Source organism: Ruegeria sp. CDSC051, from assembly GCF_059610665.1.
In genome coordinates, this window is sequence record NZ_JBXWOC010000006.1 from 1 (window position 1) to 109554 (window position 109554).

A 109554-nucleotide genomic window follows, 5' to 3' on the forward strand; every position below is an offset into this window, starting at 1 on the left:
TCGACAACGCATACGGAGACCGAAACCTCATCTGCACATGCCCACCAATGGACGCTTACGAAGAAGCCGCAGAGTAAGAGGCTGATATCAGGGTTCGAACCCCTTGGGCACGCCGAATGGCGGCGTGTCCACGCTTGTGCCCGTCAGGGCGTTCAGGAAGGCCACTAACTCGCTGATCTCGACGTCTGATAGCTCCATCGGGATGATGTCGACCTGACGACGCTGTCGCGCCAGTTCGAACCGGTCGTTCCACACCGCAAAATCAACCTGTTGCAGCCACGGGACTTTGGGCAAGGCGGCCATCTCGGGAGTCCAATGCGCAAGGCTGTCCTGCGGGTTCAGATGATGGCGAATGATGCTGTCGAGGTCAGGAAAGGCTCCGTTATGGCCATAAGGCGCGGTCAGGGCGACATTGCGCAGCATGGGGGTGCGAAAGCGATACGCATCCTCTAGCTGGTCGCTTTCGCCCATGCGCCCTACGTCCCGCACATTGGGGTCCCATTGCCGGGTGCGACCGGGGCCAAAGGGCGGAAGGGCCAGCGCGTGGAACTTCTGATCCGACAATAGCGGGCCAGAGTGACAGGTGGCACAGCGCGCCTTGCCGTAGAACAGGGCCATCCCGGACTTTTGGGTTGGTGTCAGAGCATCGGTGTTCCCAGCCAGATATTGATCAAACGGGCTGTCGGTGCTGCGCCATTCGATGGCCATGAAAGCGGCCAGAGCATTGGCGATCTGGGTGATGGTGATGTCTTCAGGCGTTTCGATCTCATCAAAAGCGCGGGCCATGGCGGGGCCGTATCGCGGGTCGGTACGGACGCGTTTCGCCAGAATCGGCCAGCCCTTGTCGATCCGGTCATGCACAGCGCCAGTCACCTGGTTTTCGGCAACATTCCCGGCCATCTCAAACTGCGAGGTCAGCGGGAACAGCGCCTGCGCGGCCAGCAGAGAATTCAATCCCGCGGGCAACCATTCCTGCGCCGGAGAGTTGAAGCCGTTGCCATAGACATCCGAGATACTCAGTCGTCCGTCATGGAAAACAGTATGGATGTCCTTCGCCCCGAGGTTCCAAAGGCCGGGCGAATTTCGGGGAATACGCTTGCGGATTTTGTCGGACCCAGTGCCCGGCGTGCGATCGGGGCCTAACCCCTGACCGCCTTCGCCAATACCCAGCGACAGGCCGTCGGATGTTCCGAAATCGGGATGGTGGCAATGGGCGCAGGCGATGTTTTGATTGCCCGACAGGATTGGATCGTAAAACAGTTGATGACCGATGGCGGCCTGTTCCATATCAAAGGACAGGAAATCATCATCGGTCAGCGGGCGTGGCAGCTCTTGCGCTGCGGCTGCGCCGGCGAAAAGGAAAGCAATCCCATGCGCCAGATTATATTTGCCCTGTGTATGCTTGCGACCCCTGCGCTGGCCGAGCTGGAACAGGCGCGTGACATGATGGAGGCCGGCGCGTTCGAGGCCGCGCGCGAGGAACTGCTGCCCGCCGCCCGATCCGGCAATGCCGAGGCCGAGGAATTGATCGGCGTGATGTACGGGTTGGGTCTTGGAGTCGAGCAGGATTATGAACGGGCCTTTGAATGGTATCTGCGCGCATCGATGAAGGGGCATCCGGGCGCACAATCGGGGATCGGCTGGTATTACGAACTGGGTCTGGGCATGCCTGCGCCCGATCTTGTGCGGGCTTACATGTGGTACACGCTCAGCGCCATTGGCGGCGATCCCGACGCGGCAATCAGCCTTGAGGAAGTGGTCAAGAAAATGTCGCCGGAGCAGATTGAAAGAGCCCATGTTCTGGTCAACGACTATAAAGGGTGGATGTACCCGTTTCGGTGAGGGTCGGGCCAAACGCCCGACCCTAAATGGCTTAGTTCAGGTCCGCGTCACGCGATGCGTTGACGTCTGCCTCGGCCGCTGCAACGGCTTCGGTGAGCGCGGTGAAGACCTCATCACCACGACCGACGTTGGTTTGGAACCACTCGTAGACCGGGGTTGCCGCCTCTTTGAACGCGGCTTTCTGCTCGGGTGTCGGCACGTACAGATCACCGCCACCGGCGACGAAATCCTCATAGGCCTGGATCGACTTGCGCTTGGGTGAGGCAAAGGTGGCCTGCTGCAGCGCATAGAACCCATCGACCACGACACGGCGCATGTCTTCGGGCATCTCCTGGAACTTGGCGTTATTCATCCACCACAGAGCGCCCATATAGGCATGGCCGTCCAGGGTGACATATTGCAGGCCTGCATCGGGGAATTTCATGCCCATGATGTCGGTGATGCCGTTCTTGGAGCCTTCAACCACACCGGTTTGAAAGCTGGTGAACAGTTCCGGCCACGGGATCGGGGTGGGCGATGCACCCAAGGCTTTAACCAGCTCTTGTGGCAGGTCAGCGACCACGGTGCGGATTTTCAACCCTTCCATATCAGCTGGTTCAGCCACGCGACGCTGGGTGTTGGCAAAGTTGCGCCAGCCACCAGTGTTGCCGATGGTCATCAGACGGATCGCGCCGCCGGAATCCTCAAGCGCCATGTCGCGCATGGTGCGGGTGAAATCGCCGGATAGAACGTGCTCGGCAATCCGGTCATCCGCCATCAGGTAGGGTAGGTCGAGGACCTGGACATAGGGAAAGATGCCTGACGCCCCGCCCGAGGTCGAGATATAGATGTCGATGGTTCCATCGGCCACACCCTGCAGGCATTCCGCGCCGTTCGAACACAGCTGCGTACCGATGAACAGCTCGACCTCGATCGCGCCGTTCGAAGCGGCTTCGACATAGTTCTTGAAAACGATCAGACCGTCATAATCCTCGTCATTTTCGTTCGAGTTGGCCGTGGCGCGCAGCGTATAATCCGCTGCCGTGGCCGCGATGGCTGATGCGGCGACCAGCGACGTGGCCACCGCTGCGGTTTTGATAAAGGTTCTGAGCATGCGTTTCCTCCCTGTGGAACTCAGTTAGTTGGCAAATCCCGTTATCCTCGGGATCGTCATGGATAATGCGGGGATGTAGGTGATCAGAAAGATCACGATGATTTCGACGGCCAGAAACGGCAGGATCGCCTTGGCAATGGTTTCAACCTTTTCGCGCGACACGGCGGCGGCCACGAACAGCACCAGCCCCATGGGCGGTGTGGCCAGACCAACGGTCAGGTTGACGCTCATGATGATGGCAAAGTGGATCGGGTCGACGCCGAGGCTGGTAAAGATCGGTCCCAGGATCGGCCCAAGAATGATGATCGCAGGCCCGGCATCCAGAAACATGCCGACAACGAACAAGAGCAGGTTGATCAGAAACAGCAGGATCAGCGGGTTTTCCGACAGGCTGAGGATCAGCGAGGCCAGCTGTTCTGGCGCATGGCTGAGGCTGACCACGGTTTTGAACGCCATCGCCGCCCCCACCAGCAGCAGAACGACGGCAGAGGTCAGGCCGGCATTGCTGAGGATCTCGGGCACTTCTTTGAGCGTCAGGGTGCGCAGGATGAAAAAGCCGATCAGAAAGGCATAGCCGACGGCCACCGCTGCGGCTTCGGTCGGTGTAAAGATACCGCCCAGAATACCACCCAGAATGATCACCGGAGTCAGCAGTGGAAAGAACGCCTTGAGGCTGGCCTGACCCCGTTCACCCCATGTGTATTTGCGGCTGGCAACGGGAAAATCATACTTGTCGGCCATGAATTTGATCATCAGCATCAGGCCAACGCCAACCATTACGCCCGGCACGATCCCGGCCAGAAACAGCGCCGCAACGCTTTCGCCCATGACATAGGCATAGATGATCATGATGCCAGAAGGCGGGATGATCGGGCCTATGACGGAACTGGCCGCCGTGATTGCCGCGGCAAATTTGCGGGTATAGCCCTGCTTCTCCATCGCCGGGATCAGCATTGAACCCAGCGCTGATGTATCCGCCACGGCAGAGCCTGAAAGTCCCGCAAACAGGATCGAGCTGAGCACGTTCACATGCGCCAACCCGCCGCGAAAATGGCCCATCAAGGCTTGGCTGAATTCCACCAGACGGATGGTTATCCCGCCGCGGTTCATTAGCTCTCCGGCCAGCATGAAGAAGGGGATGGCCATCAGCGGAAAGCTGTCCATGCCGTTATAGACATTGCGGTACAGCAGGGTGATGTCATTGGACTGACCATTCAACCACAGCAGGATGCCCGGCGCGGCCAAAAGGGCGAAAAAGACCGGCAGGCCGATCATCAGGAAAACAAGGAAGGTGGGCAGGAACCAGATCAGCATCTATTCAGCCCCCACCGGTGCGTCGGCAATTTCAGGCAGCAGGTCTGCGCCCCCCAATAGCGAGACAATCGCGCGCAGGATCAGCTCGACATTTACTACGATCAGAAGGGCCACCCCTACCAGCAGCGAGGCCATCATCCAGCTGCGCGGGACGCGGTACCATTCGTCAAAGCCAAATGAGGTGGGAATATACAAAGCGGCGGTTGCGAATTTGCCCCCGAACCCGGTCACTTCGGACCAGCCGATCTTAACCGCCACCAGCAGCACCGCCAGTGACACGAACAGCAGCGCGAGCATCAGTATCTGTCCCAATACGCGCGGAAGCATCAGGGGCACCATGTCGATGGCCACGAACCCGCCGCGGCGAAATGCGGTCGGGGCCATCAGACCCGTCATCCAGAGCATGCAGAACCGGGCGGCCTCATCCGGCCAGGGCAGTGCGTTGCCTAGCACATATCGGAAGAATACCTGAATCAGGATTGCGGTCACCATGAATGCAATCGCAACGACGCCAACCGCGCGGCCCAATCGCAGCACGGTTTCGTTCACGAATGCAATCGGCGCCAGCATCGTTGCCAGTCCGCCCATGCGTTTCCTCCCTATGTCAGCCGCGGGTTTGTCCCGCAGTCGTCAGAGCGCGCTTAGGACTGCGCGAATTGGCCGAGTTTTCCGGCATAGAAGGTCAGCGCGTCTCCATCGCTTATGCTGGCCTTCAGGACTTTGCCCACCACGATCACATGATCGCCTGCGTCGTGATAAGCGTGTTGTTCACATTCAAACCGTGCCAGACAATCCGGCAGCAGAGGGGTGCCATTCGAGCAATGCCCATGGGCGATGTCCCGCAACGCAAAGGCGTTTTTCGAGCAGCCGAAACACAGCTCGGCCTGTTCAGAGGACAATACATGAACGCTGAAATGGCGCGCCTTGTGGAAATAGGGGAAGCGGCGCGAGTTGCGGTCGCCAGCCCACATGATCAGGGGCGGGTCCAGCGACAGGGACGAAAAACTGTTGGCGGTGATGCAGACCGGACCGTCCGTGCTGTTGCAGGTGACGATGGTAACTCCGGTGGCAAAGCGGCCAAACGCATCGCGCAGGGTGCGGGTGTCATCCTTGTGTGGGATGAAAGTATGGTTCATGTCCTGTGACATTGCATTCATCATGGTACCTCATGGCCCAGTGCCGCCTCATAAAGGCGGTACCAACTCTCGCGATCCAGATTGACTTTGAAGGCGTCCGAAATCTGTTTGATCCGGCCCAGATTATTGGTGCCCAGCACCGGCAGGATGCCTGCAGGATGTGCCAGAAGGAAGGCCACGGCCACTGCTGCCCGGTCCACTCCGAATTCCGCCGCGATCTCATCCGCGACCACGCCGACCGGAGGGTTCCCGGCCATCAGCAGTCCACCGCCCAGCGGCGACCACGCCATCACCGGCTGCCCATGCTGTTGATGAAACGCCAGATCGCCATTGGTGAAGGGGCGGATTTCGCCCAGCGAGATCTCGATCTGGTTGGTGACCAGTTGGGTCTTCATAGCTGATTGCAGCAGGGTCCAGTCCCACGGGCGGAAATTCGATACGCCAACCGCGCCCACCTTGCCGCTGGCCACGACCTCGTCCAGCGCTGCGCCGGTCTCATGGTGGTCCATGAAGGGATCAGGGCGGTGGATCAGTAGCAGGTCGACATGATCGATTGCCATCTCGGTCAGAGAGGTTTCAACCGATTTCAGGATATGCGCGCGCGATGTGTCATAATATTTTACCTTCGCATCCGCGTATCGGCCCATCGGCGCAACGATGTCGCATTTGGTGACGATCTCCATCCGCGCGCGCAGCGCCGGGTTGGCGCGCAAGGCGTTGCCCAAAACCGCCTCGGCCGCGTAACCGCCATAGATGTCGGCCTGATCGAATGTGGTGATGCCCTGATCCAGGCAGGCTTGTATCTTGGCTTCGACATGATCCGCCGAGGTGTCACTGTCATCACCCAAGCGCCACATTCCGTATACCAGGCGGCTCATTTCCAGCGTGTCTGAAAGCTTTACACGTTGCATTAGCGGCGAACTCCGTTGCCCAGCGGGGTGGCCGGGGTGGTTTTGGGCACGCGTCCGTATTCCTCGGGCAGCGAGCAGGTTTTCAGGTTGGGCATCACGCGGGCACCGAAATGGCGGGCCTCGTCCAGATGTGGATAGCCCGAGAAGATGAAGGCGCGGATGCCCATCTTTTGATAGTCTTCAATCTTGGTCATGACTTGATCGGTGGAGCCCACAAGCGCTGCGCCGCAGCCAGACCGCGCCCGGCCCACGCCTGTCCAGAGACCAGGTTCGACATAGCCGTATTCATCCGCCAGATCGCGGTTTTTGGCCTGATGCGCCACACCCAGCGAGGTGGAATCCAGCGCCCGTTCGCGGATGGCGCGACCGTATTCGTCGTCCAGCTTGGATACGATGTAATCCGCGTATTCTTGCGCTTCGGCCTCGGTGTCGCGAACGATCATGTGAACGCGCAAGCCGTAATCCAGTGTCCGGTTGTAATTCTCGGCTACCGCATGAACCGCCTGCATCCGCCCGGCCAGTTGATCCTTGGTTTCTGGCCACATCAGGTAGACATCGCAATGCTCTCCGCACAGTTCGAGCGCAGATGGGGAATAGCCGCCGAAATACAACAGTGGTCCGCCGGTCTGATAGGGTTTGGCTGGGTCGGTGGTCAGGCCCGAGAAATTATAGACCTCGCCCGCATGGTTGATCTCATCCCGCGTCCAAGCCTGTTTCAGGATTTCGACGACTTCGCGCGAGCGTTGATAACGGAACGCGCTGTCTGCCTTTTCACCAGGGAAATCGGACGAAATGATGTTGACCGTCAAACGCCCCTGCAACATGTGATCCAGCGTCGCGATGGTGCGGGCCAGCATGATGGGCTGCATTTCACCGCAACGCACCGCGGCCAGCAGGTTGATCTTGTCGGTGATCGGTGCGCATCCAGCAACAAAGCTGAGCGTGTCCTGACCGACCTGATAGGATGACGGGCACAGGATGTTGCGAAACCCCTGTGCCTCGGCCTCTTTCACGATGGTGGAACAGTGGTCCCAGCTGGACCGCAGATCGCCATCGGGCATCCCCAGAAACTGATAGTCATCTGAACACAGAGCCGAAAACCACGAGACCTCGGCCGCGTTCAGATCGGGGGAGGTGATTGGGACGATCGTCATCTGAGTCGGTCTCCGCAATGGATTTGCTTTTTCTCTTGCGTAGCAATCACATTGATGTAGATCAATAGTGTATCAATTTTTCCTGTGACCAATCGAAGCGCCCCGACGTGCCCCCCACAAGCCGAAACCCCAATGCCCTTCCGATATATGTTCAGATTGCAGAACTGCTGATCCGCGATATTGCGGCCGGCCGTCTGATTGACGGTGAGCGCCTGCCGCCGGAACGGGACATGGCGGCGGACCTGAATGTCTCGGTCGGGACCCTGCGAAAATCGCTGTCCGAGCTTGAGAAAAAAGGGATGTTGGAACGCATTCAGGGCTCGGGCAATTACATCCGTGAGACCGGAACGCAGAACAGCGTCTATGCGATGTTCCGGCTTGAGCTGCCCGAAGGGGGCGGTTTGCCAAGTGCGGATATCCTGTCGGTCGATCATCTGGAAAAGCCTGCCAATCTGCCCGGTTTCGGAGCCGCGGCCACGGGGTCGCGCGTGCGCCGGATGCGCTATTTGAATGACACAATCATCGCGGTCGAAGAGATATGGCTCGACGAATCAGTGGGTTTGATCGACGGCGACCTGCTGTCTGACTCGCTGTATCGCTATTATCAGCAGCAGTTGGGGTTCTGGATCACGCGGGCCGAAGACAGGGTTTCAATCGCGGTGCTGCCCGATTGGACACCGACGGGCTTCACCAAGCCCGCTGGGCAGACCGTCGGGTATATCGAGCGGTTTAGCTGGTCAGAACAGGCCGAACCCGTCGAATTCTCTAAAACTTGGTTCGATCCGGATCGGGCCACCTATGTTCAACGCTTGAAGTAAAAGGAAACGCGCATGACCCGGACCATCAATTACGGGCTGATCGGATGCGGCATGATGGGGCAGGAGCACCTGCACAATATCGCTCTGCTGGATGGCACGCGGGTGGCGGCGATCTATGAGCCCGACCCGCAGATGGCCCGCGCCGCGCAAGAGATTGCACCGGAGGCCGAGATGGTGGGATCAGTAGCGGATCTTTTGGCGATCGAGGATCTGGATTGCCTGGTTATCGCCAGCCCGAACCACCTGCATGTAGATCAAATCTGCGACATCGCGGCGATGCGCCCACTGCCCCTGTTGGTGGAAAAGCCGCTTTTTACCGATCCGCAGGATGCAGCGCGGCTGGAAACGGTGCAGCGTGACTATCCCCATCCAATCTGGGTGGCGATGGAATATCGCTATATGCCTCCGATTGCTGCTTTGATCAAAGGGCTCCAATCCACCGGCGGGGTGCAGATGCTGACGATCCGGGAACATCGATTTCCCTTTCTGGAAAAGGTCGGCAACTGGAACCGGTTCAACCGCAATACCGGCGGCACATTTGTCGAGAAATGCTGCCATTTCTTCGACCTGATGCGGCTGATCCTTGGGTCCGATCCGGTGCGGATCACCGCCAGCGGTGGGCAGGCGGTAAACCATCTGGACGAAAGCTATGATGGGGAAATGCCGGATATTCTGGATCACGGTTATGTTCTGGTTGATTTCGCCAACGGCACGCGGGCGATGCTGGAACTGTGCATGTTCGCCGAAGGATCGCGGTACCAAGAGGAAATCTCGGCCACAGGACCGCAGGCCAAGATCGAGGCGCTGGTGCCGGGGCCGGGGCGCTTTTGGCCCGATCATCTGGGTGACCCGCCGGTGCCGCAGGTCATTGTCAGCCCGCGTAATCCAAAAGGGCCGGTGTCACAAGACATCCCCGTTGACCCGCGCTTGCTGGCCGCCGGGGATCACAATGGCTCGACCTATTACCAGCATCAGGGGTTCCTTGCGCTTGTTCGAGGCGAGCGCGCCGCGCCGGATGTGACGCTGCAGGATGGTCTGTGGGCCGTTCGTATGGGGTTGGCGGCACAACAGGCGCTGGCAACGGGTGAAGCCGTTCGGTTGACCTGATAGGCAACAAGGACGATGCGCTGAGCCGGTGACGAAATTGCGCCTATCGGAAACGCGCTCCCCCAACTTGCGCATAAAAACCTGTCGTTTTTGATTTCTAATGAGTCTTTTTCGCTTGTTGATGCTGCGTCTGCACCCTAGCTCTGTCCGTGGGACACCCCTCCCCAACGAGGGGCGTGTATCTGGAAGGGTAATACACATGACTATCGAACAACCGGCATCGAATGACGCCGTGCGCAAACCTGAAACGCGGCCGGCAAATCCGCGCTTTTCCTCGGGGCCCTGCGCCAAACCCCCCACATTTGACCTGACCAAACTGGCTGACGCAGCGCTTGGCCGTTCGCATCGCGCTGCTGTTGGCAAGGACAAGCTGAAAGCGGCCATCGAAGGTACGCGTGAAGTGCTGGGCATTCCAGCAGATTACAAGATCGGCATCGTTCCCGCGTCTGACACCGGCGCGGTTGAGATGGCGCTGTGGTCGCTGTTGGGTGAACGCAAGGTCGAGATGCTGGCCTGGGAAAGCTTTGGCTCGGGATGGATCACGGATGTGGTCAAGCAGCTAAAAATCGACGCCGAAGTGAAAACAGCCGATTATGGGCAGATCATCGATCTGGCCTCGGTCGACTTCTTCCATGACGTGGTCTTTACATGGAACGGCACGACTTCGGGCGTGCGGGTGCCAAACGGTGACTGGATTGCGGATGACCGTCAGGGTTTGACGATCTGCGATGCGACTTCGGCGGCCTTCGCGATGGACCTGCCGTGGGACAAGTTGGATGTGACCACGTTTAGCTGGCAGAAAGTTCTGGGCGGAGAGGCGGCGCATGGGATGCTGATCCTTTCCCCGCGCGCTGTGGAGCGGCTGGAAAGCTATACCCCCGCATGGCCATTGCCCAAGATTTTCCGCCTGACCAAGGGCGGTAAGCTGATCGATGGTATCTTTTCTGGCGCCACGATCAACACCCCGTCGATGCTGGCGGTTGAGGACTATCTGTTCGCATTGGACTGGGCGCGCTCGGTTGGTGGTCTGCAGGGATTGATTGGCCGGGCCGATGCGAATGCCGGTGCGGTGCATGCGTTCTGCGAGCAGAATGACTGGATCGCCAACCTGGCTGACGACCCGGCGACGCAGTCGAATACGTCTGTCTGTCTGAAATTCACCGATGCGCGCATTCGGGACGGCGCAGCCTTCGCCAAGGCCGTTGCAAAGCGGTTGGAGGCCGAGAATATCGCGTTGGATATCGGGGCTTATCGCGACGCACCTGCGGGTCTGCGTATCTGGTGCGGCGGCACAGTCGAAACTTCGGATATCGAAGCGATGTTGCCCTGGCTAGCCTGGGCCTTCGAGGCTGAGCTCGCAGCACAAACTGAAGCCGCCTGATCTTTCCCAATCTTCACCGGGCCGCCTCAGGCCCGGACATCTCATTACATTCAAGGACCACAGACATGGCTCCCAAAGTACTCGTTTCTGACAAACTCAGTGAAACCGCTGTTCAGATTTTCCGCGACCGCGGCATCGACGTGGATTTCATGCCCGATCTGGGCAAGGACAAAGATAAACTGGCCGAAGTGATTGGCCAGTATGACGGTCTTGCCATCCGCTCGGCCACCAAGGTCACGCCGACCTTGCTGGAACATGCGGACAAGCTGAAAGTCATAGGTCGCGCCGGCATCGGCACCGACAATGTCGACAAGGATGCCGCCAGCAAGAAGGGCGTCATCGTGATGAACACGCCCTTTGGCAACATGATCACCACAGCCGAGCACGCGATTGCGATGATGTTCGCCGTGGCGCGGCAGATCCCCGAGGCCAGTACTTCGACCCATGCGGGCAAATGGGAAAAGTCCAAGTTCATGGGGATCGAGCTGACCAACAAGACCTTGGGCGTCATTGGTGCGGGCAATATCGGCGGGATCGTCTGCGAACGTGCCCTGGGCCTGAAAATGAAGGTTGTCGCCTATGACCCTTATCTGGGTGAAGAGAAGGCCGCCAAGATGGGTGTGGAAAAGGTTGAGCTGGACGAACTGCTGTCCCGTGCCGATTTCATCACCCTGCATGTGCCGCTGACTGATCAGACCCGTAATGTTCTGAGCCGTGAGAATCTGGCCAAGACCAAACCGGGCGTGCGGATCGTCAACTGTGCCCGTGGTGGTCTGGTCGACGAAGAGGCGCTGGCCGAGATGTTGCAATCCGGCCATGTCGCCGGGGCCGCCTTTGACGTGTTCAGCGAGGAACCTGCCAAGGAAAACGCGCTGTTCAACCTGCCCAACGTCGTCTGCACGCCGCATCTGGGGGCCGCAACGACCGAGGCGCAGGAAAATGTAGCATTGCAGGTGGCCGAGCAAATCTCGAACTACCTGCTGACCGGCGCGGTGGAAAACGCGCTGAACATGCCCAGCGTGACGGCGGAAGAGGCCAAGGTCATGGGGCCTTGGATCAAACTGGCCGGGCATCTGGGCGGTTTCATCGGTCAGATGACGGATGAGCCGATCAAGGCGATCAACATCCTCTATGATGGTGTTGCGTCGGAAATGAACCTTGCCGCTCTGAACTGTTCGGCCGTCGCCGGGATCATGAAAAAGTTCAATCCCGAGGTGAACATGGTGTCGGCTCCGGTTGTGGCCAAGGAACGTGGTATTCAGATTTCGACCACCAATCAGGACAAGTCTGGCGCCTTCGAGGGCTATATCAAGGTGACCGTCGTGACCGAGAAACGCGAGCGTTCGATCGGCGGAACCGTGTTCAGCGATGGCAAGCCGCGCTTCATTCAGATCAAAGGCATCAATATCGACGCCGAGGTGGGCGCGCACATGCTCTATACCACGAACGAAGATGTGCCGGGTATCATCGGTGCGTTAGGTCAGGCCATGGGTGAGCACAGCGTCAATATCGCGAACTTTACCCTCGGACGCGCCGAGGCAGGGGGGGAGGCGATCGCCTTGCTTTATGTTGATGAACCCGTACCAGCCGAGGCGCGGGCAAAGCTGGCCGAAACCGGCCTGTTCACGCAAATCAAACCGCTGGAGTTCGACGTTGCCTGAGGTGGTGTTGAATATCTGAGACACTTCATACCCGCGTCTTCCAAGGCGTGGGTATTTTCTTTTCCCGGCCGCCAAGACGCGTCACAAGCAGGGTGTTCCTGTTGATTTAGGGTTTTCCATGTCCTCGCCAATTTATGCAATCGGTGACATCCACGGCCAGCTCGGCATGCTGCAGGTTGCGCTGTCGCGGATCGAGGCAGATGGCGGGCCAGATGCAAAGATTGTGTTTCTGGGTGACTATGTCGACCGAGGCCCGAACAGCCGCGCCGTGCTGGACCTGCTGATCGAAGGCCAAAAGGCGGGGCGCAACTGGGTCATGGTCAAGGGCAACCACGACCGTATGATGGCTCGCTTCGTGCAAGAGCGCGAAATTGCAGATAAGCAACTACCCGTCACGCTGAGCTGGCTGAACCCACGGCTGGGTGGTCGGGACACGCTGGCCTCCTACGGGGTGGAAGTCACGGACAATGACCGCATCTATCAGGTCCATGAACGGGCCTGTGCCGCCGTACCGCCAGCACATCTGGATTTCATCAACGCTTTGCCAGTTTACCATCAAGAGGATGAGCTGCTGTTCGTCCACGCTGGCATCAGGCCTGGTCTTCCACTGTCGCAGCAATCCGAAGATGACCTGGTTTGGATACGGCAGGAATTTTTGGTTGAATCTGGCCCGCACCCCTGGCTGATCGTGCATGGTCACACCCCTGTGGATGCGGCGGAACATTGCGGCAATCGGATCAATTTGGATGCGGGCGCGGGCTATGGTCATCCGTTGGCCACTGCCGTGTTCGAGGGCCGTGATTGCTGGTTGCTGACCGCACAGGCGCGCGCGCCGCTGAGACCTAGTCTTCGGTAAACAGGTCTTTGTAAGCTTCGCGTAGCGCGTTTTTTTGCACTTTGCCCATCGTATTGCGCGGCAATTCGTTCAGCACTATCAGCTTGCGGGGATGTTTGAATCGCGCCAGTTGGGTCTGTGCGCTTGCCATGATGGCCTCGAGGTCGGGCGACTTGTTTGGTTCGGCTACCAACAGGCCTAACACGGTTTCGCCGAAATCCGGATGGGGCACGCCGATAACTGCGCTTTCCAGAACACCGAGCTGGTCGTCCAGCACCAGTTCGACCTCTTTGGGATAGATGTTGTACCCGCCCGAGATGATCAGGTCCTTGCCGCGTCCGACGATATGGACATAGCCGTCCGCGTCCACACGTCCAAGGTCGCCGGTGATAAAGAACCCGTCCTCGCGCAACTCTGCTGCGGTCTTCTCGGGCATTTCCCAATAGCCCTGAAAGACGTTGGGGCCACGCACCTCGATCATGCCGATTTCGCCCTGTGGCAAGGTTTCACCCGTCTCAGAGTCGGTCACTTTGAGCTCAACGCCCGGCAAGGGGAACCCCACGGATCCGGCGCGGCGTTCACCGTCATAGGGGTTCGAGGTGTTCATGTTGGTCTCGGTCATACCGTAGCGTTCAAGAATGCGGTGCCCGGTGCGGGCCTCAAACTGCTGATGCGTTTCGGCCAGCATTGGGGCCGAGCCCGAGATGAACAGCCGCATATGACGTGCCAGATCGCCGGTGAACCGGTCGTCATCCAACAGACGGGTGTAGAAGGTCGGAACCCCCATCATCGCGGTTGCATCAGGCAAATGCCGCAGTACCTCATCCAGATCGAATTTCGGCAGAAAGATCATCGACCCGCCCGAAGCCAGTACCACGTTGGTTGCCACGAACAGCCCATGAGTGTGAAAGATTGGCAGAGCATGCAGCAACACGTCATCGTCGGTAAACCGCCATTCCCGTACCAATGTTTCGGCATTCGACAGCAGATTGGCCTGTGACAGCATCGCGCCCTTGGATCGGCCGGTCGTGCCGGACGTGTACAGGAAGGCGGCCAGATCATCCTCGGTGCGGTTGACCGGCTCGAAAGCAGGCAGCATACCCAGAGCACGCCGCATCAGGCTGCCGGATCCATCAGCGTTTAGCGTTTCAAGCCGCGCCTTCTGGGCGGCGGCGACGGGTGCCAGACCAGCCTTATTTACATCATCGCAGACCACCAGCGCAGCGCCGCTGTTTTCGATGAAATAGCTCAGTTCGCTGACCGTATAGGCAGTGTTGAGTGGCAGAAAAACCAGACCGGTCTGCACACAAGCAGCAAACAGCGCAAGCGCTTCGGGCGACTTTTGCACCTGAACCGCAACGCGTTGTCCGGGTTCGAGCTCAAAGCCGATTAGGGTATTGGCCAACCGAGATGCCATGTCCAGGAAATCAGAATGGGTCAGCACCTGACCGTTGGGCAGATGCAGGAAAGGCGTCTCTTTGCCCGCGTGAATGCTAAACAAGCGATCGTAAAGCGGGTTGCCCATTTACCGAGTTCCTTTCTGTCCAGTCCTGGCGAATCTGTCTTGGAATGGCGTGCTGGTAAAGCCCTGAATGGCGCAATCGGTCGCCGTTCTGTCCGCATGATGTGCCAGAGGTTGCTGCGGACAAACTGTCTTCTGGCGATCGGGGGCTATCTGCGTTAATCGCAGGTGAATTCGCCGGAGATAGACTATGTATGTTGCCACCCTGTTGACCAATCCCGAAACGCGCGCGCTGGATTTGGCGCTGGTCGAGTCGTTGCGGAATGCCTGGGGCGGGGCCGAGATCATCTGGCTCAGCCCGGATGAGGCGGCAGAGTTCGCGCTGCAGGAACTTCCGGGCAACCAGTGGGATGTCTGGGGTGATTTGCAGAAGCTTGGCGTTGACCTGATCGTGCAGCCTGCCGAGGGGCGGCGCAAAAAGATGCTGTTGGCGGATATGGACAGCACCATGATCCAGCAGGAATGCATCGACGAATTGGCGGATGAGGCCGGTGTCGGCGACCGCGTCAAGGACATTACGGCCCGCGCAATGAATGGCGAATTGGATTTCGAAGGCGCGCTGACCGAACGGGTCGGGTTGCTGAAAGGGTTGGATGAGGCTGTGATCGGCAAGGTTCTGGCCGAACGCATCACCCTGATGCCCGGCGGCAAGGTGCTGGTCGCGACGATGCGCGCCAATGGCGGCTATGCGGCGCTGGTCTCGGGCGGGTTCACGGCGTTTACTGCCAAGGTGGGCAGTGAATTGGGGTTTGACGAAAACCGTGCCAACACTCTGCTGGCCGAAAACGGCAAGCTGACCGGCGATGTGCAGCGACCGATTTTGGGACGACAGGCCAAAGTCGACGCGCTGGAACAGATTACCAAGCGTCTGGGCCTGTCCGAAAACGATGTGATCGCTGTGGGTGACGGGGCAAATGATCTGGGTATGTTGGGCCGGGCCGGAACCGGGGTTGCGCTGCATGCAAAGCCTTCGGTCGCGGAACAATGCGAAGTGCGCGTCAACCATGGCGATTTGACCGCGCTTTTGTATCTGCAGGGCTATGCGCGGCAGGAATTTGCCCAAGCCTGAAAGCCGGGGCTTCCCTTTATTTAACAAAAATGTTAAACAGCGGTCATGAGTACGCTTCTGACCACATTCTCCGCCTTGTCCGACGCCACGCGGTTTTCCATCGTTGAACAGTTGATGCAGGACGGAGAGCAGCCCGCAGGCGACCTGATCGAAGGGCGCGGTATGTCAGGTGCTGCGGTCTCGCGTCACCTGAAGGTTTTGCGTGAGGCCGGGCTGGTTCGGCAACGGGTGCAGGGTACCCAGCGGATGTATTCGATCCGCCCCGAAGGTCTGTACGCGATCGCGGAGTGGACCATTTCGAAACGACAATTCTGGGAAAGCAGTCTGGATCGTCTGGGCGATGCTATTGAAAGGGATACCTCATGGCCGATCTAAAGCTGGAACGCACGTATCCGATACCGCCAGAGGATCTGTTTGCGTGGATCAGTGTCGCAGAACGGCTGTTGCAGTGGTGGGGTCCCGAAGGGGTGCACGTGCCCGAACATACTCTCGATTTTTCGCGCGTTGGTCCGTGGTATTCGGTCATGGAGAATGGCGAGGGCCAGCGCTTTAAGGTCTCGGGCCATGTGACCCATGTCGATCCGCCCAATTCGGTTGGCTTCACCTGGGGCTGGCATGACGATCAGGATCAGCGTGGGGCCGAGAGCCATGTAACGCTGCGGATCGAAGTCGCAGGCGATGGCGCGCGGCTGGTCGTCGATCACCGCGACCTGGGCGATGACGAGATCGCCGCAAATCACGAGAAAGGCTGGACCTCGACGCTGAACAAGCTGGCCGGTCTGGCGCAATAAGTTTTCATCTGGGAGGAAAGAAATGCCACAGTTTCTGTTTGTCTATCACGGCGGCACCACGCCATCGGACCCCGCCGAGGTCGAAGCGACCATGGCCGCCTGGGGCGCCTGGTTTCAGAATATGGGCCCGGCGCTGGAGATCCCCGGAAACCCCGTGGGCCAGTCCTATACCGTCAGTTCGGGCGGTGTGGTCGACAATGGCGGTGCCAACCCGGTCTCCGGCTTTACGGTGATCAAAGCCGACAGCATCGACGCCGCCAACGAGATGGCCAAGGGATGCCCCATGGTCGTGAACGGGTCAGGCTCGGTCGAGGTGGCCGAGATTCACGAGATTGAGATGTAGCCGCCCTAGCCGGGGAATCCCGGCGCGGGTCGGATCACGCCACATTCAAGCCCGCGACGGCTGTATTGCGTGGCGTTCATAAAGGTGCGGGTGGCCGGGTGATCGGCCTCCAGTACGCCGAGGCTGACCAGAATGGCAGCAATGGCGCATTCGCTGGCACGGGTAGCGCCATCGGTGATCTTCAGCGCGACGCCCATGCGTTTTTCAGGGATGATGGCGATGAATACGGCCTCGGCCCCGGTCTTGATCGCGGCGCGCCCGTTCATGGCGCGCATCAGCTCGGTACAGGCGCGCGTCTCTCCGGCCACCAGCTCGGGATGTTTGATCATCGCCGCGGTCAGGTGTTGTGCCGCATCGCTGGCCCGGTCCGACCGGTCCGCCGCCGAGGCAAACCACGCCATCGACCGTGCCATCCCCACCAGCGAGGTGGCAAAGTTCGGGGCGGAACAGCCATCGATGCCATAGCCGGGGCTGGTTTCGCCGGTGGTTTCTTCCAGCGCGGACAAACAGGCCTGTTGAACCGGGTGGTCGATTTCAAGATATTCCGGCCCGGCACCCATATGCTGTGCTACCGTCAAAAACCCGCTATGTTTGCCCGAGCAGTTGTTGTGGATCTGACAGGGCGTGTCGTCGGCAAGTATCAGCCCGTCGCGCGCCGCCATATCCTGAGGCTCTTGCGGCCCACAGCGCAAATCGGTTTCAGCCAGGCCCAGATGGTCCAGCCAGGACGTTACCCTGTCTGTGTGAATATGCGCGCCGTTATGCGAGGCACAGGCCAATGCCAGATGCTCGCTGTTCAGCCCGTATTTCGCGGCCGCCCCAGATGTAATCAACGGCAGGGCCTGTATCATCTTGGCCGAAGACCGGGGGTAGATTATCGCCTCCGGGTCGCCCCAGCTGCGCACGATTTGACCCGTGTCATCACAGATAACCGCATGTCCCAGATGCAGGCTTTCCAGTAAAGGCCCCCGCCATAGTTCGGTCATTGCTACAGGCTGCGTCATCGGGACCCTCCTAAACATGCGCAAAAAACTGCCAACCGCCCTTTCGCCTATGGCGAAACTTGCGATAGTGTGTGTATGTCGGCAATCACCGGAAGACGCAACTTACAGACGAACCGTCAGGGTTCGCGAGCCATTCCGGTGGGTATGAGGTATTAGGTCGAGCTAGGAGGCTGGACAGATGGGATCAAAGCTCGTCCGCGTAATCGCGGGCCTGTGCGTGGCAGGGATGACAACGGCTGCAACCGCTCAGCAGGCAGACAGCACCAATAGAGTATCCGTAAACACCGACTGGAGTGTGTTTGTGGAAGAGGACCCAACCGAATGCTGGAGCGTTGCAACGCCGGATGAAACCGTCAACACGCGCGGCGGGCGCGTTGTTTCGGTGAGGCGCAGCGACATCCTGCTGTTTGTCGTGTTCAGACCTGATCCCGATGTGAAGGGGCGCGTCTCATTCACCGGGGGCTATCCGTTTGCCGCGGGATCGACCGTATCTGTATCCATCGACGGAAACAGCTTCGAATTCAGCACCGAAGGCGAATGGGCCTGGCCCGCGTCAGAGGGTGATGACCAAAAAGTAATCGCTGCCATGAAAAGCGGTACCGAAGCAGTGCTGACCGCCCGGTCCGAGCGCGGCACTCAGACCAAAGATACTTTCTCATTGCTGGGCTTCACAGCCGCTTTAGACGACGCCGAGAAACGCTGTACCAACTGAGCGCGCCAGCGCTCGGGCAGTGGCCCGGCTTGCAAAGTGGTGCCAGTTTCGCAGGATAGGACCGCCCTCCTTCATAGCTTAACTTAACGTCATCTATAAATTTGATCTGCGTCAATGCTCCGCGCTCTGAAATACTGAACTAATCGGTTCAAGCAGAGAGAAAAGGAGAGCATCGATGCAGAAGAAAGTTTTGGGCCTGTTTGTGCTGACCGCCGTCGTATTGCTGAGCGCTTGTGATAAATCCGCTGAGACATACCCGGTTTCGGGAGAGCAATGTGGGCCAAACGATCCGGTCAAAACGCTGGACGCCGAGGATTGCTTTATTCCACCAGCAGGTGCGTGATCCAATACGGCTGGCCTGGAAACGTCCGGGCGGCATAGGAGTTCGAATGACCGCGGGGTTGATCCCCCGCGGTTTTTTGTAACCTCTGGCGTCGCTGTGCTAAGCTGAACGCGTTAGTCTAACGACCCTTCGAGGAGTATGTCATGCGTTTGGTGATAATGGCTGTTTTAACCCCCACGTTGGCTGTGGCGGATCCTGCAATGGAATGCACGAACGCAAGTTCACAAGTCGAAATCGGATCTTGCGTTGCCAGTATGGAAGCGGGGGTTGAGGCTGCGCTGACCGATAGTTTTGGCTTTGCCATGGATGCAGCCAACGCGTTGGACGAGGTGACCGGACGGACAAGCGCGGCGCCTGCGATGGAGGCGGCGCAAAGCGCCTGGGTCGGGTATCGTGATGCGCAGTGCGAGGCGGTCGGCGCGTCTTTTGGTGGTGGGTCGGGAACCGGCATTGGTATCACCTCTTGCCGGATTGAATTGGGGCGCCTGCGGATTGACGAATTGCTGCGTTTTGTAAATTAGGCGCGACGAATTCTTTTGATCTTTGCGCGCAGTCCTATATAGAGGCGCATTCCAAGCCAGAATCTTAGAGACCCACCTATGTCGCCCAAAGCGCCGATCACTCAAGACGTCATGACCATCCCCCGCAAATTGCCGGAGGGGAAGGTGAACCTTGTCGGGTTGACCCGGGATCGCCTGCGCGAGACCCTGATCGAACACGGCACGCCTGAAAAACAGGCCAAGATGCGCACGGGCCAGATCTGGCAGTGGATTTACCAATGGGGTGTGCGCGACTTTGCCGAGATGACCAATCTGGCCAAAGCCTATCGCACCCAGCTGGCCGAGCATTTCGTGATCGAAATCCCCGAGGTTGTGACCCGACAAGTGTCCGAGGATGGCACACGCAAGTATTTGGTCCGTATTGCTGGCGGGCATGAGGTCGAGGTGGTCTATATTCCCGAGGACGATCGCGGCACGCTGTGTATCTCGTCTCAGGTCGGTTGCACGTTGACTTGTTCCTTCTGCCATACAGGCACGCAGAAACTGGTGCGCAACCTGACGGCGGCGGAAATTGTCGGTCAGGTGATGATGGCGCGGGATGATCTTGACGAGTGGCCGGTACCGGGTGCGCCCAAGGACGAAACCCGCCTGCTGTCGAACATCGTTCTGATGGGTATGGGCGAGCCTCTTTACAATTTTGAGAACGTCCGCGACGCGATGAAAATCGCGATGGACCCCGAAGGTATCTCGCTGTCTCGCCGCCGGATTACCCTGTCGACATCGGGCGTGGTGCCCGAAATCGCGCGTACCGCGCAGGAAATCGGCTGCCTGCTGGCAATTTCGTTCCACGCGACGACCAATGAAATCCGCGATGTGCTGGTGCCGATCAACAAACGCTGGAATATCGAAGAGTTGCTGCAGGCTTTGGCTAGCTATCCCAAGGTTTCCAATTCGGAACGGATTACGTTTGAATACGTGATGCTTGATGGTGTGAATGACAGCGATGAGGATGCGCATCGTCTGATCGAGCATATCAAGCGCCACAAAATCCCGGCCAAGATCAATCTGATCCCGTTCAACGAATGGCCCGGCGCACCGTATAAGCGCAGCTCGAACAATCGTATTCGGGCTTTTGCCAATATCATCTATCAGGCCGGGTATGCCTCGCCCATCCGCAAGACGCGGGGCGAGGACATTATGGCGGCCTGCGGTCAGCTGAAATCGGCCACCGAACGCGCCCGTAAATCGCGCAAGCAGATTGAGGCCGAGGCCGGTCTCGACCGCGGATAAGCAGCTGAATAGACGGCGCATCACAAAATTAATTTTTGGGGCGCTGTCTATCGAATGCAAAATTTGATATGTTTCATTGGCTAGGTGTGGATGCACCAGGCTCACTTGCGCACAAATAGGGTGAGTTCGGTGGCTGGCATGTGGCAAATTCGTTCACGGCGGCTACCTTGTATTTCAGCTCCGTGTGCCGATTGCGGCATAACAGGTTACGAGTTGGGTTATCTCTATGATGTTTCGATTGAAAATCCCGTACTTTAGTTTTGTTTTAGTTTTGGCTTGTGCGGCCGTCGCCGTAACTGATGCTGTTGCGCAGTCAAATGATGAGGATGCTCATCTGGCTATCGAAAATCCGGCTGATCTGACCAAGGACGACGCGCGTGAAATTTATGACTCGTTGCAGCGCCGGATGGCACGCGGCTATGCCGCAGCGCAGTTGGATCTGCTTCTGAATTACCAAAACTGGCCGCTGTACAACGATGCGCCGTATATATCTGAAACCCATGGTCGACGATTTGTGAACAGCTATGCAAACCGGATGGCGTATAATTATGCAACCCTGACGGATGGCGAAAAGCTCCCGGTGGGGTCTGTGCTGGCCAAGGACAGCGTGACCGTTACGGATGAGGGGAAAAGCCATCCCGGCGCGATGTTCGTCATGCAGAAACTGGCCGAGGGCGCCAACCCTGCTACGGCTGACTGGCGTTATATCATGGTCATGCCGGACGGGTCATTGTTTGGGGACACGATGGGGGATCGCGCCAACGCAGTTGCGTATTGCCACGATTGCCACGAGGCGGTTGCCGACCGAGATTACACCTTCTTTGTTCCCGAAGAATATCTAGTCGACAATTAGGCCGCTCTCACCCGAATCTCGCGGTGCCGATCACTTTGATCAGCTGCTGACGAACCGGATCTGGCTGCGCTGCGACGGCGTTCAGGACCTCTCGAAGTTCTGCGCGCAGCCCATGCATCTGGTCGATCAGGGAAATCATCATCGACACTGCGTCTGCCTCCATTTCGTATTGGTCGTGCAACTCGCAGGCCAACTCCAGCCGGGCAACGTCGAGGCTGTGATAGACCAATCCGCGATCTGTTTGTTCGGGGATCACGATTTCGGCGGCCAGATATTCTGTCAATCGGGTCGAAGTCAGCCGGGCTACGGCGGTGATCAGTTCCTCTTCGGTCAGGGTGCGGGTCATGACGGCATTCCTTTGCGTGGGTCATAGCGGTGGGTTTCTCGCCATGAATCCATAAATTGCCTCAACTCATCATCGATTTGATCGGGCATTGAAATGGTCAGCTCGATCAACTGGTCGCCCCGTTCGGTCGAACCGCGCTTCTTAACGCCCTTACCCCGCAGGCGCAGGGTTCTGCCGCTGCTGGTTCCGGCCGGAACGGTCACGTTTACGCCCCCATCGATCGTGGGCGCCGCCACTTTGCCGCCCAGCACCGCCTCATCAATCGTGATGGGCAGCGTGATGTGAATGTCATTTCCCTGACGGTCGAATACCGGATGATCCGCGACTGATACTGTCACCAGCGCATCGCCGCGCGGCCCCTCACCATAGCCAGCGGCACCCTTGCCCCGCAGGCGAATGGTCTGACCGCTTGTGATCCCTGCGGGTATCTTGACTTCGATCCGGTCCCCATCCGGCAGGGTCAGCTTCTGGCTGGCGCCGAATACCGCATCCAGAAAGCTGATCTGAAGCGTGAAGTTCAGATTGTGGCCGGGCGCGTGAAACTCGCGGCCGCCTTGCCCACCAAATCCGCCGCGACCCCGCATGAATTCAGCAAAGATATCCGACATGTCGTCCGGGTCCGTCGCCTGCCCGCGATAGGGGTTGCCGGCAGCTTCGGCGTAATCGCGATAGTATTGCTGTTGCGGGCGTTCCTGTCCCGAGGCATCAATCTCACCATTGTCATAGCGTTTGCGCGTCTCAGGATCTTTCAACAGATCATAGGCCGCGGCGGCGGCCTTGAACTTGGCTTCGGCCTCGGCGTCCCCGGGTTTCAAGTCCGGATGGCATTCCTTGGCAATACGCCGATACGCTTTTTTGATTTCAGCGTCGCTGGCATCTTTGGCCACGCCAAGTGCGGCATAGGGATCGTCGCTCATCTCACCTCTCATGGATGGGGGAAGGGCTGATCATGATGAAGGTATTTTATCACGTGATTTCAACAGGTCAAAAAGAACCGGTGGCTAAATTGGTTCGCAAGTTTCGCAATCTCTGATACTATCAGGCTGTTTCATATTATTCATTGACGGAGATCAGCCGATGACGCGCAGACTTAAATCGGTTCTGGCCCTGCTGGCGGGCAATGCCATTGGGTTAATGTTGGCCGCTTTGCTACTGACCGGTTTTGCAATCAAGCCGATTTCATTCATCGTTGTGGTGATCGTCTTCACGCTGGTGCAGGTGGTGGCCGAGCCGCTGATCCTGAAGTTGGGTGAGAAAAGGGCGCCTTCGTTGAAAGGCGGGATCGCGTTGATCGTGACCTTTGTCGGCCTGCTTGTGACCGATCTGGTGACCAATGGGCTGACGGTTGGCGGAATTTCCAACCTGCTGGCTGCGACATTGCTGGTCTGGCTGGGCGCGCTGATTGCCAGCGTCGTGCTGCCGATCTACGTGTTCACCGAGCTGCGCACGCCCAAAAAGTAATTACAGTGCGTTCAGGCTGGCATCGATTGCCTGCCAAAGCTCAACCACCGGCTCGCATCCCACCGACAGACGGACAAAAGCGGGGTCAACGTCGTCGCCCCAACGGGCGCGGCGCTCGGCCGAGCTATGGACGCCGCCAAAAGACGTCGCAGGGCGCAGCATTGGACAGGTGTTGATGAAGGTTTCGGCCTTGGCCTGGGTTTCCAACGTGATCGAAAGAAGGAATCCGAACCGCGTGGTCTGAGCCTGTGCCAAGGTGTAGGATGGGTCACCTGGCAGGCCGGGATAGCGGATGTCTTTCACAGCCAGATGCGCCGCCAACCGTTCTGCCAACACCTGGGCCGAGCTGCACATCCGGTCGAACCGAACATCCAGTGTTTCCAGCCCACGATGCAGCAACCAAGCCTCGTGCGGACCGGGGATCGCGCCAGAGACACGCCGCCATTCCTCGACCCGCTCCATGACATCTGTATTGCGGCTGGCCACATGGCCCATCAGCAGATCGGAATGCCCACCCATGGCCTTGGTGTCCGAGGACACGACGATATCTACGCCCATATCCAAAGGACGCTGGCCCAGTGGTGTCATGGTTGTGTTGTCAGCAATGGTGATCCCACCAGCTGCGCGCACGGACGACGCGATGGCTGGCAGGTCCATCATATCCAGACCAGGGTTCGAGGGGCTTTCGACAAAGACCACATCGATGCCGTCGAACCCGCCTTCGGAAAAGGCGGTTGTCGGGCGTTCTGTCACGATGACACCCAGACCAGACAGAAATCGGTCGGCCAGCACGCGAGTGACGTAATAGCCATCCGACGGGATCAGGATGCGCGACCCGGCTTTGACCGTGGCAAACAACGCGGCCGAGATCGCCGCCATGCCCGACGGGAAAGCCAGGCAGGGGGCGTCTTCAAGATGGGCGAGAACCTGTTCCAGATGTTCCCAGGTTGGGTTGTTGACGCGACCGTAGAAATCATGCCCGTCCGGTGCGCCGGGCAGGTGAAACATACTGCTTTGGGTCAGGGGCAGGGCCACGGGCTCGCCCTTGGTCAGTGCGTTGCCCCGCAGATGCAGCATCTCGCCGGTCTTGCGCCCCATCGTTTAGCGCCCCGGTATTTCGTCACGGGGCGGGGTGGGTTCCCATTTCTCGATTATGTCGACCGCCTCTTGCGCGGTATCGACGAACCGGAACAGGTCTAGATCCTCGTCCGAGATGGTGCCGGCGTCGGCCAGCGCCTCCCAGTTGATGACCTTTTCCCAGAACGCGCGACCGAATAGCAGGAAGGGCACACGCTCCATACGGCCGGTTTGAATCAGGGTCAGGGACTCGAACAGCTCATCCATGGTGCCAAAGCCGCCGGGGAAGATGGTGATGGCGCGGGCGCGCATCAGGAAATGCATCTTGCGGATGGCGAAATAGTGGAAGTTAAAGCTGAGCTCGGGCGTAACGTACAGGTTCGGTGCCTGTTCATGCGGCAGCACAATGTTCAGGCCGATGGAACAGCCGTTCGCATCCTGCGCGCCGCGGTTGCCAGCCTCCATCACGCCGGGGCCACCGCCGGTGACGATTACATTCTCTCGCCCGCCGGTTTCGTTCGACTTCTCGGTCATCAACCGGGCAAACTCGCGCGCTTCGTCGTAATACTCCGACAGCCCGGCCAGCGTTTCCGTCCGCGCGGTGTGTTTCTGTGATGGCTCAGGGATACGCGCGCCGCCGAACATGACGATGGTCGAGGTGATCTCACGCTCGGTCATGATCATCTCGGGCTTGAGCAGTTCCAGCTGCAAGCGCACCGGGCGCAGCTCATCCCGGCACAGGAAATCCTCATCGGCAAAGGCAAGGCGATAGGCGGGTGAGCGGGTTTGCGGGGTGTCGGGTACCTCGCTTGCGGTCGAACGGTCGGTCTGCGCGTCGCGAAACGGGCTGAGGCGGTCTTCTCTCATGGGGTAACGATCCCTGCTTGCGTGTTTTCCAAACAGCTATAGGGTTCGGGCGCAGAGTGCCAGTCACGGAAAGATGAGAATGAATTGGAAGAGCGAAATACTGGCGGCGCAACACCGCATAACCGGCTATGCACAAGTGACGCCAGTCACGGAAAGCCGTGTCTTGGGTCTGGATTATTCGGTGGAAATGAAGCTGGAGCATATGCAGCACACCGGCAGTTTCAAGGCGCGCGGGGCGTTTAACACTCTGATCAGTTCGGATGTGCCCGAGGCCGGGGTTGTGGCCGCATCGGGTGGCAATCACGGCGCAGCGGCCGCCTTTGCCGCGCAGGCGCTGGGCTATCCGGCCAAGATTTTCGTGCCCGAACTGGCGGGGCCATCCAAGATCGCGCTGATCGAACAGACCGGCGCGGATTTGAGCGTGATGCCGGGTGAATATGCCAACGCCTTGACAGCCGCGCGGGCGCATGAGGAGGCCACGGGCGCGATGCAGATTCACGCCTATGACGCCCCCGCTACGGTCGCCGGGCAGGGAACCTGCTTTGCCGAATGGGAGGCACAGGGCCTGAAAGCGGATACCGTATTGATCGCGGTGGGCGGTGGCGGTCTGATCGCCGGGGCGCTGGCCTGGCTGCAAGGCACGCGCAAGGTCGTGGCGGTTGAGCCGGAAACCTCCTGCGCGCTGAATGCAGCCCTGCAGGCGGGAGAACCGGTGGATGTGTCCGTCTCGGGCATTGCGGCAAATGCGCTGGGCGCGCGGCGGATCGGCTCGATTTGTTTCGATCTGGCACAGGGCGTGCAATCAGTTCTGGTCAGTGATGAGGCCATCGCGCAGGCGCAGAAGGTCCTGTGGCGGGCGCATCGGATTCTGGTGGAACCGGCAGGCGCAACCGCCTTGGCTGCGCTGCTATCGGGGGCTTACACGCCAGAGCCGGGCGAACGGGTGGCGGTGCTGATCTGTGGTGGAAACATCTCACCGGACCCTCTGAACGGCTGAAACCGGAACAAACAGCCGCAAAGCGCGCGCTCAGCGTCGCATTGCAGCCAGTCCGTCGCTTGCGTATAGGCAACACAAGCGTGAACAGAATCTGCAGGGAGCCGCCAAATGTCCAACGCGCAACTGGAAGCCGCCATCGAAGCCGCCTGGGAGGCGCGAGATGCCATCACCCCCGCCACCACCGGCGAGACACGCGAAGCGATCGAAGATACGCTGAATGCGCTGGACAGCGGGTCGCTGCGGGTCGCGGAAAAGCAAGACAGCGGCGACTGGCATGTGAACCAGTGGGCGAAAAAAGCGGTTCTGCTGGGCTTTCGCATCAAGGATATGGAAATCCAGACCGGCGGCGCTCAGGACGGCGGCTGGTGGGACAAGGTGGACAGCAAGTTCGCGGGTTGGGGTGAAAACCAATGGCGGGCCGCTGGCTTTCGCGCGGTGCCGAATTGCGTCGTTCGCAAATCCGCCTTTATTGCGCCCGGCGTGGTTCTGATGCCGTCCTTTGTGAACCTGGGTGCCTATGTGGACGAGGGCACAATGGTTGATACTTGGGCCACCGTCGGGTCATGCGCGCAGATCGGCAAGAACGTCCATCTGTCGGGCGGTGTTGGGATCGGCGGCGTTCTGGAACCGATGCAGGCGGGTCCGACCATCATCGAAGACAACTGCTTTATCGGCGCCCGGTCCGAAGTGGTCGAAGGCTGCATCGTGCGCGAAGGCTCGGTTTTGGGCATGGGCGTGTTCATCGGCAAATCGACCAAGATCGTCGACCGCGAAACCGGCGAGGTCACCTATGGTGAGGTTCCGCCCTATTCGGTGGTTGTTGCGGGCTCGATGCCGTCCAAGAACAACATCAACCTCTATTGCGCTGTGATCGTGAAGCGGGTGGATGAAAAGACCCGCTCGAAAACCGGGATCAACGAATTGCTACGCGACTAAACTGGGCGCGGATCAAATAAGGGGGCTGCAGCGCGATCCGCTGCGGCCCTTTTTTTGTTATCGCTTACCCTTTGACCGGATAGCGGTCCGGTTCTTCGAACACATCAATGACGCGCGACCCGGCTTTGATCTTGCCGCCATGCTCCACTCCTGCGGGGATCGAATAGCTGTCACCGGGGCCATAGCTCTTGGTTTCATCGCCAATGGTCAGCTCAATCTCACCTTCGACCACAGTTCCCCATTGTGCCAGATGGGAATGAAGGGGCAGTTCGAAATCCTGAAGAAAGGTAAAAAACGCCACCAGCCCCGCGTCTGATCTGATCACGGCCGTTTGCACCACATCTTCGGGGAAGGGCACGTCGAGGCTTGGGAATCCTGTGATGAAATCCGGATAAGTCATGGCAACGTCCTTTTGTGATCGGTGTCAGGTTACTGCGGGCACTATGGCGGCACAGGCGATCCACTGCAATTCCCCGGCTGCTTGACCGCAGGCAGGTGCGCGGCTATGGCCCCTTGCATGGAAAAGCAAAAGAAACCTTCGCGTCAGCAGGTCTATACCCTGCTTGTGCAGATCGGTCGCAAGGATGGCGATGGCCTGCCCGACGGCGCAACCGGGGCGGCATTGATGTGTTTTGCCAGCGGCGTCGACGAGGCCGAGGCCGTGCGCGAAACGGTGGCGATCCTGAAACAGGCAGATACCGCGCCTTTGGATGTCACAGGCTATGGCACTTTGGCCGAACGTGAGGCGCAAGGTCACGAGATCGACCCGGATGAACGGGCCCTAATGCAGCGCGCACTGGATGAAAATGCAGTGATCGTGGCGCAGATGACCCCGTTTTTCGGGGATGAAGAGACGGCTTAGTTCCGCGCCCCAAACCACTTGCGATAAATCTCGTCATAGGTGCCGTCTTCGCGCAGCGCCAGCAGCGCCTGGTTGACGTCTTCGACCAGCGGGGACCCGGTGGGGAAGGCAATACCGTAATTCTCGCGCAGGAATATACCGCCTGTCATCGAGGCAATCCGGCGTCCTTCATGGGCGGCGAAATAGGACAGGATCGGCGCGTCGAACACTATGGCGTCCAGTTCCTCGTTGCGAAAAGCTTCAAGCATGGGGTCGAGCCCATCATAGTTGGTAAACTCGATCTCGCGGCGGTTCAGGAAGTTAGCAGCGGTTGAATTCGAGATTGTTCCGACCTCTTTGCCGTAAAGGTCATTTATCGAATTCACGCTGCCACTGATTGCATCCACTGTCATGACCGAGGTGATCCGCGCGGTGAAGACCGAGACGATAAACAGCGAAGACACAACCAGCACTACACCCAGAATTCGACCAAATGGCGTTCGCGGCATTCGTTCCTCAAACCCGCCATTGACCACCAGGTTCAAGGCCCACCAGAATGAGGGGAACCAGGCCTCGTCTAGCTTGCGGTCGAAATAGGGCTGCGAGCGGCGCTCGAACACCCACATCAGCATGCCGCCGCCAAGAAGGATTGCAAAGGCGAGCCCGATAGCAATAAACAATTCGCGCGACAGTAACGCATGTAGCAGTGACGGGCGGCGCACCGCGTCCGATGGCACCATGATCTGCAAACCAGCCTCGAAAATCGGCTGGCTGAAGTCCATCTGCGTTTCTCGCGAGGCAGTGATCGAGATATTGGCGATGGCCAGATCGGCGGATCTGTTCTGCACTGCGCCCAGCATGTCGCCAAAGGCGTCGGAACGCTGGATGGAATAGTCCCAATTCAGGGATTCAGCCAACGCCTCAAGCAGGTCCATCGAGAATCCGGTTTGGGCTCCATCTTCGACAAAAGAAAACGGAGGCCGTGTCACGGTCGAAACCGTCAGCGTCTGGGCCTGGCTTTGCTGGCCGAGAACGGCGAAAGTCAGGCAGATCAATGCGAAAAGAGCACGTGTCATCGTAAAATCACCTGTTTCGCGGCCCTCTAGCGCATATTCGAACCGGCAGACAAGGCAATCGCAGCGTAAGGCCCCATGTTTTCCGGGGGTGTCAGTTCGATACAATGTGGAAAAAGCCCGCGGTTTCTGGCCTGTTGGGGTTGGCAATCGGGCCAATTCGTTGAATCTGTGCACGAACCTGAAAGAAATTTTATGGAAAGGGCCCACCATGACAGATCCGATTGCGTTGACGGCCGACCTGATCCGTTGCCCATCGGTCACACCTGAAGAAGGTGGTGCCCTTGTCCTGCTGCAGGATGTCCTGTCACAGGCGGGGTTTGATTGTACCCGTGTTGATCGCGCCGGCATCAGCAATCTGTTTGCGCGATGGGGTGCAAAAGGTCACGCCCGAAGCTTTGGTTTCAACGGTCACACCGATGTTGTTCCGGTGGGCGACGAGGCCGCTTGGACCACACCGCCTTTCGGGGCAGAAATCCGGGAAGGGTTCATGTATGGGCGCGGGACCACTGACATGAAATCGGGTGTGGCGGCCTTTGCAGCGGCGGCAGTGGATTTTGTACGCGATACGCCGCCCGACGGGGCGATCATCCTGACGATCACGGGTGACGAAGAGGCTGATGCGCTGCATGGCACCACCGCCCTGCTTGACCATATGGATCAATGCGGCGAGCGGATGAGCGTCTGCCTGGTCGGTGAACCCACCTGCCCAAACAGGATGGGTGAAATGATGAAGATTGGCCGTCGCGGCTCGATGACCGCCTGGTTTACCGTAACAGGTGTGCAGGGCCATTCGGCCTATCCGCACCGGGCAAAGAATCCTCTGCCCGCCATGGCCCGGCTGATGGACAGGCTGGCCAGTCACGAGTTGGACCGGGGATCTGATCATTTTGACGCCTCGACGCTGGCGGTTGTGGCGATCGACACGGGTAATTCCGCCACGAATGTCATCCCGGCACAGTGCAGCGGGACCGTGAACATCCGGTTCAACGACCTGCATTCCGGCGCCAGCCTCAGCGATTGGCTGCAAGCGCAGGCGCGCGATGTAGCCGCCGCGTTTGGCGTTGATGTTGCTGTGCGGATCAAAATATCGGGCGAAAGCTTTCTGACCCCTCCTGGCCCTCTGTCGGAATTGGTGGCCAAAGCGGTTGCGGCTGAAACCGGGGTCACGCCCGAGATGTCGACAACCGGAGGTACTTCGGACGCACGTTTCGTCAAAGATCATTGTCCGGTTGTCGAATTTGGTTTGGTCGGCAAAACCATGCATCAGGTGGATGAATGCGTTGAGGTGGCGCAGATTGAACAGCTCAAGGCGGTCTATACCCGTATCCTGACCGACTATTTTTCCTGATTCATGCAGCGCACCCTGGTGATCATGGTGAAAGAACCGCGCCCGGGCCGTGTCAAAACCCGGTTGGGGCACGATATCGGTATGGTTGGTGCGGCGTGGTGGTTTCGCCATCAGACCCGGTCGCTGATCCGGCGTCTGCGCGATCCGCGCTGGCAGATCGTGCTGGCGGTCTCGCCGGATCGTGAAGGGTTGACCAGCCGCATCTGGCCCGCCGACCTGCCGCGTGCGCCACAGGGTCGAGGGGATCTGGGCGATCGTATGGGGCGGATGCTGCGGGAAATGCCAACAGGGCCAGTCTGTCTGATCGGTGCGGATATCCCGGGGGTTGCACGGGAGCATATCGCGCGCGCGTTCCGGGCATTGGGGCGCAACCAGATGGTGTTTGGTCCGGCCCCGGATGGCGGATATTGGTTGGTCGGGGCGCAACGCATTGGTGCCCTGCCGCACAGCCTGTTTCAAAACGTGCGCTGGTCGACGGAACATGCCCTGGCCGACACGCTGGCCTCGATCCCCGGATGCCGGGTGGCGATGCTGGATCAGCTGCGTGATGTCGATACGGTTGCCGATCTGCGAGCCTGACCCTTTTTGGTCATGACGCCGCCGCATCTCCGTGATAGGCCGAAATCATGACTCGCATCCCTACCAAGCAAGAGGTCCTCGATTGGATCTCGGCGAACCCCACCCTGACCTCGAAACGCGACATTGCTAAAGCCTTTGGCATCAAGGGCGCGGATCGGATCGACCTGAAACGGATCCTCAAGGAACTTGAGGCCGAAGGGCATCTGGAAAAGCGCAATCGCAGCTATCGAGACCCGGACCGGTTGCCGCCTGTCAGCGTGCTGCAGGTGAAGGCCCCGAACGCCGATGGTGATCTGTTCGCACGGCCCTTGGAGTGGCATGGCGAAGGGGTCGAGCCGGTTGTTCTGATGATCACCCGCGCCAGCGATCCTGCGCTGGGTGAAGGCGACCGCATTCTGGCCCGTCTGACCGTGGTGCATGAGGAAGACCATAATTACGAGGCCCGCCTGATTCGCCGGATCGGAACCAACCCGCGCAAGATCGTTGGTATCTTCCGCAAAGGGACCGAGGGCGGACGGATCGTGCCCATCGACAAGGCCGGACAGAACGAGTGGCTGGTCAATGAAGGTGCGTTGCTTGGTGCAAAAGACGGTGAGCTGGTCGAGGCAGAACAGGCCGGGCCCAAAACCCGCATGGGCCTGCCACGTGCCCGCATTGTCGAACGGCTGGGCGACCCGTCAGCCCCCAAGGCCGTGTCGCTGATCGCCATTCATCAGCATGGCATTCCCGATGACTTCCCCGACACGGTGATTGCCGAGGCCGACAAGGCCAAACCCGCTGGTCTGAAAGGGCGCGAAGACCTGCGCGATATGCCGCTGCTGACCATCGACCCCTCGGATGCGCGCGATCATGATGACGCCTGTTATGCGCATGCGGATGAGGATACGAAGAATCCCGGTGGACATGTCATCTGGGTCGCTATCGCCGATGTTGCCGCCTATGTGCAGCCCGGTACCGCTCTGGACCGCGAGGCGCGCAAGCGCGGCAACTCCAGCTATTTCCCTGACCGTGTGGTGCCAATGCTGCCGGACCGGTTGTCCGGTGATTTGTGTTCGTTGCACGAAGGCGTCCCGCGCGCGTGTATCGCCGTGCGGATGCAGATCGACGCCGAGGGCTACAAGATCGGCCACCGATTCGTGCGAGGGCTTATGCGCTCCGCCGCCTCGCTGCATTATGCCGAGGTGCAGGAGGCCATCGATGGCGCCCCCAATGACCGCACCGGGCCGCTGTTAGAGACCGTACTGAAGCCGCTCTATGCTGCTTATGCTGCACTGAAAAAGGCGCGGGCTGTGCGGCAACCGCTGGAACTGGACCTGCCGGAACGCAAGATTATCCTGAGCGATACGGGCGACGTTCAAAGCGTGGCGTTCCGCGACCGTCTGGACGCGCATAAGCTGATCGAAGAGTTCATGATCCTCGCCAATGTCGCTGCGGCTGAAACCCTGATCGCTAAGCGCCGCCCGCTGCTGTTCCGTGTCCACGAAGAACCGGCACCTGAGAAGCTGGAAAGCCTGCGGGAAACGGCTCAGGCGGCGGGGTTGAATTTGGCCAAGGGGCAGGTGTTGCAGACCCGCCACCTGAACGCACTGCTGAATGCGGCTGCGGGCACCGAGGATGCAGAGTTGATCAACCTGACCACCCTGCGGTCGATGGCGCAGGCCTATTACAACGCTGAGAATTTCGGCCATTTCGGGCTGGCGCTGCGGAATTATGCACATTTCACCTCGCCCATCCGGCGCTATGCCGACCTGATCGTGCACCGCGCGCTGATCTCGGCCCATGGCTGGGGCACGGATGGCCTGACCGAGGATGAGATCGCCCGGCTGGACGAAACTGCCACTCATATCTCGGATACCGAACGCCGCTCGATGATGGCGGAACGAGATACGACCGACCGGTATCTGGCGGCTTATCTGAGCGAGCGTGTTGGGACTGAGTTCTCGGGTCGGATCAGTGGTATCGCCCGGTTTGGGGCTTTCGTGAAAATGGACGAGACCGGCGCGGACGGTCTGGTACCGGTGCGATCCTTGGGGCGCGAGTTCTTCCATTTCGACCGCGAGGCCGGAACCCTGATGGGGTCGGACACCGGGCTGATCATAGCCATCGGCCAACGCGTCACCGTGCGTCTGACCGAGGCGACACCTGTGACGGGCGGGCTGGAGTTGGAGCTGTTGTCGATCGACGATCAGGCCCTGCCGACGGGGCGCGGAGGGGCATCCAAGCGCCCAACGCGACGCAAGGCGGTCAGCACCAAGCGCAAGAAGGACAAGATCAAGCGCAAGGTGGAACGCAAACGCCGTCAGAAGTGAATTCGCATCTCGGGAACAAGGCGCATGTAAGTCAGCCTTTTGCGGGAAGGTGATAGGTCAACGCGCGGGCTATCAGCCAGCCATGGCGGGTGGCGTCGATCTGATCCGGATCATCAAACAGAACTGCCCGGTTGCCGTCTATCCGATCTTCGCCCGGAAAGGCCGAGGTGAAATCGCCCATCAACCGGCTTTGGCAATGCACGAACAGGGCAAAGCGGGCCGCTTTGTGCCCGCCCAATCGGATCGTGGATCCCTTGGGCGCCAGATAGGCGGGCTGCCCCCAGCGCAATGCCTCTTGCAACGGCTGCGCGCGGGGCAACGAAGTGGCGGTTTCCAGGATCAACTGACGCAGCGCAAGAGCCCCGGCACGTGTGCCTTCGGGCAGGGCTTGATAGGCCGCTGCCACTGCGGGATCGTCAAATTGTGTCATGACAGCGGAATTGCCTGCTCCATCCGGTCTATGTAGTCGCTCAACAGCTTATCCTGTTTGATCCGCTGGGTCAGCGGTGTATCGGCCGGAGTCGCGCGCATCGCGGCAAGCATGGGGGCCACGCTCATATCCACTGAGGTCGGGGTTTCTCCCATCAAATAGGTCGACTGCCATAGATAGGCCGAGATCGCCTCAAGATCGCGTTCCAGCCTGTCCTGACGTTCCGCATCTGAGAATCGAGAGACGCCCTGAAACCCCAATCCTTTAACAACGTTCTTGCGGATGGAATTGGCAACCGGATTGCGGATCAGGGCGGGGATGCCAGTGAAAAAGGTCTTATACAGAATCGGCCAGACTTCGTCATTGGCCCAACGGTCCTGGACGATCTGAAAATACAGATGCTCTTCGGCCAAACGGATCAATGCGCGCGATTGAGCTTTTTGCAGATCGCTCAGCCCGTGATCAAAATCACTACCTTGCGTCTCAAGCCAGTCGCGGATCAGGTCGCTGTCGGGGATCAGACGCTGCGGCGTGCGCAGAACCGGCAGCTTCTGATGCGGCATCTTGCGCGGATCAAGGAGGTCAGATCGCTGCCAGCGTTGGCCCGATGTTTGCAGCATTAGTGCCGTCTTCACGCAAAACGGGCTGGCGCTGAACAGGCCAAAGGCAGAGGGGTAGGTCAAAAGGGTCAGCATCTTGGGCTCCATCATGGGTATAGGTGATGGGTATGCCGAGCTAATGACAATTTCTGTCATTAGAGATAAAGTAACCTGCATTATGACCCGCACCGCCCGTTTGTTCCAATTAATGCAATCCTTGCGCTCTGGCCCGTCGCCAAGAACGTCGATTGAGCTGGCTCAGGATCTGGGCGTTTCGCCGCGCACGATTCACCGAGACATCGATTCATTGCGCAGCCTCGGCGCCGTGATCGACGGAGAGGCGGGGTTCGGGTTCACCCTGATCGAGGACGCCACCCTGCCACCGCTTGGCTTCACCGATGATGAGCTTGAGGCCCTGGTGCTTGGCCTGCGCGAGGTACAATCCATTGGTGATCCCGGCCTCTCTGAGGCTGCCAGCGAAGTTCTGCGCAAGCTGCAGGGTCGTTTGCCACCGCGCCAGTCTCAGCGCCTCAGCCATGCGGTGCTGACCGCCACACGGTTTGACCGGCCGGCGAAACCAACGGTGGATGTCGCTGAACTGCGGCGGGCCACCTGGGACGAACAGACGATCGAATTTTCCTATTGGGATGCCAAAGGCGACGAGACCCATCGCTGCGTAAATCCGTTGAGCATCGTTTACATGGACCGCGCCAGCGTGCTGATCAGCTGGTGCCTGTTGCGGCAGGATTTCCGCGTGTTTCGGTTGGATCGCATGCAAGAGATGCAGACGACCGGGGCCTCGTTCCGGCCCAATCGGGTCCCCCTGCTGCGCGAAGCTCTGAACCGGCTGCGGTCCGAGCGAGAGGCGAGAGACCGCGACTCGGAAAGCTGAGCGCTTTGAGATTCGTCATTTTTGCGCTATCCTGTGGTTGAGCAGTTATCAGGAAATTCGGAATGCGTAGATGCGTAAGCGGCGTTATGACCGCAGCATTATGGGCATCCATCGTACAGGCGGAGTCCATCAAAAGCCCGGAAGGGCCACAGCCGATACAATTGGCGTCGGCTGATCTTACAGTCTCAATCCGACCGGTCGTCCGACCATCGGAGGAAATGTATCGCGTGTCAGAGGAAAGAAGCGCCCGGTTTCAGGCGTGGCTTGGTGATTTTTGGGCGAGGGCACAGGCGCAGGGTATCCTGCCCGGGACTTTGGACCGCGCGCTTGCGGGGCTGGCCTATGACAAGGACATCATCAAGCGCGATCGTAATCAGGCTGAGTTTACCAAGCCCATCTGGGACTATCTGGATGCGGCCGTTTCTGATCGGCGCGTCGCGGACGGTCGCGCGGGGTTGGAACGCCATGCCGCGGTGCTGACCCGGATTGAGGCGCAGTATGGCGTCGAAAAAGAGGTCGTGGCCGCGATTTGGGGGCTTGAGACATCTTTCGGCACATTTCGGGGGTCGGATCAGACGATCCGTTCGCTTGCGACGCTGGCCTTTGATGCCCGACGGGCTGAGTTCTTTGAAACGCAACTGATTGCCGCCTTGCGGATCATTCAGGTAGGCGATGTCAGCCCCGCAACGATGATCGGAAGCTGGGCCGGAGCAATGGGGCATACGCAGTTCATGCCGACCTCGTTTTTGGATCACGCCGTGGATTTCGACGGTGATGGGCGGCGGGATATATGGGCGGATGACCCGACCGACGCGCTGGCCTCGACAGCGGCCTATCTGGCGCGTCATGGGTGGACCAAGGGACAGCCATGGGGTGTTGAAGTGCGCCTGCCCGCCGGGTTCGATTTTGCGGCCGCGAGACGCGATTACACGCTGCTGCCGTCAGACTGGGCGGCGCTGGGCGTGGTTGCGTGGGATGGACAGCCGCTTGCGGATCATGGTCAGGCAGCGATCTTGTTGCCAGCGGGTGGTGAAGGCGTTGCATTGATGGTCTTCGAAAATTTCCGCGTGATCGAGCAATACAACGGTGCAGATGCCTATGTGATCGGCATTGGACATTTGTCCGACCGTCTGGCGGGCCGCGCGGCGTTTCAGGCCGAGTGGCCTCGGGGTGATCGGGCGTTGAGCTTTGCTGAGAAGAAGGAATTGCAGCTCCGGCTGACCGAAGCCGGGTTCGATACACAGGGGATCGACGGGCGCACCGGCCCGAACACCACCGAGGCGGTTCGGGCCTATCAACTGGCACAGGGGCTTTTGCCGGACGGCTATGCGTCCGCGCCGCTGTTAGAGCGGTTGAGGTAGGGGAGGGGGCTCTGCCCCCGTCGCCTGACGGCGCCTCCCCCGAGGTATTTTCAGCCAGATGACGCTGCGCGGGTCAGGAGGCCGCTTTCATCAGGCCCTGTGCGATGATCTCGGCCTGTGCCTCGTCCAGAGATTTGTGGATGCGTACGAGCATCTCATCAATTTCCGCGGGTGTCAGAACCAGCGGAGGAGAGATGATCATCCGATCGCCCACATGGCGCATGATCAGGTTATTCGCAAAGCAGCGGTCGCGGCAGATATAGCCGACTGTACCCGGATCGGAGGCGAATTTGGCGCGGCTGGCCTTGTCCGGGGTCAACGCAATCGAGGCCATCATGCCGACGATCTTGGCCTCGCCCACAAGCGGGTGATCGGCCAGCGCCTCCCATTTTTCCTTCAGATACGGCGCGGCTACGTCGCGGACACGCTCGACGATCTTTTCTTCTTCAAGGATGCGCAGGTTTTCCAGTGCCACGGCTGCAGCGACCGGATGGCCGGAATAGGTGTAGCCGTGATTGAACTCGGTTCCGCCAATGACCTCGGCAATCTCGTCACTCACGATGGACCCGCCAATAGGCGCATAGCCCGAGCTGAGCCCCTTTGCGATGGTCATGATATCGGGGCGAATGCCGACGGTTTGAGACCCAAACCAGTTGCCTGTGCGACCAAAACCGCAGATGACCTCATCCGCAATCAGCAGGATATCGTATTTGTCACAGATGCGCTGAATTTCAGGCCAGTAGGTATCCGGTGCAACAATCACGCCACCTGCGCCCTGTACGGGTTCGGCGATAAAGGCTGCGACGCGGTTTTCGCCAAGTTCCTCAATCGCCTCTTCCAATTCACGCGCGCGGGCCAGGCCGAATTCTTCGGGAGACATGCTACCACCTTCAGCCCACCAGTTTGGTTGGTTGATATGGTGGATATTCGGGATCGGGATTCCACCCTGCGCGTGCATCCCTGCCATGCCGCCCAACGACGCCGAGCCGACCGAAGAGCCATGATAGGCGTTATGTCGGCTGATGATGATGTTCTTGTCGGGCTGGCCTTTTTCGGCCCAATAGGTTCGAACCAGACGGATGTTTGTGTCATTCGCCTCAGACCCGCCGGCTGCAAAGAACACATGGTTCAGATCGCCTGGCGCAAGTTCCGCGATCTTCGCGGCCAGCGCGATGGCAGGGACGTGGGTCGTTTTGAAAAAGGTATTGTAATACGGCAGTTCGCGCATCTGTCGGGCTGCGACCTCGGCCAGTTCATCGCGACCATAGCCGATATTGACACACCACAGGCCCGCCATTGCATCGAGTATTTCTTCACCCTCGCTGTCCGTAAGGTAGACGCCCTTCGCACGGGTGATCACACGCGCGCCTTCTTTCCCTAGGGCGCCATTGGCCGAAAAAGGGTGCATGTGGTGGGCGGCGTCCAAGGCCTGCAGCTGGGCCGTGGGCAAATGGTTTGTGATGGTCGACATCGGAAAATCTCCTGCAAGAGCGATTGGCAGCTACAATATGATCAAATTTTTTCCTGTCAATCGAATCGGACAGATCTAAGCGTTGACTAAGGCGTCTGCCATCAGCTCCATGCCCTGTTCGATATCTTGTGCGGTTGCTTTTGCTGCCATATCCGCGTCCTGATTGCGCAACGCCGAAATGATATCCTTGTGGCGGTCCGGCAGGCTCTGAGTGCCGAATCTACCACATACAACGCGTAAAGACGGCCCGAATCTAAGCCACAGGCGCTCGGCCAGATCATTGAGAATCGGGGCGTTTGCATGGCCGTAAAGCGTTTCGTGAAACCGGTGGTTGAGGCGCAGATAGCCGCTGACGTCTCCGTCGCTGATAGTGCGATCCAGACGTTGGTCGATCTGCTCAAGATGATCAATGTCCTGAGGTGTCACATTCGCAGTTGCACGCCTCGAAAGCTCTGATTCTATTTTGATTCTTGAATAAATCATCTGTTCGACGTCGCCGTCGGTCAGAAGAGGAACACTCACTCGGCGGTTGCCCTGAAACACCAGAGCACCATCGGATATCAGGCGTCTGATAGCCTCCCGCACAGGGGTCATTCCAACACCCAGCGAATCAGTGAGACCCTGGATCGTGACGGGTTGCCCCGGCACCAATTCACCGTACATGATTTGTGATCTGAGGGTATTATAGACCTGTTCATGCGCAGGTCGTTTTTCACGCGCACCGTCAGTGCTGGATGCCTTATTTTTGATCAAATCCAAGTGGTTTGCCCTGTTTCCCGCTATGTTGACTTGTCAGGTTTCTGACCTCGTGAAACCATACGACGGATCGTGCGAAAACGCAAAACTTGATCAAATCCAAAAAAACGGGAAAATAGCGCGTACACTTGCAGGGAGAATAATATGACAATCAAAACGCTGACGATGACAGCGGTCATCGCATTGGGGACTTCGGCGGCCTTCGCTGAAGAGGTGCGTGTTTACAACTGGTCCGACTATATCGACGAAGAGCTTCTGACAAAGTTCGAGGAAGATACCGGTCTGACTCTGATTTATGATGTTTTTGACAGCAACGAGGTATTGGAGACCAAGATGCTGGCCGGTGGATCAGGCTATGACGTGGTGGTGCCTTCGGGTACTTTCCTTCAGCGTCAGATCCAGGCTGGAGCCTTTCAGGCGCTTGACGCTGCACAGCTGTCGAATTCAGGCAATCTGTGGGATGTGATTCAGGAACGTACTGCCGGGTATGATCCGGACAACGCCTATTCTATCAACTACATGTGGGGCACAACCGGGCTTGGTGTAAATGTTGGAAAAGTGCAGGAAGCGTTGGGCGAGGATGTTGCGCTGAACAGCATGGATCTGGTTCTGAAACCCGAGAATATGGAGAAACTTGCATCCTGCGGCGTTCATTTCCTGGATGCTCCGGCAGAAATCATTCCGATGGTTCTGCAATATTTGGGTGAAGACCCGGACAGCCATGACAAAGATGTTATTGGCAAGGCCGAGGCGGTTTTGACCAGCGTTCGACCGCACATTCAGAAGTTCCACAGCTCGGAATATATCAACGCATTGGCCAATGGCGACATCTGTGTCGCCGTGGGGTGGTCGGGTGATATCCTGCAGGCCCGCGATCGTGCGGCCGAAGCCGATAATGGTGTTGAAATTGAGTACCATCCCTTTGCTGAAGGGTCGTTGATGTGGTTCGACCAGATGGCGATTCCGGCTGATGCTCCGAACCCGGAGGGTGCGCATAAATTCCTGAATTTCATTCTGGATGCCAACAATATGGCTGCGGCCTCGAACTATGTTTACTACGCCAATGGCAACAAGGCTTCGCAAGAATTTCTTGAGGAAGACGTGATCGGTGATCCGGCCATCTATCCGGATGATGCGACCATGCAAAACCTCTATATCACGACGCCTTACCCGTCGAAGATACAGCGGGTCGTGACCCGTTTGTGGACCAAGATCAAATCGGGCACCTGATCCGGCTTGTTTCAGCAGGGCGGACCAACCGCCCTGCCATTCTTTTCAGATTGCCGAACGGGGGCCGTTTTGAATTCTACTGTTTTTGTGCCGTGGGAAGACCCACAGGCGAAACCTCTGATCCAGTTCCAGAATGTCACCAAACGGTTTGGTGAGTTCACGGCCATCGACAATCTGTCCTTGGATATATTTGAGAAAGAATTCTTTGCTCTGCTAGGGCCCTCGGGCTGCGGCAAGACCACGATGATGCGAATGTTGGCCGGGTTTGAAAAACCGACCGAAGGGCATATTTTGCTGGGCGGGCAGGATATAGATCCCATTCCGCCGAACAAACGGGCTGTGAACATGATGTTCCAATCCTACGCGCTGTTTCCGCATCTATCTATCTGGGAAAACATCGCCTTTGGTCTGCGTCGGGACAATATGCCAAAGCATGATCTTATGGATCGTGTCGAAGAGATGTTGCGCCTGACCCGGCTTGAACAATTCGCCCGTCGCAAACCGCACCAGATCTCGGGTGGTCAGCGTCAGCGCGTGGCGCTTGCACGATCCCTGGCAAAAGCGCCGAAGCTGCTGTTGCTAGACGAACCTTTGGGGGCGCTGGATAAGAAACTGCGACAGGATACGCAATTCGAGTTGATGGATATTCAGGAAAAGACCGGCACCACCTTTGTGATCGTGACCCATGATCAGGAAGAGGCGATGACCGTGGCCAGCCGGGTTGCGGTAATGGATCAGGGTAATCTGATACAAGTGGCGACACCCGACCGGATTTATGAGAATCCCAGTTCGGTCTATGTGGCCGATTTCATTGGCGACGTGAACATCATCCAGGGCCGAGCCACGGCAAGCGCTGATGAGACCTATCAGATTGACTGGGCTGAAGGTCAGGCACCTTTGACTGCGTCCTCGACCACAGAGTTTTCGAACGGCCAGCTATGTCATCTGGCGATCCGCCCCGAGAAGGTGACGATCTCGGTTGATCGTCCTGCGGATGCAATCAACGCAGTGCAGGGCAAGGTGCTTGACATTGCCTATCTGGGCAATCTGTCCACTTATCACGTCGAACTGAATAACGGCACGATTATCAAGGCGCAGACGGCAAATACCCGTCGCATTTCGCGTCGTTCCTTTACATGGGAAGACCCGGTCTGGCTGTCCTGGACAGCCACCGCCGCGGTTCTGTTGGCGGATTGATGCGCCGCGCCCTTCTGATCGCCGTCCCGTATGTCTGGCTTTTGGCGCTGTTTCTGGTGCCATTTTTCATCGTTCTGAAAATTTCGCTCTCGGACACGGAGCTGGCCATCCCGCCTTACACGCCGACACTGGATCTATCTCAGGGCTGGGCCGGGCTCAGGGATTTCTTCAGCCAGCTGGATTTTGAGAATTTCGTCTGGCTAACCGAAGATGACCTGTATTGGAAAGCTTACCTGTCCAGCGTCAAAATCGCGTTGATTTCAACCATACTGACTTTGCTGGTGGGGTATCCTATCGCGTATGGCATGGCCCGCGCACCGGCTGAGTGGCGCCCGACGTTGATGATGCTGGTTATCCTGCCGTTCTGGACGTCGTTTCTGATCCGGGTCTATGCTTGGATGGGTATTCTCAGCAACGAAGGTTACCTGAACCAACTGCTGCTGTGGACGGGCATCATCTCGACCCCGCTGACCATTCTGAACACCAACACAGCTGTCTATATCGGTATCGTCTATACCTATCTGCCCTTCATGATTCTGCCGATCTATTCCGCGCTTGAACGAATGGACGAGTCGCTGATCGAGGCCGCAGAGGATTTGGGCTGTTCGCGTATTCAGGCCTTCTGGCTGATAACGATCCCCTTGTCACGCCCGGGTATCATCGCGGGTTGTTTCCTGGTGATGATTCCGGTGATCGGCGAATTTGTGATCCCATCATTGCTCGGAGGATCCGGGACATTGATGATCGGCAAAGTGTTGTGGGAGGAGTTCTTCTCGAACCGCGACTGGCCGGTGGCCGGTGCCGTGGCAGTTGTGCTGTTGCTGATCCTTGTGATTCCCATCGTGCTGTTCCAGCGCAACCAGCAGAAACAGACGGAGGCTGAGCAATGAACAGATTAAGCTGGTTCAACGTCGTCTCGTTGACGCTTGGTTTCGCGTTTCTCTATATCCCGATGCTCATTTTGATCATCTTCTCTTTTAACGAAAGCAAACTGGTCACGGTTTGGGCTGGATTTTCGACCAAATGGTATGGTGAGTTGGTCCAGAACGAAGCGTTTCTTGATGCTGCCTGGGTCACCTTGCGGGTTGCAGTATTCTCGTCGACCCTGGCCACCATTCTGGGTACGGCGGCGGCTTATGTGCTGGTACGCGGTGGGCGGTTCTTTGGCCGGACTCTGTTTTCGGGCATGATCTATGCGCCTCTTGTGATGCCCGAAGTGATCACTGGCCTGTCGCTTTTGCTGCTGTTCATCGGAATTGGACTGGACCGGGGTATTTTGACCATCGTGCTTGCACATACGACCTTTTCAATGTGCTTCGTGTCGGTTGTTGTATCCTCACGTCTGGTCACGTTTGATCAGTCTCTGGAAGAGGCAGCGTTGGATCTTGGGTGCTCACCCGCACAAGCCTTCCGTCTTGTCACCCTGCCGATCATCGCCCCGGCGGTGATTTCAGGCTGGCTATTGGCTTTTACGCTGTCGCTGGATGATCTGGTGATCGCATCATTCACATCGGGCCCGTCAGCCACGACTCTGCCGATCAAGATTTTCTCAGCTGTGCGGTTGGGCGTCAGCCCTGAAATCAATGCGCTATCCACGATCATGATTGCGGTCGTGACGGTCGGTGTCATAGCAGCATCTTTGGTCACCAAGCGCGCGATGGTCCGGCAGAAACAGGATGAGATGGCGGCAGTGCGTGCGGAATGAAACGTCTGTTCCCTAAGTATACCTATGGATCTGGACCGCGATCAGGGTGCTGGTGGGATGAAACTATCGCAGCACCGGACTGGCCGGTGTTGCAGGATGATCTGAGCGTGGATGTCGCCATCATCGGCGGCGGGTTCACAGGTGTTACAGCCGCGCTTTTCCTGGGGCAGGCAGGCCTATCCGTCGCAGTTCTCGAGGCGGAGACGCCGGGTTGGGGTGCCTCGGGTCGCAATGGTGGGTTTTGCTGTCGAGGTGGGTCAAAGCTGAGCGATCGTGGCATGGCTCGGCGATATGGGGTCGAGGGGGCCGAAAGCTTTGCCCAGGCCGAAGTGGATGCGGTCAATCTTGTCGCCGACCTGCTTGAGGCGCATCAGATCGAAGCGGACGTTCATTCCAAGGGCGAGACCGCCCTGGCCCACACCGCCCGCGCCATGGAGAAATTGCGACGCTCGGCGGATGACGGGGGCTGCTTGCATGAGGTGGCCGACCTGCCCGGGCTCGGGTTGGGAGGGGATTTTTTCGGGGGCTATAGCGTGCCGGTCGGATTTGGTCTGAACCCCCGGAAATACCTGTTCGGCATTGCAAATGCGGCCGCTTCCGTTGGGGTCCGATTTTTTCAGAAAACCATGGCCAGAGACATCACCAAAACCAGCGCGAGCTTTGATGTTCGAACCGCGTCAGGACGGATCAAAGCGTCGAATGTACTGATATGCACCAACGGATATTCCAGTGAAAACATGCCTGAGTGGCTGTCTGGGCGCTATATGCCAGCGCAATCAACCGTTCTGGTGACCCGCCCATTGACCGAGGCTGAGGTGTCGGCGCAGGGCTGGACCTCGGATCAGATGTCTTACGATACACGAAATCTTCTGCACTATTTTCGTCTTATGCCGGATCGACGGTTTCTGTTTGGGATGCGCGGTGGCCTGCGCTCATCACCTAAGGCCGAGGCTGCGATCCGGCAAAAGGTGCAGCGTGATTTCAAGGCCATGTTTCCGGCATGGGCCGATGTGGACGTGACCAATATGTGGTCAGGGATGGTGTGCCTTACCCAGGACCTGACGCCGTTCGCAGGGCCCGTTCCGGGTCAGAATGGGATGTTTGCTGGGCTGGCCTATCATGGAAACGGCGTCGCGATGGGTACCTATTGTGGGCGGGCGCTTAGTCGCATGGTGCTTGGACAGGATGCGGAATTGCCTGAGCCAATGGCCCGACCCCCGCGGCGTTTTCCACTTGGGTCCTGGCGGCGGGCGCTGATGCCGCCAGCCTATGCGTTAATGGCACTGGCCGACCTCTGACATTCACAAAGCGGCCAGTTCCAGCTCGAGCCCTTGTTCATAATCCGGTGCCCCATGTTCTGCGCGCCATAGGCAGTAGGCTGCCATCCTCCACCCGTACCAGCGGCGTAAAGACCGGTAGCGGTTTACGGTTTCCTGCCGGTCATACGCCGAAAGAAAGGACTTTTGCTCGTCAACGGTCAAAACCGCACCTCTGTAAAGATATTGCATGGCGGGTGACAGGAACAGCGCAAGGTCCTCGCAAGGATCACCAACGGCTGGGCATTGCCAGTCAATCAGCGTCAGCCCCGAGGATGCGACGAGGATGTTTCCCGCAACCGGGTCGCCGTGAATCAGGCAAGTGTGATCCGACCGCAAAATATGATGCTGTGGTTGCATCTTTTCCAGCTGAGCCCGTCGATCCGATGTGCACATCGCCAGAATGCTTTGACCATGTTCGGCCAGATCTGCGCTACCGTTTTTACCGGTGGGTGCGTTCTCTATGTTTGGGTTGAGCGAATGCAGGCGGTGCAGCAACCGGGCCACTGGGGCCGGGTCAGACCGCCAGGGGGTGCCCTGTGCGTGGTCGTAGAACACCCAATATCCGTTGTCATGTTGTCCCGTTGCCCGCAATCGCGGCACAACCCCAGAAGAAGCCAGTGCCCGCAGACAGGCGGCTTCCAATGCGGGATCGTTGCGAAACAATGGGTTTTCAAGGTCCGAGCGGTACAGTTTCAATACTTGATCACTGTCGTCGCCCAGCACCTTCCACACCCGGTTTGTCCTGCCACCATACAGAGTTTCGAACTGTGCCCCAGCGCTGGCAAAACCGAGCCTGACAAGTTGAGCAACAAGGTCGCGCGGTGGGGACAGTATTTGAGGCAGGGAGATCACCAATCAGTCAACGAGTCGGGCATTGCCTTGGTTTCGCCTGTCGTTAACCGTAGATCAAGCTCCTGTTCGCACCGCAGTGACTATTCCTGCTGGCACCACCTCTCCGCCAGCGAGCGTCAGCAAAACGGCATCCGTGCCCACCTGCGCCTCAAGCACCTGATTATAGGCTGAGGCGAGGCGTTCAGACAGCAGCTCATCGCCGTCATAACTTTCCATCGTTGCAGTGTAATTTCCTGCCGGTAACGGGGCGCCATCGTCATCAGTTCCGGCCCAGACAAACTCGGATTCCGTCGTTGAAACAGCGATGCGTTCAACGACCTCGTCCGAGTCGTTGCGGATCACCATAAAGGTGCTGTCCGCCCCGGGGTCGGCCTGCGCATACAGCGTTTCTGGTGAACCGTCGAAATGAAAGGCCGAGGCGGTTCGCACATCCATCCCGACCCAGCTGGCAAGCTCTTCAAGGTTGACGCTACCAAGTGAATAGGCAAGCGCAGTAAGCAGATCGTTGGTTTGAACCTGCTGCTCGACCATCGAGAATTGAGCCAGTTGCGAGGCGTATTCCGATGAATCCAGCGGCTCCAGCGGGTCTTGGTTGCGGGCCTGGGCGGTCAGCATCAGAAGGAAGGTTTCAAAATCCGAGGCCAGGCCGGATGTTCCAGATTTCGCCGAAGACTGTGCCTGCGCGGCGGTAGAGCTTGTATTCTGTGCGGGTGTGATCATGCTCAAAGCCTCATATCAACGCGGCCACTATGGCCGATCCGGGTTAAGACCGGCTCGCTGGCCTGATCCATTTCGGTCTGGGTTGTAGTCAGTCCGGATTCTGTGCGCTTGTCCGCGCTTTCGGGCTGGTCGTCCGACGACGCGCCCAGATTGAAGGACAGATCGCCCAGGCCTAGGTTTTTGAACTCAGCCTCAAGAACCGAAAGATGTCGCCTCATCATTTCCAGAGTTTCCGGCCGCTCGGCTGCGATCGTCATCTGCAACCCGTCATCCCGGCCATTCATGACGATTGAGATCTTGCCCAGCTCTTCCGGATTCAAGGTCAGTTGAATCGTGCTGGATTGTGGTCTTGCATGTATCGCAGCGGCCATCTGCCCCGCGATTGCCCGCGTCGTTTCTGCCCGTGCTGAGGTTAAAAAGTGCTGATGGCTTGCTGACGTATCTCGTGCCGTTGAAAATGGCTGGCTTTCGCGCGCGGTCAGAATCCCCTCGGCGTCGGGGTCTGATACCAAATCAACGTCCTGCACCTTGGCAGACGTCATCAGTTGCATTTGAACAAGTGTCGGAACGGATTGTGTTGTCGGCGGTGAACCGGTGGCTTTGGGAGCCTGAGCCGCATCGGGTGTATCTCGCGAAACCAGCTTTGGTTCTGGCACTTCGGGTTTTCCGGGCGCAGAATCCGAGGGTATCGACGCCTTGGTCCGATAGCCCTTTGCAATAGTGGTTTGCGGCAGATTGTGTTCCGGTTTTTGCTGTGCGGTTTTCGCCTGCAACAAAGCCGGAACCTCAGATCGGGCGCGCTGCGCCGCGTTTCCAAGCGCATCACCCCGAGGATCGGGGGCCGCATTGTTTGGCGCTGCGAGTATTACGGCCTTGTCAGGTTCGGGCAGCGATGCCGGCGTTTCCTCAGGTGCCATCTCTTCGTCCTGCGCCGGCGGGCGGGCGGGCGGGTCAGTTACAGGTTTTCCCGACAGGCTGGTGGCAAGATCAACAGAGTCTTCTTCGACCACATCCTCTTCAACCTGCACCTCGGCATTAATGGTCAGTTCGGGCACGTTCTCATTCAAGCTGTCACCTTCGGAACGCTGCAATTCCTGCTCCATTACCTCAGCAAAGGTGTCAGCCCCTTCCGAGATTGGGTGTCCCTTGGCGGCAGTTTCAGATTTTGCGGCGCTGGCGGTCGAGGATGTGGACAATATAAGAGGGTTGGGCATTTTGCTCCGGCTCCGGTTTGCGTAACCAGGAATTTGCCCGCAGGAAGTTACGTTTATTTTAACCGCTTTCATCTTTGATCCAGAAAGTTCGATGCAATTTTTGGAGAAAGCTATGAAGCTATCTGGTATCCCAGCGGCGCCGCAGCCCTTGTCTGTTGAGCAAAAGCTGAAAGATGCTGCGGTAGAGCTTGAGGCGGCGTTCCTGTCTGAAATGCTTAAGTCCGCAGGTCTAGGCGAATCCCGAGATTCGTTCGGCGGCGGTGCGGGTGAAGACCAGTTTTCATCGTTTCTTGTTCAGCAGCAGGCACTGCAGCTTGCCAGGTCCGGCGGTGTTGGCCTGTCCGAAATCCTGTTTCAGTCCATGATGGAGAATACCAATGCCTAACAAGTCTGAACATGACCTGATCAAATCTCTTGAAGAAGTTCTGGACCTTGAACGCAACGCCTTGGTGACCGGGGATCTGGATCGGTTGAATCACATGGCCCCGGAAAAGGAAAAGCTGATCGGTGCGATCAATGATCTTGAGGTGATTGATAGTGATGAACTGATCGGGGTTCAAAAGAAAGTCGACCGGAATCAGGCTCTTCTGAACAGTGCGGCCGAAGGGATTCGGGCGGTTGCCGGGCGCATGGCTGAACTGCGCCGAGTGCGTCAGGAATTCAGTATTTATGGAGCGGATGGGCAACGCAGCGATTTTGCCGTTCGCAGTCACGCAAAGCTGGAAAAGCGGGCCTAGCACGAGGATTGAATCAAATCCGAACTTTCGGATTTTCGAGTCTTAGCACTCCGTTAGGAGATCGGCGTCAAAGGTGATCCTGCATCTGGAAAACTCAGGTGGCGCGAACAGCCCGTCGGCGGGTCGCAGTGATCAGAAAGACGTCAAAGCCCGCACATGTTGCGGGGTAAGCAAGGGCGAAAAAGCCCGAACGGAAAAGGAAGAAAGCTATGTCTAGCATTCTGACCAACAATGGCGCCATGGTTGCGCTGCAAACCCTGAAATCGGTCAACAAGAACCTGGCGCAGACCCAGAACGCGATTTCAACTGGTAAGGACGTTGCCACAGCCAAGGACAATTCAGCCGTCTGGGCGATTTCCAAAGTCATGGAGTCGGACGTTAAGGGGTTCAACGCCATCAAAGACAGTTTGGCACTGGGTGAATCGACCGTTGCGGTGGCCCGGAATGCGTCTGAGACAGTCACTGACTTGCTGTCCCAGATGAAAGAGAAGATCGTTGCGGCACAGGAAGACAACGTTGACCGCGGCAAAATCAATGACGACGTGACTGCTCTTAAAGATCAGATCGCATCGGTGGTTGGAGCGGCGCAGTTTAACGGGCTTAACCTGGTTGACGGTTCGGCGGGTACAGCCTCGATCCTGTCGTCTCTGGATCGTGACTCCAGTGGCAACGTAACCGCATCTTCGATTTCGGTGGCCTCGCAGAACCTGTCCACAGGTGGGTATGCCAGCAAAGGTGTTCTGGCCGGCTCGGACAACGTCACAACCGACAATGACGCCGCGGGCTTCACGATGGACAAAGCTGGTGGAACCGGCGACATCGTGGTGGACAGTTCAACGGACAACTTTGCTGCTGGTGACAAGATCTCGATCACTATAGGTGACAAGGTTGCGTCCTACACGGTGCAAGCTGCTGATCTGGACCCATCTGGAACATATGACGCCGCTTATACGGATGCCATTGTTGCCGTTGGCCTGAAAAATCAGATCGATTCCCTGGGGATCACGGGTGTCGCAATCGACTATGACTCAGCCAACCCGGGCACTTTGACATTTGTAACCGGTGCTGCGACGGCTGGTGCCGACGCTGATCGGGACGTTACTGTCTCGGCGCAGTTCACCAATGCCAATGCAGGTGGCCTGGGGGCGTTGGCTTCGATTGATGTTTCGACAGATGCTGGTGCTCAGGCGGCGCTGGGTACTATCGAGACCTTGATCGATACGTCCATTGATGCATCTGCGGCGTTCGGTTCGTCTCAGGGCCGGATCGAAACGCAGAAAGAATTCATCTCGAATCTTTCTGACTCGTTCAAGTCCGGTATCGGAGCGCTGGTTGACGCCGATATGGAAGAAACCTCGGCCCGTCTGCAGGCCCTGCAGGTACAGCAGCAACTGGCAACGCAGTCGTTGTCGATTGCCAACCAGGCGCCGCAGTCGATCCTGTCGCTGTTCCGCTAAGTTCAGGACCCTGGCCGGGGCGTGGAAACGCGCCCCGGCTTTGACCGCCGTAAGACGGCCTTTTGGAAGGATTTCAAGTGACACCGCAAACTCTTGCACAACGCGCCTATGCGCAGACCGCTGCTCCGACGCGCACACCGCGTGATACGGAATATGAGGCGATTTCCAAGATCACGCATCGGTTGAAGGCTGCGGCCGCGCGGCACAAAACCGACTTTGGAGCGTTTGTTCAGGCTTTGCATGAAAACCGGAGGCTTTGGTCTGTGTTGGCAAACGGGGTCGCCGATTCCGATAACGCCTTGCCGAATGACCTTCGCGCCCGGATTTTCTATCTTGCTGAGTTCACCGAACAGCACAGCAGCCAGATACTCAGCAATAAGGCTTCGGTAGAGCCCCTTCTGGAAATAAACATGGCCGTTCTTAAAGGCCTTCGGCAAATGGGTGCGAACTGATGGCGGGTTTGGTATTGAAGCTTGCCCCAAAAGAACGGGTGCTGATTAATGGTGTAGTTGTGGAAAACGGCGATCGTAGAAGTCGGTTTTCAATCATGACACCACAGGCAAATGTCCTGCGTTTGCGCGATGCGATACATCCTGACGAGGTGAACACACCCGTTCGCAGAGTGTGCTATGCGACGCAACTGGTTCTGTCTGGAGACATGGAAGCTGAAAGCGCCCGCCAACAACTGCTGCGTCGGGTGGAAGAGTTGAGCCAAGTGTTTACGGATGCGGACAGCCGCAGAGTTTTGGCCGAGGCAACAGAAGCCTTGTTGGCCGAGCAGTATTACAAATGCCTTAAATCCCTGCGTGCTCTGCTACCGCGAGAAGAGCGCCTCATGGCCTACCAGCAATGACCTTTCAGCCGGTCATACCCTCAGGTGGCATTGTTGGCTGGCGGTTCCTTCAACGCACCTACGAAGGCCAGTTGAACAGCTTTTCCTCTTCGTCGGTCAATGAGCGTGAGGCGACGTATTTCCGGGAAAACATCGGCAAGGTTCAGACGGCTGAAGATCTGGTTTCTGACCGCCGGTTGCTACAGGTTGCCTTGGGCGCATTTGGTCTGGAGGGCGACATTGACAACCGCTATTTCATCCAGAAAATCCTGTCAGATGGAACAAGCGCAGATGATGCATTGTCCAATCGCCTATCTGATAAAAGATACCGTGAATTCTCTGAGGCATTTGGACTGGGCCCTGGCGAAATTCGAAGAACCATTCTTTCGACATTTATGGAGGATATTGCCCGGGACAACGTGACCTCACGCTTTGAGGTCGCCGTGGGTGAACAGGACGAGACAATGCGCATATCCCTCTATGCAAAACATGCGCTGGCTGAGTTGGCATCGCAAGACAGCAGTGGTGACACGAAATGGTTCGACTTGATGGGCCTTCCGCCGTTGCGAAAGATGATGGAGATGGCACTTGGGTTGCCTTCAAGCTTTGGTCAGTTGGACATCGACAAGCAGCTTGAGGTGTTCAAGGACAGGTTGTCGAACCTGACTGGATCTGACGATTTAGCGCAGTTCGCGGATGAAGAGGCGATCGGGGATTTGACCGACAGATACCTTGCGCGCAGTCAGATCTCGCAGCTTCAAAGCACAATTTCCCCGGCCCAAACCGCGTTGCTTCTGCTGGGCGGATAGTGCTGTCCCTATCGCAAGATGCGTGAGTATCAAACGCAACTTCGCGCGACTAGCCGTTCAGAATCGCGTCCGCCGAGGTTTTGAGCGCGTATGAGCACACGGGTTGTGACACGTTGTGCAGCTTGACCTCTCCAAGTGGCAAAGCGTCTGTACAGGCCGGCACGATGTCTTTGGTAACAACGATCCTGTGATTCACGATCTTGCTGTATTCCCCAAGCCGTGCGGCGACGTTTGCCGCTTGTCCGATGACGGTGAAGTCTAACCGTTCGCGCGACCCGATATTGCCGTAAGTTACGCGCCCATAAGCGACACCAATCGAACAGTCGCAATGCATGTCCGACCCGGACTTGCGCAGCTCTCCAAGCCTTTCAACGATTCCAACTGCTGATCGCTGCGCGTTTTCGCGGGCTAAGGTCGAATCTTCGCCTGCCGGGAATACAGCAAGAACAGCGTCCCCGATGAATTTCAGAACTTCACCACCGTTTTCGTCGACGATGCCCGAGACCGTTTCAAAGAAGTCATTCAGCAGGTTGATATAGGCGGCGCGGCCCAGCTTTTCTTCCAACAGGGTAGAATTGCGCAGGTCGCAGAACATGATGGCTGCATCAATCTCATCCCCGTCGCCACGACGGATTTCTCCGCCCAGGACACGCGCGCCGGTCCGCTTTCCGACATAGGTTTCCAGCAATACCTGGGCGTTTTCGCGCTGCATGAAGACTTCGTAGAACCGGGCAATCACCGAGGAGCATTCGAACACCAGCCCAAGATTGGCCGTTGTGAACCCGTCGGGGTGATCGCAAGTCAGCGTCAAGACATTGGTGCGCCCGTCGGAAAATGGCAGGGGCATCGCGACATAGTCAGTCGCCCCTTTGGCGCGCAGGTCTTCCATGATTGGAAAGCTGTGCTGAGGGTTCTCGTCATTCAGCCTTTGGCGCACGCCGCCCATACCGTTGGACACGTGGCGCAGAGGGCTGTTGATATAGGCGGGGTGGTCGTGGATTTCATAGGTGGGCACATTGGTCGAAATCTCGGCCTCACCCTTTTCCCAAATATAGTGTTTGCCCGCGATCAACGGATGTAAGGACCAGGCAAGGATACTGAGGCGCTGAATGGCAATTCCATGTTCCAGCATCTTCTCGGCCAGCGCTTTGGTGAATGCTTCGGGCGTGCTGAGATCACTGGCCCCCCGCATCAGCCAATCAATCAGCGGCCCGCTGATATTGCCGTCTTCCGGGTTGCGCAGGTTGTTTTCACCCAGCTCAATCCGCGTATATGCGGTGGGCATAAAGCCGATATGGCCCTGGATCGCGGCGCTTTCGGGCAGGGCATTCTCGTAAGCCCAGACGGAGTTGGCCAATCGTTGATCCGCCAGAACGACATCGTGGTAAGTGGCGGTGCCCTTGAACGGGCAGAATGTCTGAAGTTCGGTCTCATCGCTGAGATCGACATGTACATCCTGACGGGGGATGTAGATCATCGGCGGCAACCGAGTTTCGTACATTACCTTGGCATCAAAGCTTTCAGCCAGAAGGATCTCATCCCGGTAGATTGCGATACGGCCGACAAGTGGTTCGACCGAGATCCCATAGCCTTTGATATTTGGAGTCACGTGAACGTTCATAATCATCCTCCCTGGCACGGGTCTTTATAGGATGGGCGTTTGATCCGTGTTTTCCAAGGGGCAGAGCAGGATTTTCCCAATATCAAATCATCTGAATGACGTCTTTTTCGATCGACAACATATAGCCTTTTTTAGCGATGTTCTTGACCAGCAACTCGCTGACCATCTGATTGCCCAAAGCATCGCGCAGGCGCTTGATCCGCGTCGCGCCAGCAGCCTCGTCACAATCAGCGGTGCTTTTGCCGGAAATCATCGCCTCGATCTGAATGCCGGATAGAACCTCGTCATCCAACCGGGATTCGGCAAGAACTGACAGGGTTTCCATCGCCGACGCAGTCAGTTTGAAATCCATGTTATTGAGATAGACGGTATTCTCTTCCCGGCTGATCAAAAGTGAAGTGACCTGAATCCCAGTGCGCTCAATCTGTGCCATGCGTCGGTTCAACAGCACCAGCATGACCAGAAACACCAGCGCAGCAATCAGCATTGCAGTGGCGAAAACCAGCAAAACAAAGATAACCATGCGGTAACTGGACAATGTATCGGCAAAGGCAGTGCCGGACTGGGCCAGAATCTCGAGTAGGCGAATCTCGGTCTGCGAGGTCAGATCACTCTCGACGAACAGACGTTCGACGCGGGCATTGAACGCGTTTGCATCTGGCAATGTCCACAACAGAAAGGCGGCAGAGGCCACAAGTATGACAACGATTACCGTGATGCCCGCGCCAACCAACCTGACGCCCGAGCGCCGTGCCTCAGTAACGGAGATAGAATTTTCCGGCATTGGCCTTCCTTTTATCCAACCCTTCCGGCCCAAAAACGGACATGACGTTCAGCAGGGTCCAGCCCGAGCCGCGCAGCCGTTGCGCGACCTCTTTTTTGGCTTTTCCTTTGCCGCAGGACGAAACCTGCATGACGCCATAATGCAGGCGCAACGGATTGTCCTGCTTGGCCTTGTAATCGGCATAGCAGTCCGCTGCTGACGCCATGGAACCAAGCGATATCAGGGCCCCGATGGCCAGAGAAGAGAGGATCTGTTTCATAGGCCGCATCCTGCGCATGGCTTTGGTTGATATTCAATAACGCAAAGGGGTTTCGCGGTCTGATATCGGATAACAAAACGGCGTTATTGCTTGTCTGAAGGGGACACCCCCAATGTCGGGTTATCGAATTTACGGACTGTCATCACGTCCACCGAGTACCCGAAAGGACAGCACCATGCATAAGAAATTCATCGCTCTGATCATCGCCTCTGCAGTCGCAATCACCGGCGTTTCTGCATCCCAGGCCCGTGCCGCTGATGCAGAAGATATTCTTGGCGGGCTGGCGGCGATTGCCTTGATTGGCGCTGCCATCCATCATTTTGACAAGCAAGGCGACAGCAAAAAGGTTACCCGCAACTACAACCACGTGTATCAGGCCCCCAAACAGCACATCCAGAGGACCCCCAGGCATCGGCCGAACCATATCCGTCCCTTGCCCGAGCGCGTTGCGCGCTATAGTCTGCCGCAACGGTGCATGGAAACCTTCAAGGGCTATGGCAAAAAGCGCCCGCTTCTGGGGACGCGCTGCCTGGATAAGCACTACAAATACGCCAATAGCCTGCCCAAAAAGTGCAAGGTCGGTTTCTGGAATGGCAATAAGGTCAAGCGGGCCTATGAACCCGCGTGCCTGCGCCAACAGGGATACCGCGTCGTTTACAAGTAATACGGTTCGAGCAGGAGTGGTGCCTTAGAAGCATCACGTCGGAGAGGGCAGCGATTGCTGTCCTCTCTTTTTTCTTGCGCAATGGGGGAAAACAGGATTTTCCCAAAACATGACCACACCAGATTATGAGATTGAAAAAGCCGCTCTTGCGCAGGGATATCTGCGGATTGCCGGTGTCGATGAGGTTGGCCGAGGTCCGCTGGCCGGTCCTGTTGTGGCGGCGGCGGTGGTCCTGAACCCCGCGGAAATTCCCCAAGGTCTGAACGATTCAAAGAAACTCTCGGCCAAGCGCCGGGCCGCATTGGATACTGCCCTGCGTGGCTGCGCCGAATTCGCGGTGGCCGAGGCTTCGGTGGCCGAGATTGATGAGCACAACATCTTGCGTGCCTCGCATCTGGCAATGGAGCGCGCGGTGGCGGCGCTGGATCCCCCCCCTGATTATCTGTTGATCGACGGAAATATGATCCCGCGCGGACTGGCCATTCCGGCACAGGCAGTGGTCAAAGGCGATGCCCATTCCGTGTCGATCGCCGCAGCTTCGATCCTTGCCAAAAACTGGCGCGATCAACTGATGGTGGATTTGGCGCAACAGCATCCGGGATACGGCTGGGAGACAAATGCCGGTTATCCGTCAAAACAACACAAGGATGCGCTGCGAAATCTTGGTGTGACCCCTCACCATAGAGTTTCGTTCAAGCCCGTCCACAATATGTTGTATCAAGAGTAAATCGTAAGCCGCTGATTCAAAAAAGAAATTGACGGCGAATCGTCTTTGACTCATCCTTGTCTCAACCAAATGAGCGCATAAGCGCCGTGGAACTTGAGGCAGCGATATGACAACGACTACCAAAAAGGGCGCGACAGCGCTCCCTGTAAACACGATCCTATCCGGGGACTGCATCGAAGTGATGAACAGTCTGCCCGAGGCTTCGGTTGACCTGATTTTTGCCGATCCCCCATATAATCTGCAGTTGAAAGGGCAACTGCACCGCCCCGATAACAGCCAAGTGGATGCAGTCGATGATCACTGGGACCAGTTTTCCAGCTTTGGCGTCTACGACCAGTTCACGCGGGAATGGCTGAAGGCGGCCCATCGTCTGCTGAAGCCCAATGGCGCCATCTGGGTGATTGGATCGTATCACAACATTTTCCGCGTTGGGTCTGCGTTGCAGGATGCAGGGTATTGGATCCTCAACGATGTAGTTTGGCGCAAATCGAACCCGATGCCGAATTTCCGTGGCAAGCGGTTCACCAATGCGCATGAGACAATGATCTGGGCCTCCAAGCGTGAAGGGGCGAAATACACCTTCAACTATGAGGCACTGAAAGCGTTGAACGAAGGCATCCAGATGCGCAGCGACTGGGTGCTGCCGATCTGCACTGGCCATGAACGGCTCAAGGATGAAAACGGCGACAAGGCGCATCCGACGCAGAAACCGGAATCATTGCTGCACCGCGTGCTGGTTGGATCAACCAATCCGGGTGACGTTATTCTGGACCCGTTCTTTGGCACCGGGACTACGGGGGCCGTGGCCAAGATGCTGGGTCGCGAATTCATCGGGATCGAGCGCGAAGAAAGTTATCGCAAAGTGGCCGAAAAGCGCATCGCGAAAGTGCGTAAATTCGACCGCGAGGCGCTGGAGGTCAGCGCCAGCAAACGCGCCGAGCCACGCGTGCCCTTTGGCCAGTTGGTCGAACGCGGCATGCTACGCCCGGGCGAGGAACTCTATTCCATGAACCAGCGTCACAAGGCCAAGGTCCGCGCCGATGGCACGCTTGTGGGGCAAAACATCAAGGGTTCGATCCATCAGGTCGGTGCCCATCTTGAGAATGCGCCCTCGTGCAATGGCTGGACTTACTGGTGCTTCAAGCGCGACGGCAAAACCGTGCCGATCGACGTCTTGCGTCAGCAAATCCGGTCCGAGATGCACAACTGATTTCACCAATACCGCCGGTGCCTGTGGCCTGACACAAGGCACTAAGCCTTGCCCCGCCGATCAACGGCGGGGTCTTTTGTTTCTTTCCCTGATGAGTTCCGATATGAGCCTAATGAAGCAATCGGCGCAGTGTAGGAGCTTTCGCAATGTCGGACACAGCAGCCAGCGAACCTCGGGCTAGGCGGTTCTTTTTCACCCGTCCGAACGAAGTAGAAATCGAGAATAAATACACCGAAGCTGCGCTGGAACGGCACAAGCGCGAGGGGCTGGAGCTTGCTGTCCGGGCCCGCTGGATCGCAATGGGTCTGACTGGCCTTTTGCTGATATACCTGAACCCGCATTGGGAGGTCCTTTGGTATCATTTCATCCTTTTGCTGATTTGCGCAAATGGTTGGATGATCCGACGGGCAGGCCGTGTAGGGCAATCTCGGACAGAGTTGCTACTAATCTTTGTTGACCTTTTGATTATGACTTTGGGAATGATCATTCCCAACCCGTTCAGCGATGATGTGCGCCCATTGGCAATGCAATTCCGGTTTGACAACTTTCAGTATTTCTTCGTCATTCTTGCAGCAGGAACCATGGCCTATTCCTGGCGCACGGTGATTGCCATAGGCACATGGACTGCAATAATCTGGACTACCGGATGGGTGATCGCCTGGTGGGTTGCGTTTCCGATTCCCGGCATAAGTGAGAAAGTGGCCGAGGCCTTGCAGGGGTATCCGGATGTAGCCGAGATGTTGGATCCAAACAGCTTTGAGGTTCACGACCGAATACAGCAAGTGATTGTGTTCCTGATGGTGGCGGTGACGCTGGGCGTGTCGATGCGGCGGCTCAATCATCTGCTGATGACCAATGCTGGGTTGGAACGGGAACGAGCGAACCTGTCGCGATATTTCTCACCAAATGTGGTGGAGGAACTGAGCCAAAATGATGATCCGCTCAAACAGGTGCGAAAAGAGAATGTCGCAGTGCTCTTCATAGATATTGTGGGGTTCACCAAATATGCGGCGGGTCGTGATCCTTATGACGTGATCGAGGTGCTGCGTGGATTTCACGCCAGGATGGAGGCCGAAGTGTTCCGCCATCATGGGACATTGGACAAGTACTTGGGCGATGGTCTTATGGCAACTTTCGGGACCCCGGTGACGACACCGTTGGATGCGACCAACGCGGTATCCTGCGCGCGCGGCATGGTGACTGTGATTGACCGGTGGAACATAGAACGTAGACGTGCCGGAGAGCCCGAGATTCATGTTGGCATCGGTGTCCATTATGGCTCGGTTGTTCTGGGGGATATTGGCGCCAACCGTCTGGAATTTGCTGTGATCGGTGATGCGGTAAATGTCGCTGCGAAACTTGAGGCAATGACCCGCGAGCTGCAGGCCCGGATCGTGCTGAGTGATGCGGTGCGCCTGCAGCTTGAGCAGGAAGGGAGCAGTGCCTCCGAACTGACAGCCGAATTTACCGAAAACAAGGGCCACCCTGTGCGCGGTGTTGAATACCCGATGGATATCTGGGTGATGTAGCTCATGGCTCTCTCGTCGATGGATCACGCATCAAAGACGCAGGGCCAGTCGTTGGGCCGGGCAGCGCGCCGAGGCGCGCTGCGGTCAGGACCCTGGCATCGGGTTTTGTGACTTGTTGTAGGGTTGCCAGTCTGTGACTTCGGGGTAGTACCGGCGGCGCCAATCCCGCACACGGGGGTTCATGACACGCCGCCAGAGCGGTGGGATCATCGCGGCGATCGTCATCACTGGGTATCCGTAGGGCAGTTGCGGTGCGGTGTTCTGATCGTGATGTTGAAGCAGTGGAAATCGACGGTTGGGTTTGTAGTGATGGTCCGAGTGGCGCTGTAGATTGATCAGCAGCCAGTTCGACGCTTTTTGCGACGCGTTCCACGAATGACAGGGCAGGACGTGTTCGTACTTCCCCTGGCCCAGATATTTTCGGGTCAGCCCGTAATGTTCGACATAGTTCACCAGTTCAAGCTGCCAGATGGCGACGCCGGCCTGAATCAGAAACAGGACAAGGCCGGACCATCCGCCAATCAAACCTGCCAACGCCAGCAAGCCGCCCTGTAATATCCAATAACGCCAGAACGGGTTTGTGCGGTCCGTCCAGGGGCGGTCCTTGCGCGCCAGTTTCTCGCGCTCAGCATGAAAGGCGGAGGCCAGACATTGCCACAGAACACGCGGATAGAAGCGATGAAAGCCTTCGTTGTACCGTGCTGTTACCGGATCGCGCGGGGTTCCGACATAGCGGTGGTGAACCAGCAAATGTTCGGACCGGAAGTGCGAGTACAAGACCATGGCCAGTAGGATGTCGCCAAGCCCGCGCTCCAGCCGGCCCTTCTGGTGCATCAGTTCGTGGCTGTAGTTGATTCCAATCGTTCCCGAGATCACACCCATGCCAAAGAACAGGCCGATCTTTTCTGGTGAAGACAGGTGAGAGCTGTGCGTCACATACCAAAGCAGCCCGTAAAGGGTCAGGAACTGTACCGGAACCCAGGCTTTGGTCAGCAGGATATACCAGCGCAACATGCTGTCCGGCGTCTCTGGGTCCGCATTTTCGAGGTCGAGCCCGGTGAGCTGATCCAGCGCGGCAAATATCCACCATGTTGAAAGCGGCACCAGCAAGACCCACCAGCCACCCACAAAGGCCGTGGCCCAAATCAATGGAATCAGCAAAAACGAGACCCAGAATGGAAGGGTGGATTGCCAGCGAGTCAATGTTTCAGATGCGATCATCAAAAGCTCCGGTCGACGCGGGACAGACTATCCGTAGGTCGTGTTTCAGCATAATGTGTTACTGGTTGCGCCAGAGGTCAAATGCCTTGCGCATGACCGTCGGAAGATCGCTGGGCCGAAAGGCATGTTTATCAAGCAAGATCATGTCCTCCGGTGCCGCACCGGGCGGTAAAGAGGTTGCCCAAACCTGCAGGATCAGGTGGAAATGCGTGAACGTGTGGCGCACTTCGCCCGGTAGAACGCGCCAGTCCGCCGCAAACGGCGCGGTGTCAGACGGCGCATCGGACCATTCGGATCCCGGCCATCCCAGCATACCGCCCAAAAGCCCTTTGTCTGGGCGGCGTTCAAGCAACATCGCCCCGTCCGCTGTCTGGGTGATGTAGACATGGCCATAACGTGTGGGTTTTGGCTTTTTCGGTGTTTTGCGGGGCAGATCGGCCTGGGTACCCGCAGCGTGGGAGCGGCAACGCGTGCGCATTGGACATATCCCGCATGCCGGGGATCTTGGGGTGCAGACAGTCGCACCCAGATCCATCACGGCCTGTGCATAGTCGCCCGGACGCACCGCTGGGGTCAATGCAGCTGCACGTTGCTTGAGTTGTGGTTTTGACCCCGGCAGCGGATCGTGAATGTCGTATAGGCGGGCTATGACACGTTCGACATTGCCGTCCAACACGGTTTCCGGACGATCAAAGGCAATGGCTGCAATCGCGGCGGCTGTATACGGGCCTATGCCCGGCAGGTTCAGCAGCTCATCGTGTGAGTCGGGAAAACAGCCATCATGGCTTTCAACCACAACGCGCGCGCATTTCAGCAGATTGCGGGCGCGGGCATAATATCCCAGACCGGCCCATTCCCCCATGACCTGCTCGTCAGGCGCTGCGGCCAGTGATTCAACTGTCGGCCACCGAGATGTGAACCGCAGGAAATAGTCGCGCACCGCTGCCACAGTTGTCTGCTGTAGCATGACTTCGGACAGCCAAACCCGATAGGGGTCAGGACGCATTCCGGAAGACCTATCGGCAGGACCGATGCGCCATGGCATTTCACGGGCATTGCGGTCGTACCAGGCCAGCAACTCATCGCTGAAGTCAATTTCGTGGGTGTCACGCAAGTTTTACATATCTCCTTGTCGGGTTTCGCTGGCGCCCGGTGTTCTGCCCTTTACAATAGAGAGACAGGAGTTGGAAACCAGATGCAGCCCAGACGTTCTTCGACACGCGGCTTTAAACGTACTGCGACATTGCTGAACGGCCAGATCAGGCGCGCCGGGGAAAGCCGGGGATTCGCCGTTTCACGCCTGTTGACCCATTGGGCCGAGATCGTCGGACAGGATGTGGCCTCGATCGCGCGGCCGGTTAACGTAGGCTATGGCAAGGGCGGTATGGGGGCCACGCTGACGGTGCTGACCACCGGCCCGCAGGCGCCGATGCTGGAAATGCAGAAGGAACAGCTGCGCGGTAAGGTGAATGCGGTCTATGGCTATAATGCGATTAGTCGGGTGCGCATCACCCAGACGGCTCCTACAGGATTTGCCGAGGGGCAGGCCAGCTTCGACCACAAGCCGAAACAGGCGAAACCCACAATCGAACCAGAAATTGCAGCCGAGGCAGACCGGGCTGCGCAGGGCGTCCATGATGGCGATCTGCGTACAGCCCTTGAACGTCTGGGCCGTAACGTTTTATCCAAGCAAAAACGCTGAGAAAGGGCTGATTCATGAGCCGTATTGCAATCGGAATCTGCGCGGCTGTCGCCATAGCCGCAGGTGGCTATTGGCTGTCGCTGTCAAATTCCTCTCCGTCCAACCCGCTGGTCAGCAGCGCCGAGGCACAACAGGCCGATCTGGACACTTCGACCATCATCGAAATGGTGCAAGGGTCCGCGGACGCGCCCGTCGAGATCATCGAATATGCGTCCTATACCTGTCCGCATTGCGCGAGTTTTCATCAGGGGCCGCTGAAGAAAATCAAAAAGGACTACATCGACACCGGCAAGGTCAAGTTTACCTACCGCGAAGTGTATTTTGACAAATACGGACTTTGGGCCTCGATGGTCGCGCGCTGCGGCGGCCCCGAGAAGTTCTTCGGCATCTCCGACTTGATCTACAAGGATCAGGCTGAATGGACCCGTGCCGGTGGACCTGCGGAGATCGTGGATGAACTGCGCAAGATCGGACGTTTAGCTGGGATCAGCAATGACCAGCTTGATGCTTGCCTGCAGGACGGAAATCGTGCGCAGACCTTGGTGGCCTGGTATCAGGAGAACGCAGAACGCGACGACATCAGAGCAACCCCATCCTTTATTGTGAACGGCAAGAAGGTCGACAATCAGTCTTACGAAGAATTCAAAAAGCTGATCGACGCCGAACTGGGCAGCTAAATCCAAACACGACCGGCCTGTCAGGGCCGGTCGCCTTCAGGGCGAAGGCGCGACCTGCAGTAGCAACTGTTTGACCCGGTCGCCCTCGTCCATATTCAGCCGGACGGGCAGGGTGATGACCTTGCTGCGAAAGGCGGCTGGCAGGCGGACCGCATCTTTTTCCGTTGTGACCATCTGAGCGCCCAGCAGGCGCGCTTCATTCTCTAGCCGTGTCATCAGGGCCGGTGTCAGGGGCTGGTGATCGTCCAGCGCCTCGGCCCGCAGCAGGGTGGCGCCCTGTTGGCGCAGGGTGGCAAAGAACTTCTCCGGATGGCCGATACCGGCAAAGGCCAGAACTGGCGTGTCGGTCCATTCCATTCCGGTCTGCAGCGGCTCGACCGCGCCGGTGGCATGCGGAACCGTCAGCATGTCGCCCCAGCGGGCGGCGAACCTTGTCTGCGCGTCTGTGCCGCCCAGCGACAGCACCAGATCGGCCCGTTGCTGCCCCACATCGACCGGTTCCCGCAGTGGACCCGCAGGCAGGCACAATCCGTTGCCGAACCCCCGCTCGGCATCCACTACGATGACCGAGAAATCCTTGGCGACCGAGGGGTTCTGAAACCCGTCATCCAACAGGATTACCGTTGCCCCGGCCTGGGCAGCGGCTTTTGCGCCCGCGGCGCGGTCCTTGGCCACCCAGACATCCGCAAATGCGGCCAGCAGCAGCGGTTCATCCCCGACTTCTGCCGCCGTATGTTTGCCAGGATCGACGCGCACAGGTCCTGTCAGTGCGCCGCCGTGGCCTCGGGTGACAACATGGGTCTGATGCCACGCGTCCCGCAGCTGTTCGATCATCCAGATCACGGTTGGTGTTTTGCCGGTCCCGCCTGCATTCAGGTTTCCAATGCAGATAACGGGGACGCCTGGGTTGAAACCTGTTTCCGAGGCCAGCCTGCGGGCTGTCGCCGCCGCATAAACCCGTCCCAACGGGGACAGCAGCCGGGCCCTGAGGTCCAACTGATCCGGAGCGGTGTTCCAAAAGTCAGGTGCCCGCATCGTCGGTGCTCCGTTCGTCCAGATAGTCCTGTACCAGTTCGATCAGCTGATCTGATTGCGGCGCACCGTCGGTCACGATCTGCCAGCCTGCCAAAGCCATATCCGCCGCGCGGTCAGGCGCAAGTAACTCTACCACGGCATCCCCAAGTTCGGTTGCGGTTCTGACCGTCAAAGCGGCGCCTGCCTGGTCCAGCTGATCGTAGGCTGTCTGATGCTGGTCAACATGTGGGCCATGTATGACAGCCGATCCCAGGGCGGTCGCACCAAACGGATCCTGTCCCCCGTCGCCCCGTTCGAGCGAGTTGCCGATAAAGGACACTGCCGAAACACGGTACCACAAGCCCAAATCCTCTGGGTCCGAGGACAAGATGACCTGTGTGGTATCTTCAATCATGCCGCCATCGTCCCAGTTGATGCAGCGCAAGTCCATGGCTTCGAGCCGCCGGTGCAGTGGGGCGGCTTCCTGTATGTCGGCGACATGCAGTATTAAGGTCAACCGGGGCAGCATCCGCATGGCCTGACGGTGGGCGCTGAGGACCGAGATGAACTCTTTATCCTTCACCCAGGCCGCGAGCCATATGGGTCTGCTTGAAAAGGCGTGATTGGTTTCGATCAGTTCGTCTTCGGGCCACGGAGAAGGGTTCGGACTTATCAGCAGAGGAGGCGCCTCGCTGACCTTGGTGAAGGCGATTCCCAATTTGCGGATCTGCCGGGCCGTTTCGTTGCTGGTAGCCAGAATTCGTTGAAAGCAATCGAGAGTGTACCTGCTGATATCGGGCAGCCACCGGGTCCCACGCGCGGTGTTCAGGTCGATTTCAGCTTCGATCAGGATCAACGGCACTTCGCGCTCGTGGGCACGGGTAATCACATTGGGCATCAGCCCGCCGCCAACCCAAATGCCAATATTCGGACGCCAATAGTCCAGAAACACCCGCGCGGCGCCGGTTTGTTCCGAAGGTAGGTTCACAAGAATGTATTTCGCGCAGTCCCACTGACTCAGGTCCGCTTCGGGTGGGGCCGACAGGACAACCGACAGGCCCGGGCGCGACTGCAGCAGCCTGTGGCAGAAATCCATCATCGCGCGAAGGCGACCCGGATTGGCGATGTGAATCCAGATCAGATCTCCTGATGGTCGGGGCACATAGGGTTGGTCCCCGTTGCCGGGTACGCCCCACGAAAGCACGCGATAGGCCGCCAGACTAAGGGATCGCGGTTTGCTCATGGCGCAATGCCCGCACTGTCTGGGTCAATCTGATCCGCCAGTTGCCGGTGCAATGGCGGGTTTGCCGCGATGACACCATTCAGGCGCGGATGTGGGTTGTTAAAGCGCAGTGGGGCGCCAAGCCGGTCCGTACATATGCCACCTGCCTCTTGGACGATCAAATCCCCTGCCGCGATGTCCCATTCCCAGCTGGGGCGCAGTGTCAACATTCCGTCAAAGCGACCCTGCCCGACCAATGCCAACCGATAGGCAAGCGACGGGCGATAGTTTCGACGGAATTGAGGAACCCGGCCCTGACACCAGTGCCGGCTGTCCAGATTGGGTTTCGCGGCCAGGATCTCGGCCGTCGTGATGTCTTGGGTGTCCGATACGACAATCGGCGCGCCGTTTAGTGTGGCCCCTTGGCCCTTGGCCGCCGCATACAACAGGTCACGCAAGGGCAGGTAAATAACCGCCGCCGTCACCTGACCATGTTCCGCCACAGCCAGGGAATGCGCCCAGGTCGAGGAACCTTCGGTGAAGCTGCGGGTGCCGTCGATCGGGTCAATGATAAAAACCCGGTCCCGGGACAGGCGATGCTGGGTGTCCTCGGTCTCTTCGCTGAGCCAGCCGTAACCCGGTCGCGCAGAGGGCAAGCGCTGTTCGAGCATCGCGTTCACGGCCAGATCAGCCTCGGTTACCGGGCCTGCACCATCGGGCTTATCCCAGCGTTGTGCTTTTGCCCCGGAATACCGTGTTGCGATCTTTCCAGACTCGCGCGCGGCGTCAATCAGCAGGGGCAGGTCAGTTGCCGGCAAGTGTCATTCCCTCGATCAGCAACGATGGGACCACACGCGACAAATAGGGGCGGGCGTCATTCGCCGGAATAATCCGCAGAAGCATATCGCGCAGATTTCCGGCGATGGTGCATTCGTTGACCGGATGGGTGATCTCTCCGTTTTCGACCCAAAAGCCCGAAGCCCCACGAGAGTAATCCCCTGTATTGGGGTTGATGGTCGATCCGATCATCGACGTCACCAACAATCCGGTGCCCATATCGCGCAGCAGCTCTGCTCGGCTGTGCTCGCCCTGTGTCAGGCTCAGGTTCCAGTTGCTGGGCGACGGAGGCCCGGACACGCCACGCGTAGCATTTCCTGTCGAGGCCATCTTGAGCTTGCGTGCGCTGGACAGGTCCAATGTCCAGCCCGTCAATACACCGTTTTCGATGATCGCCCGGCGTTGTGTGGGCAGGCCTTCGGCATCAAAGGGGCGCGACCCGGACATGCGCGGGCGATGTGGGTCTTCGATCAGCGAAAGATATTCCGGCAGAACCTGTTGTCCTAGACGATCCGACAACCAGGACGAGCCGCGCGCAATGGATGTGCCGTTACTGGCGCCCAGAAGATGCCCGATCAGCGACGAGGAAATCCGTTCATCGAACAGAACCGGATAGACGCCTGTTGCAGGCTGGCGCGCGCCGACCTGTGCCACTGCACGTTCGCCTGCGGTCCGGCCAATCTCGTCCGGGCTGCGCAAATCGCTTTGGAAGGTGCGGCTGTCGCCGTCGTAATCCCGCTCCATCCCGGTGCCCTGGCCCGAGATTGCCACGCAGGAGGTCGACCGGCTGCTGCGCTCATACCCGCCGGAAAAGCCGTTGGTGGCGGCCAGATGCACGCGGTGGGTGCCATAGGCAGCTGCGGCATCCGACACTTGTGTGACACCGTCGACCGTAAGCGCCGCGGATTCCGCCGCCAGAGCGTCCTGCAAAAGGTCTTCGGCCGTGGGTTCCGGCGCGGGATCGCGCAGTTCCAGCGCCTGAATATCCCAATCCCGGATCAGCTGGTCCTCATTCGCCAGACCGGTAAACGGGTCTTCGGGCGCTTCGCGGGCCATGGCAACGGCGCGTTCGGCCATGGCCGTCAGGGTTTCGGGGCGGCTGTCGGAACTTGAGACGATGGCCTGACGCTTGCCCAGAAACACCCGCAGCCCCAGATCGGTGCCCTCGGACCGCTCGGCGGCCTCAAGCGCGCCAGAGCGTACCTCTACCGAGACCGAAGACCCGTCCAGCACGATGGCATCCGCAGCCTCGGCCCCGGCCTTTCGGGCGGCATCCAGCAGGTGTTGGCTGATCTCTTCGGGTGTGCGCGTCATGTGGCCTCCGGTCTTGTTTCTTTGGACCTATCGTCCGCCCGTCCGTCCCGCAAGACCTGCGGTCATTTTCGGGGGTTTGCAGAAAGGCCAGAAAGGCGAATTTCGCATGTGGCTGCAATAATTCCGCTGTTTTGTCCGTAGCCGTAGGTTAGTAGTTGATCCAACTGGATGAGAATGAGACGACTGGGCAGGAAGAACGGGCAGGCCACAACATGCAGAACAATCTATCGCTGCGCGGGGTTGCGATCCCCGATGATCCGCAGATCATTACGCCTAAGGTCAAGCGTTCAATCCTGGCCGAGCGTTACGAAAAAGACGAAGTGACCGGTCTGCCGAAATTCATCGACGCGAAGGATCGCGTGGTAGAGCTGGGCGCTGGGATCGGCTTCATCTCATCCTATCTGGTGACGCAACTTGGTGTACGCCACGCAATGTGCATCGAGGCGAACCCGACGCTGTGTGAATTCATCGGCCGTGTCCACAAGGCAAATGACATTGCGAATGTCGAGGTGGTGAACGCGGTTGCCCTCGGCGATACACGGGTTCCCGGAACCGCCCGATTTTACATACGCGAACCGTTCTGGTCCTCATCTCTGGACCCTGATCCGGACTATGTCAGAGAGGTCAGCGTGCCGGAACGTCCTCTGTCAGAAATTCTGCGGGACTTTGAAGCCAACGTGCTGATCGTCGATATCGAAGGGGGCGAGAAGTTTCTGTTCGACGGGGTCGATCTTGTGAATGTCCAGAAAGTCTATCTTGAGGTCCACACCCGTAAGATCGGATTGCATGGGATCAAGGCTTGTTTCGATCATCTTTCGGCACTTGGGTTTGCCTACGATCAACGTGTCAGCAGCGGTGGGTCGGTGCTGTTCCGGCGTGTTCGCCGGCGCTCGTCGTAAAAGGGAAGGCAGACGGGCCGCCTTCCCTGTTTCTTTTATTTGATGCGCTGTCCATTGGCCAGAATTTGACCATCTTCTTTGAACTCGATTGTCGAATTCAGCGTGTCGGGCTCTTCCCCTGGCACTGCCATGAGACCCATCATCATTCGCGCGCCCATTGCGTCTTGCTCGGCAATCAGACCCATACCGATCAGAGTGTCGATCAGGGCATTCGCACCAACCAGTTGCAGGTTCGCAACGCCAGCGGGGGTCGGCAGACCGCCCAGTTCCTCAGTGTTGGAATTGTCGAAGGTGAAGTCGCCATCGCCGGACAGTTCCGCACCGACCATAGAGACCAGCAACTCGTTGATCGTCAGAGAGTGCAATTCACCCGGAGCTTCGTCCGCAAACTCAAGCGCCTCTACGGCCTCGGGGTCAAAGAAGTTGGTCAGCACTTTGGCCGTACCGGAAAGGTCCAGCGCAATCGTGGCCGGATCGCGTGGCAGGGCGGCTGCAGGGTCAAAAATGCTCCACAGCACGTCTGACATAGTGAAGTCCGTCAAGTTTATCGCCAGCCCAAAGGGTTGAATCTCTTCGGATTCCTGTACCGGGAATTCGAACTTGAAACCGCCACTTTCCATGGCAATTTCGATTGGAAAGGGCAGTTCCGCCGTTGTTACAGCAATTTTGGCGCTGTTTTGTTCGACGTCATAAGCAATTCGGTTGGCGTCGATGCTGCCGGAAAGCCGTCCGCCTTCGGATTCGCTGGCCATCGAAAAGTCTTCGCCTTCGCTGCTGCCCGCCATCGAAGACTGGCCTGATCCGTAAGTAAAGAGACCCGAGAAGGCAAAGCCAGCGTCATAGAATGCCTGCGGGTCAGAGAAATTGAAATCTGAAGGGATAATGCTGGTGCCGTCGAAGGCCAGATCGCCAAGCGTGCCGTCGAATTTTCCAGCGTCGTCGCTTTCGGGATCCTGAAATGCCAAGCTGTAGGTCATCTCTGATGCCGTAAAGCTTTGGTCGACATCGCGGTTTTCGCCGATCTTCATTTGCGAGCTGCCGCTCACATCCGCCATTTCAAGGTAGCCACCAACCACTTCGGGCGGCAACGTTTCACCGTCGACTTCGATGTTACCCAGTTTGATTCCAAGGCTGTCTGCAGAGTAATCGTAAGTCACATCATCCGGATCGCCAGAGACGGTCATAACAAGCCCGCTGTGGAGGTATTCGATATCGACTGTAAATGACTCGTCCTGACCATCGACATTGCCGGTGACGGTCATGGGGAAACTTTCCGGGACACCAATATTGACGCTCCCGTCGCCATTGTCGGTGAGGGTCATTTCAGGCATGGCCATGCTGAACGATCCCTCTTCTTCCGGGAGATCCATCGACATCGTCAGGTTTTCGATGGTGATACCATTGCCGGTATCTGTCTGGTCACCTGATACAGTATAGCCCATCTGCGCCAGATAGGACTGCCAGTCATCCCAGACTTCCTGTGGAGTAACGTCGGCAAGCGCCCCCTGCGAAATGACAGTGTAGGCCAGAACTGCGCCGCAGGTGCGGCGGAGAAAAACGGACATCATAGAACCCTTCTTGATCAAATTTGCGCGCATGGTGATGCCGGTGGCGGCGGGCGTCAAGGGGGAAGGGCTGGACCCATTCCCCGTTCGCAGGATAGAGGTTCATAAATTCTCAGGACAATGGAGGTACTGGAACCTTATGCAGGGGAAAACCGTACTGATCACTGGGGCCAGTCGCGGCATCGGGGCCGAGGCAGGGCGCGTATTTGCCGCAGCAGGGGCTAATGTCGTGCTAGTGGCGCGTAATCGGGATCAAATTCAGATATTGGCGTCGTCGCTTGGTGAAAACGCCATTGCACTGGCCTGCGACGTCAGTGACTTCGCCCAGGTCGAGCTGGCCGTGGCAGAGTGTGTAAACAAGTTTGGCGGACTGGATGTTCTGATCGGCAATGCGGGTGTCATAGACCCGATCTTCCATTTATCCAGCGCTGATGTTGCCTCATGGGGCAAGGCGATCGACATCAACCTCAAGGGTGTATTTCACGGAATGCGTGCCGCGCTGCCGGTTATGCGCGCTGCGGGTGGGGGGACTGTCCTGACGGTCTCTTCCGGTGCGGCGTCGAACCCAGTCGAGGCCTGGAGCCATTATTGCGCATCGAAGGCCGGTGCCAAGATGCTGACGGAATGTCTGCATCTTGAGGAATCCTCAAATGAGATCCGCGCCATGGGCCTGTCGCCCGGCACGGTTGCAACCGATATGCAGCGGGTCATCAAGGCCAGCGGGATCAACGCCGTCAGCCAGTTGGATTGGACCGATCATATCCCCGCCGATTGGCCGGCGCGGGCGCTGTTGTGGATGTGTTCGTCAGACGCGGATGAGTTTCTGGGAACCGAAATTTCGCTGCGGCGCGAGGATATTCGGCAAAGGGTTGGATTGACGTGATTGAACTGAACAAGGCGGACGGGCTGTGGACAGTCACGCTCAACAACCCCGACAAGGCAAATGCGCTGACCGCTGCGATGCTGACCGAGCTGTGCGAGATTGCCGAGGCCGCGACCGACGCCCGTGCGTTGATCCTGACCGGGGCTGGCAAGGTGTTCAGCGCCGGGGCCGATCTGGAAGAGGCGCGCGCCGGTCTGGCGAGCTCGGACCTGTGGGAGAGGTTGTCGGGGGCCATCGCGGCGCTGCCCTGCCTGACGGTTGCCGCGCTGAACGGAACGCTGGCGGGTGGGGCCAATGGCATGGTGCTGGCCTGCGATATCCGCATCGCGGTTCCGACGGCCAAATTCTTTTACCCGGTGATGAAGCTGGGATTTCTGCCGCAGCCCTCTGATCCGGTGCGTATGGCCGCACTGATCGGACCTGCACGGGCAAAGATGATCCTGATGGCCGGGCAAAAGATCACCGCCGATGAGGCCTATACCTTTGGTCTGGTCGACCGCGTGGTCGCGCCCGATGCTCTGATGCAGACTGCCCGTGATCTGGTGGCCGACAGTGTCGCTGCTGATCCCGAAATTGCGGCCGGTATTGCGCGGTTATGTTCATGAGGTTGTCCGCCCTGCGCCTGCGTGTGGCTGACACGGACCGCCTTGCCGGATTTTACGAGGGTGCGCTGGGGATGACCGCGCGCAGACAGGGCGCAAGCCAGCGGCTGGGCTATGCCGGACAGGATACCGATCTGCTGCTGATGCCCGGCGGGGGCGGGTACACACATGATCGGGGCCAGAGATATTGGAAGATCGGCATCACCCTGCCGGATGTTGATCTGGCGGCCGCCTATCTGCGCGAAAAAGGCATTGAGGTTTCAGAGCCGGACCAGTTTCTGGATATCGGCTATATGTGCCACCTGACCGACCCCGAGGGTTTCGGGATCGAGCTTTTGCAACATGATTTCCGGGGCAATCGCCCGGACAATGCCGCCGATCCCAAGGCCCCTTTCGCCGATGCGCGGATTGGACAGATAACCTTGCGCACCGGGGATATCGCGGCCGAGGATGCGTTTTGCCGTGCACAGGGGATGCGGCTGTTGTCTGTGCAGGATGTGGCGCAATATGGGTTTGACCTGCACTTTTATGCCTTCACCGACGAGGTTCCCCCAAATGCGGACCTATGGTCCGTTGAGAACCGCGAATGGCTCTGGAAACGCCCCTATACCACGCTTGAGTTTCAGCACACCGCCGGGGCCGCGTTTGTTCGGACTCCCGATTTCCGCGGGCTCGAGATGCAGGGCCTGGCCCAGCCCGGCCATGATGCCTTTGGCGACCCGGTCCTGCCGGGTTGATCACTGGCCACGCCGTTTTCCTGGCACTTTCGATCGAAACCCGGCGGGGCGTTTGCGGACCCAGTTTAGGAATCTCTCAAGACGAGGGTGGGTGCGCAAAGCTTCAACCGTGTTGAAATCCCGCGCCAGTTCCGCTTCGGTCAGGGTGGCGTGGATCTCTTTGTGGCAGATCACATGCAGAAAAACCGTGGGACCGCCCTTGCCCCCTTTCAGTTTTGGGATCAGATGGTGCAGGCTGCCGTTCCCATCGGGGATCGGCCGGTCGCAGAGGGGGCAGATCGGGTCGCGGTCGGTCATATTAGCGTAACGTCGCGCCGGAGGGCGCGAAAGGCAAGAGGACAGCAATGGCACAAGCCGTCGTGATCGGAGGCGGGCCAGCGGGCCTGATGGCGGCGGGTGAACTTGCCGCCGCAGGTCATGATGTGCTGGTGGCCGAGGCCAAACCCTCGGTTGCCCGAAAACTCTTGATGGCAGGGAAGTCCGGCCTGAACCTAACCAAGAATGAACCGCTCGAAACACTTTTGTTGTCTTATGGACCCGCTGCTGAGTGGCTACGCCCTATGGTGGCGGAATTTGATGCTGCCGCCGTTCAGGACTGGGCGCGTGATCTGGGGCAAGAGGTATTTACAGGCTCAACGGGGCGGGTGTTTCCAAAGGCTATGAAGGCCTCACCTCTGTTGCGGGCTTGGCTGGGGCGTCTTGATGCGGCTGGTGTGCAAATCAAAACCCGATGGCGGTGGACCGGATGGAACGGCGATGCTCTGGAATTCGATACTCCGGAAGGTCACCGACAGATTGAGGCTGACACGATGATTCTGGCCATGGGCGGCGCAAGCTGGGCGCGATTGGGATCGGATGGAGCTTGGGCCCCACTGTTGCAAGGGGCGGGTGTCGACCTGTCGCCATTTGCCCCGGCGAACTCGGCCCTGTCAGTGGATTGGAGCGCACATATGCAGCCGCATTACGGGGCTGCGATCAAATCCGTTGGGTGGACTGCCGGGGGTGTGATCAGTCGCGGCGAGGCGACGATTTCATCCAAAGGCCTTGAAGGCGGAGGGCTCTATTCCCTGACGCCCGCTTTGCGAGAAGGTGCGCCATTGAGTGTTGATCTGGTTCCCGATCTGGATGTAACTACCTTGCAGCAGAAAATTGCAGCCAAGAAATCCAAGACGACGCAGTCGCAATGGATGAAGAAATCTCTGCATCTGTCTCCGCAAAAGATCGCTCTGTATCACGAGATGAACAGGGGAAGCGGTCTGAGTGTCGAAACGTTGAAATCTCTGCCCCTCAGCCACGCGGGGTTGCGGCCAATGGATGAGGCAATCTCAACCGTTGGAGGTGTTCGGCAAGGCGCTTTGGACGAAGGGTTGATGCTGAAATCCAGGCCCGGAATGTTTTGTGCCGGCGAGATGCTGGATTGGGAAGCTCCGACCGGTGGCTATCTGCTAACTGCCTGTCTGGCGACAGGGCGATGGGCCGGGCGATCAGCTGCAAACTGGCTGGCGCGGACCGCTTAACGCGACTTTGCCAGCATCGCCAGACGGATCATGGCACGTTCGACCAAAGCCATGGCTGGGGCCGTTTGCCCAGCTGACCGCAATGACAAATCCGTATCAGTCAGAACGGTCAACGCGGTCTGCAGTTTGGGTGCCCCCCATCCCTGTGCTTGCCGCAGAATACGATCACGCCGCTTTCCATAGACGGGTGGGCGCAGCTTGCCGACGCCCTGTGCCGCACCACCGGGATCGGCGGCACAGGCGTAAAGCGTTCGAAAGTGCCGGGTTGCTCCGATACACAGGCTGACCGCATTTGTACCTTGCGATTGCAGCCGTCGTATCAGCGGGCTAATCTCTCCGGCTCTGCCTTCGGCGACCACGTTCAGGACATCGTCCAGAGCGGCCTCGGTCGAGCTGGGTGCACAGGCCTCGATATCTTCGAGAGCCAATTCAGTATCGTCTCCGCGCTTGTAAAGAGACAATTTTTCAATGGTTTGCGTAAAGTCCCCGGGGCTGATGGCCGTGGCAAGTTCGGTGATGGCCGACATTGCATCCGGTGGAATGTTATTGACTCCGGCCTGTGCCAGAACCCGTTCAACCTCGGCCCTAGAGGGCGGATCGTCATAGACCCCAACGGCATAGGCCGCGGGATGCGACTCGAATGCCTTACGGATCTTTGAGCTGGGTTTGAGCTGCCCAGCAGTCACGATGATCTGAGCGTCGCCCGTTGCCCAATCCTCGAATGCGGTAATGATGGCAGGGGCGGCGACATCAGTTGCATCTTCGACGAAAACTGCACGTGGGCCGGGGAAGAACCCGACAGCCTTGACCGCGTCTAGCAACAGTGCCGGTTCCCCGCGTAGATCACCACCTGGCATTCGGGTCAGGCGCATTTCCTCTTCGGCGCCTTCTCCCAGCAGGGCTGACAAGACCTGTTGCCGTTTCAAGGCCACACGCATCGCATCGGATCCGTAAATCAACAACCCTGCCTTGCCCGCGTCTGGTTTGGCGAAATACCCCTCAGCCTCGCGCGGGCTGAGCTTCATTGGGTCAGGCCCGGTGCTGCATAAAGGCGGTTCACGATTTGATCGGACAGGATGATCATCAGCCGCTCGGTCGCGTCACGTTCGTCCGCAAGCGTTGAGACGGTTGAGCCTGCAGCGGAATAGCCCACGAAATCATGGACATTTCCTGATACCAGAATCCGCCCGGTTTCAGCGGACCTGAGGGAAAATTCCGCGCGCCCTTCGATGGTGTAGCGGTTGGTCTCGTTCGTTGTGGTGATCGCGGCAGATCGTGTGGCCGTCGAAACCGAGACATCCAGATCATAAAGCTTTTGTGCGCTCGCATCCCGGCCCAGCCGCTGCTCCAGATTCTGGACAAGCAGATAGCTTTCCACGGAATTTGGCTCAGTTACAGCAACTTTACCATGCAATGCTTCACCTGTTCCGCCCGGCGCGTAAACGGGTTGGAACCCGCATGCGGTCGCCAGCAAGCAAGCAGCCAGCGGCGTCAACAAAAGGCTTCTGCGATTAAACAACGACATTCACGATCCGACCTGGAACAACGATCACTTTCTTCGGCGCGGCACCGTCCAGTGCCTTTTGCACAGCTTCGGTGCTGAGCGCGATTTTTTCAACCTCTGCCTTGTCCATATCTTTTGGAACGCTGATTTCCGCGCGGCGTTTGCCGTTGATCTGGATCGGCAGGGTTACAGTGTCATCGACCAGCATAGCTTCGTCCGCGACAGGCCAGGGGGCTGTTGCGATCAAACCTTCGCCGCCCTGATGCGCCCAGATATCTTCGGCCAGATGTGGTGTCATCGGCGACATCAACTGTGCCAGCGTCTTTATCGCCTGCTTTTGGGCCGCTGCACCCGCTTTGGATTTTGCCAACGTATTGGTAAACGCATAGAGCTTTGCAATGGCGGCATTAAAGCCGAAGCTTTCAACACCAAGCGTCACATCATGGATGGCTTTGTGCATCTCGCGCAGCAGGTCTTGATCCCCGTCGCCTTTTGCCTCGGGGTCCATCGCGCCGATCTTGTCGCAGAGGTTCCAGACACGGTTCAGGTGCTTGAATGCAGCCTCTGCGCCTGATGCTGTCCACTCCACATCCCGCTCGGGCGGTGAATCGGATAACACGAACCAGCGCGCGGTATCCGCGCCGAAGGCCGAGATAATGCTGACCGGGTCGACCACGTTTTTCTTGGATTTCGACATCTTGGCCGAGGGGATGATTTCGACCTCCGTGCCATCGGCGAGTTTGCCGTCGGTCACATCCTCGGGCAGGTGATAGACCGGACGGCCATTGGCGTCGCGGGTTTGATAAATCTCGTGCGTGACCATGCCTTGGGTAAACAAGGCATCAAAGGGCTCGATGGCCTTTTTCGGCAAATGGCCAGTGATCTGCATCGCCCGCGCAAAGAAGCGGGAATAGAGCAAGTGCAGGATAGCGTGTTCGATGCCGCCGATATATTGATCGACATTCATCCAGTATTCAGCCTCGGCCAGATCGGTCGGGGTTTCCGCGTGCGGAGCCGTAAAGCGGGCGAAATACCACGACGAATCGACGAACGTATCCATCGTGTCGGTTTCTCGCTTGGATGGCGCACCGCAAGACGGGCAGGCGCAGTCGCGCCAGGTCGGGTGGCGGTCCAGAGGATTGCCCGGTTTGTCAAAAGTGACATCGTCGGGCAGGCGGATCGGCAAGTTTTCTTTCTTTTCGGGCACCACGCCGCAGGATTCGCAATGCACCACGGGAATCGGGCACCCCCAATAGCGCTGACGCGACAGACCCCAATCGCGCAGACGGTATTTGGTAACGCCTTCGCCCCAGCCCGCTTTTTCGGCGAAATCGACGGTGGTGTTGATTGCGTCATCACCCGTGGCGTCGGTCAGCCCGGCAAAATGGTTTACCCAGCGGACTTTTTCGGTTTTCGGCGGAACGAATGCGGTTTTGTCGACCGGCGTGTCATTATCAAGCGCAAAGAACGTGTCGACGACGGGCAAACCGTACTTACGGCAGAAATCCAGGTCGCGCTGGTCGTGGGCCGGGCAGGCAAAGATGGCGCCGGTGCCGTAATCCATCAGGATGAAATTGGCGATCCAGACCGGCAGCTCCCAATTCGGATCCAGCGGGTGTTTGACCTTGATACCAGTGTCATAGCCCAGCTTTTCGGCGGTCTCTATGGCCTCTTCCGTGGTGCCGCCCTTGCGGCATTCGGCAACGAACTCAGCCACTTCGGGGTTTTCGGCCTCAAGTTGCTTGGCAATCGGATGGTCCGGCGAGATGCCGACGAAAGACGCACCCATCAGTGTATCGGGGCGCGTTGTATAGACGGCGATTGGCTCACCACCATCGATGCGTTCAAAGCCAAACTGCAATCCACGCGACTTGCCGATCCAGTTTTCCTGCATCAGGCGCACTTTTGCCGGCCAGTTCTCCAGCGTTTCCAGCGCATCCAGCAATTCCTCAGAGTAATCGCTGATCTTGAAGAACCATTGCGTCAGCTCGCGCCGTTCAACCAATGCGCCCGAGCGCCAGCCGCGCCCGCCTTCGACTTGTTCATTGGCCAGTACGGTCATATCGACCGGGTCCCAGTTCACCACTGCGTTCTTGCGGTAAACCAGACCGGCCTGCAGCATATCCAGGAACAGCGCCTGTTGCTGGCCGTAATATTCTGGGTCACAGGTGGCGAATTCGCGGGACCAGTCGATGGACAGGCCCAGAGGCTTCATCTGGCTGCGCATGTCGGCGATGTTGCCATAGGTCCAGTCTTTCGGGTGACCGCCAATAGCCATCGCAGCGTTTTCTGCAGGCATCCCGAACGCGTCCCATCCCATCGGGTGCAGCACGTTATGGCCGGTCGCAAGCTTGTGGCGCGCGATTACGTCGCCCATCGTATAGTTGCGCACATGTCCCATATGGATGCGGCCAGACGGGTAGGGGAACATTTCAAGCACATAGTATTTCGGCTTGTCCGCCTTGTGGTTGGCGGTGAAGATTCCGGCCTTGTCCCAGGCCTCTTGCCATTTTGCTTCGATTTCGGTGGCCGAATAGCGCGACATCGTGCGGTCCTTCGTAATGAAAACGCCGGGCATGAACCCGGCGTGGTAATATTGTGATTTGAAGCGGGTTGCTAGAGCTTGTTGTCCGCAATGCGCAGCTGACGGGCGCGGGACAGGATTGCATCTTCGATTGCGCGTGTGGTTGCCGCGCTGACCGGGGCACCCCCGCTGGTCTGCAGCGCAACCGACAAGGATCGTGCCGCCAGGGCGGGATCGCTGATGTGAACCGTGGCCCTGTATTGCCGTCCGCCACCCGGAGGCGTGCCGTAACCTGTTACGATTACACCGGTAAAGGGATCGACTTCCTGCACAGGCAGAAAGTTAAGGACATCCAGCGAGGCAGCCCACAGATAGCGGTTCACATTGGTAACCTGCTCGGCGTCTGCGGTGTTGAATACATCCCAGATCGTTGAGCGATTCGGATCGTTCAGCTCACGCTCGTCCGAGCGACCGCCATCCACATTGAGTGGCGTTGCACTGGGTTCTGCGTTGCGATTCTGTCCGCAAGCCGACACCGCGGCTGTCACTATGATCAAACCGAAAATTGTCTGCAGGCGCATGTTGGACAGGTTCCGTTTCGTTGGTTTTAGGTTATTCACGTTACTCCTAGACAAGGTCTGGTTCGTCAACAAGCTTAATCTTGTCACATCCAGAGCAGGCTTCGGGGTTGATTCAGCGGGCAAATCAGACTGTGGCATCCTTGCACCAATTCTAGGCCAATGCGCGTCAGTTTTTATGCCAAGCTTGCGTGACAGGGGCAAAAAGGGCGAAACGGTTCCCGTGCTGAGACATGTGCCTAAGCACGTGTCGAGTTAAAAAACTTTTGAAACCGAGGGAAACAAGATGAAAAAAGTTCTCTTCGCATCGACCGCACTGATTGCAACCGCAAGTGTTGCAGCGGCCGAAGTTAAGTTCAGCGGCTACGGCCGTTTTGGTATTGGTTATCAGGAGGACCGCACAGCGGCCACCACCACCACCACTACCACCACCACTACTGCAAGTAGTGCAACTGTTCAGAACGTTAACGTGTTCGCGAACGACACTGACGACGCAATCCTGGTCTCGCGCTTCCGCTTGAACATCGACGGCACAGCCGAAACCGATGGCGGCGTTGAGTTCTCGGCTCGTGTACGTCTGCAGGCTGACGAAGACTCGTCCACCGGCGAAGCCAACTCGGCTGGCCTGAACGGCGCGCGCTTCTCGGTCATCTACGGTGGTCTGCGTGTTGACGCCGGCAACGTTGCTGGTTCTTTCGACAACTTGGCAAACTACTACGGTAACGAGCCTGGCCTGGAAAACTTCATCGGTCAGTATTCTGCCGTTGACTATAGCTTCCTGGGTTACTCGTCGACCGGTTCGGGTTCGAACGCTGTGTTCTTCCAGTACGCAGTTGGTGATTTCGCCTTTGGTGCGTCGTACGACCAAGCAACTATCTTTAACGGTGGTGGCAGCACAACCGACGCGGATCGTTGGGACGTAAGCGCGACTTACACCTTCAACAACATCACTGCAGCGCTGGCCTATGGTCAAACTGACGCGGGCACTGGTGGCGACGATCCAAGCCTGCTGGTCTTCACCCTGGGTGCAGAATTCGGCGACTTCTCGGGTACGCTGTTTGTTGCTGACGATAAAACCGAAGTTGACGCCACCGACGGCACTGCTTGGGGTGTATCGGGTGCCTACAATGTTGGCGCCGCGACCACTCTGACCTTCGCCTACGGTGACGGTAACGCTGATGCGGACACGCAGCAGTACGGCATCGGCGCCATCTACGACCTGGGTGGCGGTGTATCGCTGCGCGGTGGTGTAGGTGTCAGCGACTGTGACGTCTGCGACGACTCGACCACACGTGCCGACTTTGGTGCACAGTTCAACTTCTAAGTTGATCTGAGCCGCAAGGTTTAAGGGCAGGTCTTCGGACCTGCCCTTTTCTTTTTGTCCGACATAGTGTTTTTCTTCGCCCATAACTGATCGAGGACCCAAATGTCGCTGCAAGAAATATCTGCCCGGATAACCAAAGCCGAAACTGCCTCGGGGCGGGACGTCGGGGCCGTGAAGCTGATCGCCGTGTCAAAGGTTCAGCCGAATGAGCGTGTAGCGGAAGTGCTTGCTTTAGGGCATCGCTGTTTCGGTGAAAACAGGGTTCAAGAAGCCGTCGGAAAATGGCCGGAATTCAAATTGCAGTACCCGGATGTCGATTTACATCTGATTGGGCCGTTGCAAACGAACAAAGCCCGTCAGGCGTTGGATCTGTTCAGCACGATCCATTCTGTTGACCGCCCCAAACTGGCCAATACTCTGGCCCGGCTCGCGCAAGAGGTCGGCACTTGCCCGGACCTGTTCATTCAGGTCAATACCGGTGAAGAGGATCAAAAGGCAGGAATTCTGCCCACTGAGGCAGACGCATTTATTGCCGATTGCCGCGGGCTCGACCTTCCGATTCAGGGCCTGATGTGCATTCCGCCTGTCGAGGAAGAGCCATCTCTGCATTTCGCCTTGCTTGCCAAGATAGCTGAACGCAATGGTCTGAAAGGGCTATCCATGGGGATGAGCAGCGATTTCGAGCAGGCCATTGCACTTGGCGCGACCCATGTGCGCATCGGCTCGGCCATTTTCGGCGAACGAGTTAAGCCTGAGGGATAATCAGCCGCGTGCCTGGCTCGATTCGACGTGCGATCCACCGCAGATGGTCGCGCCGAAAGGCAACGCAGCCTTCTGTAGGAAAACCGGGCCGTCGCCATTGATGCAGGAAAATTGCTGAACCGCGCCCGGCCACCGCATTGGGCCAGTTCCAGTCAGTGATCAGAACCAGATCGTAAAGCGGGTCCGCGCGGCGCAGTTTTTCGTGGCTGAAAGGATAAGGTGTGCTGACCATATGATTGTACTGCGTGTCTTGCACATCATCTGACCAGAGGTCCTGAGGACCGATTGGGATGGCCCAAGGCGACGGTCTTGCGAGCCGGTCGGGCCGGTACAGCATACCAACGATGTAGAGGCAGCCGGTCGGCGTGGCGCCGTCCCCCTCACGCTTGCTGTTGCTTAACCCACCTTTCCCGATCGAACAGGGAAAATACCCGCCGCGAAAACGAACGCCGCGGCGGGTTAGAACCAGATCTGCGGGTGTCACAGCAAATGTCCCGACTTGGCTGCTTTGGTGGCCAGATAGTCGCGGTTATGGGCAGTTTCGCCGACTTTCAGCGGGACGCGCTCGGTGACGGCGATGCCGGTCTTCTCCATCATCGCGATCTTGGCGGGGTTGTTGGTCAACAGCCTTACGGAACTGAAGCCGAGCAATTTCAGGATATCCGAGCCCAGACGGAAATCGCGCTCGTCATCCTCGAACCCGAGACGGTGATTGGCCTCGACTGTATCGAACCCTTGATCCTGCAGGAAATAGGCGCGCATCTTGTTGGCCAAGCCAATCCCGCGGCCTTCCTGATTCAGATACAGAAGTACTCCTGCCCCTTCAGACCCCATCTGGGCCAGGGCCCCACGCAGTTGTGGGCCGCAATCACATTTCAGGCTGCCCATCAGATCACCGGTGAAGCAGGCCGAATGCAGCCGAGCCAATACCGGTTTGCTGCGGTCGGGGCGGCCGATCTCTATTGCGTAATGTTCCTCGCCGCCATCTTCAGGGCGAAAAACGTGCAGGCGCCCGGCTTCGGATACCTCCATCGGCAGTCGGGCGGCCACGACCTCATTCAAAATGCTTCGATCCGACAGATGTGGCGCGGCGCGGGTATGGTCTATACATGTCAGGCCATGTGCAGTAGCGAAGTTTCGGCCGTCTTGGACAGGAACAACGATTGCCGCTGGCAGAAGGTGGGCTGACTTGGTCAAAGCAATGGCAATGCGATGCAGATTGGCGTTGCCCTGACGCTCTGTCATCAGTGGGCCTTTCATAGGCGCGTTCAGATCGTCCGAGGGATCGGCCACCGCCTGCACCCAGGCAACATCGGCATCTGCCGGAACGATCACGCGCGCCAGGTCACCGTCATAGGCCCGTGCCTTTAATGTCTCGGCCCGTCGGACAGTCACTGCGACAACAGGATCGCCACCCAGACCTTGCAAGTCGGCAAGCCGCTGTGCGCTCAGCGTTTCCGACGCAATGGCCAGTACGCTAAAGCCGGTGTCATCCGTCAGGGCGACCGGCAAGCCCATGCGCAGGTCAGCCCGTGCCCGAGCAAGCAGTTCCGAGATATCCGGGATAAGACTCATCTATTGTTACCCTGTAACGATCAGCCCTTCATGTAGCCTGATCAAAAGGAAATGTGAAACAATTCCTCATCCTGAGACACGAGGGCGTGAAACGGTTGCAGCAAACCTTGTTGATTGCATCTTTCGCGCGCAAGTGGTGGAAAAGGGCTTAGGAGGACCGGATATGGCACAGCTAAAGAAAATCCTGCTAGTGGATGATGATGAGGATCTGCGCGAAGCGTTGAGCGAACAGCTCGTGATGACCGAGGATTTTGATGTATTCGAAGCGTCGGACGGGGCATCAGCCATGGAGCGGGCTCGCGAGGCGATTTACGATCTGGTCATTCTGGATGTTGGCTTGCCCGACACGGATGGGCGCGAGCTGTGCCGCCTGATGCGCAAGCAAGGTGTGAAAAGCCCGATCCTGATGCTGACCGGTCATGACAGTGACGCGGACACCATCCTGGGTTTGGATGCCGGTGCCAATGACTATGTTCCCAAGCCGTTCAAGTTTCCGGTCCTTCTGGCACGTATCCGTGCGCAGCTGCGCCAGCATGAACAATCAGAAGACGCGGTATTTGTACTCGGGCCTTATACGTTCAAGCCGGCGATGAAGATGCTGATCACCGACGAAGACCGCAAGATTCGACTGACCGAGAAGGAAACCAATATCCTCAAGTTCCTGTACCGGTCCGCCGACGGTGTCGTCGCCCGTGACATTCTGCTGCATGAGGTCTGGGGCTATAATGCCGGTGTCACCACACATACGCTGGAAACTCATATCTATCGCCTGCGTCAGAAGATCGAGCCCGATCCATCCAACGCGCGCCTTTTGGTCACAGAATCGGGTGGATATCGCTTGGTATCGTAACTTGATGTGGATTGACTTGGATCAAAGTGATACCCTGTAGACATCTTTAAGTTACTCCCAACCCGTACATGTCCGGGTAATGACATGTACCTCCCTGTTGGACTGCCGGGCCTGATGGCCCGGCCTTTTTTGTTTGTGCTGCAAAATGTTTTGCGGCTCCTAGCGGATTGCGACAAACTATATGTTCATGTAATGTTCTATTTCTGGAATGCAAAATTGGAGGCGAAAGTGATTCATGGAAGTTGCCTGTGTGGCGCCGTAAAATTCCAACTTACCAGTGAACCTTCGGTTATGGGAACATGCCATTGTTCGCGTTGTCGGAAGGCAGGTGCAAGCACTGTTGTCTTCGTCAAGAAAGATGATGTTGTTTGGCTGGACGGTAAGGACCGAGTTGTCACTTACCAGCCTGAACCGCCCTATAAATATGGCAGGTGTTTCTGCGATACCTGTGGGACGTCGCTTGGTGAAATTCTGGCTGATGCGGACAGTTTTCCGATTGCGGCTAATGCGCTGGACACTCCGTTTGATCTGAAAGTCCAGTTTCACGAATCCGTATCTGAGATACCGCATTGGTACGAGATTTGCGATGATGCGCCCCAATCCTCAGGGCATCCGTCCTGATAATTTCTTTTACGATGGTACCTGTGAAAGCACCGCGTTAGGGTGCGCCAACCGCGACAGAGGAATTCCCTATGCCTTTTACTCTTGCCACATGGAACATCAACTCGGTCCGCCTGCGCGAGCCTATCGTGCTGAAATTGTTGCGCGAAGAGGCGCCGGATGTTCTGTGCCTGCAGGAATGCAAGTCTCCGGTGGACAAGATCCCCACCGAAGGGTTTGCCGAACTGGGTTACACTCACATGGTTGCGCGCGGGCAAAAGGGCTACAACGGCGTTGCGATCCTGTCTCGCCTGCCGATGGTCGAGGCGGGAGACATGGATTTCGCAGATCTCGGCCATGCGCGCCATATCGCGGGGCGGCTGGAAAACGGCGTGACGATTCACAATTTCTATGTCCCTGCGGGCGGTGATGTGCCGGATCGTGAGGTGAATGAGAAATTTGGCCAGAAGCTGGATTACCTGACCGATATGCGTGACTGGTTCCACGCGGAAAAGCCGGAAAAATCCATTCTGGTTGGTGATCTGAACATCGCTCCGCGTGAGGATGATGTCTGGTCGCACAAACAGTTGCTCAAGGTCGTTTCGCATACACCGGTCGAGGTCGAGGCTTTGGCCGAAACACAGGACTCAGGCGGTTGGGTCGATGTCACCCGGCAGGACATCCCCGAAGGGCAGCTTTATAGCTGGTGGTCCTACCGCGCGCGGGATTGGGACGTGGCCGACAAGGGGCGGCGGCTGGATCACGTCTGGGCGACGCCGGATATCTCGAATGCAGGCCATTCCAGCCGCGTTCTGCGCAACGCGCGCGGGTGGGAAAAGCCCAGTGATCACGCCCCGGTCTTTGCGACCTTTGACGTCTGACGTGAAACTCTGCCCTTGGTTTCCGGGTCAAGCGACTGCATATAGAGCGCAAGTTTAATCGAAAGAGTGACAGCCATGGACCTTCTGAACGGCGCAGACACCCCCGCCACCGATCTGATCAAGGACGGGACCGAAGCCACTTTTATGGCGGATGTGGTCGAAGCCTCGCAGGACGTGCCGGTCATCGTTGATTTCTGGGCGCCGTGGTGCGGCCCGTGCAAAACGCTTGGCCCGCTGTTGGAAGAGGCTGTGACCGCCGCCAAGGGTGCGGTCAAGATGGTCAAAGTCAATGTGGACGAGGCGCAGATGATAGCCTCACAGATGCGCGTTCAGTCTATCCCGACCGTGTATGCCTTTCACAAAGGCCAACCGATCGACGGATTTCAGGGCGCAGTGCCCGGATCCGAGATCAAAGCATTTGTCGATCGCGTGATCGAGGCGACAGGCGGCGAAAGCCCGGGTGGTCAACTGGGCGATGCTGTCGAGGCTGCCGAAGAAATGTTGACTGAAGGTGCCGCGGCGGATGCTGCACAGACCTTTGCCGCCATTCTGGGCGAAGATCCCAACCATGCCGCTGCCTATGGCGGGCTGGTACGCGCGCATATCGCCACTGGCGATTTGGAGCAGGCCGAGGCAATTTTGAACGGTGCCCCGGCGGAGATTTCCACATCGCCAGAGCTTGAAGCGGCAAACGCACAGTTGGAACTGGCCAAGCAAGCGGCAGATGCCGGCCCGGTGGCCGAATTGACCGCAGCGGTTGAGGCCGATCCTGACAATCATCAGGCACGGTTCGATCTGGCGCAGGCCCTGCATGCCAATGGCGAGGTTGAAGAGGCGGTGGCGCAGCTGCTGGAAATGTTCCGCCGCGACCGTGAATGGAACGACGGCGCGGCCAAGTCTCAGCTGTTCACGATATTTGATGCGCTCAAACCTAATGATCCGATTGTTCTGAACGGGCGGCGCAAGCTCAGCTCGATGATATTTGCCTAATTCTGGATCAGAGCTACACTCGGGTACATGATGCATCCCGCTGATCTGCCGGAAACGGTATCCGTTTTCCCTTTGCCCGGGGCGCTGTTGCTGCCCCGATCGCGCTTGCCGCTGCATATATTTGAGCCGCGCTATCTGCAGATGCTGGACGACGCTTTGAAAACCCAGGAACGGTTGATCGGGTTGGTTCAACCGAATCCCTGTCAAAGCAACGAAAACAAGCTGCACCAAATTGGCTGCGCGGGGCGGGTGACGCAGTTTTCCGAAACTGAAGACGGCCGCTATCTGATCACTCTGACTGGCATCTCCCGGTTCCGTATTCAGGCCGAGTTGGATGCATTTACCCCATACCGCCGTTGTAACGTGACCTGGCGCGGGTTTGACCGTGATCTTGGCAAGGTCGAGCACGACGAGGGGTTTGATCGCGTGGGGCTTATGAAGCTGTTGGAAAAGTTCTTTTCGTCGCGAAAGTTGTCGGCTGATTGGGATATGTTGAAAGACGCGAATGATGAACTGCTTGTGAATTCGCTGTCGATGTTGCTGGATTTTGATCCGGAAGAAAAACAAGCCTTGCTAGAGGCTCCCTGTTTGCGCACCCGACGCGAGACTTTGGTGACACTGATTGAATTCGCCATGCGCGGCGGAGCGAATGAGGAAACACTACAATGACCACCGTTGAACACGCTTTTGACCGCCACATGCTTGAGGCGCTAATTTGTCCGAAGACGCATACAACGCTGCATTATGACGCTGAAAAACAGGAACTGGTGTCAAAAGCGGCGGGTTTGGCTTTTCCGATCCGCAATGGCATTCCCGTCATGTTGGTGGATGAGGCGCGCGAGCTGGACTAGATCGCCCGACCCTGCAGTAGTTTTGGCAGGTCCCCAGTCAGGCCGGCGGCCTCGCGCACGAAACCGCGACGCAGGCCGGGTAGTGACCCGACGACGCCCATCCCGATATCACGTCCGATCCGTAGTAGAGGATTGTCGTTGGAAAACAGTTTGTTGAACACATCCGTCGCCATCGCCAAAGACGCGGTATCAAACCGTCGCCATTCCTGAAAACGCTCCAAAACCAGTGGCGAACTAATATCTTCCCCGCGCCGTCCGGCCAGGGTCAGTACCTCGGCCAGGGCGCCCACGTCGCGCAGGCCCGCATTCAGGCCCTGGCCTGCAATCGGGTGCATTCCATGGGCTGCGTCTCCGACCAGTGCCATCCGTTCTCCGATGAAAGAGTTGGCGATGGTCAGGTTCAGCGGATAGGTAAACCGATCTCCGGCCAGACGGATTTCGCCCAGGAAATCGCCGAATCTGGGGCGCAGGACCTGCAGATAGTCCTCCTCGGGCAGGGCGTTGATGCGCTTGGCCATTTCTGTTCGCTCGCTCCAGACGATAGAGCTGCGATTGCCGGTCAGAGGCAGAATGGCCAAAGGGCCGGGTGGCATGAAGAACTGATGCGCGATGCCGTGATGCGGCAAGTCATGTTCGATGGCGCAGACCAGCGCGGTCTGCCCGTAATCCCATCCTGTGCGTTTGATCCCGGCACGTTCCGCTGTGCCGCTGCGACGCCCATCGCATCCGATCAGCAGCGCACCCTTGACGACCGCGCCATCATCCAATGTCAGGCTGACGCCTGTTCCCGAGGTCTGCTGTGACACTACCGTCTTGCCGCTGATCTGGGTAATGGCCTTTTCCGCGGCCATCGCGTCCAGAAAGGCACGGCGCAGGTGGCGGTCTTCGACCATAAAGCCCATCGGACCTTCTTCGATCTCGGCATGGTCGAAATGCATGAAAAACGGCGACGGGCCAGCGCCAGCATGGCCATCGGTGACCTTGATTTCGAGCATTGGCTGGGCGTGTTTGGCAACCCGTGTCCAAACCCCAATCGCCTCTAGCAGGCGCTGCGAAGCCAGGGCCAACGCATAGGCTCTGCCGTCAAAAGCTGCATTTTTGCGAACCTTTTCGGCCAGCGCGTCAATGACGGTAACTCTGTGCCCTGTTTGTGCCAGTGCCAAAGCCAAAGCGGGGCCATTCAGGCCGCCGCCGACGATCAGGATATCCGAGCTCTGTTCCATGCTGCGCACTATGCGCGCCCATTCGGGATTGTCCATGTGCGGTCCTGTCGCTACCGTCGCTGGGAATGCAGAAATCGAAGGGGGCAGTGATGCAGGATTGGTTGTCGATGACGGCTTGTGATCTGGGTCGGGGCATTGGCATGGGCCAGATTGACCCGGTTGAACTGACAGAGACCTTTCTGACTGCGGTAGCAGCCCACCCGCATCGCGACCGAATCTATGCCCGCGTGACCGAAGCGCGCGCCCGAGCCGAGGCTGAGGCGGCGCAGGAACGGGCCAAGCTGGGATTGCGCCGATCATTGTTGGATGGGGTGCCGATCAGTTGGAAAGACCTGTTCGATACTGCCGGGACTGCCACCGAGGCAGGAACGGCACTGCTGAAAGACCGGGTTCCCAAAACTGATGCAATCGTGCTGCGAAATGCCAGTGCCATGGGCGCTGTATGCCTTGGCAAAACCCATATGAGCGAGCTGGCCTTTTCCGGCCTGGGTTTGAATCCAATCACCGGAACGCCGCCCTGCATAGATGATGAGGATGCGGTTCCCGGAGGATCATCTTCGGGGGCTGCGGCATCCGTGGCTTGGGGATTGGCGGCTTGCGCGATCGGCTCGGATACTGGTGGGTCAGTGCGGATACCGTCAGCCTGGAACAATTTGGTTGGGCTGAAAACCACCGCCGGGCGGGTCAGCCTGGAGGGTACAGTCCCGTTGTGCCTGCGGTTTGATACCGTTGGACCGCTGGCCCGCTCGGTCGAAGATGCGGCCCATATGCTGGCCATGCTGGAGGGCGGTACGCCAGCTGATTTGCGCGGAGCCAATCTAAAGGGGCGTCGTTTCGCGGATTTACAGACTGTCGCCAAGGATGATTTGCGCGCAGAGCCGCGTGTCGCTTACGAGGATGCCTTGGATCGGTTGCGTGAGGCCGGTGCAGATATCCTGCCTCTTGAGGTCCCTGAACTGACCGACGCGATGGGGCTGTCGGGGGTTCTTTACACCACCGAAGCCTATGGCCTGTGGCGCGATGTGATCGAGGCCAACCCAGATGTGATGTATCCCGAAATACTCGAACGGTTCCGTGCCGGACGAATTGCTTCGGGCCCCGATTATGTTGCAGCCTGGTCAAGGCTGAAGGCGTGTCGCGGTGCATGGGACGTGGCCACTGCCGGGTTTGACGCCGTTTTGGCCCCAACTGCACCGATCCTGCCGCCCAATCTTGAACGGCTGATGAGCGATCATGACTATTACGTCACCGAAAACCTGCTGGCTTTGCGGAACACCCGGATAGGCAACCTCATGGGGCTGGCAGCGCTGACCTTGCCGACCGGAAAACCGGGCTGCGGGCTGATGATGATGGGTTATCCGGGGTCCGAAGAGGCGCTTTTGCGGCTTGGTTCCGCGGCCGAGGCCGCATTGGCCTGAATGCCACAATCCCCTGATTCGGCACCGCTTTGTCTGGACGAAGCCCCGCCCGGCCTGTAACCTGCTTGAAAACGGGGCGAAATGATCCCGATATTGAGGCAGTAGTTATGAATTTCCCCGAGCGGTTTTCGAACCTTCCGGAATACGCATTCCCGCGCCTGCGCACCCTGTTGGATCATCACCAACCGGGCGGTGAAGTGATTCACATGACCATTGGTGCGCCGATGCACGCTTTTCCGGCCTGGGTCAGCGACGTGATTGCGGAAAATGCTGCCGGTTTTCAGGGATATCCGCCGAATGAGGGTTCGGCCGAGCTGCGCGGTGCGATCACTGACTGGATTGCACGCCGTTATGGCGTCACGATGGATCCGGACACGCAGGTTATGGCCCTGAACGGGACGCGCGAAGGGTTGTATAACGCCGCCATGGCGCTGTGCCCCGAACAGAAATACGGACAAAAACCGGTCGTTCTGTGCCCGAACCCGTTCTATCAGGTCTATATGGTTGCCTCGATCTCGGTCGGGGCTGATCCGGTTTTTGTCCCGGCCACGGCGGCCACAGATCATCTGCCGGACTATGCGGGATTGCCCACGGATGTGCTGAACCGCACTGTCGCCGCTTATATCTGCTCACCAGCCAACCCGCAGGGCGCAGTTGCCACGCGCGAATATTGGGCCGAGTTGATCCGGCTGGCTGAGACATATGATTTCCGTATCTTCGCCGATGAATGCTATTCCGAGATCTACCGTGACACAGCGCCTACAGGTGTTCTGACGGTCGCAAAGGAACTGGGCGCTGATCCTGAACGGATCACCCTGTTCAACTCGCTGTCAAAGCGGTCGAACGTGGCCGGGCTGCGGTCTGGCCTGATTGCAGGCGGGCCGGAAACGATCAAGCGGGTCAAGCAGTTACGCAATTATGCAGGCGCGCCATTGCCGCTGCCGTTGCAGGCCGCCGCCGCAAGGCTCTGGGCCGATGAGGCGCATGTGGACGAGAATCGCGCGCTCTATCAGGAAAAATACGCCATCGCAGACCAGGTGTTTGCAGGCATCCAGGGCTATATGCCGCCCGAGGCAGGGTTCTTTCTGTGGCTGCCGGTCGAGAATGGCGAGGAAACCGCATTGAAACTGTGGCAGCAGACCGGAGTTCGGGTGCTGCCGGGGGCATATCTTTCTCAAGGTGATCCGGGGCAAAACCCGGGCGAGCAATTTATCCGGGTCGCTATGGTGGCCCCAAAAACAGAGATGCGGCAGGGGCTGATCACGCTCCGCGACTGCATTTATTCGTGAGGTACGAGGGCAAAATGGCATCATATAACGCGCGCAACCGCGATCCATTGCTGGACAGCACGACTCAGGCCGCCATCGAGAGGCGCAGCAAAGAGTTGATCGGCATCGCCCTGATCCTACTTGGGTTGGCTTCGGCGGCAATGATCTGGTCCTACACACCGGATGACCCGAACTGGATGGTGTCGACGGATGCACCAGTGCAAAACTGGATGGGGCGTGTTGGTGCCTCGATCGCGGCGCCATTGTTCATGATTGTCGGTTGGGGCAGTTGGAGCATCGCGTTGGTGTTGATCGGCTGGGGTGTGCGTTTTGCCGGGCATTTCGGTGAAGATCGTGCCGTCGCGCGCCTGATATTTGCACCGATCTGGATCGCCATTGTCTCGGTCTATGCGGCGACATTAGTGCCGGGTGAGGCTTGGCGCGTAACGCATAGTTTTGGTCTGGGTGGATTGTTTGGGGATACGGTCATGGGTGCCTTCCTGACCTTGTTGCCCATATCCTCGCATTTTATTGTCAAGCTGATGTCTCTGGCGATGGCTATTGGGATGCTGACGCTGGGTGTGTTTGTTCTTGGTTTCACCAAGGACGACGTGCGCAAGGGGATTCGTGCCTTTCTGCTGGGGCTGGTCATGTCCTATGACATACTGATGAATCTGCTGGGCCGTGGGGCTGCCGCAACAGCGGAGGCTGCGCGCGAACGTCGTGCCCAATGGGACGAACGCAAGATGGCCCGCGCCGAAGGGGCCGTGTTCGACGACGAGATTGCCTTTGCGGACCCTGTTTTCGACGAGCCACTTCTGGAAGCGCCCGAACCGGTAAAGACCGGCCTTCTGTCGCGCATTCCTGATCTGATCCGTCGCCCGGACCCTATGCCCGAACCCGAGCTGATCGACCGTGAACCTGTCGCGGGTTACGAGGAAATGCCGGGCGAGGACCGTATCCGTTCAAAGATTTCTGCCGCCGTGCGCAACCGTAAGGTTGCAGTCGGAGAGATGGCTCCTGAGCCCGATCCCGACCTGCCGCTGACCAAAGGGCGGGGCCGTGGACCTGATCCGTTGATCCTGAATGCAGGTCATGCCGACGAACTGCCGCCAGAGCCGCCAGTGACATCAACCGGGCTGCCGCCCGAGCCGATGCTGTCAGCGAAGCCTGAAACAGAATGGCAGGAACCGCTGCATCAGGATTTTGCGCCCGAGCCAGATTTCGATGACGAGGCCGTTTTCGAGGATGACGCCGATGAGATGCCGCAAGCCCGCCCAGCGATGAAAATCCCCGTGGCCGAGCCGCGTAAGCCTGTGGTTGCGCAACCCGTGCGCCGCACCCCGCCGCCCTCGCGCCGGGCCCAGGCCGAGGCGCAGCCCGCGTTGTCGTTCGAGGAAAAGCACTCCGATTTCGAACTGCCTCCGCTGGGCCTGCTGTCCAACCCCTCCAGCATTCAGCGCCATCACCTGAGCGATGAGGCCCTGGAAGAGAATGCGCGGATGTTGGAAAATGTGCTGGATGACTATGGCGTCAAAGGTGAGATCGTCAGCGTCCGCCCCGGTCCGGTTGTCACCATGTACGAACTTGAGCCGGCTCCGGGTTTGAAAGCCAGCCGCGTTATTGGTCTGTCGGATGACATTGCCCGCTCGATGTCGGCCCTGTCGGCGCGGGTTTCGACCCTGCCGGGCCGCTCGGTCATCGGGATCGAACTGCCCAATGAAAACCGTGAAATGGTGGTGCTGCGCGAAATCCTTTCGAGCCGTGACTTCGGAGACGGCAATCAGGCGCTGCCTTTGGCGCTGGGCAAGGATATCGGCGGTGAATCCGTTGTGGCCAATCTGGCCAAGATGCCCCACCTGCTGATCGCGGGGACCACCGGTTCCGGTAAATCGGTGGCGATCAACACGATGATCCTGTCGCTGCTGTATAAGCTGACGCCGGATGAATGCCGCCTGATCATGATCGACCCCAAGATGCTGGAATTGTCGGTCTATGACGGCATCCCGCATCTGCTTTCTCCGGTTGTGACAGACCCGAAGAAGGCGGTTGTCGCCTTGAAATGGGTCGTGGGCGAGATGGAGGATCGCTATCGCAAAATGTCCAAGATGGGTGTGCGTAACATCGCGGGCTATAACGGCCGGGTGAAAGACGCGCTGTCAAAGGGCGAGATGTTCAGCCGCACGGTCCAGACCGGTTTTGACGACGAAACGGGTGAACCGATGTTCGAGACCGAGGAATTCGCACCCGAGTCGATGCCCTATATCGTTGTTATTGTCGACGAGATGGCCGACCTGATGATGGTCGCGGGCAAAGAGATCGAGGCCTGCATCCAACGTCTGGCGCAGATGGCGCGGGCCTCGGGTATCCACCTGATCATGGCCACGCAGCGCCCCTCGGTCGATGTGATTACCGGCACGATCAAGGCGAACTTTCCGACCCGGATTTCCTTCCAGGTGACGTCAAAGATCGATAGCCGCACCATTCTTGGTGAAATGGGCGCCGAACAACTGCTGGGGCAGGGTGACATGCTGTATATGGCGGGTGGTGCGAAGATCACACGTTGCCACGGTCCGTTTGTCTCGGATGAAGAGGTCGAGGAAATCGTCAACCATCTGAAGCAATTCGGCCCGCCGGATTATATGAGCGGTGTGGTCGATGGACCGACCGAGGAAAAGGCTGATAATATCGACGCTGTTCTGGGTTTGAACACCGGGGGCAACACCAATGGCGAAGACGCCCTTTACGATCAGGCTGTGGCGATTGTGATCAAGGATCGCAAATGCTCGACCTCGTATATCCAGCGGAAACTTGCCATTGGCTATAACAAAGCTGCGCGTCTGGTTGAGCAGATGGAGGATGAAGGCATTGTTTCATCGGCAAATCACGTCGGAAAACGCGAAATCCTGGTGCCAGAGCAATAGGATATTTAATAACAAGGGCAGAGCGCTTATCTGGGTCTTATGAAACAGATTGCTTTTGCCCTTGCACTGACACTGGCCGCACCCTCCGCCTGGGCGGCGGACAAGCTGCCGCTGTCGCAGATATCGAATTACCTGAATGGTCTGAAAACTGTCGAGACGACATTTACACAGGTCAATGAGGATGGCTCACTGAGCACAGGAAAGCTGTGGATCGCACGGCCTGGAAAGATGCGGTTCGAATATGACCCGCCAGACAGCGCCGTTGTGTTGGCGCGCGCTGGCACCGTTCAGATATTCGATCCGAAATCCAATCAACCGCCCGAGCAGTATCCGTTAAAGCGAACACCTCTGTCTTTGGTTCTGGCACGGAATGTCGATCTGGGTCAGGCTAATATGGTGGTTGGGCATGACTTTGACGGAACGGCCACTGTCGTGACAGCACAGGACCCGAAAAACCCTGACTCCGGTCGAATTGAGCTGATGTTCACCGGCGATCCGGTTGAGCTGCGAAAATGGGTGATCCACGATAATGCAGGCGGACAGACAACGGTTCTGCTGGGTCAGCTTGATACCGAAAAAAATCTAAGCAGCAGCTTGTTTTCGAACAAGAACAGAAGCGGGTCAGGCAATCGCTGACCCGCTGTTTGTTCAGTAACGACAGCCTGACAGTTGCGCCTGGTACATCCGGGCGCGCGCATCCACATCATTGGCCACGTTCAGCAACCACGTCTTGCTGTAATGGCTGCCGCGGGCATAACCGGTATGGCCTTCATGATAGGCCAGATACTGATTGCGCGTGTCGCTTGGCTGGATGCCATTCCGCTCATAGCTTTTGTTCATGTACCAGCCGATGAAATCCGAAGCGTCCCGAATACGATCCCGCTTGGCCCGGCGTTTGCCGGTTTCGCGCTGATACTCATCCCATGTCCCGTCCAGCGCCTGGCTGAAGCCATAGGCGCTGCTCTGACGGCCCATCGGAATCACACCCAGAACATATTGATGGGGCGTTCGCGCATCGTGGCGATACCGGCTTTCCTGATAGATCGTTGCCATCTGAACGTGAACGGGGATTCCCCATTTCCGCTCGGTGCTTTTGAACGCCTTGATATATTCAGGCCGTTCACGCGCAATGCTGCATGCATCATTCAGCTTGCTGGGTGGCTGGTTGGAACCACCCCCGCAGGATGCCAAAAGCAGCACCCCGAAGAGTACGATAAGAATTCTGCTCATGTGCCTCGTGCCTTTTTTCTTCATTCTAGCGCAGATTGAGCGATTAGGAAATCACAATCGCTACAGAACAATAGCTAGAATTATAGGCAAAGCGCCGACGGACATCAGGGTTGAGACCATAACCAGCCCCGCAACCGCGTCAGAATCCGCCTCGAACCGTTCGGCTAGCAGGTATGAGGTTACGGCAACCGGTGTACACATCTGCACCACCAGAACGCCGAACGCGACGTTATCCAGATCAAACCCTTTTGCGATTGCCCATGCCAGGGCAAAACACACGACCAATTTCAACGCCGATAGCCAGACCGCTTGCCCTAGCTTTCTGGTGGTCAGCCGCGCAATCGCAACACCAAGCGTGATCAGCATCATCGGAATCGCCATCTGTCCCAGCAGGTCCAGCGTATTGGTCACGAAGACAGGTGTTTGCCAGCCCTGCCACAGAAACAGCGCCCCCAGCAGAGTAGCCCAAACCATGGGTTCACGCGCTACCTTGCCGAAAGCGCCTTTTCCCGCCACCAAGTAGATCCCGTAAGTAAAGGAAAACAGGGCGGTAACGGCCAGAAATATCACCGCGAAACCCAAGCCTGCCTGCCCAAATGCGAAAATGGCCAGAGGCAGGCCCAGATTCCCCGTGTTGCCGAATATCAGCGGCGCCAGATAGGTGCGCCTTTCCAGCTTGCTGGCCCGGACAAATACGCCAAATGCGACCGCCAGCCCGACATGGCCTGTGATGGCGGCCAAAGTGAACCGGGTCAGCTCTCCGGGCGGGATCTGGGTTTGCATCAGGGCCACGAAAATCAGGCTGGGCACGGCGAGCGTCACCGCAAGGCGGGTCACAAATTGCAGCCTGTATTCAATGCCAAGTTTGACCCAGGCAAACCCGATCCCCGCCAAGAGGAAGACCGGGGCCACGATTTCAAGCACTGTCAGTAAGAGGTTCACAGACTGTTTCCCATTATTTTAGATCAATGATTGGCATTCCTATGAGGAAACGGGTAGTAAGACCTTTGGGGGCAAACGTGATGCTAAAGACACAAGCAAAGTACCGGCTGGGCCAAGTCGTCCGCCACAAAAAACATCCCTTCCGAGGGGTGATTTTTGACGTGGACCCAGAGTTTTCAAATACCGAAGAATGGTATCAGGCCATTCCCGAAGACAGCAGGCCGATCAAGGATCAGCCGTTTTATCATCTGTTGGCGGAAAATGACCAATCCTTCTATGTTGCTTATGTTTCTGAACAAAATCTGATTGCTGACCAGTCCGGAGAACCGGTCGAGCATCCGGATATCCCCGATATGTTTGGTCCGTTTGAAAACGGCGCATATCCGTTGCATTTCCATTTGAACTAAAAATGGAAGCGCGGGTGAAACCGGGCCCATACTGTCAATAACCAAGCGCGCACCCATCTTTTCGTGGATCGCTTGCGCCTTGCAAAACGCCGCTCTTCTGGATTCGGATCGCTTGAGCCCCGCCAAGAGGTGTTTCTGAAATCAAAACTTTGTGGCCGATTTCAGATAATTGTTGCGCAACATTACGCGGAATTCCGCGTTCCAGTTTCAAGACAGGTCCGTCTGCAAAGGCGCGCGGTGTGTCTATGGCCTGCTGCAGCGCAAACTCATCGTCGGTTAGCAGCGAGACCAGCTTTGCATGCCCTGTGGGCTGAAAGGCGCCACCCATCACACCGAAGGGCATCAGGATTTTGCCTTTCTGTTTCAACATGCCGGGAATGATTGTGTGCATCGGACGTTTGCCGCCGCCGAACTCGTTCGGATGGCCTGATTGCAACGTAAATCCAGACCCACGGTTTTGCAGCAGAATGCCGAATTTCTCAGAAGCGATACCGGATCCAAAGCTATGAAAGATCGAATAGATCAGCGATACCGCCATCCTGTCCCTGTCGACCACCGTGATATAAACCGTGTCCTTGTGGATGGCTTCGGTCAGTGGGGCAGCAGCGGGCATGGCATGGTTTGGATTGATAAGCTCTGCCAGCCGATCGGCTGTTGTCTGGTCCCAAAACCTGTCTGCGTGTGTCGTATGATCCGGATCGGCGATGAACCTGTTGCGGGCATCGTAGGCGAGTTTTGAGGCTTCGGCCTCGATATGCAGACGCTCTGCGGATAGCGGATCCATGGATCCGAGGTCAAAGTTCTTGAGGATATTCAGCAGCAAAAGGGCGGTTGCACCTTGGCCATTGGGCGGATGTTCCAGCAGGTCCAAGCCACGATAGTGCCCTGCGACCGGAACTGTAGGTGTGGCAGCGGTCGCGTCCAGATCTTCGGCTGTGTGTACCCCGCCCATGGCCGTCAGGGTCGAGATAATATCTTCAGCGACCTCGCCCGCGTAAAACGCCTCTCGTCCGTATTTGGCGATTCTGCGCAGCACTTCTGCCTGCCCGGCGGACCGGAACATGTCTCCGGTCTTTGGAACGTCTCCTTTCAGCAGATAGTGGTTCCTGGCTGCCCCCTGCAACGTGTTAGCACCCGGGCCCCAATCAAAAGCCACACGTGGGGCGACCGGCACGCCCTGGTCTGCATAGCGGATGGCGGGTTGCAGGATGGCGTCCAGCCCTAGTTTGCCCTCGGTTTCGGCCAGCTGGCAGAACGCCTCGACTGCGCCGGGAATGGTGACCGCATCCGGTGTATTGAGCGGAACTGCAGTCAGTCCCTTATCGCGCAAGCTGCCAGCGTTGGCTGCTGCCGGTGCCCGGCCAGAGCCGTTGAGGGCCCGAACCTCATCTTCTCCGGCGCGGTTGTACAGAACAAAGCAATCTCCGCCCAGGCCGGTCATTTGTGGTTCGCAAAATCCCAAAAGCACTGCCCCGGCGATGGCTGCGTCCATCGCGTTGCCACCTTGCTGTAGAATGCCAAGGGTCGCTTGGGCTGCCAGCGGGTGAGATGTGGCGCACATCCCTTCGGTCGAAAAAACTTCGGATCTGCCTGGTGCCTGAAAATCCCGCATTGCGCTGCCTTCCCGTGTGATCGCGCAGAAGGTATCGCGCGTCCGGGTATTGTCCAGTCAAATCAAAGGGGAAGTTCCTCGGCATCGTTCACTGGGTGGGGGCTGTGACATACGATGCCGAGGGAAGCTATCTGAGCTACAGTTAAGACTTTGATCTTTGTTTGCGGCGCTACAATGGTTCGAAAAGGGCCTTATTGTGACGTTTTATAGCCCTAATCCGGGTCGAGAAAACTGAATCGCAGTGACAACCGGTTGCAGCCTTCGCTACGGTCATAGCGGATTTCACTGGTCAGTTGGTGGATCAGAAACCATCCAAATCCCCCCTCGGGCAGGTCTTCACGTCTTTCCCCCAGAGGTGCAGGTGCACCTTCTGGTACGCGAAAGCCAGGAAGGGGATTGCCGGTATCCGAGATGAGGATTTCCAACCAGTTCTGATGCAGGCGGCAGTGTACCTTTACGCTGGCGGGCGTGGTTCCGGCATAGGCGTGTTCAACGACATTGTTAATGGCTTCGGCCAGGGCAATTCTGACATCAGCCGCTTTGTGTGCAGGCAGCCCTTTAGACGACAGTGCCTGGCTCAACTTGGCAATGCCAGAACTTGCTTCGACCTCGGTCGCAGCGAAGCTCAAATCGAAACTGATGCCGTTACACATTAGCCTAGCGCCTGTTCAGTTTCTCCTTGTGTTCAATCCGGCGCACCGGACAGTGCGTCATCCATCGTTGGGTAAAGCTTGAACACTGTGTCCATGCGGGTAAGACGAAACACCTTTTCCACAAAAGGCTGAAGACCTGCCAGATCCAGGCGCCGTTCAGCCCCGAGTTGTTTCATGGCGGCGACAATGGCGCCCAAACCACTGGAATCGATAAATTCGACGCCGCTGAGGTCCAGAACCACACGCACAGACCCACCTTCGGTTTCCGTGCGCATGTTTTCTTTGAACTGAATGGCCATTGCGGCATCAATCCGGTTGGATTGTACTGTAATTATTTGAATATTGTTGGTCGTAGTACTGGACAGGCCCATACGTGACGGTCCTTTAACTGAAATCGCTCGTAGAAATACGCTAGACGGGAATTCTTACCATTCGGTATCCATTGAATGACAAGAATTTAGGAGCGCCCAGATGAAGCAAGTTGTAATCGCCGGAGCAGCACGTACCCCGATGGGTGGATTTCAAGGAATGTTCGATGGTGTTTCTGCCGCCGATCTGGGTGGAGCCGCGATCCGGGCCGCGCTGCAGGGTGCCGGTGCTGAAACGGTTGACGAAGTGCTGATGGGCTGCGTTCTGCCAGCCGGTCAGGGTCAGGCCCCTGCACGTCAGGCTGGGTTTGCAGCCGGTTTGGGCCAAGAGGTCCCGGCCACGACGCTCAACAAGATGTGCGGATCAGGGATGAAGGCTGCGATGATGGCCTTCGATCAGATCGCATTGGGCCATGCCAACACAATGATCGCAGGCGGGATGGAGAGTATGACGAACGCGCCCTACCTGTTGCCCAATATGCGTGAGGGTGCGCGCTTGGGGCACGCTCAGGTCGTCGACCACATGTTTCTGGACGGGCTGGAGGACGCCTACGACAAAGGTCGTCTGATGGGCACTTTCGCAGAAGACTGTGCCGAGGCGTTCCAGTTCACCCGCGAAGCGCAGGACGAGTACGCCCTGCAGTCCCTATCCAACGCGCTGGCCGCGCAGGACAGCGGCGCGTTCGACGGTGAAATCACTCCGGTAACCGTCCGCACAAGGAAAGGCGAGGTCACGCAGTCCGCGGACGAGCAGCCGAAAACCGCCCGCCCGGAAAAGATACCTTCGCTGAAACCGGCTTTTCGCAAAGGTGGAACGGTGACGGCGGCCAACGCGTCGTCGATCTCTGATGGGGCGGCAGCTCTGGTTCTGGCATCAGCTGAAGCCGCCGAAGCGCAAGGCCTCTCGGTTCGGGCGCGCATTCTGGGTCATTCCAGCCATGCGCAGGCTCCGGGATTGTTCACGACTGCGCCAGTTCCCGCTGCGCAAAAGCTTTTGGCCAAAATCGGCTGGTCCAATGATGATGTGGATCTGTGGGAGGTAAACGAAGCCTTTGCCGTGGTGCCGATGGCATTCATGCATGAGATGGGTCTGACGCGTGACAAGGTAAATGTGAATGGTGGTGCATGCGCCCTGGGTCATCCTATCGGCGCTTCGGGGGCGCGTATCATGGTCACCCTGCTGAACGCGTTGGAAAAGCGGGATCTGAAACGCGGCGTGGCGGCGATCTGCATCGGTGGTGGAGAGGGCACTGCAATCGCGATTGAGCGCGTTTGACGCGGGGCCGATTCCACCATAGGTCCGGTGCTGTAGAACCTGTTTACAAGATCACTGACCGGACCCGCCCCCCCCATGACCGTTGATTACGATACGCTGACCAAGACAATCGTCGCCCTAACCGCAGGCGAGACAGATCAAGTTGCTCTGATGGCGACAATCGCCTGTGAAGTTCATCACGCCGATGATCGGTTTGACTGGACGGGGTTCTATCGCGTAACAGATCCGGGCATTTTGAAAATAGGCCCCTATCAGGGTGGTCACGGGTGTCTGGTTATTCCCTTCGGGCGCGGTGTCTGTGGTGCCGCGGCGCGGACCGGAAAGGTACAGTTGGTGGCGGATGTGCATGCGTTTCCAGGTCACATCGCCTGCGCCTCGTCTACGCAGTCCGAACTGGTGCTTCCGGTGCGCAATGCCTCGGGCGAGGTCATCGCGGTTTTTGACATCGACAGTGACCAGCCGGATGCGTTCACGGATGAGGACGCAGAAAAGCTGTCTGCCATATTGTCAAAGGCGTTTTCGGGCGAGTTAAGAGGGGCCTGACGCAAAATCGGCCCGTCTGTTAGACTGGAATGGACACTAATTGCGGCTGGCCAAGGCATGATCCCGGACCAATTCACCACAGAGCGGCTTGCCGTCTGCCACTGGCAAGTGGAAGTCTCTGAAGCTGGTCGCCTTTCAGCGTTGACGGCCGAGTTGGCAGCCGTTCTGACACCAGCGGTTCTTGAGCCCCTGCCGCCTTCGATGCAGGTCGAAGAAACGCCCAGCGGGATGACCGACTGGATCGCGGCACGCAAGACCGAAAGCGATGTTCTTCTTGTTCGGCTAAGGCAAAATAATCAGCTGATCGGACTGCTGATACTGGCCTCAGAACCCGAAGATCAGGCCGCACCAGCCATCCACCTTGGATATCTGTTTGCCGAACGAGCCTGGGGCTGTGGCTATGCAACCGAACTTGTGTCCGGCTTTATCGCGGCCTGCGGCACGAGCCGCGCCATTCGGGTTTTGGCTGGGGTCGAGCACAGCAATCCCGCCTCTGCCCGTGTGCTACAGAAATCGGGGTTCACGCGATCCTCAGCTCACTCCACCGACGATACCGATATGTATGTCTGCGACATTTCCTAGATCCCATCGGGATCTTACGTGGCCTGCGGATCAAGCCAACTACAGAATGTCAGGCAGAATTTCCGTGATTAGGAAATATGCCAGCCCGACCTGGGTCGCAAAGATCGCAAACAGCGACAGGGAAAACCGGCCTTTTCGGGACTTGTGATTGAAAATCCAACGCCCGACCAGGGCACCGGGACTGCCGCCCAGTGCAGCCAGCCACAATAGCCTGCGTTCCGAAACCCGGCTTTTTCTGCGTCTGGCGCGCAGTTTGTCCCAGGCAAAGGCCAGCAAAGTCAGGCCGTTGATGACCCACAGGTATATAACCGCAATCCACATAGCTGACGGATAGCTAAATGCGTCGATTTTCCCAAGTGAAAAAATGCTTGGAATTTTCACCGATTCGCGGCATCGTGAAAAACACGAGGAAAATTTCACCAGATATCGGAGAGTTCGGTGAACAGCCAAGCCCCCCACAGTGCAACGCTCGGAGCCGACATTCGCGCATTGCGTAAGGCGCGTGGGTTGACGCTGACCGAGATCGCAGAGCGGTTGAACCGGTCGGTCGGATGGCTCAGCCAGGTTGAACGCGACAAGTCCGAACCGTCAATTTCAGACCTGCGTCAGATCGCGGAATGTCTGGGTGTACCGATGTCCATGCTGTTCGCCCATTCTGCCGCCCCCGCCAATGAACAAGGCTATGTCGTGCGCGCCGGGTCGCGCCGCCCTATGGGGTCGGGCGAAGAAGGTCTGATCGAGGAACTGCTGTCACCCGATCTGACTGACGATTTTGAGATGGTGCATTCCACCTTTAAGCCGCATTCCAAGATGCAGAACCCGGCGGACCGCCCCACGCAAGAGGTTGGCTATGTGATTTCCGGTCAGTTGAATCTGACCATCGGCGCGCAAAGCTTTTCGGTTGGGCCCGGTGACAGTTTTCGGATCAAGAACGAACCCTATATTTGGGCGAACCCTCATGATGAGCCTGCTGTGGTCATCTGGGTCATCGCACCTCCGGTGTACTGATGAGTTTCGAGGCCTGGACCATATTCGCGCTGTTCTGGGTGGTGTTTGTAACCACACCGGGGCCTAACGCGGTGAACTGTATCTCGAACGGGATGAGCCTGCCCTTCGCAAAAGCGATGCTGGGTGTCTTGGCGATCCTGACCCAAGCCAGCGCCTTTTTGGTTTTGTCGGCGCTTGGGGTGACGGCCTTGATCGCGGCCTCACCCACCGGATTCTTCATCGCCAAGCTGGTGGGCGCAGGGTTTCTGATCTGGCTGGGTGTCCGAGGCTGGAAGGCTGCAGCAAATCCCGCCCCTATTTCTGAACGCCCTGCACGGCATGTCTATCTGCACGCGCTGGCCGTCGCGACAATCAACCCCAAAAGCGTCGCGGGTTATCTTGCTGCATTCTCGCAATTCGTGCAGCCGGATGTGCCGATCTGGGAGCAAATGTTGGTCATCATGCCAACGGCGCTGATCATCACAACGCTCAGCTACATCGGGTTCACTCTTCTAGGTGCGCTTATGGGGCGGGCCGCGCTGGGGGCCGTGTTCAACATCTGGGTGCGCCGGGTCATGGCCACCTGTTTCATCATTTATGGCGTGTTGCTGGGCACCACCAGCGCGCCAGCAGCAAGGGGATAAGCGAAATGCATACAGGTTCCTGTCTGTGCGGCTCGGTTGCGTTCAAGATCGAAGGCGATCTTCCTGCCGCCTCGGCCTGCCATTGCGGTCAATGCCGCAAACAGTCGGGTCATGTCTGGGCCTCGACCTCGGCCCATCAAGACGACATCACCTTCACCGCCAGCGATACGCTGAGCTGGTTTCGTGCTTCCGACATCGCCCGACGGGGATTTTGCAACGCCTGCGGCTCTTACCTGTTCTGGCAGCATAAGGACGAAGACCGGATTGCCATTGCTATGGGGGCGCTGGATGCACCCACCGGACTGACCCTCGCCCGCCATATCTTTGTGGCGGACAAGGGAGATTACTACGACATCACGGACGATCTGCCTCAAGAGGCACAGTAACAGGGACTGAAAGACATGAGTGATTTTCCGACAAAAGCCCGCGTGGTTATCATCGGTGGCGGCGTGGTGGGCACCTCGTCGCTGTATCATCTGGCCAAAAAGGGCTGGAGCGATTGCGTTCTGCTGGAAAAGAACGAGCTGACGGCGGGCTCGACCTGGCATGCGGCGGGCAATGTGCCAACCTTCTCGACCTCGTGGGCGATCATGAACATGCAGCGCTATTCGACCGAGCTCTATGCCCGTCTGGGGGAAGAGGTCGATTACCCGATGAACTATCACCAGTCCGGATCGATCCGTCTGGCCCATTCGAAAGAACGGATACAGGAGTTTGAGCGGGCGCTGGCGATGGGCCGCTACCAGGGCATCGAGATGGAGATGTGGACAGCCGAACAGGCCAAGGAACACTATCCGTTCCTTGAAACCCATGATCTTGAGGGCGTTCTGTATGACCCCACCGATGGCGATATTGATCCGGCGCAGCTGACCCAGGCGCTGGCAAAGGGCGCGCGCGACATGGGTGCTAAGATCATCCGTTTCTGCCCGGCCACCGGCGTGACGCAGCACGAAGACGGCAGCTGGACTGTCCACACGGATCAGGGTGACATCGCCTGTGACTATGTGGTCAACGCCGCCGGGTATTATGCGCAGCGCGTGGGCGAATGGTTCAAGCCTTTTGGCGGTCGCACCGTCCCGGCCATGGTGATGAGCCATCAGTATTTGCTGACCGACGAAGTGCCAGAAGTTGAAGAATGGTCAAAAGCAAATGGTGGTAAGAAACTGCCGCTGCTGCGCGACGTGGATATCTCGTACTACCTGCGGCAAGAAAAACACGGGTTCAACCTTGGTCCCTATGAGCCGAACTGCAAGGGCCATTGGATGACCGAAGACGATCCGATGCCCGAGGATTTCAGCTTTCAACTGTGGAATGACGATCTGGACCGGATCGAAGACATCGTCACCGACGCGATGGAGCGGGTGCCGCTGATGGCGACCTCGGGCGTGGGCCGGGTGATCAATGGCCCGATCCCCTATGCGCCCGACGGGCTGCCACTGATCGGGCCGATGCCGGGTGTGAAAAACGCCTTTGAAGCCCACACCTTTACCTTTGGCATCGCGCAGGGCGGGGGTGCCGGCAAGGTGCTGGCCGAATGGATCGTCGATGGCGCAACCGAGTGGGACATGTGGGCCGTCGATCCGCGCCGTTACACCGATTACACCGATCAGGATTACTGCAACCAGAAGGGGCTTGAGGTCTATGGCAACGAATACGCCATGCATTTCCCGCACCATGAATGGCCCGCCGCGCGCGACAAAAAGCTGTCGCCTGTCCACACCAAGGTCAAGGAATTGGGCGGCGTGATGGGGCCCTATAACGGCTGGGAACGCGCCAACTGGTTTGCGCAACCGGGCGACGATACCTCTGAAGAAGCGACCCATACCTGGGGCCGTTCGGGGCCATGGGAGAAGCGGATCAAGGAAGAGTGCGAGGCTGTCCGTGATCATTGCGGCGTATTGGACTTGCCCGGATTTTCGCGTTTCATCGTAAAAGGTGAGGGTGCCGCCGAGGCGCTGCGGTCGCTGGTCACCGGCGGTTTGCCCAAGGTGGGTCGCATCAACCTGGTCTATATCTCAGATGGTCGCGGCCGGATCCTGACCGAAATGTCTTGTATCCGCCTCGGCGATGACGAGTTCGTCATGATCACGGCCGCTACAGCGCAATGGCATGACCGCGATATCCTGACCGAGGCAATGCCCACTGGCGTCACCGTCGAAGATGTCACCACCACTCGTGACACGCTGATCGTGACAGGTCCAAAATCGCGCGACATTCTGGCGGGGCTGAGCGATGCGGACCTGTCCAGCGGCTGGCTGACCCATCAATCCGCCACCGTCGCAGGCCAGCCCGCCTTCCTGATCCGCGTCTCGTTTGCAGGAGAACTTGGCTGGGAGGTTCACGCGCTGAACGACCATATGCCCCCGATCTATGGAGCGATCCTTGACGCTGGTGCCAAACCGTTCGGGATGTACGCCCTGAACTCTCTGCGCATCGAAAAGGGTTATCGGGCTTGGAAAGGCGATCTGTCCACTGATTACTCTCTGTTGGAAGGCGGGTTGGAACGGTTCGTCAAACTTGACAAACCGCAGGACTTCCCCGGCAAGGCCGCGATCCTGAACGAAAAGCAGCAGGGCGTGAAAAAGGTGTTTGCCACTATGTTGGTTGAGGCAGGTGACGCGGATGCGCCCTACATGTCCTGTATCTGGCACAACGGCGAGATCGTTGGCGAAACCACCTCGGGCGCTTGGGGGTATCGCGTTGGCCAATCCATTGCGCTGGGCATGATCCGTCCCGAATTGGCGGTGGCAGGAACCGAGCTTGAAATCGAAATCTTCGGTGAAAAGCGACGCGCCGTGGTACAGGACGATAAACCGCTCTGGGATCCAGAAAACGAGCGGCTGCGCGCCTGATCGCCCGAAGGAGACCTGCATGAGCACGCGTTATTCAAAACTGGGGCCCGGAGAGGGCCTCAATTATAACTGGGAAAATGACCACACATTTGTGAAGGTTTCGACCCGGGATACTGATGGCGCCTATACGCTCATGGAAGACAATCTGAAGGCCAGCTTTGCGCTTGGCCTTCATCGCCATGAAACCCATGCCGAAAGCTTCTATTTTCTGGAAGGCGAAGTGGATTTCTATGTTGATGGCGACTGGCATCGCTGTGGGCCGGGCAGCACGATGCATGTGCCGCCCGGCGTGCCGCATGCCTGCCGCGTTGCTGGAAATGCACCTGCTAAGATGCCGATGATTTTCCAGCCTGCCGGTTTTGACGGATTCCTTGCTGAGCTGGCCAAGATGACCGAGGCGGACTTCGCCGATGAGGCGAAAATGGCCAAATTGAACGCGCGGTATGACATTGTCCCGATGGGCTCTGTGCCGCCTCATCCCGATGACGAGGTTTGATCATGACACTGCCTAAAACGATGTCCGGTGTATTCCTGACCTGTCACGGCGGGCCCGAGGCGCTGGAATGGCGTGACGATATACCCGTCCCAACCCCTGCGCCGGGGCAGGTTCTGGTCCGTGTGGCCGCAGCCGGGGTGAACAACACCGATATCAACACCCGTATCGGCTGGTATTCCTCGGACGTGACCGGCGCCACAGATGCCGTGGATCAAGAGGTCGAAGCCGGAGGCTGGGGCGGCGCGTTGAACTTCCCGCGCATTCAGGGCGGTGACCTTTGCGGCATCGTCGGGGTCGCGGGGCCCGAGACCGGGTTCACCCCGGGCCAGCGCGTGACCTGTCCGATCAACCTGCCACGTCCGCGACCGGGCAACCCAACAGGCTTCATCGTGCTTGGGTCCGAGATTGACGGCGCCTTTGCGCAATATTGTCTGGTGCAGGCCGATGACCTTTACGATGTCAGCGCCTCACCCCTGTCCGATATTGAAATTGCCGCCATCCCCTGCGCCTTCGGAACTGCCGAGGCTTTGCTGACCCGATCCGGTGTGACTGCCGGGCAAAAAGTGCTGATCACCGGCGCATCAGGTGGCGTCGGCCTTGCCGCTGTGCAACTGGCGGCGCTGCGCGGTGCCTCGGTTTGGGGCGTGACCGGTGCGGCCAAGGCCGAAGCGGTGAAAAGCCAGGGCGCGACTGCCACGTTCAACCGGGATGCGTCGCTGCCCACCGACATGTTCGACGTGGTCATTGACGTAGTGGGCGGGCCTGCATGGGCTGACCTGATCCTGGCGCTGAAACCGGGCGGTCACTATGCCGTTGCGGGTGCGATTGCTGGCCCGATTGTTCAAGCCGATCTGCGGGATATCTATCTGCGCGACATTACCATTCACGGCAGCACCCATCAGCCGTTCGAAGTCTTCGGTCGCCTGGTCGAACTGATGAATGCGGGGCGGATCAAGCCCCTGATTTCAAAAACCTATCCGCTGAAAGACATTGCGACGGCGCAAGAGGACTTTCAGTCAAAAACGTTTCCGGGAAAACTGGTTCTGGTTCCCTGAGGAGGTTCATCAATGGCAGACATAACCCTTCTGGATGGGTCTATCGGGCAGGAACTGGTCAAACGCAGCGGCGATGCGCCGACGCCTTTGTGGTCGACCCGGGTGATGATGGACCATCCCGAGTTGGTCGGGGATGTGCATGCGGATTATTTCTCACGCGGTGCGACTGTGGCCACGACAAATACCTATGCTGTTCACCGGTCGCGTCTGGACCGTGTCGGCTTGGGTGATCAGCTGCCAGATCTGATCGAGGCGGCCCTGTCGCAGGCCGAGCGTGCGCGCCCGGCGGGTAGGCGCATCGCTGGGGCTTTGGGTCCGCTTCTCGCCTCTTACCGGCCGGACCTGAATCCAGAGGTCGAAGAGGCGGCGGAGAAATTCACCGAACTGGTGGCGATGATGGCAGATCGCGTTGACCTGTTCCTGATCGAAACCGTGTCGTCGGTGCAAGAGGCCGAAGGCGCGTTGCGTGGAACGGAACAGGCAGACAAGCCGGTCTGGCTGGCGCTGTCCGTGATGGATGATGATGGGACGCGGCTGCGGTCGGGTGAGCCATTGTCGGGAATAGCATCTTTGGTTGATCGCTTTACGCCTGAGGCCGTGCTGATCAACTGCTCACGCCCCGAGGCAGTGCCCGCTGCGCTGAATATTATCGCCACTTTCGGGCGTCCGTTTGGGGCATATGCCAATGGCTTCACCGGGATTACCCAGGAATTTCTACAGGACGCCCCAACCGTCGATGCGCTGCAACAGCGCCACGACCTTGGGCCGGATGAATATGCTGATCAGGCGATGGGGTGGGTGGCGCAGGGTGCAACTATCATCGGCGGATGCTGCGAAGTCGGTCCCGATCACATTCAGCGACTGGCAGATCGGCTGTGCGCTGCTGGCCACAGCATCGTCTGAAGGGGGTAAAGATGCGGCAACGACCAGATAGCTTGACCGACAAGGCGCAGATACATTTCGATGTTCTGGTCGCGCCGGGCTATGTGCTGTTGGAGCTTGCCGCATTGATTGAGGTTCTGAGGCTGGCAAACCGCGTCTGCCCCAACCCGCCCTTCAGCTTTACCTATCGGTCTCTGAAAGGTGGGCCCGTTGCCAGCAGCAGCGATGCGACGGTCCAAACTGAACCTGTATCAACCCATCCCAAGGCGGATTATCTGTTTGTGATCGGAAATTCCGACCCTGACCACCCCGATCTGTCCATCGGACGGGTTGTATCGGACTATACGTTCCGAGGTGCTCAGGTCTTTTTGCTGGCCGAAGCTGCCAGCCGCTATATCGACGAATTCGGCTCCGCAGACATGGCGACCCATTGGGAAAACGCCTCTTTCCTGAGTGAACGCGGGGCCCGGTTCGAGGCGAAGCTGTCGATAGCCACAGAACAGGGCCAGGTCGTGACCTGCGCAGGGATGGAGGCGACAACCGATATTGCTTTGTCCGTGATCGGACGCCACATCTCAGGGCCTGCCAAGATGACGGTGGCCAATATCATGCTGCACGAAAACATCCGCGACTTTTCATCGATGCAGCCTTTCTCGGGGGCGCAACTGACAGCTACTGGGGACGCCAAGCTGGATCAATGTATCAAGCTGATGCAGGCCAATATCGAAGACCCCTTACCCATCCAGCAAATTGTCGAGGCGTTAAATCTTTCGAACCGATCGCTTGAGCGAAAATTCAAAGCTTTCTTTGGCACCAGTCCAAACGGTTTCTATCGCGAGATGCGGCTGGCGAAGGCTAACAACCTGCTGCTGAACACCACGATGAGCGTTCGGGAAATCGGTCTGGCCTGCGGCTTTCCGAACGGTTTCTCCTCGGTTTACAAAAGCTTTTTCGGGGTCACGCCCTTTGTTCTGAGACGCGAAAGACGGGCTGCGTCACATAGGTGAAAATCGCCCATAACATGACGCTTTTGGTGCATTTATTGTCGATCTTCCATGGCAACGTGCCCAAAACCTGATTCAGCGGAGACCTCAGGATGGTTGATCTTCCAAACAAAGCCCGAGTTGTCATCATCGGCGGCGGCGTCATCGGATGCTCGGTCGCCTATCATCTGACCAAGAAAGGTTGGAGTGATGTTGTGCTGCTTGAACGCAAGCAGTTGACCAGCGGCACCACATGGCATGCGGCGGGTCTGATCGCTCAGCTGCGGGCCTCGTCCAACATGACCAAACTGGCGAAATACACGCAGGAGCTTTACGGCGCGCTGGAAGAGGAAACCGGTGTGTCCACCGGGCTTAGGCGCTGTGGATCGATCACCGTGGCGTTGACCGAGGAACGCCGTGAAGAGATCTATCGCCTGGCCGCCATGGCCCGCGCCTTTGGCGTTGAGGTCGAAGAGATTTCCAATGAGCGCGTCAAGGAAATGTATCCGCATCTGAATGTCGAAGACGTCAAGGGCGCGGTCTATCTTCCGCTGGACGGGCAGGGTGACCCGGCCAATATCGCGCTGGCCCTGGCTAAGGGCGCGCGGCAACGCGGTGCCATTACCAAGGAACGGGTGAAGGTCACCGACATCACTAAACAAGGTCGCACTGTGACCGGTGTGGACTGGGTTGCCGATGACGGCAGCGCTTCGGGTCATATTGAATGCGACATGGTGGTGAACTGTGCCGGCATGTGGGGGCACGAGGTCGGCCGCATGGCCGGTGTGAACGTCCCGCTGCACGCCTGCGAACATTTCTACATCGTCACCGAAGGCATTGACGGGCTTTCGCAACTGCCGGTTCTGCGAGTGCCCGATGAATGCGCCTATTACAAGGAAGATGCCGGTAAAATCCTGCTGGGCGCGTTTGAGCCTAATGCCAAACCTTGGGCGATGAAGGGCATCCCGGACAGTTTCGAATTCGATCAGCTGCCCGAAGATTTTGATCATTTTGAGCCCATTCTAGAAGCGGCGTGTAACCGGATGCCGATGTTGGCCGAGGCGGGCATTCATACCTTTTTCAACGGCCCTGAATCCTTTACTCCGGATGACGCTTATCATCTGGGTCTCGCGCCCGAGATGGACAATGTCTGGGTCGCAGCGGGCTTCAACTCGATCGGCATTCAATCTGCGGGCGGTGCGGGCATGGCGCTGGCGGAATGGATGGATAGCGGCGAGAAACCGTTTGATCTGGGCGATGTGGATATCAGCCGGATGCAACCGTTTCAGGGCAATAAGCAATATCTGTTTGAGCGTTCGAAAGAGACGCTGGGCCTGCTCTATGCCGACCACTACCCCTATCGCCAGAAAGCCACTGCGCGCGGTGTTCGGCGCACCCCGTTCCATCACCATCTGAAAGAGCAGGGCGCGGTGTTTGGTGAACTGGCGGGCTGGGAGCGTGCAAACTGGTACGCAAATCCTGGGCAGGAGCGCGAATACCAGTACAGTTGGAAACGTCAGAATTGGTTCGAGAACTCAGCTGCTGAACACCGCGCGGTGCGCGAGAATGTGGGCATGTACGACATGTCTTCTTTTGGCAAGATTCGCGTTGAAGGACCGGATGCCGAGGCGTTCATGAACTATATCGGGGGCGGCGATTATTCGGTGCCGAACGGCAAGATCGTCTATACCCAGTTCCTGAACCGCACCGGCGGGATCGAGGCGGATGTGACGGTGACCCGTCTGACCGAGACCGCCTATCTGGTCGTGACCCCGGCGGCGACGCGGCTGGCGGATCAGACCTGGATGATGCGCCATGTGGGTAGCTTCAACGTGGTCATAACCGATGTAACCGCTGGCGAAGGCGTTTTGGCCGTGATGGGCCCCAATGCGCGCGCTTTGCTGGAAAAGGTCTCGCCGGCGGATTTCTCGAACGCGACCAACCCCTTTGGCACCGCACAAGAGATTGAGATTGGCATGGGCCTGGCCCGCGCTCATCGGGTGACCTATGTGGGCGAGCTGGGATGGGAGATCTACATGTCCGCCGATATGGCGGGCCATGTGTTCGAGACGCTGCATGAGGCCGGTCAGGACATGGACCTGAAACTCTGTGGCATGCACATGATGGACAGTTGCCGGATCGAAAAGGGCTTTCGCCATTTTGGTCATGACATCACGTGCGAGGACAACGTCGTGGATGCCGGGCTTGGTTTTGCGGTCAAGGTGGACAAAGGCTGTGACTTTATCGGGCGCGAGGCAGTGATTGCCCGCAAGGAAAGCGGGCCGAAAAGCCGCCTGGTTCAGTTCCGCCTGACCGACCCGGAACCGCTGTTGTTCCATAATGAACCGATCGTGCGGGACGGGGAATATGTCGGCTATCTCAGCTCGGGCAATTATGGTCATACTTTGGGTGGCGCTATCGGTATGGGCTATGTGCCCTGCGAGGGTGAGAAGGCGGCGGATGTTCTGGGGTCAACCTATGAGATCGACGTGTGCGGCGTGAAGGTAATGGCCGAGGCGTCGTTGAAACCGATGTACGATCCGAAATCCGAACGCGTCAAAGTGTAATCAAATTGTCGGAGCGCTGCGGCGCTCCGGCTTTGTTCTGGTCTCACATATCAAATATCCTGATGGGCCGCTTCACAGTTTTCGCGGTTCCCAAGCATGTCTGGATTACCGTAAAGACGACC

General features: G+C 58.0%; 117 protein-coding genes. 71 read left to right on the top strand and 46 right to left on the bottom strand.

Features of this window, described 5'->3' with window-relative positions; genetic code table 11:
- Positions 1-87: 87 nt before the first annotated feature.
- A complete protein-coding gene (locus AC2FH0_RS14665; RefSeq protein WP_282022004.1) occupies positions 88-1287 on the bottom strand; it encodes a cytochrome-c peroxidase in 1200 nt (399 codons plus the stop codon).
- 84 nt (positions 1288-1371) lie between these two features.
- Here AC2FH0_RS14665 and AC2FH0_RS14670 point away from each other — a divergent pair, with 84 nt between their 5' ends.
- Positions 1372-1842: a tetratricopeptide repeat protein gene (locus AC2FH0_RS14670; protein WP_496692579.1), complete on the top strand. Its 471-nt coding sequence runs from the start codon at positions 1372-1374 to the stop codon at positions 1840-1842.
- Positions 1843-1873: 31 nt separating this feature from the next.
- Here the strand turns inward: AC2FH0_RS14670 and AC2FH0_RS14675 are convergent, their stop codons facing one another.
- The 6 genes from AC2FH0_RS14675 to AC2FH0_RS14700 are packed head-to-tail and all read right to left on the bottom strand — an operon-like array spanning position 1874 to position 7450.
- Positions 1874-2935, bottom strand: a complete 1062-nt coding sequence (locus AC2FH0_RS14675; RefSeq protein ID WP_142637250.1) for a TRAP transporter substrate-binding protein — start codon at positions 2933-2935, stop codon at positions 1874-1876.
- A gap of 24 nt (positions 2936-2959) precedes the next feature.
- Positions 2960-4249 (bottom strand): TRAP transporter large permease, encoded by a 1290-nt coding sequence (locus AC2FH0_RS14680; protein ID WP_142637247.1) that lies wholly within the window; start codon positions 4247-4249, stop codon positions 2960-2962.
- On the bottom strand, positions 4250-4837 hold the full coding sequence (locus tag AC2FH0_RS14685; protein ID WP_496689969.1) for a TRAP transporter small permease: 588 nt from the start codon (positions 4835-4837) through the stop codon (positions 4250-4252). It lies immediately after the preceding gene.
- A 53-nt stretch (positions 4838-4890) separates the two neighbouring features.
- Positions 4891-5406 (bottom strand): flavin reductase family protein, encoded by a 516-nt coding sequence (locus AC2FH0_RS14690; protein WP_185956692.1) that lies wholly within the window; start codon positions 5404-5406, stop codon positions 4891-4893.
- Positions 5406-6296, bottom strand: a complete 891-nt coding sequence (locus tag AC2FH0_RS14695; RefSeq protein WP_496789679.1) for an aldo/keto reductase — start codon at positions 6294-6296, stop codon at positions 5406-5408. Before AC2FH0_RS14695 ends, AC2FH0_RS14690 begins: the two co-directional genes overlap by 1 nt.
- A complete protein-coding gene (locus AC2FH0_RS14700) occupies positions 6296-7450 on the bottom strand; it encodes an LLM class flavin-dependent oxidoreductase (RefSeq protein WP_496789680.1) in 1155 nt (384 codons plus the stop codon). The genes AC2FH0_RS14695 and AC2FH0_RS14700 overlap by 1 nt, the downstream gene beginning before the upstream one ends.
- Positions 7451-7557: 107 nt before the next feature.
- Here AC2FH0_RS14700 and AC2FH0_RS14705 point away from each other — a divergent pair, with 107 nt between their 5' ends.
- From AC2FH0_RS14705 to AC2FH0_RS14725, 5 genes are all read left to right on the top strand, one after another.
- Positions 7558-8268, top strand: coding sequence for a GntR family transcriptional regulator (locus tag AC2FH0_RS14705; RefSeq protein WP_496789682.1), 711 nt, complete (start codon positions 7558-7560; stop codon positions 8266-8268).
- A 12-nt stretch (positions 8269-8280) separates the two neighbouring features.
- On the top strand, positions 8281-9375 hold the full coding sequence (locus AC2FH0_RS14710) for a Gfo/Idh/MocA family protein (protein WP_496709359.1): 1095 nt from the start codon (positions 8281-8283) through the stop codon (positions 9373-9375).
- 199 nt (positions 9376-9574) lie between these two features.
- Positions 9575-10756: a phosphoserine transaminase gene (locus AC2FH0_RS14715; protein ID WP_496703248.1), complete on the top strand. Its 1182-nt coding sequence runs from the start codon at positions 9575-9577 to the stop codon at positions 10754-10756.
- A 65-nt stretch (positions 10757-10821) separates the two neighbouring features.
- Positions 10822-12417, top strand: coding sequence for a phosphoglycerate dehydrogenase (gene serA / locus AC2FH0_RS14720; RefSeq protein WP_496789683.1), 1596 nt, complete (start codon positions 10822-10824; stop codon positions 12415-12417).
- A gap of 118 nt (positions 12418-12535) precedes the next feature.
- Entirely contained in the window at positions 12536-13273 is a 738-nt protein-coding gene (locus tag AC2FH0_RS14725; RefSeq protein ID WP_496789684.1) for a metallophosphoesterase family protein, read from the top strand.
- Here AC2FH0_RS14725 and AC2FH0_RS14730 read toward each other — a convergent pair.
- On the bottom strand, positions 13260-14777 hold the full coding sequence (locus AC2FH0_RS14730) for a malonate--CoA ligase (RefSeq protein WP_496789687.1): 1518 nt from the start codon (positions 14775-14777) through the stop codon (positions 13260-13262). The two genes, AC2FH0_RS14725 and AC2FH0_RS14730, sit on opposite strands and share 14 nt — an antisense overlap.
- 187 nt (positions 14778-14964) lie before the next feature.
- Here AC2FH0_RS14730 and serB point away from each other — a divergent pair, with 187 nt between their 5' ends.
- From serB to AC2FH0_RS14750, 4 genes are read left to right on the top strand one after another with little or no spacing between them, the layout of a single operon-like run.
- Positions 14965-15843 carry a phosphoserine phosphatase SerB gene (gene serB / locus AC2FH0_RS14735; protein WP_496789688.1) on the top strand — a complete coding sequence of 293 codons (879 nt, stop codon included), beginning with the start codon at positions 14965-14967 and terminating at the stop codon, positions 15841-15843.
- 45 nt (positions 15844-15888) lie between these two features.
- The gene (locus tag AC2FH0_RS14740; RefSeq protein ID WP_282021995.1) at positions 15889-16218 is read left to right on the top strand and encodes an ArsR/SmtB family transcription factor; all 330 of its coding nucleotides are present in this window, start codon (positions 15889-15891) and stop codon (positions 16216-16218) included.
- Positions 16206-16634 carry an SRPBCC family protein gene (locus tag AC2FH0_RS14745; RefSeq protein ID WP_496703253.1) on the top strand — a complete coding sequence of 143 codons (429 nt, stop codon included), beginning with the start codon at positions 16206-16208 and terminating at the stop codon, positions 16632-16634. Before AC2FH0_RS14740 ends, AC2FH0_RS14745 begins: the two co-directional genes overlap by 13 nt.
- Positions 16635-16656: 22 nt before the next feature.
- Entirely contained in the window at positions 16657-16977 is a 321-nt protein-coding gene (locus AC2FH0_RS14750) for a YciI family protein (RefSeq protein WP_496677859.1), read from the top strand.
- Between the two features lie 5 nt (positions 16978-16982).
- On the opposite strand, the gene AC2FH0_RS14755 is transcribed toward AC2FH0_RS14750, so the two are convergent.
- Positions 16983-17981, bottom strand: coding sequence for an asparaginase (locus tag AC2FH0_RS14755; protein ID WP_496677858.1), 999 nt, complete (start codon positions 17979-17981; stop codon positions 16983-16985).
- Positions 17982-18159: 178 nt separating this feature from the next.
- On the opposite strand from AC2FH0_RS14755, the gene AC2FH0_RS14760 reads away from it, so the two are divergent.
- The 5 genes from AC2FH0_RS14760 (at position 18160) to AC2FH0_RS14780 (ending at position 21679) form a co-directional block, all read left to right on the top strand.
- On the top strand, positions 18160-18693 hold the full coding sequence (locus tag AC2FH0_RS14760) for an invasion associated locus B family protein (RefSeq protein ID WP_142637215.1): 534 nt from the start codon (positions 18160-18162) through the stop codon (positions 18691-18693).
- A 175-nt stretch (positions 18694-18868) separates the two neighbouring features.
- Positions 18869-19036: a hypothetical protein gene (locus AC2FH0_RS14765; protein ID WP_185956689.1), complete on the top strand. Its 168-nt coding sequence runs from the start codon at positions 18869-18871 to the stop codon at positions 19034-19036.
- Positions 19037-19179: 143 nt separating this feature from the next.
- Complete coding sequence (locus AC2FH0_RS14770; RefSeq protein WP_246097235.1) at positions 19180-19557, top strand: lysozyme inhibitor LprI family protein; 378 nt, start codon at positions 19180-19182, stop codon at positions 19555-19557.
- Between the two features lie 78 nt (positions 19558-19635).
- Positions 19636-20826, top strand: a complete 1191-nt coding sequence (rlmN, locus tag AC2FH0_RS14775) for a dual-specificity RNA methyltransferase RlmN (RefSeq protein WP_496789689.1) — start codon at positions 19636-19638, stop codon at positions 20824-20826.
- Positions 20827-21055: 229 nt separating this feature from the next.
- A complete protein-coding gene (locus AC2FH0_RS14780) occupies positions 21056-21679 on the top strand; it encodes a cytochrome P460 family protein (RefSeq protein WP_496789691.1) in 624 nt (207 codons plus the stop codon).
- 7 nt (positions 21680-21686) lie between these two features.
- Here AC2FH0_RS14780 and AC2FH0_RS14785 read toward each other — a convergent pair whose 3' ends face one another.
- Both AC2FH0_RS14785 and AC2FH0_RS14790 read right to left on the bottom strand, forming a co-directional pair.
- Positions 21687-22025: a hypothetical protein gene (locus tag AC2FH0_RS14785; RefSeq protein WP_281973035.1), complete on the bottom strand. Its 339-nt coding sequence runs from the start codon at positions 22023-22025 to the stop codon at positions 21687-21689.
- Complete coding sequence (locus AC2FH0_RS14790; RefSeq protein ID WP_496789692.1) at positions 22022-22942, bottom strand: DnaJ C-terminal domain-containing protein; 921 nt, start codon at positions 22940-22942, stop codon at positions 22022-22024. Before AC2FH0_RS14790 ends, AC2FH0_RS14785 begins: the two co-directional genes overlap by 4 nt.
- A gap of 160 nt (positions 22943-23102) precedes the next feature.
- Between AC2FH0_RS14790 and AC2FH0_RS14795 the strand changes: the two genes are divergently transcribed.
- Positions 23103-23486, top strand: a complete 384-nt coding sequence (locus AC2FH0_RS14795; RefSeq protein ID WP_142637207.1) for a hypothetical protein — start codon at positions 23103-23105, stop codon at positions 23484-23486.
- Here the strand turns inward: AC2FH0_RS14795 and AC2FH0_RS14800 are convergent, their stop codons facing one another.
- Positions 23487-24584, bottom strand: a complete 1098-nt coding sequence (locus tag AC2FH0_RS14800; RefSeq protein WP_496703260.1) for a cystathionine gamma-lyase — start codon at positions 24582-24584, stop codon at positions 23487-23489.
- 3 nt (positions 24585-24587) lie between these two features.
- On the bottom strand, positions 24588-25430 hold the full coding sequence (locus AC2FH0_RS14805; RefSeq protein WP_142637203.1) for an LOG family protein: 843 nt from the start codon (positions 25428-25430) through the stop codon (positions 24588-24590).
- A gap of 79 nt (positions 25431-25509) precedes the next feature.
- Between AC2FH0_RS14805 and AC2FH0_RS14810 the strand changes: the two genes are divergently transcribed.
- Both AC2FH0_RS14810 and dapD read left to right on the top strand, forming a co-directional pair.
- Positions 25510-26427, top strand: coding sequence for a threonine/serine dehydratase (locus AC2FH0_RS14810; protein ID WP_496789694.1), 918 nt, complete (start codon positions 25510-25512; stop codon positions 26425-26427).
- Between the two features lie 108 nt (positions 26428-26535).
- Positions 26536-27363, top strand: a complete 828-nt coding sequence (gene dapD, locus AC2FH0_RS14815) for a 2,3,4,5-tetrahydropyridine-2,6-dicarboxylate N-succinyltransferase (protein WP_271949578.1) — start codon at positions 26536-26538, stop codon at positions 27361-27363.
- A gap of 64 nt (positions 27364-27427) precedes the next feature.
- Here dapD and AC2FH0_RS14820 read toward each other — a convergent pair whose 3' ends face one another.
- Positions 27428-27763: a cupin domain-containing protein gene (locus AC2FH0_RS14820; protein ID WP_142637196.1), complete on the bottom strand. Its 336-nt coding sequence runs from the start codon at positions 27761-27763 to the stop codon at positions 27428-27430.
- A gap of 117 nt (positions 27764-27880) precedes the next feature.
- Between AC2FH0_RS14820 and AC2FH0_RS14825 the strand changes: the two genes are divergently transcribed.
- Positions 27881-28225, top strand: a complete 345-nt coding sequence (locus AC2FH0_RS14825) for a DUF8846 family protein (protein WP_039539567.1) — start codon at positions 27881-27883, stop codon at positions 28223-28225.
- Here the strand turns inward: AC2FH0_RS14825 and AC2FH0_RS14830 are convergent.
- The gene (locus tag AC2FH0_RS14830; RefSeq protein ID WP_142637194.1) at positions 28222-29280 is read right to left on the bottom strand and encodes a transporter substrate-binding domain-containing protein; all 1059 of its coding nucleotides are present in this window, start codon (positions 29278-29280) and stop codon (positions 28222-28224) included. The two genes, AC2FH0_RS14825 and AC2FH0_RS14830, sit on opposite strands and share 4 nt — an antisense overlap.
- 208 nt (positions 29281-29488) lie before the next feature.
- Between AC2FH0_RS14830 and dapE the strand changes: the two genes are divergently transcribed.
- Genes dapE through rnr form a run of 3 tightly spaced genes read left to right on the top strand, consistent with a single transcriptional unit; the run spans position 29489 to position 33516 of the window.
- Complete coding sequence (gene dapE / locus AC2FH0_RS14835) at positions 29489-30628, top strand: succinyl-diaminopimelate desuccinylase (RefSeq protein WP_496709364.1); 1140 nt, start codon at positions 29489-29491, stop codon at positions 30626-30628.
- A gap of 3 nt (positions 30629-30631) precedes the next feature.
- Positions 30632-31207 (top strand): TIGR04282 family arsenosugar biosynthesis glycosyltransferase, encoded by a 576-nt coding sequence (locus AC2FH0_RS14840; RefSeq protein WP_496709365.1) that lies wholly within the window; start codon positions 30632-30634, stop codon positions 31205-31207.
- Positions 31208-31254: 47 nt separating this feature from the next.
- Entirely contained in the window at positions 31255-33516 is a 2262-nt protein-coding gene (gene rnr, locus AC2FH0_RS14845; protein ID WP_496789695.1) for a ribonuclease R, read from the top strand.
- A gap of 31 nt (positions 33517-33547) precedes the next feature.
- On the opposite strand, the gene AC2FH0_RS14850 is transcribed toward rnr, so the two are convergent.
- Both AC2FH0_RS14850 and AC2FH0_RS14855 read right to left on the bottom strand, forming a co-directional pair.
- On the bottom strand, positions 33548-33946 hold the full coding sequence (locus AC2FH0_RS14850) for a DUF1801 domain-containing protein (protein ID WP_496706851.1): 399 nt from the start codon (positions 33944-33946) through the stop codon (positions 33548-33550).
- Positions 33943-34656: a glutathione S-transferase family protein gene (locus tag AC2FH0_RS14855; protein WP_496702755.1), complete on the bottom strand. Its 714-nt coding sequence runs from the start codon at positions 34654-34656 to the stop codon at positions 33943-33945. Before AC2FH0_RS14855 ends, AC2FH0_RS14850 begins: the two co-directional genes overlap by 4 nt.
- Positions 34657-34723: 67 nt before the next feature.
- On the opposite strand from AC2FH0_RS14855, the gene AC2FH0_RS14860 reads away from it, so the two are divergent.
- Positions 34724-35437, top strand: coding sequence for a helix-turn-helix transcriptional regulator (locus AC2FH0_RS14860; RefSeq protein ID WP_496789696.1), 714 nt, complete (start codon positions 34724-34726; stop codon positions 35435-35437).
- A 62-nt stretch (positions 35438-35499) separates the two neighbouring features.
- Positions 35500-36798, top strand: coding sequence for a lytic murein transglycosylase (locus tag AC2FH0_RS14865; RefSeq protein WP_281973043.1), 1299 nt, complete (start codon positions 35500-35502; stop codon positions 36796-36798).
- 73 nt (positions 36799-36871) lie between these two features.
- Here AC2FH0_RS14865 and AC2FH0_RS14870 read toward each other — a convergent pair whose 3' ends face one another.
- Together AC2FH0_RS14870 and AC2FH0_RS14875 are read right to left on the bottom strand one after the other, a co-directional pair.
- Positions 36872-38269 (bottom strand): aspartate aminotransferase family protein, encoded by a 1398-nt coding sequence (locus tag AC2FH0_RS14870; RefSeq protein ID WP_496789698.1) that lies wholly within the window; start codon positions 38267-38269, stop codon positions 36872-36874.
- A 75-nt stretch (positions 38270-38344) separates the two neighbouring features.
- Positions 38345-39028, bottom strand: coding sequence for a GntR family transcriptional regulator (locus tag AC2FH0_RS14875; protein ID WP_271949594.1), 684 nt, complete (start codon positions 39026-39028; stop codon positions 38345-38347).
- Between the two features lie 141 nt (positions 39029-39169).
- Here AC2FH0_RS14875 and AC2FH0_RS14880 point away from each other — a divergent pair, with 141 nt between their 5' ends.
- The 5 genes from AC2FH0_RS14880 (at position 39170) to AC2FH0_RS14900 (ending at position 44455) form a co-directional block, all read left to right on the top strand.
- Entirely contained in the window at positions 39170-40255 is a 1086-nt protein-coding gene (locus AC2FH0_RS14880) for a polyamine ABC transporter substrate-binding protein (RefSeq protein ID WP_142637176.1), read from the top strand.
- Positions 40256-40324: 69 nt separating this feature from the next.
- Positions 40325-41452 carry an ABC transporter ATP-binding protein gene (locus AC2FH0_RS14885; RefSeq protein ID WP_142637173.1) on the top strand — a complete coding sequence of 376 codons (1128 nt, stop codon included), beginning with the start codon at positions 40325-40327 and terminating at the stop codon, positions 41450-41452.
- On the top strand, positions 41452-42342 hold the full coding sequence (locus tag AC2FH0_RS14890; RefSeq protein WP_142637171.1) for an ABC transporter permease subunit: 891 nt from the start codon (positions 41452-41454) through the stop codon (positions 42340-42342). Before AC2FH0_RS14885 ends, AC2FH0_RS14890 begins: the two co-directional genes overlap by 1 nt.
- Complete coding sequence (locus tag AC2FH0_RS14895) at positions 42339-43157, top strand: ABC transporter permease (RefSeq protein WP_142637169.1); 819 nt, start codon at positions 42339-42341, stop codon at positions 43155-43157. Before AC2FH0_RS14890 ends, AC2FH0_RS14895 begins: the two co-directional genes overlap by 4 nt.
- Positions 43154-44455 carry an NAD(P)/FAD-dependent oxidoreductase gene (locus AC2FH0_RS14900; RefSeq protein WP_496789699.1) on the top strand — a complete coding sequence of 434 codons (1302 nt, stop codon included), beginning with the start codon at positions 43154-43156 and terminating at the stop codon, positions 44453-44455. Before AC2FH0_RS14895 ends, AC2FH0_RS14900 begins: the two co-directional genes overlap by 4 nt.
- A 3-nt stretch (positions 44456-44458) precedes the next feature.
- On the opposite strand, the gene AC2FH0_RS14905 is transcribed toward AC2FH0_RS14900, so the two are convergent.
- From AC2FH0_RS14905 to AC2FH0_RS14915, 3 genes are read right to left on the bottom strand one after another with little or no spacing between them, the layout of a single operon-like run.
- Positions 44459-45328: a phosphotransferase family protein gene (locus AC2FH0_RS14905; protein WP_496789701.1), complete on the bottom strand. Its 870-nt coding sequence runs from the start codon at positions 45326-45328 to the stop codon at positions 44459-44461.
- Between the two features lie 54 nt (positions 45329-45382).
- Positions 45383-46048, bottom strand: coding sequence for a flagellar hook capping FlgD N-terminal domain-containing protein (locus tag AC2FH0_RS14910; RefSeq protein WP_496789702.1), 666 nt, complete (start codon positions 46046-46048; stop codon positions 45383-45385).
- A gap of 2 nt (positions 46049-46050) precedes the next feature.
- Entirely contained in the window at positions 46051-47262 is a 1212-nt protein-coding gene (locus AC2FH0_RS14915; protein ID WP_496703279.1) for a flagellar hook-length control protein FliK, read from the bottom strand.
- 112 nt (positions 47263-47374) lie between these two features.
- Here AC2FH0_RS14915 and AC2FH0_RS14920 point away from each other — a divergent pair, with 112 nt between their 5' ends.
- The 6 genes from AC2FH0_RS14920 to AC2FH0_RS14945 all read left to right on the top strand — a co-directional run bounded on the left by AC2FH0_RS14920 (position 47375) and on the right by AC2FH0_RS14945 (position 51097).
- The gene (locus AC2FH0_RS14920; protein WP_142637161.1) at positions 47375-47647 is read left to right on the top strand and encodes a rod-binding protein; all 273 of its coding nucleotides are present in this window, start codon (positions 47375-47377) and stop codon (positions 47645-47647) included.
- The gene (locus AC2FH0_RS14925; RefSeq protein ID WP_496702741.1) at positions 47640-47999 is read left to right on the top strand and encodes a flagellar biosynthesis protein FlgN; all 360 of its coding nucleotides are present in this window, start codon (positions 47640-47642) and stop codon (positions 47997-47999) included. The genes AC2FH0_RS14920 and AC2FH0_RS14925 overlap by 8 nt, the downstream gene beginning before the upstream one ends.
- A 209-nt stretch (positions 48000-48208) precedes the next feature.
- Positions 48209-49456 carry a flagellin N-terminal helical domain-containing protein gene (locus AC2FH0_RS14930; RefSeq protein ID WP_496692542.1) on the top strand — a complete coding sequence of 416 codons (1248 nt, stop codon included), beginning with the start codon at positions 48209-48211 and terminating at the stop codon, positions 49454-49456.
- A 77-nt stretch (positions 49457-49533) separates the two neighbouring features.
- On the top strand, positions 49534-49908 hold the full coding sequence (flaF, locus tag AC2FH0_RS14935) for a flagellar biosynthesis regulator FlaF (RefSeq protein ID WP_271949611.1): 375 nt from the start codon (positions 49534-49536) through the stop codon (positions 49906-49908).
- A complete protein-coding gene (gene flbT / locus AC2FH0_RS14940; protein WP_271949613.1) occupies positions 49908-50309 on the top strand; it encodes a flagellar biosynthesis repressor FlbT in 402 nt (133 codons plus the stop codon). The genes flaF and flbT overlap by 1 nt, the downstream gene beginning before the upstream one ends.
- Positions 50306-51097, top strand: coding sequence for a DUF1217 domain-containing protein (locus AC2FH0_RS14945; RefSeq protein ID WP_496692541.1), 792 nt, complete (start codon positions 50306-50308; stop codon positions 51095-51097). Before flbT ends, AC2FH0_RS14945 begins: the two co-directional genes overlap by 4 nt.
- Before the next feature lie 49 nt (positions 51098-51146).
- Here AC2FH0_RS14945 and AC2FH0_RS14950 read toward each other — a convergent pair whose 3' ends face one another.
- The 3 genes from AC2FH0_RS14950 to AC2FH0_RS14960 form a co-directional block, all read right to left on the bottom strand.
- Entirely contained in the window at positions 51147-52718 is a 1572-nt protein-coding gene (locus tag AC2FH0_RS14950; RefSeq protein WP_496692540.1) for a DUF427 domain-containing protein, read from the bottom strand.
- An 82-nt stretch (positions 52719-52800) separates the two neighbouring features.
- Entirely contained in the window at positions 52801-53502 is a 702-nt protein-coding gene (locus AC2FH0_RS14955) for a winged helix-turn-helix domain-containing protein (RefSeq protein ID WP_496689945.1), read from the bottom strand.
- Complete coding sequence (locus AC2FH0_RS14960; RefSeq protein WP_142637145.1) at positions 53474-53761, bottom strand: hypothetical protein; 288 nt, start codon at positions 53759-53761, stop codon at positions 53474-53476. Before AC2FH0_RS14960 ends, AC2FH0_RS14955 begins: the two co-directional genes overlap by 29 nt.
- A gap of 175 nt (positions 53762-53936) precedes the next feature.
- Here AC2FH0_RS14960 and AC2FH0_RS14965 point away from each other — a divergent pair, with 175 nt between their 5' ends.
- The 4 genes from AC2FH0_RS14965 (at position 53937) to AC2FH0_RS14980 (ending at position 57891) form a co-directional block, all read left to right on the top strand.
- The gene (locus AC2FH0_RS14965) at positions 53937-54425 is read left to right on the top strand and encodes a hypothetical protein (protein ID WP_496689943.1); all 489 of its coding nucleotides are present in this window, start codon (positions 53937-53939) and stop codon (positions 54423-54425) included.
- Between the two features lie 109 nt (positions 54426-54534).
- Positions 54535-55152 carry a ribonuclease HII gene (gene rnhB / locus AC2FH0_RS14970; RefSeq protein WP_496692538.1) on the top strand — a complete coding sequence of 206 codons (618 nt, stop codon included), beginning with the start codon at positions 54535-54537 and terminating at the stop codon, positions 55150-55152.
- A gap of 106 nt (positions 55153-55258) precedes the next feature.
- A complete protein-coding gene (locus AC2FH0_RS14975) occupies positions 55259-56362 on the top strand; it encodes a site-specific DNA-methyltransferase (protein ID WP_496789706.1) in 1104 nt (367 codons plus the stop codon).
- A gap of 146 nt (positions 56363-56508) precedes the next feature.
- Positions 56509-57891 carry an adenylate/guanylate cyclase domain-containing protein gene (locus AC2FH0_RS14980; RefSeq protein ID WP_496709374.1) on the top strand — a complete coding sequence of 461 codons (1383 nt, stop codon included), beginning with the start codon at positions 56509-56511 and terminating at the stop codon, positions 57889-57891.
- An 84-nt stretch (positions 57892-57975) separates the two neighbouring features.
- Here the strand turns inward: AC2FH0_RS14980 and AC2FH0_RS14985 are convergent, their stop codons facing one another.
- Positions 57976-59112 carry an alkane 1-monooxygenase gene (locus AC2FH0_RS14985; RefSeq protein WP_496692535.1) on the bottom strand — a complete coding sequence of 379 codons (1137 nt, stop codon included), beginning with the start codon at positions 59110-59112 and terminating at the stop codon, positions 57976-57978.
- A 58-nt stretch (positions 59113-59170) separates the two neighbouring features.
- On the bottom strand, positions 59171-60226 hold the full coding sequence (gene mutY, locus AC2FH0_RS14990; RefSeq protein WP_496677842.1) for an A/G-specific adenine glycosylase: 1056 nt from the start codon (positions 60224-60226) through the stop codon (positions 59171-59173).
- Between the two features lie 81 nt (positions 60227-60307).
- Between mutY and AC2FH0_RS14995 the strand changes: the two genes are divergently transcribed.
- Both AC2FH0_RS14995 and AC2FH0_RS15000 read left to right on the top strand, forming a co-directional pair.
- Positions 60308-60814: a DUF721 domain-containing protein gene (locus AC2FH0_RS14995; RefSeq protein ID WP_496689939.1), complete on the top strand. Its 507-nt coding sequence runs from the start codon at positions 60308-60310 to the stop codon at positions 60812-60814.
- 14 nt (positions 60815-60828) lie between these two features.
- The gene (locus AC2FH0_RS15000; protein WP_282027812.1) at positions 60829-61491 is read left to right on the top strand and encodes a DsbA family protein; all 663 of its coding nucleotides are present in this window, start codon (positions 60829-60831) and stop codon (positions 61489-61491) included.
- 36 nt (positions 61492-61527) lie between these two features.
- Here AC2FH0_RS15000 and lpxK read toward each other — a convergent pair whose 3' ends face one another.
- The 4 genes from lpxK to AC2FH0_RS15020 are packed head-to-tail and all read right to left on the bottom strand — an operon-like array spanning position 61528 to position 65878.
- Complete coding sequence (gene lpxK, locus AC2FH0_RS15005) at positions 61528-62526, bottom strand: tetraacyldisaccharide 4'-kinase (protein ID WP_496789708.1); 999 nt, start codon at positions 62524-62526, stop codon at positions 61528-61530.
- A complete protein-coding gene (locus AC2FH0_RS15010; protein ID WP_496789709.1) occupies positions 62513-63748 on the bottom strand; it encodes a 3-deoxy-D-manno-octulosonic acid transferase in 1236 nt (411 codons plus the stop codon). The genes lpxK and AC2FH0_RS15010 overlap by 14 nt, the downstream gene beginning before the upstream one ends.
- Complete coding sequence (locus AC2FH0_RS15015) at positions 63745-64545, bottom strand: inositol monophosphatase family protein (RefSeq protein WP_281973057.1); 801 nt, start codon at positions 64543-64545, stop codon at positions 63745-63747. The genes AC2FH0_RS15010 and AC2FH0_RS15015 overlap by 4 nt, the downstream gene beginning before the upstream one ends.
- Entirely contained in the window at positions 64532-65878 is a 1347-nt protein-coding gene (locus tag AC2FH0_RS15020; protein ID WP_496789710.1) for a TldD/PmbA family protein, read from the bottom strand. Before AC2FH0_RS15020 ends, AC2FH0_RS15015 begins: the two co-directional genes overlap by 14 nt.
- Before the next feature lie 155 nt (positions 65879-66033).
- On the opposite strand from AC2FH0_RS15020, the gene AC2FH0_RS15025 reads away from it, so the two are divergent.
- On the top strand, positions 66034-66777 hold the full coding sequence (locus AC2FH0_RS15025; protein ID WP_496709379.1) for an FkbM family methyltransferase: 744 nt from the start codon (positions 66034-66036) through the stop codon (positions 66775-66777).
- A 35-nt stretch (positions 66778-66812) separates the two neighbouring features.
- On the opposite strand, the gene AC2FH0_RS15030 is transcribed toward AC2FH0_RS15025, so the two are convergent.
- Complete coding sequence (locus AC2FH0_RS15030) at positions 66813-68342, bottom strand: DUF2125 domain-containing protein (protein ID WP_496709380.1); 1530 nt, start codon at positions 68340-68342, stop codon at positions 66813-66815.
- Between the two features lie 139 nt (positions 68343-68481).
- On the opposite strand from AC2FH0_RS15030, the gene AC2FH0_RS15035 reads away from it, so the two are divergent.
- The 3 genes from AC2FH0_RS15035 to AC2FH0_RS15045 are packed head-to-tail and all read left to right on the top strand — an operon-like array spanning position 68482 to position 70564.
- Entirely contained in the window at positions 68482-69225 is a 744-nt protein-coding gene (locus tag AC2FH0_RS15035) for an SDR family oxidoreductase (protein WP_496709416.1), read from the top strand.
- The gene (locus AC2FH0_RS15040) at positions 69222-69830 is read left to right on the top strand and encodes an enoyl-CoA hydratase/isomerase family protein (protein ID WP_496709381.1); all 609 of its coding nucleotides are present in this window, start codon (positions 69222-69224) and stop codon (positions 69828-69830) included. Before AC2FH0_RS15035 ends, AC2FH0_RS15040 begins: the two co-directional genes overlap by 4 nt.
- Positions 69827-70564 carry a VOC family protein gene (locus AC2FH0_RS15045; RefSeq protein ID WP_496709382.1) on the top strand — a complete coding sequence of 246 codons (738 nt, stop codon included), beginning with the start codon at positions 69827-69829 and terminating at the stop codon, positions 70562-70564. Before AC2FH0_RS15040 ends, AC2FH0_RS15045 begins: the two co-directional genes overlap by 4 nt.
- Here the strand turns inward: AC2FH0_RS15045 and AC2FH0_RS15050 are convergent, their stop codons facing one another.
- Positions 70565-70861, bottom strand: a complete 297-nt coding sequence (locus AC2FH0_RS15050; RefSeq protein ID WP_496789712.1) for an HNH endonuclease — start codon at positions 70859-70861, stop codon at positions 70565-70567.
- Positions 70862-70908: 47 nt separating this feature from the next.
- Between AC2FH0_RS15050 and AC2FH0_RS15055 the strand changes: the two genes are divergently transcribed.
- The gene (locus AC2FH0_RS15055; RefSeq protein ID WP_496789713.1) at positions 70909-72081 is read left to right on the top strand and encodes a TIGR03862 family flavoprotein; all 1173 of its coding nucleotides are present in this window, start codon (positions 70909-70911) and stop codon (positions 72079-72081) included.
- Here the strand turns inward: AC2FH0_RS15055 and holA are convergent.
- The 4 genes from holA to AC2FH0_RS15075 all read right to left on the bottom strand — a co-directional run bounded on the left by holA (position 72078) and on the right by AC2FH0_RS15075 (position 76690).
- Complete coding sequence (gene holA / locus AC2FH0_RS15060) at positions 72078-73106, bottom strand: DNA polymerase III subunit delta (protein WP_496789714.1); 1029 nt, start codon at positions 73104-73106, stop codon at positions 72078-72080. The genes AC2FH0_RS15055 and holA overlap by 4 nt on opposite strands.
- Positions 73103-73606, bottom strand: a complete 504-nt coding sequence (gene lptE, locus AC2FH0_RS15065) for an LPS assembly lipoprotein LptE (RefSeq protein ID WP_496789716.1) — start codon at positions 73604-73606, stop codon at positions 73103-73105. The genes holA and lptE overlap by 4 nt, the downstream gene beginning before the upstream one ends.
- Positions 73593-76130, bottom strand: a complete 2538-nt coding sequence (leuS, locus tag AC2FH0_RS15070) for a leucine--tRNA ligase (protein WP_496789718.1) — start codon at positions 76128-76130, stop codon at positions 73593-73595. Before leuS ends, lptE begins: the two co-directional genes overlap by 14 nt.
- A 71-nt stretch (positions 76131-76201) precedes the next feature.
- A complete protein-coding gene (locus AC2FH0_RS15075; protein WP_142637277.1) occupies positions 76202-76690 on the bottom strand; it encodes a DUF3576 domain-containing protein in 489 nt (162 codons plus the stop codon).
- Between the two features lie 283 nt (positions 76691-76973).
- On the opposite strand from AC2FH0_RS15075, the gene AC2FH0_RS15080 reads away from it, so the two are divergent.
- Complete coding sequence (locus AC2FH0_RS15080; RefSeq protein WP_496692521.1) at positions 76974-78011, top strand: porin; 1038 nt, start codon at positions 76974-76976, stop codon at positions 78009-78011.
- A 102-nt stretch (positions 78012-78113) separates the two neighbouring features.
- The gene (locus tag AC2FH0_RS15085; protein WP_496709386.1) at positions 78114-78773 is read left to right on the top strand and encodes a YggS family pyridoxal phosphate-dependent enzyme; all 660 of its coding nucleotides are present in this window, start codon (positions 78114-78116) and stop codon (positions 78771-78773) included.
- Here AC2FH0_RS15085 and AC2FH0_RS15090 read toward each other — a convergent pair.
- Positions 78757-79257, bottom strand: coding sequence for a L,D-transpeptidase family protein (locus tag AC2FH0_RS15090; RefSeq protein WP_496709387.1), 501 nt, complete (start codon positions 79255-79257; stop codon positions 78757-78759). The two genes, AC2FH0_RS15085 and AC2FH0_RS15090, sit on opposite strands and share 17 nt — an antisense overlap.
- Positions 79254-80348, bottom strand: coding sequence for a GTP cyclohydrolase II (ribA, locus tag AC2FH0_RS15095; RefSeq protein ID WP_496706810.1), 1095 nt, complete (start codon positions 80346-80348; stop codon positions 79254-79256). The genes AC2FH0_RS15090 and ribA overlap by 4 nt, the downstream gene beginning before the upstream one ends.
- A 163-nt stretch (positions 80349-80511) precedes the next feature.
- On the opposite strand from ribA, the gene AC2FH0_RS15100 reads away from it, so the two are divergent.
- The 6 genes from AC2FH0_RS15100 (at position 80512) to AC2FH0_RS15125 (ending at position 84520) form a co-directional block, all read left to right on the top strand.
- Entirely contained in the window at positions 80512-81198 is a 687-nt protein-coding gene (locus AC2FH0_RS15100; RefSeq protein WP_142637092.1) for a response regulator transcription factor, read from the top strand.
- A gap of 228 nt (positions 81199-81426) precedes the next feature.
- Positions 81427-81819, top strand: coding sequence for a GFA family protein (locus AC2FH0_RS15105; protein ID WP_496692520.1), 393 nt, complete (start codon positions 81427-81429; stop codon positions 81817-81819).
- A 71-nt stretch (positions 81820-81890) separates the two neighbouring features.
- Positions 81891-82679, top strand: a complete 789-nt coding sequence (locus AC2FH0_RS15110; RefSeq protein WP_496692519.1) for an exodeoxyribonuclease III — start codon at positions 81891-81893, stop codon at positions 82677-82679.
- Between the two features lie 75 nt (positions 82680-82754).
- On the top strand, positions 82755-83669 hold the full coding sequence (trxA, locus tag AC2FH0_RS15115) for a thioredoxin (RefSeq protein WP_496692518.1): 915 nt from the start codon (positions 82755-82757) through the stop codon (positions 83667-83669).
- A gap of 27 nt (positions 83670-83696) precedes the next feature.
- Positions 83697-84338 (top strand): LON peptidase substrate-binding domain-containing protein, encoded by a 642-nt coding sequence (locus tag AC2FH0_RS15120; protein ID WP_496692517.1) that lies wholly within the window; start codon positions 83697-83699, stop codon positions 84336-84338.
- Positions 84335-84520 (top strand): Trm112 family protein, encoded by a 186-nt coding sequence (locus tag AC2FH0_RS15125; protein ID WP_142637084.1) that lies wholly within the window; start codon positions 84335-84337, stop codon positions 84518-84520. Before AC2FH0_RS15120 ends, AC2FH0_RS15125 begins: the two co-directional genes overlap by 4 nt.
- Here AC2FH0_RS15125 and AC2FH0_RS15130 read toward each other — a convergent pair.
- Positions 84517-85743 (bottom strand): FAD-dependent monooxygenase, encoded by a 1227-nt coding sequence (locus AC2FH0_RS15130; protein WP_496709417.1) that lies wholly within the window; start codon positions 85741-85743, stop codon positions 84517-84519. The two genes, AC2FH0_RS15125 and AC2FH0_RS15130, sit on opposite strands and share 4 nt — an antisense overlap.
- Before the next feature lie 89 nt (positions 85744-85832).
- Here AC2FH0_RS15130 and AC2FH0_RS15135 point away from each other — a divergent pair, with 89 nt between their 5' ends.
- From AC2FH0_RS15135 to AC2FH0_RS15150, 4 genes are all read left to right on the top strand, one after another.
- On the top strand, positions 85833-87161 hold the full coding sequence (locus AC2FH0_RS15135) for an amidase (protein WP_496709418.1): 1329 nt from the start codon (positions 85833-85835) through the stop codon (positions 87159-87161).
- Positions 87162-87268: 107 nt separating this feature from the next.
- Entirely contained in the window at positions 87269-88450 is a 1182-nt protein-coding gene (locus AC2FH0_RS15140; protein ID WP_496692516.1) for an aminotransferase class I/II-fold pyridoxal phosphate-dependent enzyme, read from the top strand.
- Positions 88451-88464: 14 nt separating this feature from the next.
- The gene (locus tag AC2FH0_RS15145) at positions 88465-91353 is read left to right on the top strand and encodes a DNA translocase FtsK (protein ID WP_496692515.1); all 2889 of its coding nucleotides are present in this window, start codon (positions 88465-88467) and stop codon (positions 91351-91353) included.
- Between the two features lie 39 nt (positions 91354-91392).
- A complete protein-coding gene (locus tag AC2FH0_RS15150) occupies positions 91393-91989 on the top strand; it encodes a LolA family protein (protein ID WP_496692514.1) in 597 nt (198 codons plus the stop codon).
- A gap of 12 nt (positions 91990-92001) precedes the next feature.
- Here the strand turns inward: AC2FH0_RS15150 and AC2FH0_RS15155 are convergent, their stop codons facing one another.
- Positions 92002-92583, bottom strand: a complete 582-nt coding sequence (locus AC2FH0_RS15155; protein WP_282021966.1) for a transglycosylase SLT domain-containing protein — start codon at positions 92581-92583, stop codon at positions 92002-92004.
- A 60-nt stretch (positions 92584-92643) separates the two neighbouring features.
- Positions 92644-93525: an AEC family transporter gene (locus AC2FH0_RS15160; protein WP_496703313.1), complete on the bottom strand. Its 882-nt coding sequence runs from the start codon at positions 93523-93525 to the stop codon at positions 92644-92646.
- Between the two features lie 80 nt (positions 93526-93605).
- On the opposite strand from AC2FH0_RS15160, the gene hspQ reads away from it, so the two are divergent.
- On the top strand, positions 93606-93932 hold the full coding sequence (gene hspQ / locus AC2FH0_RS15165; RefSeq protein WP_142637073.1) for a heat shock protein HspQ: 327 nt from the start codon (positions 93606-93608) through the stop codon (positions 93930-93932).
- A gap of 34 nt (positions 93933-93966) precedes the next feature.
- Here the strand turns inward: hspQ and AC2FH0_RS15170 are convergent, their stop codons facing one another.
- The 3 genes from AC2FH0_RS15170 to AC2FH0_RS15180 form a co-directional block, all read right to left on the bottom strand.
- Positions 93967-95544, bottom strand: a complete 1578-nt coding sequence (locus tag AC2FH0_RS15170; protein ID WP_496789719.1) for a gamma-glutamyltransferase family protein — start codon at positions 95542-95544, stop codon at positions 93967-93969.
- A 212-nt stretch (positions 95545-95756) separates the two neighbouring features.
- The gene (locus AC2FH0_RS15175) at positions 95757-96197 is read right to left on the bottom strand and encodes an ATP-binding protein (RefSeq protein WP_496694160.1); all 441 of its coding nucleotides are present in this window, start codon (positions 96195-96197) and stop codon (positions 95757-95759) included.
- A gap of 32 nt (positions 96198-96229) precedes the next feature.
- Complete coding sequence (locus tag AC2FH0_RS15180) at positions 96230-96568, bottom strand: STAS domain-containing protein (protein ID WP_496703315.1); 339 nt, start codon at positions 96566-96568, stop codon at positions 96230-96232.
- A gap of 100 nt (positions 96569-96668) precedes the next feature.
- Here AC2FH0_RS15180 and AC2FH0_RS15185 point away from each other — a divergent pair, with 100 nt between their 5' ends.
- The 3 genes from AC2FH0_RS15185 (at position 96669) to AC2FH0_RS15195 (ending at position 98966) form a co-directional block, all read left to right on the top strand.
- Positions 96669-97841 (top strand): thiolase family protein, encoded by a 1173-nt coding sequence (locus tag AC2FH0_RS15185; protein ID WP_496789721.1) that lies wholly within the window; start codon positions 96669-96671, stop codon positions 97839-97841.
- Positions 97842-97916: 75 nt separating this feature from the next.
- The gene (locus AC2FH0_RS15190; RefSeq protein WP_271949692.1) at positions 97917-98384 is read left to right on the top strand and encodes a GAF domain-containing protein; all 468 of its coding nucleotides are present in this window, start codon (positions 97917-97919) and stop codon (positions 98382-98384) included.
- A 57-nt stretch (positions 98385-98441) separates the two neighbouring features.
- A complete protein-coding gene (locus tag AC2FH0_RS15195; protein ID WP_496789723.1) occupies positions 98442-98966 on the top strand; it encodes a GNAT family N-acetyltransferase in 525 nt (174 codons plus the stop codon).
- Positions 98967-99005: 39 nt separating this feature from the next.
- Here the strand turns inward: AC2FH0_RS15195 and AC2FH0_RS15200 are convergent, their stop codons facing one another.
- Positions 99006-99287, bottom strand: coding sequence for a DUF1294 domain-containing protein (locus tag AC2FH0_RS15200; protein WP_496789724.1), 282 nt, complete (start codon positions 99285-99287; stop codon positions 99006-99008).
- Between the two features lie 117 nt (positions 99288-99404).
- On the opposite strand from AC2FH0_RS15200, the gene AC2FH0_RS15205 reads away from it, so the two are divergent.
- From AC2FH0_RS15205 to AC2FH0_RS15245, 9 genes are all read left to right on the top strand, one after another.
- On the top strand, positions 99405-99974 hold the full coding sequence (locus tag AC2FH0_RS15205; protein ID WP_281973073.1) for a helix-turn-helix domain-containing protein: 570 nt from the start codon (positions 99405-99407) through the stop codon (positions 99972-99974).
- Positions 99974-100597 carry a LysE family translocator gene (locus AC2FH0_RS15210; RefSeq protein ID WP_281973074.1) on the top strand — a complete coding sequence of 208 codons (624 nt, stop codon included), beginning with the start codon at positions 99974-99976 and terminating at the stop codon, positions 100595-100597. The genes AC2FH0_RS15205 and AC2FH0_RS15210 overlap by 1 nt, the downstream gene beginning before the upstream one ends.
- A gap of 5 nt (positions 100598-100602) precedes the next feature.
- Positions 100603-100983 carry a GFA family protein gene (locus AC2FH0_RS15215; protein ID WP_142637055.1) on the top strand — a complete coding sequence of 127 codons (381 nt, stop codon included), beginning with the start codon at positions 100603-100605 and terminating at the stop codon, positions 100981-100983.
- Between the two features lie 15 nt (positions 100984-100998).
- Complete coding sequence (locus AC2FH0_RS15220; RefSeq protein ID WP_496789726.1) at positions 100999-103449, top strand: GcvT family protein; 2451 nt, start codon at positions 100999-101001, stop codon at positions 103447-103449.
- 19 nt (positions 103450-103468) lie between these two features.
- A complete protein-coding gene (locus AC2FH0_RS15225) occupies positions 103469-103945 on the top strand; it encodes a cupin domain-containing protein (protein WP_496750388.1) in 477 nt (158 codons plus the stop codon).
- Between the two features lie 2 nt (positions 103946-103947).
- Entirely contained in the window at positions 103948-105000 is a 1053-nt protein-coding gene (locus AC2FH0_RS15230; protein ID WP_496750390.1) for an alcohol dehydrogenase family protein, read from the top strand.
- 12 nt (positions 105001-105012) lie between these two features.
- A complete protein-coding gene (locus tag AC2FH0_RS15235) occupies positions 105013-105903 on the top strand; it encodes a homocysteine S-methyltransferase family protein (RefSeq protein ID WP_142637049.1) in 891 nt (296 codons plus the stop codon).
- Between the two features lie 11 nt (positions 105904-105914).
- Positions 105915-106889 (top strand): GlxA family transcriptional regulator, encoded by a 975-nt coding sequence (locus AC2FH0_RS15240; protein WP_496692502.1) that lies wholly within the window; start codon positions 105915-105917, stop codon positions 106887-106889.
- Positions 106890-106978: 89 nt separating this feature from the next.
- Positions 106979-109432: a GcvT family protein gene (locus tag AC2FH0_RS15245; RefSeq protein ID WP_496750395.1), complete on the top strand. Its 2454-nt coding sequence runs from the start codon at positions 106979-106981 to the stop codon at positions 109430-109432.
- Positions 109433-109554: the final 122 nt, after the last annotated feature.

Excerpts from the sequence above, each read along its gene's own strand:
- AC2FH0_RS14665 (WP_282022004.1), bottom strand. The coding sequence starts at position 1,287 with ATGGAACAGGCCGCCATCGGTCATCAACTGTTTTACGATCCAATCCTG.
- AC2FH0_RS14670 (WP_496692579.1), top strand. The coding sequence starts at position 1,372 with ATGCGCCAGATTATATTTGCCCTGTGTATGCTTGCGACCCCTGCGCTG.
- AC2FH0_RS14675 (WP_142637250.1), bottom strand. The coding sequence starts at position 2,935 with ATGCTCAGAACCTTTATCAAAACCGCAGCGGTGGCCACGTCGCTGGTC.
- AC2FH0_RS14680 (WP_142637247.1), bottom strand. The coding sequence starts at position 4,249 with ATGCTGATCTGGTTCCTGCCCACCTTCCTTGTTTTCCTGATGATCGGC.
- AC2FH0_RS14685 (WP_496689969.1), bottom strand. The coding sequence starts at position 4,837 with ATGGGCGGACTGGCAACGATGCTGGCGCCGATTGCATTCGTGAACGAA.
- AC2FH0_RS14690 (WP_185956692.1), bottom strand. The coding sequence starts at position 5,406 with ATGAATGCAATGTCACAGGACATGAACCATACTTTCATCCCACACAAG.
- AC2FH0_RS14695 (WP_496789679.1), bottom strand. The coding sequence starts at position 6,296 with ATGCAACGTGTAAAGCTTTCAGACACGCTGGAAATGAGCCGCCTGGTA.
- AC2FH0_RS14700 (WP_496789680.1), bottom strand. The coding sequence starts at position 7,450 with ATGACGATCGTCCCAATCACCTCCCCCGATCTGAACGCGGCCGAGGTC.
- AC2FH0_RS14710 (WP_496709359.1), top strand. The coding sequence starts at position 8,281 with ATGACCCGGACCATCAATTACGGGCTGATCGGATGCGGCATGATGGGG.
- AC2FH0_RS14715 (WP_496703248.1), top strand. The coding sequence starts at position 9,575 with ATGACTATCGAACAACCGGCATCGAATGACGCCGTGCGCAAACCTGAA.
- serA (WP_496789683.1), top strand. The coding sequence starts at position 10,822 with ATGGCTCCCAAAGTACTCGTTTCTGACAAACTCAGTGAAACCGCTGTT.
- AC2FH0_RS14725 (WP_496789684.1), top strand. The coding sequence starts at position 12,536 with ATGTCCTCGCCAATTTATGCAATCGGTGACATCCACGGCCAGCTCGGC.
- AC2FH0_RS14730 (WP_496789687.1), bottom strand. The coding sequence starts at position 14,777 with ATGGGCAACCCGCTTTACGATCGCTTGTTTAGCATTCACGCGGGCAAA.
- serB (WP_496789688.1), top strand. The coding sequence starts at position 14,965 with ATGTATGTTGCCACCCTGTTGACCAATCCCGAAACGCGCGCGCTGGAT.
- AC2FH0_RS14740 (WP_282021995.1), top strand. The coding sequence starts at position 15,889 with ATGAGTACGCTTCTGACCACATTCTCCGCCTTGTCCGACGCCACGCGG.
- AC2FH0_RS14745 (WP_496703253.1), top strand. The coding sequence starts at position 16,206 with ATGGCCGATCTAAAGCTGGAACGCACGTATCCGATACCGCCAGAGGAT.
- AC2FH0_RS14750 (WP_496677859.1), top strand. The coding sequence starts at position 16,657 with ATGCCACAGTTTCTGTTTGTCTATCACGGCGGCACCACGCCATCGGAC.
- AC2FH0_RS14755 (WP_496677858.1), bottom strand. The coding sequence starts at position 17,981 with ATGACGCAGCCTGTAGCAATGACCGAACTATGGCGGGGGCCTTTACTG.
- AC2FH0_RS14760 (WP_142637215.1), top strand. The coding sequence starts at position 18,160 with ATGGGATCAAAGCTCGTCCGCGTAATCGCGGGCCTGTGCGTGGCAGGG.
- AC2FH0_RS14765 (WP_185956689.1), top strand. The coding sequence starts at position 18,869 with ATGCAGAAGAAAGTTTTGGGCCTGTTTGTGCTGACCGCCGTCGTATTG.
- AC2FH0_RS14770 (WP_246097235.1), top strand. The coding sequence starts at position 19,180 with ATGCGTTTGGTGATAATGGCTGTTTTAACCCCCACGTTGGCTGTGGCG.
- rlmN (WP_496789689.1), top strand. The coding sequence starts at position 19,636 with ATGTCGCCCAAAGCGCCGATCACTCAAGACGTCATGACCATCCCCCGC.
- AC2FH0_RS14780 (WP_496789691.1), top strand. The coding sequence starts at position 21,056 with ATGTTTCGATTGAAAATCCCGTACTTTAGTTTTGTTTTAGTTTTGGCT.
- AC2FH0_RS14785 (WP_281973035.1), bottom strand. The coding sequence starts at position 22,025 with ATGACCCGCACCCTGACCGAAGAGGAACTGATCACCGCCGTAGCCCGG.
- AC2FH0_RS14790 (WP_496789692.1), bottom strand. The coding sequence starts at position 22,942 with ATGAGCGACGATCCCTATGCCGCACTTGGCGTGGCCAAAGATGCCAGC.
- AC2FH0_RS14795 (WP_142637207.1), top strand. The coding sequence starts at position 23,103 with ATGACGCGCAGACTTAAATCGGTTCTGGCCCTGCTGGCGGGCAATGCC.
- AC2FH0_RS14800 (WP_496703260.1), bottom strand. The coding sequence starts at position 24,584 with ATGGGGCGCAAGACCGGCGAGATGCTGCATCTGCGGGGCAACGCACTG.
- AC2FH0_RS14805 (WP_142637203.1), bottom strand. The coding sequence starts at position 25,430 with ATGAGAGAAGACCGCCTCAGCCCGTTTCGCGACGCGCAGACCGACCGT.
- AC2FH0_RS14810 (WP_496789694.1), top strand. The coding sequence starts at position 25,510 with ATGAATTGGAAGAGCGAAATACTGGCGGCGCAACACCGCATAACCGGC.
- dapD (WP_271949578.1), top strand. The coding sequence starts at position 26,536 with ATGTCCAACGCGCAACTGGAAGCCGCCATCGAAGCCGCCTGGGAGGCG.
- AC2FH0_RS14820 (WP_142637196.1), bottom strand. The coding sequence starts at position 27,763 with ATGACTTATCCGGATTTCATCACAGGATTCCCAAGCCTCGACGTGCCC.
- AC2FH0_RS14825 (WP_039539567.1), top strand. The coding sequence starts at position 27,881 with ATGGAAAAGCAAAAGAAACCTTCGCGTCAGCAGGTCTATACCCTGCTT.
- AC2FH0_RS14830 (WP_142637194.1), bottom strand. The coding sequence starts at position 29,280 with ATGACACGTGCTCTTTTCGCATTGATCTGCCTGACTTTCGCCGTTCTC.
- dapE (WP_496709364.1), top strand. The coding sequence starts at position 29,489 with ATGACAGATCCGATTGCGTTGACGGCCGACCTGATCCGTTGCCCATCG.
- AC2FH0_RS14840 (WP_496709365.1), top strand. The coding sequence starts at position 30,632 with ATGCAGCGCACCCTGGTGATCATGGTGAAAGAACCGCGCCCGGGCCGT.
- rnr (WP_496789695.1), top strand. The coding sequence starts at position 31,255 with ATGACTCGCATCCCTACCAAGCAAGAGGTCCTCGATTGGATCTCGGCG.
- AC2FH0_RS14850 (WP_496706851.1), bottom strand. The coding sequence starts at position 33,946 with ATGACACAATTTGACGATCCCGCAGTGGCAGCGGCCTATCAAGCCCTG.
- AC2FH0_RS14855 (WP_496702755.1), bottom strand. The coding sequence starts at position 34,656 with ATGATGGAGCCCAAGATGCTGACCCTTTTGACCTACCCCTCTGCCTTT.
- AC2FH0_RS14860 (WP_496789696.1), top strand. The coding sequence starts at position 34,724 with ATGACCCGCACCGCCCGTTTGTTCCAATTAATGCAATCCTTGCGCTCT.
- AC2FH0_RS14865 (WP_281973043.1), top strand. The coding sequence starts at position 35,500 with ATGCGTAGATGCGTAAGCGGCGTTATGACCGCAGCATTATGGGCATCC.
- AC2FH0_RS14870 (WP_496789698.1), bottom strand. The coding sequence starts at position 38,269 with ATGTCGACCATCACAAACCATTTGCCCACGGCCCAGCTGCAGGCCTTG.
- AC2FH0_RS14880 (WP_142637176.1), top strand. The coding sequence starts at position 39,170 with ATGACAATCAAAACGCTGACGATGACAGCGGTCATCGCATTGGGGACT.
- AC2FH0_RS14890 (WP_142637171.1), top strand. The coding sequence starts at position 41,452 with ATGCGCCGCGCCCTTCTGATCGCCGTCCCGTATGTCTGGCTTTTGGCG.
- AC2FH0_RS14895 (WP_142637169.1), top strand. The coding sequence starts at position 42,339 with ATGAACAGATTAAGCTGGTTCAACGTCGTCTCGTTGACGCTTGGTTTC.
- AC2FH0_RS14900 (WP_496789699.1), top strand. The coding sequence starts at position 43,154 with ATGAAACGTCTGTTCCCTAAGTATACCTATGGATCTGGACCGCGATCA.
- AC2FH0_RS14910 (WP_496789702.1), bottom strand. The coding sequence starts at position 46,048 with ATGATCACACCCGCACAGAATACAAGCTCTACCGCCGCGCAGGCACAG.
- AC2FH0_RS14915 (WP_496703279.1), bottom strand. The coding sequence starts at position 47,262 with ATGCCCAACCCTCTTATATTGTCCACATCCTCGACCGCCAGCGCCGCA.
- AC2FH0_RS14920 (WP_142637161.1), top strand. The coding sequence starts at position 47,375 with ATGAAGCTATCTGGTATCCCAGCGGCGCCGCAGCCCTTGTCTGTTGAG.
- AC2FH0_RS14925 (WP_496702741.1), top strand. The coding sequence starts at position 47,640 with ATGCCTAACAAGTCTGAACATGACCTGATCAAATCTCTTGAAGAAGTT.
- AC2FH0_RS14930 (WP_496692542.1), top strand. The coding sequence starts at position 48,209 with ATGTCTAGCATTCTGACCAACAATGGCGCCATGGTTGCGCTGCAAACC.
- flbT (WP_271949613.1), top strand. The coding sequence starts at position 49,908 with ATGGCGGGTTTGGTATTGAAGCTTGCCCCAAAAGAACGGGTGCTGATT.
- AC2FH0_RS14945 (WP_496692541.1), top strand. The coding sequence starts at position 50,306 with ATGACCTTTCAGCCGGTCATACCCTCAGGTGGCATTGTTGGCTGGCGG.
- AC2FH0_RS14950 (WP_496692540.1), bottom strand. The coding sequence starts at position 52,718 with ATGAACGTTCACGTGACTCCAAATATCAAAGGCTATGGGATCTCGGTC.
- AC2FH0_RS14955 (WP_496689945.1), bottom strand. The coding sequence starts at position 53,502 with ATGCCGGAAAATTCTATCTCCGTTACTGAGGCACGGCGCTCGGGCGTC.
- AC2FH0_RS14960 (WP_142637145.1), bottom strand. The coding sequence starts at position 53,761 with ATGAAACAGATCCTCTCTTCTCTGGCCATCGGGGCCCTGATATCGCTT.
- AC2FH0_RS14965 (WP_496689943.1), top strand. The coding sequence starts at position 53,937 with ATGCATAAGAAATTCATCGCTCTGATCATCGCCTCTGCAGTCGCAATC.
- rnhB (WP_496692538.1), top strand. The coding sequence starts at position 54,535 with ATGACCACACCAGATTATGAGATTGAAAAAGCCGCTCTTGCGCAGGGA.
- AC2FH0_RS14975 (WP_496789706.1), top strand. The coding sequence starts at position 55,259 with ATGACAACGACTACCAAAAAGGGCGCGACAGCGCTCCCTGTAAACACG.
- AC2FH0_RS14980 (WP_496709374.1), top strand. The coding sequence starts at position 56,509 with ATGTCGGACACAGCAGCCAGCGAACCTCGGGCTAGGCGGTTCTTTTTC.
- AC2FH0_RS14985 (WP_496692535.1), bottom strand. The coding sequence starts at position 59,112 with ATGATCGCATCTGAAACATTGACTCGCTGGCAATCCACCCTTCCATTC.
- AC2FH0_RS14995 (WP_496689939.1), top strand. The coding sequence starts at position 60,308 with ATGCAGCCCAGACGTTCTTCGACACGCGGCTTTAAACGTACTGCGACA.
- AC2FH0_RS15000 (WP_282027812.1), top strand. The coding sequence starts at position 60,829 with ATGAGCCGTATTGCAATCGGAATCTGCGCGGCTGTCGCCATAGCCGCA.
- lpxK (WP_496789708.1), bottom strand. The coding sequence starts at position 62,526 with ATGCGGGCACCTGACTTTTGGAACACCGCTCCGGATCAGTTGGACCTC.
- AC2FH0_RS15010 (WP_496789709.1), bottom strand. The coding sequence starts at position 63,748 with ATGAGCAAACCGCGATCCCTTAGTCTGGCGGCCTATCGCGTGCTTTCG.
- AC2FH0_RS15020 (WP_496789710.1), bottom strand. The coding sequence starts at position 65,878 with ATGACGCGCACACCCGAAGAGATCAGCCAACACCTGCTGGATGCCGCC.
- AC2FH0_RS15030 (WP_496709380.1), bottom strand. The coding sequence starts at position 68,342 with ATGTCCGTTTTTCTCCGCCGCACCTGCGGCGCAGTTCTGGCCTACACT.
- AC2FH0_RS15035 (WP_496709416.1), top strand. The coding sequence starts at position 68,482 with ATGCAGGGGAAAACCGTACTGATCACTGGGGCCAGTCGCGGCATCGGG.
- AC2FH0_RS15045 (WP_496709382.1), top strand. The coding sequence starts at position 69,827 with ATGAGGTTGTCCGCCCTGCGCCTGCGTGTGGCTGACACGGACCGCCTT.
- AC2FH0_RS15050 (WP_496789712.1), bottom strand. The coding sequence starts at position 70,861 with ATGACCGACCGCGACCCGATCTGCCCCCTCTGCGACCGGCCGATCCCC.
- AC2FH0_RS15055 (WP_496789713.1), top strand. The coding sequence starts at position 70,909 with ATGGCACAAGCCGTCGTGATCGGAGGCGGGCCAGCGGGCCTGATGGCG.
- holA (WP_496789714.1), bottom strand. The coding sequence starts at position 73,106 with ATGAAGCTCAGCCCGCGCGAGGCTGAGGGGTATTTCGCCAAACCAGAC.
- lptE (WP_496789716.1), bottom strand. The coding sequence starts at position 73,606 with ATGTCGTTGTTTAATCGCAGAAGCCTTTTGTTGACGCCGCTGGCTGCT.
- leuS (WP_496789718.1), bottom strand. The coding sequence starts at position 76,130 with ATGTCGCGCTATTCGGCCACCGAAATCGAAGCAAAATGGCAAGAGGCC.
- AC2FH0_RS15075 (WP_142637277.1), bottom strand. The coding sequence starts at position 76,690 with ATGCGCCTGCAGACAATTTTCGGTTTGATCATAGTGACAGCCGCGGTG.
- AC2FH0_RS15080 (WP_496692521.1), top strand. The coding sequence starts at position 76,974 with ATGAAAAAAGTTCTCTTCGCATCGACCGCACTGATTGCAACCGCAAGT.
- AC2FH0_RS15085 (WP_496709386.1), top strand. The coding sequence starts at position 78,114 with ATGTCGCTGCAAGAAATATCTGCCCGGATAACCAAAGCCGAAACTGCC.
- ribA (WP_496706810.1), bottom strand. The coding sequence starts at position 80,348 with ATGAGTCTTATCCCGGATATCTCGGAACTGCTTGCTCGGGCACGGGCT.
- AC2FH0_RS15100 (WP_142637092.1), top strand. The coding sequence starts at position 80,512 with ATGGCACAGCTAAAGAAAATCCTGCTAGTGGATGATGATGAGGATCTG.
- AC2FH0_RS15110 (WP_496692519.1), top strand. The coding sequence starts at position 81,891 with ATGCCTTTTACTCTTGCCACATGGAACATCAACTCGGTCCGCCTGCGC.
- trxA (WP_496692518.1), top strand. The coding sequence starts at position 82,755 with ATGGACCTTCTGAACGGCGCAGACACCCCCGCCACCGATCTGATCAAG.
- AC2FH0_RS15120 (WP_496692517.1), top strand. The coding sequence starts at position 83,697 with ATGATGCATCCCGCTGATCTGCCGGAAACGGTATCCGTTTTCCCTTTG.
- AC2FH0_RS15125 (WP_142637084.1), top strand. The coding sequence starts at position 84,335 with ATGACCACCGTTGAACACGCTTTTGACCGCCACATGCTTGAGGCGCTA.
- AC2FH0_RS15130 (WP_496709417.1), bottom strand. The coding sequence starts at position 85,743 with ATGGAACAGAGCTCGGATATCCTGATCGTCGGCGGCGGCCTGAATGGC.
- AC2FH0_RS15135 (WP_496709418.1), top strand. The coding sequence starts at position 85,833 with ATGCAGGATTGGTTGTCGATGACGGCTTGTGATCTGGGTCGGGGCATT.
- AC2FH0_RS15140 (WP_496692516.1), top strand. The coding sequence starts at position 87,269 with ATGAATTTCCCCGAGCGGTTTTCGAACCTTCCGGAATACGCATTCCCG.
- AC2FH0_RS15145 (WP_496692515.1), top strand. The coding sequence starts at position 88,465 with ATGGCATCATATAACGCGCGCAACCGCGATCCATTGCTGGACAGCACG.
- AC2FH0_RS15150 (WP_496692514.1), top strand. The coding sequence starts at position 91,393 with ATGAAACAGATTGCTTTTGCCCTTGCACTGACACTGGCCGCACCCTCC.
- AC2FH0_RS15155 (WP_282021966.1), bottom strand. The coding sequence starts at position 92,583 with ATGAGCAGAATTCTTATCGTACTCTTCGGGGTGCTGCTTTTGGCATCC.
- hspQ (WP_142637073.1), top strand. The coding sequence starts at position 93,606 with ATGCTAAAGACACAAGCAAAGTACCGGCTGGGCCAAGTCGTCCGCCAC.
- AC2FH0_RS15170 (WP_496789719.1), bottom strand. The coding sequence starts at position 95,544 with ATGCGGGATTTTCAGGCACCAGGCAGATCCGAAGTTTTTTCGACCGAA.
- AC2FH0_RS15175 (WP_496694160.1), bottom strand. The coding sequence starts at position 96,197 with ATGTGTAACGGCATCAGTTTCGATTTGAGCTTCGCTGCGACCGAGGTC.
- AC2FH0_RS15180 (WP_496703315.1), bottom strand. The coding sequence starts at position 96,568 with ATGGGCCTGTCCAGTACTACGACCAACAATATTCAAATAATTACAGTA.
- AC2FH0_RS15185 (WP_496789721.1), top strand. The coding sequence starts at position 96,669 with ATGAAGCAAGTTGTAATCGCCGGAGCAGCACGTACCCCGATGGGTGGA.
- AC2FH0_RS15190 (WP_271949692.1), top strand. The coding sequence starts at position 97,917 with ATGACCGTTGATTACGATACGCTGACCAAGACAATCGTCGCCCTAACC.
- AC2FH0_RS15195 (WP_496789723.1), top strand. The coding sequence starts at position 98,442 with ATGATCCCGGACCAATTCACCACAGAGCGGCTTGCCGTCTGCCACTGG.
- AC2FH0_RS15200 (WP_496789724.1), bottom strand. The coding sequence starts at position 99,287 with ATGTGGATTGCGGTTATATACCTGTGGGTCATCAACGGCCTGACTTTG.
- AC2FH0_RS15210 (WP_281973074.1), top strand. The coding sequence starts at position 99,974 with ATGAGTTTCGAGGCCTGGACCATATTCGCGCTGTTCTGGGTGGTGTTT.
- AC2FH0_RS15215 (WP_142637055.1), top strand. The coding sequence starts at position 100,603 with ATGCATACAGGTTCCTGTCTGTGCGGCTCGGTTGCGTTCAAGATCGAA.
- AC2FH0_RS15220 (WP_496789726.1), top strand. The coding sequence starts at position 100,999 with ATGAGTGATTTTCCGACAAAAGCCCGCGTGGTTATCATCGGTGGCGGC.
- AC2FH0_RS15225 (WP_496750388.1), top strand. The coding sequence starts at position 103,469 with ATGAGCACGCGTTATTCAAAACTGGGGCCCGGAGAGGGCCTCAATTAT.
- AC2FH0_RS15230 (WP_496750390.1), top strand. The coding sequence starts at position 103,948 with ATGACACTGCCTAAAACGATGTCCGGTGTATTCCTGACCTGTCACGGC.
- AC2FH0_RS15235 (WP_142637049.1), top strand. The coding sequence starts at position 105,013 with ATGGCAGACATAACCCTTCTGGATGGGTCTATCGGGCAGGAACTGGTC.
- AC2FH0_RS15240 (WP_496692502.1), top strand. The coding sequence starts at position 105,915 with ATGCGGCAACGACCAGATAGCTTGACCGACAAGGCGCAGATACATTTC.
- AC2FH0_RS15245 (WP_496750395.1), top strand. The coding sequence starts at position 106,979 with ATGGTTGATCTTCCAAACAAAGCCCGAGTTGTCATCATCGGCGGCGGC.